Below are 113,632 nucleotides of genomic sequence, written 5' to 3'. Positions count from 1 at the left end.
GCGCAAGGCGCGGTTCCGGCAGGTGCTCACGATGGCCGCCGCGGTGGTGGCGGTCGGTGCGCTCAGCGGCATCGGGGTCGCCACCCTCGGCGGTACGGGCGGCGGCGACGGTCCGGTGGTCGCCGGGCCGAGCCGGTCCACCCCGGTGGACGGGCCGGCGAGCCCGCAGCCGACCCGGTCGGGGCCGGCGGTGGGTGGCACCGAGATCGAGGGCGACCAGTTCGACGCCACCGACGGCAGCACCGGTGTGAAGACCACGATGTGGCTGGACAGCAAGGAGTACGGCACCTGGATCGGGTTCAACCTGACCCGGTTGCCCGGCCCGCGCACCTGCCGGCTGGTGGTGGTCCGCAAGAACGACACGACCGAGGTGGTCTCCACCTGGGCGGTGCCGGGGACGGGTTACGGCACCACGGCCAACCCGCAGGATCTCCAGTTGGAGGCGTCGACCTCGGCGCCGCGCGGTGACATCGCGAAGTTGCAGGTGCAGTCGGTGGACGCCAACGGCGTGGCGAGCCCGCTGGTCACCGTCGTGCCCTGAGACACCTTCCGTCGGAAACGGCGTCGGCCCGCTGCGGGCCGACGCCGTTTCGGCTTTCCGGGCGCAGGGGTGCCTCTGCTCGCGCACACGTACGGCCGGCCGGAACGGTTCAACGACGGCGATGTGAAATGGCCCACTGTCGATCGTTCAACCTTGACAGTGGACGCTCCGTACTACTCGGTGAACTGCCAAGAATGAGGAGGGCACGTGGCAAAGATCAAGCGGACGACCGTCATCGTCGCGAGCGCGGTGGTCGCACTTACGGCCTGCGCTCCCGCGGGCTACGACGGAGCGAACTCCAGCGCCGCCGAGCCGGTCGCCGTCGCCGCGGCCGAGCCCACCGCGTCGGTCGAGCCGGATTCCTCGGCCTCCCCCGGCCCCTCCGGCGCCCCCGCCGCCGACCAGGCGCCGCCTCCGGCCAACGTCCAACTGACCGACGAACTCGTCGGCAAGAAGATCGCCCGGATGGGCAAGGTCGTGGTGGACCAGGAGGGCTTCATCCTCTACCGCTTCGACAAGGACTCCGACGATCCGCCGTCGTCGAACTGCGTCGACAAGTGCGCGCAGGTCTGGCCGCCCGCGCTGACCGACGGCAACCCGCAGTTGCAGGGCGTCTCCGACGACAAGGTCGGCACCGTCACCCGCCAGGACGGCACCCGCCAGATCACCATCGGCGGCTGGCCGGTCTACCGCTACATCGGTGACAAGAAGCCGGGCCAGTGGAAGGGCCAGGGCGTCGGTGGCACCTGGTTCGTGGTCGACCCCAACGGCAAGAAGAACCTGACCTGCCTGCCGACCGGCACCCCGAAGGCGGTCGCCCCGCCGGCGGCCGGCGACTCGGGCGGATCGAGCAGCGGCGGGGACTACACCTACTGATCCTGCGCCAGCCGGAACCCGGTGGCCGGTCGCAGCCGGGGAGGGCGCGACCGGCCACCGTCACGGATCGGGACCGTCGACGTACCGGCAGCGTCGAACGGTCCGGGCCGCGACGCCGGACCCTGGTCGGGCCGGCGTCGCGGTACCCACCCGCCGGAACCTCCCCCACCAGACCCCCGGAACGGACGAGGGCGGTGGACGCGCCACACGCCAGCGGGCGCGCGCCACCGAAGGTCCCCCCAACCCCGCACCCACGGCCGCTCGGGCGGCCGGTCCGCTCCGGGATGGAGACACCGCCGACGCGCAGGGCGTCGGCGGTGTCGTCCGTTTCCGCCCCGGTCACCCTCCTCGGCGGTACGGGGCCGGGCTGCCCGTCCCCCGGGCCCATGGCACAGTGGCCTGGTGACCTGGGACGAGCCGGCGGTGCGCCGGGTGCTGCGACCGCCGGCCGACTACCGGCTGACCGCGTCGGTCCGGGCCCTCACCTTCAGCCCGTACGACCCGTGTGCGCGGATCGTCGCCGGCACCTTCTGGTGGGCCACCCGCACCCCGGCCGGCCCGGCCACCCTGGCCCTGCGCCCGGAGGCGGGCGAGCTGCTGGCCGAGGGGCACGGGCCGGGCGCCGACTGGGTGGTCGACCGCGCCGACGCCGTCGCCGGTCTGCGTGACGACCTGACCGGGTTCGCCGAGCTGTCCACCGCCCACCCGCTGGTGGCCGAGCTGGCCGCCCGGCACCGGGGGCTGCGGATGCCCGCCACCGGCCAGGTCTTCCCCCGGGTGCTGCGCGCCGTCTTCGAACAGAAGGTCACCGGCACGGAGGCGTACCGGGCGTACGCGGCGACCGTGCGGCACTTCGCCGAGCCCGCGCCGGGGCCGTTCCAGCCGCTGCTGTTGCCGCCCGACGCGGCGACCGTCGCGGCGGCCCCGTACTGGGTGTTCCACCCGTTCGGCGTGGAGCAGCGCCGGGCCGAGACGCTGCGCCGGGCCGCCGCCCTGGCCGACCGGCTGGAACGCTGCGTCGACAGCGCCGAGGCGACCCGGCGACTCACCGCGATCCCCGGCATCGGCCCGTGGACCGCCGCCGAGGTGGTCCGGGTCGCCTACGGCGATCCGGACGCGGTGAGCGTCGGCGACTACCACGTGCCGAACACGGTGGCCTGGGCGCTGGCAGGTGAGGCGCGCGGCGACGACGCCCGGATGCTCGACCTGCTCGCCCCGTTCCGGGGCCACCGGGGGCGGGTCTGCCTGCTGCTGGCCGCCGCCGGCATCCAGGCACCCCGGTTCGGCCCCCGGATGCCGATCCGCTCCTTCGCCCGCTTCTGACCCGCCCGGGGTGAGGCCGGTGGGGCATGTCGCCGAGGTAGCGGTATCGGCGCGGGCGGATACCGCTATCCGGCCGATGTTGAGTTGATCATGTCGTGGCGGCTACCGGGTGAGGCGGCGCAGGGTGCGGGCCAGCCAGCGGGCGTACCCGTGCTGGACGGCGCGACCGGCGGGCCCCGCGGCTGTCATGAACCAACGGTCCGGCCGGCTGAACGCGGTGACCTCGAAACTGACCGCGCCGTCGGCGTCGCGGCGGACCAGGAACGCCTCCTCCCCGCGTTCCGGATGGCCGGGCAGGGTGCCGTAGCCGAAGCCGGCCTCCCGGTCGCCGTCGACCACCCAGACCACCTCGCACGGCCCCCACACCCGCAGCGGACCCACTCCGAGTCCCGGGGTGACCCGTACGCCGGGCGCGGCCCGCACCGCGTCGGTGCGCATCCGCACCCCGGCCGCCCGGTGCAGCCGCCAGCTCAGCACGGCCTCGGCGGCGACCGGGAAGCTGCCGGGCGGCAGCGCGGACCGGTGTCGCAGGTGGTGGTAGCCCGCCGGCAGCGACCCGCCCCGGGTCGCCCCCACCTCGGGGTACGTCAACTCGGACACCGCGCCTCCCCAGGGTCGTACCCAGCCTAGGGCCGGTGCCGTCGACCGGCGACCCGACAGGCGGTGCAGGCCCGGCGGGTGGCGGCCGGCCGGTGCCGCCCCGCCGGGGCTCAGCCGGCTTCGCAGTGCCGTCGCAGGCCGTCGGCCTCCAGCCGCAGGTAGCGGCGCACCAGCCGGCCGCCCAGCCAACCGGCCGGCCTGGCGAGCGGACCGGTGAACTCCAGGGCCAACTCCACCCGGACCCGGCCGTCGGGCAGCGGGACGATCAGGTGCTCGCCCCGGCTGCGTACCCCCGGGGTGGTCGACTCCCAGACGAAACGGCGCGGCGGGTCGATCTCGGTGACCCGCCAGGACGTCGGCCGGAGCCGGGGCTGCTCCAGCCGGGCGGTGGACCCGAGCACCAGCGGCCCGGCGTCACCCCGGCGGGCGGTCCTGACCGACTCGGTCCACTCCGGCCAGCGTTCGACGTCGGTCTGCACCGCCCAGACCGTGTCGATGTCCGCGTCGATCTCGGTCGTCGTCTCGAACCGCATGCCGCCTCCGTGGCTCCGCCGACGGCATCCGCGTGCCGCCCGGTTCCCGACGAGCGTGCCGCAGCGATCGTGACCGGGCCACCCTCCGGTCGCCCTCCCGACGGCGCACCCGCCGGGATGCGACCCCCGGCCGGACGCGGGGGTCGGGCGCGGCCTCAGCCCGGCACGCGGCTCAGCCGGTCTCGCGCAGGTCGGCCAGGTCGGGCGGGGTGTGCCGGTCGAGCAGGTCGGTCAGCTCGGCGATGCTGCCCACCTCGCCGAGCACGTTCTTGCCGCCGCCGAACCGGTCCGGCGGTACCCGGGGCGGGGACACGCCGGACCGGCACCGACGGTGATCTGCCTCACCACTGTCGGTGGCGTCTGGTTGACTGTCGCCGTGGACCTGCCGATCAACCCCCCGGTCGAGCCGATGCTGGCCAAGAGCGTGGCCCGCCTGCCCACCGATCCCGGCCTGACCTACGAGCCCAAGTGGGACGGCTTCCGCTGCATCGTCTTCCGCGACGGCGACGAGGTCGAGTTGGCCAGTCGGGGCGGCAAGTCGATGACCCGCTATTTTCCCGAGGTGGTGGCGCAGGTCCGGGCGCAGTTGCCCACCCGGTGCGCGGTCGACGGCGAGCTGATCGTGATCCGGCGCGACGGTCCGGGCGGTCAGCCCCGGCTCGACTTCGAGCAGCTCGCCCAGCGGATCCATCCGGCCGCCTCCCGGGTGGCCCTGCTCGCCGAGACGACCCCGGCCGACTTCGTCGCCTTCGACCTGCTCGCCCTCGACGACGAGCTGCTGGTCGACGAGCCCTACCCGGCCCGGCGGGAGCGTCTGGTACGGGCGCTGGCCGGGGTCCGGCCGCCGGTGCACGTCACCCAGGTCACCACCGACCCGGAGACCGCCCGGCGCTGGTTCGAGGTGTTCGAGGGTGCCGGCCTGGACGGGTTGATCGTCAAGCCGGCCGACCTGCCCTACCAGCCGGGCAAGCGGCTGATGGCCAAGGTCAAGCACGCGCGGACCGCCGACGTGGTGGTGGCCGGGTTCCGCTGGCACAAGTCGGGTCCGGTGGTCGGCTCGCTGTTGCTCGGCCTCTACGACGACGCCGGGATGCTGCACCACGTCGGGGTGAGCGCCTCGTTCACCATGGCCCGCCGGCAGGAGCTGCTCGACGAGCTGGCCCCCTACCGGGAGGGCGACGGCGAGCACCCGTGGGTGCACGGCGACCACGAGCGCGGCCAGCGCATCCCCGGCGGGGTCAGCCGGTGGACGGGCGGCAAGAACCTCGACTGGGTGCCGCTGCGGCCCGAGCTGGTGGTGGAGGTCGGCTACGACGCGATGGAGGGCGACCGGTTCCGGCACACCGCCCGGTTCGTCCGCTGGCGGCCCGACCGCGATCCCCGGTCCTGCCGCTACGACCAGCTCGACCGTCCGGTGCGCTTCGACGTCGACCAGGTGCTCCGGGGTGATCCGGCGGCGACCGTTCCGCCGGAAGTCGACACCCCGGCGTAGCCTGACTGCTACCCGATCATGGAGGTTCGCCGGTGACCAGCACCGCCCGTCGCCACCGCCGGTTCCGGCTCGCCCTGGCCGGGTTCGTCGCGGGCGCGCTGCTCGTCACCGGATGCACCCTGCCGGCGATCGCCCCGCGTACCGAGGACTCGTCGGCGGCGGCGCCCGGCACCGCGCCCGCCTGGCGGGCCTGTCCCGAGGTCGCGCAGGACCTGGTCGGCCGGGGCGCCCCCGGTATGCGTTACGAGTGCGCCCGGATCGCCGTGCCGCGCAACTGGGGCACCGGCACGGGGGCGACCGCCGGGCCGGGCAGCGGCGAGACCTTCGAGATCGCGCTGCTGCGGGTCCGCTCGGCCAAACAGCGGGACCGGATCGGCTCCCTGGTGATCAATCCGGGCGGGCCGGGCGGGTCGGGTGTGGACACCGCCGTCTACCTGTCGTTCGGGCCGTCGTTCGGGGGGCTGCCCACGTCGGTCACCGACCGGTTCGACATCGTCGGCTTCGATCCGCGCGGGGTGTCCCGGTCCAGCCCGGTGAAGTGCATCTCCGACGCCGACCTCGACGCCAGCTTCGGCTACGACCCCGACCCGCGCAGCCAGCAGTCCTTCGACGCCTACCAGGCGCTCAACCGGCGGATCGGCCGGGGCTGCGGCGACAGGTACGGCGACCAGCTCCCGCTCTACGGCACCGAGCAGGCCGCCCGGGACATGGACGCGGTCCGGGCCGCCGTCGGCGACGACAAGCTCACCTACCTCGGCTACTCCTACGGCACCCTGCTCGGCGCGACCTACGCGCAGCTCTACCCGCAGCGGGTCCGGGCGCTGGTGCTCGACGGCGCGGTCGACCCCCGGCAGCAGTTGGTGGCCGGTTCGGAGAGCCAGGCCCGGGGCTTCGAGCGGGCGTTCGACAACTTCGACAGGTGGTGCGCGGCGAACGCCGGCCGCTGCCCGGTCGCCCCGGACGCCCGGGGCGCGGTGACCTCGGCGATCGACAAGGCGAAGGTCTCCCCGGTACGCGGTGCCGACGGGCGGGAGGCCACCTCCGGGTGGGTCTTCTACGCGGTGATCTCCTCGCTCTACACGGAGTCGGGCTGGGAGGAGCTGGCCCGCGCGATCGACCGCCTCGACGAGGGTGACCCGACCGACGTGTTCAAGCTCGCCGACTCGTACGCGGAGCGGGGCGAGGACGGGCGCTACTCCAACCTCTTCGACGCCAACCTCGCGGTGAACTGCGCCGACGAGACCGAGAAGCCCAGCGTCGACCAGATCCGCCAGTTGCAGTCCGAGTGGCGGCAGAAGTATCCGCTGTTCGGGCCGGCCCTGGCGGTGGGCATGTTCGGTTGTGTCGAGTGGCCGGGCGGGCGGGACCCGTACCCGACAGGCCGGGCCGACGGTGCGCCGCCGATCGTGGTGGTGGGCACCACCGGTGACCCGGCCACCCCGTACGAGCAGACCGCCCGGCTGGCCGAGATGCTGGGGGTCGGGCGGGTGCTCACCTGGGAGGGCGAGGGGCACACCGCCTATCCGCAGACCTCCTGCATCACCGAGGCGGTGGACGCCTACCTGATCTCGCTCACCGTTCCCCGGGAGGGGCTGCGCTGCCCCGCCCGCTGACCGGGCGACGACCCCCACGGGCGACGCACTCCCCCAGGCTACGGGGACTCCCCCGCCGGGCGACGGTGCCGGTCCCGCCGGGCGACGGTGCCGCACCGGCCGGGCGGTCGACGGGTCAGCGGCGGTTGCGGCGTCCGCGCAGTCGTTGCCGGACGAGGGTCGCGTGGTCCGGCGGGGCCGGGGGCGGTGGCGGTTCCGGCAGCACGATGCCCTGCCGGGCGGCCAACTCCTCCAGCAGGGCCCGCATCCGCCGCACGTCGTTCTTCAACTCCTCCTGCTCGACGTGCTCGAACGCGTCGTCGTCGACGATGAGGCGGCTGGCGAAGTGCGCGGTGATCAGGGGGATGACCAGCAGCACCATGGTGGAGATCAGCAACGCGGCGAGGGCCCGCCCCGGCCAGGTGGTCGGCGAGATGTCGCCGTACCCGACGGTGGAGGCGGTGACCACCGCCCACCAGACGGCGTCGGCGGCGCTGCGATGCTCCACCTGGCCGTAGATCACCCCGGCCACCACGATCATCAGCAGGTACGACGTGATCAGCGTCCGGGGCGAGTTGGCAAAGTACACCAGGCCCCGGTAGATCCACCGGAACGGCAGCAGCAACGGCTCCATGTCGCATCATGCTGCACCCCGGCCGCCACCTCCGCCCATCGATCGACCAGGGCCGCTGTGGCAGGCTGCCCGGCGTGACCGAGGTGACCCTGCGCGAGGCGGTCCGCGCCGACCTGCCCGCCATCCTGGCCCTGCTCGCCGACGACGTGCTCGGCCGGGCCCGCGAGCACGCCACGGTGGACGAGGCGTACGAGCGGGCCTTCGCCGACATCACCGCCGACCCGCGCAACCAGCAGGTGGTGGCCGAACGCGACGGCGAGGTGGTCGGCTGCTTCCAGCTCACCTACATTCCCGGGCTGGGCCGGCACGGCGCGCAACGGGCGCTGGTCGAGGCGGTGCGGGTCCGCGCCGACCTGCGCGGGCAGGGGGTGGGTGAGGCGATGATGACGTGGGCGATCGACCAGGCCCGGCGGCGCGGCTGCGGGCTGGTGCAGCTCACCACCGACAAGTCCCGCACCGACGCGCACCGGTTCTACCGACGCCTCGGCTTCGTCGCCAGCCACGAGGGCATGAAACTCCCGCTCTGACGTCAGTCGTCGACCAGGCGGCCGTCGCGCAGGGTCAACGTCCGGTCGGCCACCTCGATCAGCGTCGGGTCGTGGGTGGCGACCAGCGCGGTCATCCCCCGGGCGTGCACCACCGCGCGGAGCAGATCCATGATCGCCCGGCCGGTCTCGGAGTCGAGCTGGCCGGTCGGCTCGTCGGCGATCAGCAGGTCGGGTTCGTTGGCCAGGGCGCGGGCCACCGCGACCCGCTGCTGCTGCCCGCCGGACAGCTCGTACGGGCGCTGTCGGGCGTGGGCACCCAGACCCACCAGTTCCAGCAGCACCGCCACCCGCTCCTCGCGCTCCGCCGCCGGGACCCGGGCCAGCCGCAGCGGCACCCCGACGTTCTCCGCCGCCGACAGGATCGGCACCAGCCCGAAGGTCTGGAACACGAAACCGACGGTGCCCCGGCGCAGCCGCAGCAGCTCGGCCTCACCGGCGTCGGTGACGTCGTGCCCAGCCACCCGCACCCGGCCGGCGTCCGGGCGGTCCAGCCCGCCGACCAGGTTGAGCAGGGTCGTCTTGCCGGCACCGGAACGCCCCCGCACCGCCACCAGTTCACCCCGGGCGGCGGTGAAGGAGACCTCCCGGACGGCGTGCACGGCGTGCCGTCCCCGGCCGAACGTCCGGCTCACCCGCTCGACCCGGACGACCTCGTCGGTGACCGGGTCGGCGGCCCGGACGGAAACCTGCTCGCTCATGCGTCACTCCCGTTCGGTTGCGGCGTCCGGTCGCCGGGGCGGACCTGCACGTGGTCCGGGGCGAGGTCGAGGCGGACCCGGTCGCGCAGGGCCAGGGCCTCCACGAACGGCGTCGGTAGCTGCATCCGGCCGGTCCGGTCCAGCACCGCGTACTCCTCACTGACCAGTTCGGCGCTGCCGTCGACGCCGATCCGGGCGGTGCGGCGTACCTCGGAGGCGGTCCGACCGTCGCGGATCGCGACGGTGCGGCGGACCTGGTCGGCGACGGCGTGGTCGTGGGTGACCACCACCACGGTCACCCCCAGTTCGGCGTTGATGGTGCGCAGCGCCGCGAAGACCTCCGCGCCTGTCGCCTCGTCCAGCTCACCGGTCGGCTCGTCGGCGAAGAGCACCTCCGGGTCGTTGGCGACCGCCACCGCCACCGCGCAGCGCTGCTGTTCGCCGCCGCTGAGCTGGCCGGGCCGCCGGTCGGCGCAGTAACCCACCCCGACCAGGTCCAGCAGTTCGTCGGCGCGCCGCCGGCGGGCCCGGCCGCCACCGCCGCGCCGGGCCAGCCGCATCGGCAGTTCCACGTTCTCCCGCGCGGTCAGGTACGGCAGCAGGTTCCGGCCGGTCTGCTGCCAGACGAACCCGACTGTGCGTCGCCGGTAGGCCAGCCGGCGGCGGGCCGACAGCGACAGCAGGTCGTACTCGGCGACCCGGGCGATGCCGGCGGTCGGGGTGTCCAGCCCGGAGAGGATGTTGAGCAGCGTCGACTTGCCCGAGCCGGAGGCCCCGACGATCGCCACCAGCTCACCCCGGTCGATCACCAGGTCGAGCCCCTGGAGGGCGACCACCTCGACCCCCTCGGTCTTGAAGATCCGGACCAGCCCGTCGCAGACGATGTGCCCGCGCAGCCGGTCCTGCCCGCCGGCCCGTTCGGCCGCCCGCTGCGCCGCCCGGCGTTGCAGGTCGGCCAGGTCCGGGACGACGGGATCCGGGGCGGTCGTGGTCATCTCAGCTCTCCTCTCCGAGCCGGAGCACCTCGCCGAGGCGCATCCGACGGTTGTTCAGGGCCTCCACCGCCAGGGCGAAGCCCAACGTGACCGCGCCGAGCCCGACCGTGGCGGCGACCGGACCGGGGGCGAAACCCACCCGCACCGGTGTGCCGCTGGTGAACGCGGCGAGGCCGAGCAGCGGGGTGAGCAGCACCGGCAGCAGCACCCCGACCAGCGCGCCGGTCAGCACCGACACCCCGACCAGCGGGGCCAACTCCACCAGCAGCAGCCCCCGCCACTGCCGGCGGGACAGCCCGAGGGTGCGCAGCCGGGACAGCACCTCACCCCGGGCGCGGGCCCCGGCCAGCACGGTGAACGCGACCGCGAGCAGCGCCAGCACCCCACCTGCCACCGCACCGGCGGTGAACCCGAACGCCAGCAGCCCGTTGGCGCCCCCGCCGCCCAACCGCAGGCGTGTCTGCGACCAGGTTTCCACCGCCACGCCCCGGGGCCGTTCCCGGCCGGTGACCGCGCCGCCGGTCTGGTAGCGCCGCTGACCCTCGTCGCCGACCTGACGCAGCGCCCCGGCATCGAGCCGGTCGCCGGCCACCAGGAATGCGGTGGGCACCGGCGGACTGTCCCGCCGGGGCAGCGCCTGCCAGGGCAGCACCACGTACCGGCTGGTGTTCGGCCGGGCCAGCGGGAAGTCGGCGACGGTGTCGGCGGGGGTGAACTCGTACCGCTGGCCCTGCACGGTGACGAAGGCGGACCGCAGGCCGGCGTCGGCGAGGTCGGCGGCGACCGCCGGGGAGACCACCGCCGGCAGCGGGCCGTCGCCGGGCCGGGCGTCGCGCAGCGGGCCGGGCACCGGGACGTCCCGGCCGGCGGCCCCCGCCGTGCGGGCGAGTCCGGGGCCGTCGACCAGCAGCACGCTGGTGTCGCGCAGCCGGGCGTCGGTGCCGAGGGCGTCGGTGGCCAGGCGTTGCGCCGACTCGTCGACCAGCCCGGTGGCGGCCCGTACCCCGGGCAGCCGGTCCAGCGCCGGCCCGGTGTCCGGGGCGAGCCGGTCGCCCCGGATCAGCGCGTCCGCCGGCACCGCCCGGGTGGCGACGTCGTCGCGGGTGTCCTCGATGCCGGTGGCGACCACCGCGCAGAACGCGGCGGTGGCGACCGCGAGCACCACCACGACCAGCGGGGTGGCCGCCGCCGCCCGGCCAGCGCGGGCCGTGCCCAGGAAGGCGACACTTCCCCGGGTACGCGCGGCGAGCCGCCCGGCCAGCCGCACCGGCCACGGGTACAGCCGCAGCGCCAGCACCGACGCGGCGACCGCGACCAGCGCCGGCACCGACACCAGCAGCGGGTCCACCGTGCCGGGGGTGAGGCCGCGCCGCCGCAGCAGCACCACCGCCAGCCCGGCCAGCAGCACCAGCGCCGCCTCGGTGGTGGCCCGCCGGGCGGACGGTCGCAGTCGGCCAAGGTCCCGCCGCCCGACCACCCCGGACGGTACGGCCAGCGTCGCCACCGGCAGCGCCAGCGTGACCAGGACTGTCGCGCCGACGGCGAGCGGCCCGGTGCCGCCGGGCGTGCCGGGCAGCAGGCCACCGAGCAGCCAGCCGAGCCCGGCGGCGGGCGGGACGACCAGCAGCGACTCGGCGAGGCTGCGCCGCAGTCCGGTGGTGGCCCCGCCGCCCCGGGCTCGGATCAGCACGAACTCGGCGCGACGGCGGCGTACGGCCAGCGCGGCGGCCAGCACGACCAGCCCGGCCAGCGTCGCCAGCACCCCGGCGGCGATGACGGCGAGCAGGGTACGCGCCGAGGTGACGGCCCGGCTGAACTCGCGCAGCGGGACGTCGACGCCCTGGGTCAACTCGGTGTCGGTGGCGGTGCTGGCGCGCGCCAGCCGTTGCACCCCGTCGACGAACTGGTCGATCCGCCGCACGTCGATGCCGTCCGCGCCGAGCCGGTAGCGCCAGGTGAAGGAGATCGGCCGCCCCTGCCCGGCCAGCCGGTCCAGGGCCGCGACGGCGACCGCCCCGACCAGGATGAACGGTTGACCGTCGCCCTCCGGCTCGCCTACCTGAAGCACCGACGGCAGGGTGTCCCAGCTTCCGTCGGCGGGGTCGACGGGCCGGAACACGCCGACCACGGTCAGCGGGGTGGACGGGTGTTGCGGGTCGGGGGCGGCGAGCCGGAGCCGGCTGCCGACGCGCAGCCCGAACCGGCCGGCGACGTCGGCGGCGAGGGCGACCTGCACCGGGGCGTCGTCGTCGGGCGGGACGGCCGGCCAGTTTCCCTCGACGAGGGTGCCGGTCGTCTCGATGCCGGGGGCGGCCCGCAGGCCCAACTCCACCAGGTAGTTGCCCCGGGCCAGGTCGGGGCCGGTGACCAGGTCGCCGGGGGTCTGCGCGGCGTACCAGCGGTGTGCGACGGCGGCGCGCACGTCGGCGGGCATCCGCTGCTGGAACGTGTCGAGGTCGGCGGCCCGGCTGCTGGCCGGTGGCGCCCCGACGACGGGACGGGTGGTGTAGGTCAGGTCGCGGCGGGCGTCGGGCTCGGCGGCGAGGTGTTCCCGCAGCCCCTGGTCGGCCAGCCGGTTGACCACTCTCGGCACCCCGCCCACCAGCAGGGCGATGACCAGGGTCAACGCGGCCAGCAGCAGGAACTGGCCGCGGTGGGCGCGTATCCGACGGATCACGACGCCGATGTTCATCGCTGGTCCTCCCCGTGGTGCAGCGGTCCGGTCGTCGTGGTCCTCACCGGTCTCCCCCGGTGTGCAGCCGGGCGGCGGCGACCCGCTGCCGCAGCCCGACGGCCATCGCCGCGCTGCCGGCCAGCGCGGCCAGCAGCAGCCCCGCCACGGTCCACCCGATCGGGGTCCAGGCCAGGGCGAATGTCGGTGCGGGCACGGGTCGCCCGGCGGCCGGGGTGAGGATCACCAGGGGTGCCATGGTGGCCCCGACGACCGCACCGAGCAGCAGTCCGACGCCGACGCCGATCCCGGCGAGGAAGGTCTGTTCGGCGAGCAGCGCGCGGGCCAGCAGCCGGGGGGACGCGCCGAGGGTGTGCAGCACCGAGAACTCGCCGATCCGGTGCCGGGCGGTGGCCCACACGTCGACCACCAGGCCGACGAGGGCGAGCAGCACCGAGCCGAGGGCGGCGGCCAGCAACCCGGTCCGGGCCCCCTGCCAGTACGGGTCGTCGGCGGCCACCGCGGCGGCCTGCCGGCGGTCCAGCAGGGTCGTGCCGGGCAGCGCGGCGGCGGCCCGGGTCGCCTCGGCGTGGGCGGCGGGGTCGGTCCGCAGCCACCATTCGGGTACCGCCCGGACGGTGCCCGAGTTGCGGATCAGCCAGTCGGTGGCGGCGGGCAGGTCGAGCAGCACCCCGTCGCCGGCGGTGGCGGGCAGCGCGGTCACCTCGCCGACCAGGCGCACCGGCAGGGAGACCCCGGACAGGGTCAGTTGCACGGTCTCCCCGGGCCGGACGTTGAGCGCGGCCCGTACGGCCGGGGTCATCACCGCCGGTACGGCGGTGTTCGGACCGTCCGGTACCACCGCGAAGCGGGACGCCGGCTGGTAGGCGTACCGGCCGCCGTCGAGCAACCCGACGGGGTGGATGGCGGTCAGCCCGGTGTCGTCGGCGGTGGCGGTGCTGCTCTCGGCGGACTCGGCGGCGGCCACCCGCCACCGGCCGGTGAACGGGAGCGTGGTGGACCGGGCGTCCGGGCCGACGGTGCGCAGGTCCCGCACCTGGAGCCCGTACGCGGTGCCGGCGACGTCCCCGCCGTCGGCCTCGAACCCGGCCAGCCGCAGCCCGTCGACGGCGGGCAGGTCGACCCGGAACCCGGTGGCCCGCCCGTCGCTGCCGGTGCTCGCCACGCGCAGCCGGTAGGCCAGCCCGTCGGCGCGGGTGAGCAGCACCGACACGGCGATCCGGTGCGGGGCGACGGCCTGGTCGACGGGGGTGAGCACGGTGCCGGTGAGGCTGCGGGCGTCGACCGGCAGCGGCAGTCCGAGGGCCGGGCCCCGGGCGGCGGTCAACCGCGCGAACAGTTCCCGCGCGGGCCGGTCGGCGAGCCGGTCGCTGAGCTTCGCCACCTCGGCGGCCTGTGCGGTGTCCAGGCCGAGCACGGTGGCCTGCCGGTCGTCCCGGCCGACCCGGATGTCGTCCCGCCAGGCCGGTAGCGCCCGGTCGACGCCGGGCAGCGCGGCGAGCGCGGCGGCCCGGTCGACGGGGGCGACGCCGGTGCGTTCGACCAGCCGCAGGTCCGCGCCGACGCGGTGGTCGGCCTGATCGGTCTGGGACCGTTCCCCGGTGGCGACGAGCGACCAGGCCAGGGTGCTGCCGCCGACGGCGAGGGCGAGCAGCAGCACCGGCCCGGCGTGTGGCCGCCGGCCGGCCTGCCACATCCCGAAGATGGTCGCGGTCCACGGTCTCCTGTCGACGAACCGTTCGGCGAACCGGGTGGCCGGCGGGAGCAGCCGCAACGCCACCACCGCCCCGGCCAGCACCCCCAGGGTCGGGGCGGCCACCAGCAGCGGGTCGACGCCGAGGTCGTTGCCGGCCCCGGCCAGCGGTGAGGAGTAGCGGCGCAGTTGCACCCAGGCGAGGGCGGCGAAGGCGACCAGGGCCAGGTCGAGTCCGGCCCGGCTGACGGTGGCGACCCGGTCGGGGCGGGACCGGGCGGCCAGGTCGGCCACGTAGGTGCCCGCGCCACGCAGGGTGGGGGCGACCATCGCGACGAGGCAGCCGACGGCGGTGGCCAGGGCCGCCGCCCAGACCCACCGGCCGCCGCCGACGGCACCGCCGAGGTCGACCGGCCCGTCGGCGGCGACCCGGCGCAGCGCCCCACCGGCGAGCAGGGGCCCGAGCAGGGCGGCGGGGACGACCACCAGGGTCGCCTCCCGGGCGGCCAGGCCGGCGAGTTGCCGGCGGGCCGCGCCCCGGGCCCGCAGCAGGGCGGTCTGCGCGCGCCGGTCCTCGTGCAGCAGGGCGGCAATCAGCACCAGCGCGTACCCGCCGAGGACCACGATCAGCAGCAGCGGGGTGGCCAGCGCCGAGCGGCCGGCCAGGTCGGCCCGGCTGATTCGGTCGATGAGCCGGTCGAGGGTGGTCACCGCCTGGGCCGACGAGCCGAGTCCGGCCGTCTCGGGCACCCCGGTCGCGGCGGTGGCGACGGCCCGACGCAGCGCGGGCAGCCGGTCCGCTCCGACGGCGGTCAGGTCGGGGGCGACCACCCAGGCGGCGGAGACCCCGCCGGGGAAGGTGGCCGCGAAGTCGGCCGGGTCGAGCACGAACGGCCCGTGCGTGGCGTCGCCGTCCGCGTCGGCGCCCAGTCCGGGGGCGAGTCGCCAGTACGGGTCGGCCGGGTCGCGGGGCCGCCAGGTGCCGGCGAGCACCACCTCGGTACGCCGGTCGGCGCTGCGGTCGCGCATCGGCACCCGGTCGCCGGTCCGCAGGCCCAGCGCGCCGGCGACCTTCTCGGGCAGGGTGGCCTGGAGCGGGCCGGCCCCGGCGGTCGGCCAGTCGCCGTCGACGAGGTCGGCGTGCCCGGCCAGGTCGTCCAGGGTGGCGAGGGTGGCGAAGACCGGTTCCTTTCCGGTCCGGATGCCCGGCCCGAGGGCACCGGTCAGTTCCCGTCCGGTGCCGTAGCGGGCGGCGGAGACCCGGATCGGGGTGCCCTTGAGGGCGGTGGCGAAGCCGTCCCGGACGGCCCGGTCGCGGGCGGCGTACTCGGTGCGGTCGCGGCCGCCGGAGCCGCTGACCAGCAGGCTGCGTTCCTCGACGGGCGCGGCGGTGATCAGGGCCCGCTGCCCGGCGTCGACGGCCCGCCGGTTGTAGTCGGCCAGCCCGGTGACCAGCGCGATCGCGACCACCGCGGCGGCGACCGCCGCGAGCAGCAGTCCGCGCGCCTCGCGGGCCCGCCTCCACACCAGCTTCATCCGTTGCCTCCCCGGGGCCCGGGGTCGGGCCGACGGAGAGCAAGAGCGGTGACCCGGCGGGAAAGGTTCGCACCCGTTACTTGATCGTTACCCTGGGCCGCCGGTTGGCCCGGAGGCGCGGATCTGGTGGGATCGGCGGCATGGAAACCGCGCTGATGCTGTCGACTCTCGCCCTCGTGCTGGCGCTGGTGATGCAGTTCCCGCTGCGCAGTCGCCGCGACGACGTGTCGTTCCGGCTGGTGGAGATCGAGCGCCGCCAGCGGCTGATCATGGAGCACCTGGGCGTCGTGGACCGGGGCCCGGCCCTGCCCGGGGTACGGGAGCACCTGGCCCGGGGCGACAAGATCCGGGCGATCAAGGCGTACCGGGAGGCGACCGGGACGGACCTGCGCACCGCCAAGGAGGCGGTCGAGGCGATCGCCGCCGGACGCTGACCCCATGATCGACGCTGGTGGGCCGATAGTGCGTCCTACCGCCGCTCGCATACCGCATCACCAGCGACATTGAGTTGATCACCCCGGCGATCGCAGCGCGCCGGCTCGGCGTCGGTCATGGGCTCGGCGTCCAGGCCCGACCGGGACGTCTTGCGACCCGGCCAGGGTCAGTCCGGGACCGGCGTCCGGCGGGCCGGTCGGAACATGGAGCAGACCAGGGGGCCGCCCTCGATCGTGGTCCGTGCCGTGACCGCGAAGCCGAGCCGTTCGTAGAGGCGCACGGTGCGCTCGTCGGAGGTCTCCAGGGCGATGCCGTCCGGGTCGCCGGACTCCTCGACGAGGGTCACCCCCGCGCCGGCGACGGCGGAGCCGAGACCGACGCCGCGCCGGTCCGGGTGGACGCCCAACGTCGCGAGTTCCCACGCGCCGGGCGGCCGCGCCGGCAACTCGACGGCCATGAGCGCCGCCAGCCGGTCACCGTGCAGGTCCGCGATCCGCGCCTGGAGGTCCTCCCCCGGCGCGGGCGCGTCGCCGGGCAGGAACGCGGCCACCGCCTGAGCGTCGTCAGTGACGAGGACGAGGCCGTGCGCGAGGGCGTGCCCCAGGTAGAGGGCCTGTAGCTCTTCGAGTCGACGCGGGTAGTCGTCGGCCGGGACCGACCACCGCGTCCACGGGTAGTCGTGGAAGGCGACGGCGAGCGTACGTGCGGCGCGGGGCAGGTCGAGGGCGGTGGCCCGGCGGATCTGGCTGGTCATCGGCCCGAGCCTAGTCCGTCCGGCGACGGGTGCCGGCCCGGGAACGCGTCCCGGAAACCCCGTGCGGACCGTCCGGCCGATCGTCTGCCGGAAACTATCTGACGAGCAGGGTCAGCAGTCCGGTGAGGGCGACGAGGACCGCGGCCACCCCGGTGAGTACGGCCGGTAGGATCTTGAGGTATTCGAGGATCACGGAATGCCGGCCTGGCACCCCACCGATCCGCTGCGTTCTTCTCGTCGTGGCCGCCATGGCGATTCCCCTGTCCGGTGCCCGCGTCCGGTCGGATGAATCGGAGCCACTGAGCGGCGAATCGACTGTCGCCGCCGGACAGCAGCCGACCGGACACTCCACGGCACAGGCATAATTCCTGGTCACACGAGTGCCGTCGACTTCCGCGCATCCTACCTTTCATATTCGACCGTAGGCGTGCCGACCAGTTGAGCGCAATCGTCAGTACCGGAAAGAGTAGGTAGGAAAGGCATTTTCACGCGTGGGAGTGGCATGCCGCGCAACTGATTCCGGATTACCGGCGGGCATCACGTACCAGCAGCGCCGTCGGCATTCCGATTTCCGCCGGTGGCGTCGCCGGCCGTCAGGCGTTGGGGTCGTCGGCCCGGCGCTTCGCCCGGCTCGGCTGCACCCGTTTCGGTTCGCCGGGCATCTTCGGATGGTCAGGCGGATAGGGCAGGTCGCCCAGGCCCTGCCCGGCGTCCCGCTCGGCCCAGTCGAGCAGGGGCGTGATGTCGACGGGATCGTCGTCGATGCCCGCGTGCGGGTCGCCCCGTCCGGCCAACCGGACCGGCACCGTCCGCAGGTCGAAATCGTCCGGATCGACGTCGGACAACTCGTCCCAGGTGACCGGGGTGGAGACGGTGGCCCGCGCGGTGGCCCGCAGCGAGTACGCGCAGGCGATGGTGCGGTCCCGGGCCATCTGGTTGTAGTCGACGAAGACCCGCCGCCCGCGCTCCTCCTTCCACCAGGCGGTGGTGACCAGGTCGGGACGACGCCGTTCCAGCTCCCGGGCCAGCGCGATGGTGGCCCGGCGCACCTCGGTGAACGTCCACCGGGGGGCGATGCGCAGGTAGACGTGCAGCCCCCGGCCACCGGAGGTCTTCGGCCAGCCGGTGACGCCCAACTCGGTGAGGATGCCCCGCAGCTCGGCGGCGGCCGCCGCCGCGTCGGCGAAGTCGGTGCCGGGCTGCGGATCGAGATCCACCCGCAGCTCGTCGGGGTGGTCGACGGCGGCGGCCCGGACCGGCCAGGGGTGGAACACCACCGTGCCCATCTGCGCGGCCCAGGCGACGTGGGCGAGGTCGGTCGGGCGCAGCTCGTCGGCGCCCCGGCCGCTGGGGAAGGTGATGCCGACCGTCCGCACCCACGGCGGCACCCCCCGGGTGGGCACCCGCTTGGAGAAGAACGCCTCCCCCGCGATGCCGTCGGGGAAGCGTTGCAGGGTGGTCGGCCGGTCGGCCAGGGCGCGCATGATGCCGTCGCCCACCGCGACGTAGTAGTGGAAGACGTCGGCCTTGGTGAAGCCGCGCTCCGGGAAGATCACCCGGTCCGGGCTGCTCAGCCGGACGCTGCGCCCGGCCACCTCGACCTCGGTCGCCGTCGCCTTCCCGCTGCCCGCCATGGCGCGACCATATGCGATGCCCCCGACATCCGACGTACGGTTGGCGGGTGAGTCTTGACGAGAACGAGTTGCCCCGCACCGAGGACGAGTGGCGGGTCCGGTTGACCCCTGAGGAGTTCCGGGTGCTGCGCGAGGCCGGCACCGAGCGTCCCTTCACCGGCGAGTACGTCGACACGAAGACCCCCGGCGTCTACCACTGCCGGGCCTGCGGGCTCGAACTGTTCTCCAGCGACACCAAGTTCGACTCGCACTGCGGCTGGCCGAGCTTCGACGACGCCATCCCGGGCCGGGTGCGGGAGATCCAGGACACCAGCCTCGGCATGGTGCGTACCGAGATCCGCTGCGCCCGCTGCGACAGCCACCTCGGGCACGTCTTCCACGGCGAGGGCTTCACCCCGAAGGACACCCGGCACTGCGTGAACTCGGTCTCGATCCGACTGGAACCGAAGCAGGGCTGAAGCGGGACCGGGCGGAACCGACACCGAGCCCGGGCATGGGCGCGCCGGGCGGTCAGAGCAGGAGCAGGCTGCCCTCGTCGTCCACCCGGTCGGCGCCGGAGTCGTCGAGCCAGACGCCCCCGGTGGCGAGGTAGCGGAACCGGTGCTCGCCGGGGCCGAGCCGGACGGTCACCGTCCGCGTGCCGTCCCGGCGCGGCACCAGCTCGTGCCGGCCCGGCTGCCAGTCGTTGAAGCAGCCGACGACGCTGACCGTGCCGGGCGGGGTGTCCCGGGGCAGGCAGAAGGTGACCCGGGTCTGCGTGCCGAAGAGTCTGCTGCGCTTGATCACGTGATCCTCCGGGGGTCGGGGCTTCCTACCTGGTCAAACGCCCGACACGCCGGGGCGAAACGCCGTCCGACCCGATCGATCCGGGGCATTTCGCCCTGTCCGGCCGCCGCGCTGTCGCACCCTGGGGGCAGATGTCCGATTCAGAGAGGTGTGACAGGTGGCTACCTGCGAGGTCTGCGGCAACGACTACTGGATGGCGTTCGAGGTGCGTACGGTCAGCGGTGACGTGCACACCTTCGACTCCTTCGAGTGCGCGGCGCACAAGCTCGCGCCGATCTGCGAGCACTGCCAGGTGAAGATCATCGGGCACGGGGTGGAGGTCGGCGGGCGGTTCTTCTGCTGTGCGCACTGTGCCCGCGCGGTGGAGGCCCTGGGCGCGGAGATCCGCGACGCGGTCGGCGCCCGCCCGGCCTGACCCGCCCTCACCCGCGCCCTGACCCGTTCCGGCCCGACGTCACGGGGCGTGCCGGGCCGGCGGGGCGGGGCCGCCTACCATCGCCTGATGGCACCGCAGACCGTCGACGTCCACGTCGCCAGCTTCACCGAGCTGGACGTACGCACCTTCCACGACCTGCTGCGGTTGCGGCTCGACGTGTTCGTGGTGGAGCAGCGCTGCCCGTACCCGGAGCTGGACGGGCGGGACGTCGAACCCGGCACCCGGCACCTCTGGCTGGCCCACGACGGCGTCGTGCTGGCCTACCTGCGGCTGCTCGCCGACCCGGGCGGGGTGGTACGCATCGGCCGGGTGGTGGTGGCCCCGGCGGCCCGGGGCGGCGGGCTCGCCGGCCGGCTGATGACCGAGGCGTTGCGGCTGGTCGGCGACCGGCCGTGCGTGCTGGAGGCGCAGGCCCACCTGGCCGGTTTCTACGCCGGGCACGGCTTCACGGTGACCGGCCCGGAGTACGTCGAGGACGGCATCCCCCACCTGCCGATGCGCCGCAGCGGGGCGGGCAGCCCGAAAGATTGACGGACACCGCTTTCCTATGCAAGCCTGCGGGGGCAGTGGGAGCCGCACAGCAGGCACGGGAGGGGCAACTCCCGGCCGTCCGGGCGTCGATCGACACACCCCTTCACCTCGGAGGCTCCATGTCCACCGTCCTACGCAGACGGCCCACCGCGCTCGCGGGGTCGCTGCTCACCGTCGGCGCGATCATCGCGCTGCTGCTCACCACCGCCCTGGCCAACTCGGCGTCCGCGCACGGCGCGGTGGTGAACCCGGGGTTCCGCGCCTACAGCTGCTGGGAGCGCTGGGGTGCCGAGTTCCAGAACCCGAGAATGGCCACCGAGGACCCGATGTGCTGGCAGGCCTGGCAGGCCGACCCGCAGGCCATGTGGAACTGGAACGGCCTGTTCCGCGAGGGGGTCGCCGGTAACCACCAGGGCGCCATCCCGGACGGCCAGCTGTGCAGCGGCGGGCGCACCCAGAACGGCCGCTACAACGCCCTGGACACCATCGGCGCGTGGAAGACCACGTCGGTGGCGAACAGTTTCCGGCTGAAGTTCTTCGACCAGGCCAGCCACGGGGCCGACTACATCCGGGTGTACGTGACCAAGCAGGGCTTCAACGCGCTGACCACACCGCTGGGCTGGGGCAACCTGGAACTGGCCGGCCAGATCGGCAACACCCCGGCGTCCCAGTGGGACAGGGACACCGGCGGCGTGTCGATCCAGATCCCGGTGAACGCGCCGGGTCGTACCGGCCGGCACATCGTCTACACGGTGTGGCAGGCCAGCCACCTGGACCAGTCGTACTACCTGTGCAGTGACGTGGACTTCGGTGGCGGCACCAACCCGACCGCGCCGCCCACCACCGCGCCGCCCACCACGGCCCCGCCGACCACCGCGCCGCCGACCACCGCCCCGCCGACGACGGCTCCGCCCACCACGGCTCCGCCGACCACCCCGCCGGCGACCGGTGGCTGCACCGCGACCTACCGGGTGACCTCGACCTGGAGCGGCGGGTTCCAGGGTGAGGTGGACGTGACCGCCGGCACCTCGGCGATCAAGGGCTGGACGGTGAACTGGACGTACTCCGGCGGCCAGCAGGTCAGCCAGGCGTGGAACGCCACGCTGGCCAGCAGTGGATCGACGGTGACCGCCCGCAACGTCACCTACAACGGCGCGTTGGCCGCCGGCGGGAAGACCACCTTCGGCTTCCTCGCCTCGGGCACCGGCGCCAACCCGACCCCGGTCTGCACCGCGACCCTCTGACCGGCCCGGACACCACCCGGACGTAGTGGCCTCCCGTCACGGGGGGCCACTACTTCCGTCGTCGGACACGATCCGGCCCGCCGCCGGGGCGACGGTCAGACCAGGCAGTTGACGATGTCGGCGACCGAACGACGCCGGCCGGTGTAGAACGGGACCTCCTCGCGGACGTGCCGCCGGGCCCCGGAGGCCCGCAGGTCCCGCATCAGGTCGACGATCCGGTGCAGCTCGTCGGCCTCGAAGGCGAGCATCCACTCGTAGTCGCCGAGGGCGAACGAGGCGACCGTGTTGGCCCGGACGTCCGGGTAGCCGCGCGCCATCTTCCCGTGCTCGGCCAGCAGCTCCCGCCGCTCGGCGTCCGGCAGCAGGTACCACTCGTAGGACCTGACGAACGGGTAGACGCACAGGTACGGTCGGGGCTCCTCGTCGGCGAGGAACGCCGGGATGTGGCTCTTGTTGAACTCCGCCGGCCGGTGCAGCGCCAACTGCGACCACACCGGGGTCAACGCCCGCCCCAGGGTGGTCCGGCGCAACCGCAGGTAGGCGTCCTGGAGGGCGTCGCTGGACGACGAGTGCCACCAGATCATCACGTCCGCGTCGGCGCGCAGCCCCGCCACGTCGTACATGCCCCGGACCACGACGTCCTTGCCGGCCAACTCCTCGAAGAGCGACTCCACCTCGCCTGTGACGTTCTCCCGCAGCGTCGGCAGCCCACCGGTGGCCCGGTACACCGACCACATGGTGTAGCGCACGGTGGCGTTGAGTTCCCTGATCCGGGCCGCATTGGACTGCTCGGTGCTCTGCTCGGTCATGGACCCGATCCTCCCAGTGCTTCGATGATCTCCTCGGCCGCGCTCTCGCCGGAGCGGACGCAGACCGGGATGCCGACCCCGTCGAAACCCGCGCCGGCCACCGCCAGGGTGGGGTGCGACGCGCGCAGCGCCGCCCGGACGGCGGCCACCCGCCCGGTGTGGCCGGGGGCGTACTGCGGCAGCGCGCCGCCCCAGCGCTGCACGTGACCGGCGACCGGGGTGGGCAGCGCGACCCCGAGTACCCGGGTCAGCTCCCGGTGCACGGTGGCGAGCAGGTCGTCGTCGGTGACCTGGAGCGAGGTCTCCTCGCCGTACCGGCCGACGGAGGCGCGGATCAGGGCCAGCCCGTCCGGCGCGGCCAGGTGCCCCCACTTGGTGGTGAAGAACGTGGACGCCTTGATCAGCAGCCCCTCGGTCGCCGGCACGAGGAAACCGGAGAGCCGGGGCAGGTCCGGCGCGGGCAGCGCCAGGGTGACCAGCGCGACGCTGGCGTAGTCCAGCCCGCCGACGGTCGCCGCCTGCGCCGCGGCGAACCCGGCGAGCAGCCGGGCGGTGGGCCGGGCCGGCACGGTGAGCAGCACCGCGTCCGCCCCGACCGACTCCGGGTCGCGGGTCGGGCCGACGGTCAGCCGCCAGCCGTCGCCGACCGGGGTCAGCTCGCGGACCGCCGCGTTGCGGCGGATCGTCGCGCCGCTGGCCGTGGCCGCCGCCTCGACCAGGGTGCCCAGCCCGCCGGCCAGGGTGCCGAAGACCGGTGCGCCGGGGGCGCGGGGCGCGGCGGCCTGCGCGGCCCGGACCGCGCCGACCAGGGTGTGTTCCACCCGGGCCGCGCGGGCCAGCGCCGGCATGGTGGTGACCAGGGACAGGTCGTCGGCCCGGCCGGCGTAGACGCCGCCGAGCATCGGGTCGACCAGCCGCTGCACCACCTGCTCACCGAACCGGGCCCGGACCAGTGCGCCGACCGAGACGTCCTGGTCCGCGTCGAGCAGCGGCCGGCCGCCGTCGCGGTCGGCGTCCGCCGTGGGCTCGGCGACCGTCGCCACCGCCGCCAGGTCCCCGGGTACGCCGACCAGGGTGCCGCCCGGGACCGGGCGCAGCCCGCCGTCGACGACGAGCGCGGCCTGCCCGACGGTGGGGTGCACGATCCGCCCGGCCAGGTCGAGCCGGCGGGCCAGGGTCACCGCGGCGGACTCGCCCCCGGCCGGGTCCCGCATCAGGAACGACTCCGCGCCGAACTCCACCGGGCGGCCGGCCAGCTCACCGGTGCGCAGCTTGCCGCCGAGCGCGCCGGACTGCTCGTACACGGTGATCTCGGTGTCGGCGGGGGCGCGGTCGCGCAGCCGGACCGCGGCGGCCAGGCCGGTGATCCCGCCACCGACCACCGCCACCCGCCACGGCCGCGCCCGCACCGCTCAGCCCTGCTCGTCCCGGCGCGCGGACACCTCGTGCACCAGCGCGACCACCCGGGTCAGCACCTCGGGGTCGGTCTCCGGCAGCACGCCGTGACCGAGGTTGAACACGTGGCCGGGGGCGGCCCGGCCCTGCTCGACGACCCGCCGCACCTCGGCCTCGATCACCGGCCAGGGGGCGAACAGCAGGGTCGGGTCGAGGTTGCCCTGCACGGCCCGGTCCGGTCCGATCCGGCGGGTCGCCACGTCCAGCGGGGTACGCCAGTCGACGCCGACCACGTCGGCCCCGGCCTCCCCCATCGCGCCGAGCAGTTCGGCGGTGCCCACCCCGAAGTGGATCCGGGGCACCCCCGCGTCGGCCAGGCCGGACAGCACGGCGGTGGAGTGCGGCAGGACGAAGCGGCGGTAGTCGGCCTCCGACAGGGCCCCGGCCCAGGAGTCGAAGAGCTGCACGGCGGAGACCCCGGCGTCGACCTGCACCCGCAGGAACGCCAGGGTGACCTCGGCGAGCCGGGCGCAGAGCGCGTGCCACAGCTCGGGCTGGCCGTACATCATCGCCTTGGTCCTGGCGTGGGTGCGCGACGGTCCGCCCTCGACCAGGTAGCTGGCCAGGGTGAACGGCGCGCCCGCGAAGCCGATCAGCGGGGTGTCGCCCAGCTCGGCGACGAGCAGCCGGACGGCTTCGTCCACGTAGGACACGTCGGCGCGGTCGATGCGGCGGACCCGCTCCACGTCGGCGACGGTGCGCACCGGCTCGGCCACCACCGGCCCGGTGCCGGCGACGATGTCCAGGTCGACCCCGGCCGCGGCGACCGGGACGACGATGTCGCTGAACAGGATCGCCGCGTCGACGCCGTGTCGGCGGACCGGCTGGAGGGTGATCTCGGCGACCAGGTCCGGCCGGCGGCACGAGTCGAGCATCCCCACGTTGGCCCGGATCTCCCGGTACTCCGGCAGGGACCGGCCGGCCTGGCGCATGAACCAGACCGGGGTGTGCGGGACGGACTCCCGGCGGCAGGCCCGGACGAAGGGCGAGTCGGCCGGCCCGCTGCGGCGGGATTCTCCGTCTCGGGCGGCGGTGCCCGTGGTGTCGGTGGTCATCGCGGCAATCGTGCCACGCACCCGCGCGGGCCCGACGGGCAGCGCCGCCATTTGTGACCCGCGCCCCCGGCCCACGCCGGTCGACGGTGGCCCGGGTGCGCGGCCCGCCCCGGCCGATGGTGCCGCGCGGATCATCGGAACGTCCCGGTCGGCGGCGGGACGCGGCGCTTCGGCGTGCCGTCGGGGCGGGCGACGGCGGGGCGGCATAGGCTGCCGGTCATGGCCCCCCCGATCGCGCTCCCGGAGACGTTCGCCCGCGCGGTCGCCGGCCTGCGGTCGGTCACCCCCCGGGCGGAGATCGTCCTGGAGGAGGTCGGCGCGCCCCAGCGGCTCGCCCCGTACGCGTTCGCCCTCTCCGCCACCGTGCTGCGCGACGACGACGAGGTGGCCGACGGCCGGCTGATCCTGCTGCACGATCCGGCCGGGCACGACGCCTGGCAGGGCACCCTGCGGCTGGTCACCTACGTGACCGCCGACCTGGAGGTCGACCTGGCCGCCGACCCGCTGCTGCCGGGGGTGGGCTGGACCTGGCTCACCGACGCGTTGGAGGCGCACCAGGCCTGCTACCGGGCGGCCGGTGGCACCGTCACCCAGACCGTGTCGACCCGGTTCGGCGACCTGGCCGGCCCGCCCGCCGCCGGGGACGTCGAGATCCGGGCGTCCTGGACGCCGCTCGGCGAGGATCTGGGCGCGCACCTGTCGGCCTGGTGCGCGCTGCTCGCCTCCACGGCGGGGCTGCCGCCGCCCGGCGTCACCGCGCTCACCGACCGCCGGCCGGCCGGCGCGGCCTGAGCACCCCGCGACACGCCCGGAGCACACAGCAGATGTCCCTGGTGTCCGGGGGACGTCCCGCGCGACGCCGAATGTCCCGCACGCGAGGTGGCCGTCCTTACCGCCCGGACCTCTGCCGGACACCGGGACGACACACACCGGACCGGCTGCGCACACCATCTCGCCCGGCGCACTAGGGTTGTCAGGTGACCGACGAACCACCCCTGCGCCGTCGGGCCGCCGAAAGCCGTACGGCAGACGTTCCGCCCCCGGCCGTCGCGGAGCCGGCGGACGCGGGCACCGAGCAGCCCTCCGGCGGGCCCGTACCGCTGACCGCGCCCCGCGACGGCACCCCCCAGCCGGTGGCCACCCCCGCCGAGCTGGACGAGGTCGTGGCCCGCTTCGCGGCGGGCACCGGCCCGGTGGCCCTGGACGCCGAACGGGCCTCCGGGTACCGCTACAGCCAGCGGGCCTACCTGGTGCAGCTGCGCCGGGAGGGGGCCGGCACCACGCTGATCGACCCGCTGCCGCTGCCGGACCTGACCGCCCTCGACGAGGCGATCGGTGCCGCCGAATGGGTGTTGCACGCCGCCAGCCAGGACCTGGCCTGCCTGGCCGAGCTGGGGTTGCGTCCGCGCCGGTTGTTCGACACCGAGCTGGCCGCCCGGCTGGCCGGCTTCGAGCGGGTCGGCCTGGCCGCGCTGACCGAGCAGTTGCTCGGCTACACCCTGGAGAAGCACCACTCGGCGGCCGACTGGTCCAGCCGACCCCTGCCCGAGTCGTGGCTGACCTACGCGGCGCTGGACGTGGAGATGCTCGTCGACCTGCGCGACGCGCTGGACGCGGAGCTTCACGCGCAGGGCAAGTCGGCGTGGGCGGCGGAGGAGTTCGCCACGCTGATCACCTGGGCCACCCGGCCGCCCCGGGTGCGGGCCGAGCCGTGGCGGCGGACCTCCGGCATCCACCGGGTCCGGGGGGCGCGGGCGCAGGCCCGGGTCCGGGCCCTGTGGTACGCCCGGGACCAGATCGCCGTGCGCCGCGACGCCGCTCCGGGCCGGGTGCTGCCCGACTCGGCGATCATCGCCGCCGCCGAGCTGGACCCGAAGGACGAGAAGACCCTGCTGACCCTGCCCGGGTTCGGCGGCCGGTCGGTACGCCGGCTGGCCCGGTCCTGGCTGACCGCGCTCGACGAGGCCCGCCAGTTGGCCGACGACGCGTTGCCGGTCACCCCGACGGTCGAGGGGCCGCCCCCGCCGCACCGGTGGGCGGAACGCGACCCGGTGGCGGCCGGGCGGCTGACCCGCTGCCGGGAGGTGGTGGTCCGGGTCGCCGGTGAGCACCGCCTCCCGCCGGAGAACCTGATCACCCCGGACTCGGTCCGTCGGCTGGCCTGGCAGCCGCCCGACGAGATCACCGTGAACACCGTCACCGAGGTCCTGCGCGGCTACGGCGCACGCCAGTGGCAGCTCTCCCTCCTGCTGCCCGCGCTCGCCGAGGCGCTGCTGCCCGCGCCCCGGGCCTGAGCCGCCGCGCTCCGCCTACGACCCGGGCTGCGCGGCCGGTCCGGCTTCGGCGGCCGGGTGGCGACGCGTGCCCGGCCGGGGCCGGTGGGCCTTCACCCGACCCGGGCCGCAGTGTGGGGTGGGCCACACCGGGGGTGGTGACGGCCGTGGTTACTGGCGAGTAGCATTCCCGGGGAAACGCCAGTGCCGGCCGACCCTCACCCGGCCCGTGCCGCCCCCCGCGGCGCGTGGGCCGGGTCGTGGTCGATAAGGAGGCTCCAAGTGCCCCGAGAAGTTCGGGATGTCGTCTTCGTCGACGGTGTCCGCACCCCGTTCGGCAAGGCGGGTGGCATGTACGCCAACACCCGTGCCGACGACCTGGTCATCCGCTGCATCCGCGAGCTGCTGCGCCGCAACCCCCAGCTGCCTCCGGAGCGGGTCGAGGAGGTGGCCGTCGCCGCCACCACCCAGATCGGCGACCAGGGCCTCACCATCGGCCGCACCGCCGCCCTGCTGTCCGGCCTACCCAAGACCGTCCCCGGCTTCGCCGTCGACCGGATGTGCGCCGGGGCGATGACCGCCGTCACCGCCGTCGCCGGTGGCATCGCGATGGGTGCGTACGACATCGCCATCGCCGGTGGCGTCGAGCACATGGGCCGGCACCCGATGGGCGAGGGCGTCGACCCCAACCCGCGGATCATCGCCGAGAAGCTGGTCGACCCGTCCGCCCTGGTGATGGGGGCCACCGCCGAGAACCTGCACGACCGGGTGCCGCACATCACCAAGGAGCGCACCGACGCGTTCGCGCTCGCCTCGCAGCTCAAGACCGCCAAGGCGTACGCCGACGGCAAGCTCCAGGCCGACCTGGTGCCGGTCGCGATCCGCGACGACGAGGGCGGCTGGGGCCTCGCCACCGCCGACGAGGCGCCCCGGGAGACCTCGCTGGCGAAGCTGGCCACCCTGAAGACCCCGTTCCGCCCGCACGGCAGGGTCACCGCCGGCAACGCGGCAGGTCTCAACGACGGCGCCACCGCCAGCCTGCTCGCCGACGAGGCCACCGCCCGCGAGCTGGGCCTGCCTGTCGCGATGCGGCTGGTGTCGTACGGCTACGTCGGCGTCGAGCCCGAGGTGATGGGCGTCGGCCCGATCCCGTCGACCGAGAAGGCGCTGCGCATCGCCGGCCTGAGCATCGACGACATCGGCCTGTTCGAGCTGAACGAGGCGTTCGCCGTGCAGGTGCTCGCCTTCCTCGACCACTTCGGCATCGCCGACGACGACCCCCGGGTCAACCCGTGGGGCGGCGCGATCGCCATCGGTCACCCGCTCGCCTCCTCCGGCGTACGGCTGATGACGCAGCTCGCCAGGCAGTTCGCCGAGCACCCCGAGGTGCGCTACGGCCTCACCGCCATGTGCATCGGCATCGGCATGGGCGGCACGGTCATCTGGGAGAACCCGAACTGGGAGGGTGCAGACAAATGAGCCTCAGCGCACCGAACGAGGTCGTCACCCGGGCGCTGCTGCGGCAGGTGACCGTGCCGGGGCTGGACCGGCCCGCCGCCCTGATCACCCTGGACAACGGCTTCGACCACACCAAGCCGAACACCTTCGGCCCGGGTGGCCTGGCGAGCCTGGACGAGGCGATCACCGCCGCGCTCGCCGCCGAACCGGCGTTCGTCGCGGTCACCGGCAAGCCGTACGTCTTCTGCGTGGGCGCGGACATCACCAGCCTGCCCGCGCTGGCGGACCGCGAGCAGGCGCTGGAGATCGGCCGGCTCGGCCACCGGGTCTTCGCCCGGCTCAGGGACAGCGCCGTGCCCACCTTCGCCTTCGTCAACGGCGCGGCGATGGGCGGCGGGCTGGAACTGGCCCTGCACTGCCACTACCGGACGCTGTCCGGTGGCGCGGCGGCGCTGGCCCTGCCCGAGGTGTCGCTCGGGCTGGTGCCCGGCTGGGGCGGCACCCAACTGCTGCCGAACCTGATCGGCATCCCCGCCGCCACCCAGGTGATCCTCCAGAACCCGCTGATGCAGAACAAGATGCTCAAGCCGAAGCAGGCCGCCGAGATGGGCATCGCGGACGTGCTGCTGGAGCCGGCCGACTTCCTGGAACGGTCGCTCCAGTGGGCGGCCGGGGTGGTCCGGGGCGAGGTCACCGTCACCCGGCCCGAGGTCGACAGGGACATGTGGGCGGGCGTGCTCTACTTCGCCCGGCAGACCCTCGATGCCCGGCTGCACGGCGCGGTCCCGGCCGCATACCAGGCGCTGGACCTGCTGGAGACGGCGAAGGACGCCGACTTCGCCACCGGCACCGCCGCCGAGGACGAGGCGCTGGCCGACCTGATCTTCTCGGAAGAGCTGCGCAGCGGCCTGTACGCCTTCGACCTGGTGCAGCGACGGGCCAAGCGGCCGGCCGGCGCGCCGGACAAGAGCCTGGCCCGGCCGGTCACCAAGGTCGGCATCGTCGGCGCCGGCCTGATGGCCAGCCAACTCGCCCTGCTGTTCGCCCGCCGCCTCCAGGTGCCGGTCGTGCTGACCGACCTGGACCAGTCCCGGGTCGACAAGGGCGTCGGCTACGTGCACACCCAGATCGAGAAGGCCGTCAGCAAGGGCCGGATGGACAAGGGCACCGCCGCCAAGCTGTACGGCCTGGTCTCGGGCTCGGTCGACAAGTCCGTCTTCGCCGACGCCGACTTCGTCATCGAGGCCGTCTTCGAGGACCTGGACGTCAAGAAGCAGGTCTGGGCCGAGCTGGAGAAGATCGTCTCGCCGGAGGCGGTGCTGGCCACCAACACCTCCTCGCTGTCGATCACCGCGATGGCCGCCGAGCTGGAGCACCCGCAGCGGCTGGTCGGCTTCCACTTCTTCAACCCGGTGGCGGTGCTGCCGCTGCTGGAGATCGTCCGGGGCGAGCGGACCGACGACGCCACCCTGGCCACCGCGTTCGCCGTGGGCAAGCAGTTGAAGAAGTCCTCGGTGCTGGTCTCCGACGCCCCGGCGTTCGTGGTCAACCGGCTGCTCACCCGCTTCCTGGGCACCGTGTTCGCCGCCGTCGACGCCGGCACCCCGCTGGACGTCGCGGACAGTGCGCTGGACCCGTTGGGGCTGCCGATGCGTCCGCTCGCCCTGCTCCAGCTGGTCGGGCCGGCCGTGGCGTACCACGTGGGCGGCACCCTGCACGCGGCGTACCCGGACCGGTTCGGCGTCAGCGAGAACCTCCGTCGGATCGCCGACTCGGGTCAGCCGATCGTCGTCGAAGACCGGATCAACGACGAGGTGGCCAAGCTGCTCGTCGTCGGGGACCAGCCGCTCACCGCCGAGCAGGTCCGGCAGAACGCCCTCGACGCGCTGGCGCAGGAGATCCGGCTGATGCTCGACGAGGGTGTCGTCGCCGAGGCGCAGGACATCGACCTGTGCATGATCCTCGGTGCCGGTTGGCCGTTCCACCTGGGCGGCATCACGCCGTACCTGGACCGGACCGGCACCTCCGAGCGGGTCACCGGGCGGCGTTTCCTGCCGCGTGGGGTCGCCAGCCTGCGCGCCTGAACCATCCCCGCTCCCCCACCGATCGCGGTGGCCGCCGATGTCCTCCCCCCGGGATATCGTGGCCACCGCGATCGTCGTTTGCGTACCCTCGTCAGACTCGGGGGGCTGCGCGGCCGGGCTCCGTCTGGCTACCATCACGCGTTCTCACCCTCGCCTGGAGCTGATCTGATGACCTCACCGCCGGTCGATCCCTGGTCCGGGCAGCCGGAGCACGGCTCGCCCACCGGTCACTACTCCGACGGCCCACCGGCACCGCCCGAGGGCCCACACACCCCGCCGCAGGGTGGCGGCTGGCCCACCACGCCGTACCCGGCGGCATCGCAGCCCGGCGGATGGCCGGCCGACCCGCAGTCGGGCCCGCCGGCCGACCCGTACCCCGGCCCGCAGTACGGCGGCTGGCCGCAGTCCGACCCGGCGCAGGGCGGCTACCCCGGTGCCCCGCAGTCCGTCCCGCCCGCCACCCCACCGTCGGGCTACCCGGGCGCCCCGCACTCCGGTCCGCCCGGCCCCCCGCAGTCCGGCTACCCAACCGCCGCCCAGCCCGGCTACCCGGCGGCCCCGCAGTCCGGCTACCCGGGCACGGCCCAGCCCGGCTATCCCGGCTCGCCGCAGCCCGGTTACCCCGGCCCGCAGCCGGGCTACCCGGGTGCCGCCGGGTCGGGCGGCTACCCCGATCCGGCCGCGCAGCAGTACGCCGGCTTCGGCGGCGCGCCGTTCAGCTCCCCGCCGGCCCCACCGCACGCCCCCGCGCCCCAGCGGTCGAAGCTGCCGCTGCTGCTGTCGTTGGGGCTCGTCGGGCTCCTGGTGCTCTGCCTCGGCGGCGGCGGCCTCACCTGGGTCGCCCTGAGCGACGACGACGACCCGAAGACGCCTACCCCGTCGCCGACGCCCACCGCGGTCACGTCGCCCACCCCGAGCCCCACGCCTGTCGAGACCGACAGCCCGACCCCCGACCCGACCCCCTCCGAGAGCGTCGACGACCCCGGTCCGATCCGGCTGGTGACCCCGTCGACCCTCGGCGGCCGGTCCAAGAGCACCGACCCGGAGCTGCGCCGGATCGCCGACCAGATGGTCCGCGACATGAAGTCCGAGGTGCGCAACGAGACGGGCGCGGTGAGCGCGTTCTACGGCAGCGCGGCCAGCAAGAACATGGTGATGATGGCAGGTGCGTCCGGCCCGGTCATCCTCCCCGAGCAGGAGCTGGACGACGCGGTCAAGGGGCTGGGCAACTCGCTCGCGGTCACCAAGATGTCCACCATCGACCCGGGCCCGCTGGGCGGGGTCGCGAAGTGCGGTGACGGCAAGGCGTCCGGTATCGCGCTCGGCGTCTGCGTGTGGGCCGACCACGGCAGCGTCGGCATGATCGTCATGTACTTCTCCTCGGCGGCCAAGGCGAAGTCCGAGTTCGTCGCCATCCGGGGTGAGATCGAGAAGCGGGACTGATCCGCCCCGGGGCGGTCACCTGGGTCCACCGGACCCCGTGGCCGCCCCTGCCGCTGTCCACGCCCACCGGCGCGCGGGGGCGGCGGCCGGCGCCGGCCGTGCTCCGGCACCCACGCGGGCGGGTGGCCTCGGCGTCGACACGGGCGGTGACCTGGGGCGGACCGGTCGACGGCGAGGGATGTCGGTCGGGCTGGCTAAGATCACCCGGCCTCAACAAACGATCTCTGGAGCCGATCTGATGTCCCAGTCCCCGACCACCCCTCCCGCCCACCAGCCGGACGGCGACGCGCCGCAGGGTAGCTACCCGCCGCCGGCACCGCAGGGCGGCTTCCCGCAGCAGCCGGACGGCGTCGGGGCGACCCCGTACGCCGCCCCGCCCACGCCGGCGAAGAAGCGGTCCGTCGGCAAGATCGTCCTGATCGTGCTGGCCGTGCTGCTGGTGCTCTGCCTCGGCGGCGCGGCGATCGCCGCCTTCGCCCTCAAGGACGACGTCAAGGAGGCGGTGGACGCCGCCAACACGACCGTCTCCGCCCCCGCCACCCTGGCCGGCCGGCCGCAGGTCACCGAGCCGGGCCTGAAGGCGGTCGCCGACAGCCTGGTCACCGAGATGAAGAAGTCCGTGCAGAACGAGACGAGCACCGCAGGTGCCTTCTACGGCGACCCGGCCAAGCGGGACCTGCTGATGATCGCCGCCGCGTCCGGGGTGATGGTCGACCCCAAGAAGGAACTCGACGACGCCGTCACCGGCATCTCCAGCCAGCTCAACGTCACCAACATGGCGGCCGTCGACGCCGGTCCGCTCGGTGGCGACGCCAAGTGCGGCGACGGCAAGAGCGAGGGCGTCCCGCTGGGCGTCTGCATCTGGGCCGACCGGGGCAGCGTGGGCCTCATCGTCCAGTACTACAAGTCGGCCGCCGAGCTGAAGTCCGAGTTCGTCACCATGCGCGGGCAGATCGAGAAGAAGGGCTGACCCCACCCGGTCGCCCCGACGGGCCCCGTCCACCCCAACGGTGGGCGGGGCCCGTCGGCGTCTAGGCCGGCCCGCCGGCAGCTACGCCGGCCCGCCGGGTCAGCCGGTGGTGGCGGCCCGCTCGGCGGCGCTGCGCAGGACGCAGAACTCGTTGCCCTCCGGGTCGGCCAGCACCACCCAACCGGTGCCGTCGGCCCGGCGCTGGTCGTCGACCTGGACGGCACCGACGGCCAGCAGCCGCGCGACCTCCTCGTCCCGGGTCCGGTCGACCGGCTCCAGGTCGAGGTGCAGGCGGTTCTTCACCGACTTGCCTTCCGGCACGGCCAGGAAGAGCACCTCCGGCCCGCCCGGCGGCAGCAGCATCGCCTCCGGGTCACCGGGGTGGTCGTCGGGCTGGCGGGGGCACTCGAAGACCTGCGCCCAGAAGCCGGCCAGGGCGTAGGTGTCGTGACAGTCGATACCGATGTTGTGGATCCGTGCGCTCACGGGTCTGCCTTTCGCAGCAGTGGAACGCGCCCCGTGACGTGCGGTGTCAGCGGTGGGCAGGGCGGGGCGCGGGACAGGTCATGATGGACATCGACCGCACCCCCTCTCCTCGGTCCGGGCCGACCGGGCGATCATTCCAGGCGTCCGGCCGGGCCGGCAAGCCGTTTTCAGCCCGGGGTCTGGTCGGCAGAGGGCAGCGTGACCGTCACCTCCAGACCTCCGCCCTTCTGCGCGGTGACCTGGACCGTTCCACCGTGCGCGTCGCAGACCGCCCGGACGATCGACAGGCCCAGCCCGGAACCCCGGGCCCCGGTGCGTTCCCGCCCGCCCCGGCGGAACGGCTCGAACAGCCCCGGCACGTCGGCCTGGTCCACCTCGAACCCGGTGTTGCGCACCACCAGCCAGGACGAACGCCCGTCGGTGCCGGTACGCACCCAGAGCCGGCCGTGCAGGTGGTTGTAGCGCACCGCGTTCTCGATCAGGTTCCCGGCCAGCCGGTCCAGCAGGCCCGGGTCACCGGTCACCGGGGCCGGTCGCAACGAGGACTGCACCCGCAACCCGATCCGCTCGACCTCCCGGGACACGGCGGACAACGCGTTGGCGGTGCCTGTCGCCAGGTCACACTCCGTACGCCGGGCCAGCCGTCGACCCGTCTGGGCCTCGCTCCGGGCCAGCACCAGCAACGCGTCCACCAGGCCGTTGGCGCGTTCCGAGGCGTCCCGGACCACGGTGGCCATCCGGCGGTACTCGGCGGCGTCCGCCTCGTCGTCGCTGAGCGTCACGTCGATCTCGGTACGCATCACCGCCAGCGGGGTCCGCAGCTCGTGCGAGGCGTTGGCGACGAAGCGTTTCTGCGCCTCGAAGGCGGCCGTTATCCGGTCCAGCATCGCGTCGAAGGTCCGGGCCAGCTCGGCCACCTCGTCGTCCGGCCCGGACCAGCCGATCCGCTGGTCGAGCGTGGTCTCGCCGAGCCGGCGCGCGGTCGCGGTGACCTGGTGCAGCGGGCGCAGCGTCCGCCCGGCCACCCAGTACGCCCCGGCCACCCCGACCACACTGATCGCCAGCAGCGCCAGCAGGCCCTTGACCAGCAGTTCGTCGGAGGCCGCGTCGACCAGCTGCCGCTGCCACACCGCCGCGTCCAGCGACCGCCCGTCGGCCAGCAGCACGGTGGTGCCCGGCCGCAGCTCGTCCGTTGGCCGCAGCGCGTCGCGCACCAGCAGCCAGGCCAGCGTCACCAGGATCGCCCCGGCCCCGACCAGCAGCACCCCGTTGAGCAGCGTCAACCGTAACCGCAGGGTGGGCCGCAGCCGCCGGCTCACGACCGCACCCCGGGCCCCGGGCAGCCGCCCCGCCGCACCGGCCCGCCGTCCAGGCCGGGCCGCTGCCCCAGGGCCGGCCGCACCGGCCCGCTCCGCGCGCTCATGGACCGACCTCACTTCGCGACTGCGGGGCTCGCACCACCGGCTCACTCCTCACGTTCATGAACCGACCGTCCGGTAGCCGGCGCCGACGACCGTCTCGATCAGAGGTGGGTCGCCGAGCTTCTTGCGCAGGGTCCGCACGGTCACCCGGACGATGGTGGTGAACGGGTCGGTGTTGGCGTCCCAGACCCGTTCCAGCAGCTCCTCGCTGGAGACCACCGCGCCGCGCGCCTTGACCAGCTCGCTGAGCACCCCGAACTCCTTGTTGGTCAGGTCGACCGGAGCGCCCGCCCGGGTGACCACCCGGCGGGCCGGGTCGAGCACCACGTCACCCACCTGGAGCACAGGCGGGGCGGCCGGGGTGGCCCGCCGGCCCAGCGCCTGCACCCGGGCCACCAACTCGTCGAAGGCGAACGGCTTGGGCAGGTAGTCGTCCGCGCCGAGGCCCAACCCCTCCACCCGGTCGGCGACGCTGTCGCTGGCGGTCAGCATCAGCACCCGGGTGAGGGTGCCGGAGGCGGCCAGCTCGGCGCAGATCTGGTCGCCGTGCATGCCGGGCAGGTCGCGGTCGAGGACCACCACGTCGTACCGGGTGACGAAGGCGGCCTCGTGGCCGGCGTCCCCGTCGTACGCCACGTCGACCGCCATGCCCCGCTTGCGCAGCCCCCGCACGATCGCGTCGGCGAGGTTCCGTTCGTCCTCGACCACCAGCACCCGCATCCCGACCTCCTCGCCGACCTGTCCGACAACCTAGCGTCGTCGGCCAAACGCCCGGCCGCAGGCGGGCCGCCCGGCACCCCTCAGTCGGGCATCCGCCACACCCCGAGGCTGTTGCGCTGCCGCCAGCAGACCAGCACCCCCTGGCTCCGCCAGCAGGCGTCCCACCGGCCGGGCAGCACGTCGCGGACCCGCAGCGTGCCGTCGGCCGGGTCCAGCTCGGCCAGCAACTGCCGGTCGCCGGTGGCCGGCCGGACGGCCAGCAGCCGGACGATGGGCGGCCACTGGTGGACCAGCTCCCACCGGCCCAGCTCGGCCACGGCCCGGCCGGTCGCCGCGTCGAGCAGGGCCAGCCGTGGCGGCCCGTCGGCGTTGACCCCGACCAGCCGGCCGGCGACCGACGCGACCGGGGACCACCGGTCGGACGTCCAGCGCACCCGGCCGGTCACCGGATCGAGCACCTCGGTCCCGGACGACTCGTCCAGGCAGACGGCGTCGCCGCAGGGGTGGACGGACCAGGCGTCCCGCGTCGACACCGGCGCGTCCCACCGCCGCCGGCCGGACGCCAGGTCGTAGCCGGCCAGCCGGCCCGGTTCCCCGTCGACCAGCAACAGGTCACCGACCGGTTGGGCCACGTGGTGATGGTCGCTGCGGGCGGGCGGCACCGGGAACGCGAGTCGGCGTACGCCGGTGCCGACGTCGTACGCCTCGGCCCGGCCGGCGCTGGTCACCACGACGAGTTCCGCGACGCCGCGTTCCCCCGCCCGGTAGCCGACGGTGGCCGCCCCGGCGGTGACCGTCCAGCGGACCGCGCCGGTCGCCGGCTCGACCCCGCGCACCGCGACCCGGTCGACGTGCACGTCCTCCAGCAGCAGCCCGCCGTCGGCGGTCGGCACCGCCACCCCGGGCTGCCGCCACCGGGTCCGCCCGTCGACGTGGTCGAGCACCATGGAGACCGGTTCGCCCCCGGGGTCGGTGGTGACCACCACGTCGTCGCCGACCCCGTCCAGCACCACCAGCTGGTGCCGGGGCGACAGCGACGTCTCCCAACGGATCCGCCCGTCGGCCAGGTCGATCGCGGTGAGCTGCCGGCTGCCGGCCGGCGCGAGCGCCGACGGGTAGGCGAGCACCAGCAGGCCCCCGACGATCAGGTGGCTGGGCTCCGGCACGTCCGGCACTGGCACCGGGGTCAACCGGGTCGGTCCGGGTGCCGCACCGGCCAGGGTGAGCAGCAGGAGCAGGGCGGTCAGGGCGACGGCCGCCGGGTGGCCGGCCGACCGCCGCGCCCGGGACCGGCGAGCCGGCGGAGGTGTCGGATCGTCGTGGTGACCGACCTCGCCCAGGTCGATCACCGTCACCGGGGCACCCGCCAGACGCCGAACGCGCCGTCCACCAGCCGGCACAGCAGCAGCTGCGCGCCGGCCTGGCAGTCGCCGGAGACGGCCGGCAGCACGTCGCGCACCCGGGCCCGGGCGGCGGCCACGTCCAGTTCGGCGACCAGCATCCGGTCCTCACCGGCCGGGCGCACCCCGAACACCGGCCCATCCGGGCTGTGCGACGCGGCGACGTTCCAGACGTCCAGTTCGGCGGCGACCCGCCCGGAGGCGACGTCGAGCACCACCAGCGGGTGCCAGACGCCCCGGCCCAGGCCGCTCGCCAGCATCCGGCCGCCGCGTTCGGTCCCGGACAGTTCCCACCGGTTGTCGCGCCACACCGTCCGGCCGGTCGCCGGGTCCAGCGCCCGCACCCCGCCGGCGGTGCCCTGCGCGCAGATCAACGACCCGCACGCGACGAAGAACGACGGCGTCGGCAACGGCACCTCCCACCGGCGGTCCAGCCCGTCGAGGCCGTACCCGGTGAGTCGGCCGGAGTTCCCCTGGATGGTGAGCAGCAGGTCACCGACGACGTCGAACCCGGTGTTCGACGGCGAACCCGCCCGGTCGAGCGGTGCGGTGTGCAGGCGTACCCCGTGCCGGGCGTCCCAGACCTCGGCCGGGCCGTCCGGGCGCACCGTCACGATCCGGTCCACCCCGTCGGCCCGGTTGCGGTACAGCGTGACCGGCGACGGCATCGGCACCGACCAGCGGTCCCGTCCCGTGCCCGGGTCGACCGAGTGGACCGTCGGCGGGCCGTCCGCGCCGTCCTCGAAGAGCAGGTCGGGGCCGGCGGGCCGGCCCGCCCCGAGCCGCTGCCACCGCACCCGGCCGGTGTCGCGCGCATGGGCGAACGTCCGGTACGCCCCGTCCGGCCGACCGGAGGAGCCGGTGAGCAGCAGCAGGTCGGCGTGCCGGCGCAACTGCGCGGAACCGCTGACCACCGGCACCGGCACCTGCCACCGGCGTACCGGCCGTGCCCCGGCGGAGGTGGGGACGGTCCAGGCGCTCAACCAGCCGGGGGCGGCGGCGGTGCCGCTGGGTTCGAGCAGGAAGACCTCCCCGTCGGCGAGCAGCGCCACCGTGCCGAGCAGGGCGGGCACCACGGCCGTCACCCGCTCCGCCACCGGCGCGGCGGCGTTCGACGCCAGCAGGGTGAGCGCCAGCACCACCGCCAGCCGCAGCGGCCGGCCGACGGCCCGGGGCGCGGGACCGGACGGCGGTGGCAGCGGATCGTCGCGGAGCTCACCCAGATCGATGACCGTCACGCGCACCCTCTTTCGACCGTCACGCCCCGCCGGTGACGCGGAGCGCCACACACCGGGTCACCGGAGCGGCCGGTCGTCGCCTGTACGATGGCCCGTCGTGGCCGTGCCGGTGGTAGATCCCTCGTTGAACCCGACGTCCGCGCGTGACGCGGTCGAGCCCGACGCGACCGACCCGCAGGGGCGGCCCCGCCGACGGCCGGGCCGGGCCGACGTGCTCGCCATCGGAGCCTATGCGCTGATCGGCGTTCTCGTGTGCCTGAACTACTGGGTGGACGTGCAGCACCGGGTGTCGTCCCACCTGCCGACCGACCACAGCTGGTTCGAGTGGCTGTTCACCCATGGCGCGTACTCGGTGCGGCACCTGGAGAACCCGCTGTTCAGCGCCCGGCAGAACGCCCCGGACGGGGTGAACATGATGGCGAACACGTCGCTGCTGGGCATGACCATCCCGCTGGCCCCGGTCACGCTGCTGTTCGGACCGCAGGTGACGTACGCGCTCTATCTGGGCGGGGCGCTCGCCGCGACGGCGGCCACCTCGTACTGGATGCTCTCCCGGCACCTGGTGCGCTCGCGTGCCGGCGCGTTCGTCGGCGGCGCGTTCCTCGGTTTCGCCCCGGGCATCGTGCACCACGCCAACGGGCAGCCCAACTTCGTCTCGAACTTCCTGCTGCCGGTGATCGTGGCCCGGGTGCTGCGGCTGGGCCGGCCCGGCCGGTGGCGGCGCGACGGGCTGGTGCTGGGCCTGCTGGTGGCGTACCAGGTCTTCATCAACGAGGAGATGCTGCTGCTGACCGCGCTGGCCTGCCTGGTGGCGGTGCTGGCGTACGTGGTGCAGCGGCCCCGCGAGGCCCGGGCCCGGGCCGGCGGTTTCCTGGCCGCGCTCGGGGTCGGCGGCGGGCTGGCGCTGCTGCTCACCGCGTACCCGATCTGGTACCAGTTCAACGGGCCGCAGTCCTACCGGGGCCTGCAGGGCGGGGTGTTCCACAACTGGGGCGAGGACCTGATGGCCTTCGTCACCTTCGCCCGGGACACGGTGGCCGGGGACGAGGCGGTCGAGAAGACCATCGGCCTGACCGAGCAGAACACCTGGTTCGGCTGGCCGCTGGTGCTGGTCGCGCTGGCCGCGCTGGTGCTGCTCTGGCGGCGGTCGCTGGCCGCCCGGATCGCCGGGGTGCTGGTGGTGGTCTTCACCGTCGCGGCGATCGGCCCCAAGGTGCGGTTCAACGGGGTGGAGACCACCGTGGACGGCCCGTGGGCGTACATCCCGGACGACCTGCCGCTGGTCGAGATGATGATGCCGACCCGGCTGACCCTGGTGGTGACCGGTGCGGTCGGCGTCCTGCTCGCGCTGGCCTGGGACGCGGTGGGCGGCCACGGCCGGTCCCGGGTGCCGACGCCGCGCCCCGCCGCCGACGACACGGCCGTCGCCGACAGCGCCGGGAGGGCCACGCCGGCCCGTCGCCAGTGGGTCCGGCCGGTCGGGTACGCGGCGATCGCGCTGGCGGTGCTGCCGCTGTTCCCCCGTCCGCTGCCCGCGCAGCACATCGACCTGCCGCCGCGCTTCATCACCGCCGGCGGCTGGCGGCCGTACGTGCCGGACGGGCGCACCCTGGTCCCGGTACCGATCCCGAGCAACGTGCACGGCCTGTCCACGCTGCGCTGGAGCGCGCTGACCGGGCACGAGTTCCCGGTGCCGGGTGGCTACTTCATCGGCCCCAACGAGTTAGGCGAGGGCGTCTTCGGCGCGCCGAACCGGCCGACCAGCACCCTGATCTACGCCACCATCGACGCCGGCACGGTGCCCGCGCTGACCGGGGAGAACCGCCGGCAGGCGGTGGAGGACCTGCGGTTCTGGCGGGCGTCGGTGGTGGTGCTGGGGGCCCATCCGCGCGAGGCGGTGCTGCGGGACCTGATGACCGGCCTGCTCGGCCCGGCGCAGCGGGTCGACGACGTCTGGCTCTGGGACGTCCGCCCCCTGGTCGGCTGACCCGCCCGGCGCGCGGCACGACCCGGCCGGACCGTCGTCCGGCCGGGTCGAACGTCAGGCGGTACGGGCGGACAGCGGCCGGACGTCCCACACCCACACGTCGAGTTCCCGGCGGGCGGGGCCGACCAACTGCTCGACGGTCCGGCGCAGCGGCTCCGCGTTGTGCTGGCGCAGCGGAAGCACCAGCACGGCGGCGTTCCAGTGCCGCAGCTCGTCCAGGCTGCGCCGACGCTGCCGGTCGTCCAGTTTGGTGGTCCGGCCGGTGGTGGCGACCTCGTCGAGGAGCTGCCCGATGCCGCTGGGGCGCCCGCCGAACCGGCCCGGGTCACCGGTGTTGCCGTTGCGCGGGGCGAGGAAGTAGCCCCCCGGGATCTTGAAGTCCAGGTTGGTGGCCGCCGCCCAGCGCATCCCGTGGGTGTTGCCCATGCTGGGCACGGGCACCGGCACCAGGGTCTGCCCGGGGCCGACGTACTCGCGCCAGCGGTCGGCCGTGATGAAGTCCGGCACCGGCGGGCGGGAGGTCACCTTCAGCGGCATCGGCACGATCGGCAGCAGGGCCAGCACCAGGGCGGCCACCGTGACGGTCTTGGCGTGCTGCCACTGCGCGCCGCGCAGCGTCCAGGCCCGCTGCACGGCCAGCGCCAGCAGCATGCCGATCACCACGGAGGTGATCAGGGCGAACCGGGTGGGCACCACCGCGTCCAGCAGCGGCAGCCGCACCAGCAGTTCCCACGGCCCGGTGACCAGGTCCCGCCCCCACCAGGAGATCCGCTCGCCGAGGGAGAGCAGCGCGAAGAACGCGCCGGTGACGGCGAGCGCCCGGACCAGGCGTTCGCGGCGCAGCCAGAGCACGATGCCGACGGCGATCAGCGACAGGCTCCAGCCGAAGAAGGCGTTCTCCTCGGAGTAGTTCGGGGCCAGGTTGACGTTGGCCCGTTCGTTGCCGCCGAAGGTGGGCGAGCCGGGGGCGAAGAAGGCGGCGATGTCGTTGCCGTAGTCCTGCACCGCGTCGCTGAGCCCGTGGTACGCCATCGGCCCGGCGAACTGGATGTAGAGCGGGTACGCCAGCAGCGCCCCGGCCAGCACCGCGCACGCGGCCAGCCCCTTGGCCAGGGGCCGCCACGCCGCCGACCAGAGCGCCGGCCGCTGCGCCACCATGGCGATCAGGAAGATGCCGCAGGCCAGGGCGGTGAAGAGCAGGATCTCCTCGTTGATGAACGCCTGCCCGGTGACCAGCACGGCGAGCAGCAGCCCGTCACGCACCGGCCGGGTGGAGCGGGTCAGCACCATCACCCGCCACACGATGAACGGCAGCAGGAATTGGCTGATGATGTTGGGGTGCCAGTTGGCGTGCGAGAGCATCGCCGGGGAGAACCCGCAGAACCAGCCGCCGACCGCCGCGGCGAGCCGCCGCCGCACGAGGTGCCGGGACAGCACGTGGTACCAGGCGGCGGCGGTGCCGGCGAGGCCGAGGGTGACCAGCACCACGAAGGACACCGCCGGCCCGAACAGCAGGGTGACCGGGACCATCGGGATGCCCAGCGCCAGCACCGCCGTGTTGGCCATCAGGTTGACGCCGTCGGGGAAGTTGAACTGGTCGGTGTAGAACGGGAACTCCCCGTGCAGCACCACCCGCACCGAGTGGGCGAGGAAGAACTGCACCTGCGCCGGGTCGCTGCTGTAGAGCGAGGCCACCCGGCCGGCCGGGTCGACCCAGATCCGGCTGGTCACCCAGAGCGCGACGAGCAGGAAGACGCCGTACACCACCAGGTCCTTGCGGCGGGCGGTCCAGCGCCAGCGCCGCCACCACGCGGCAGGCGTCGCGCCGTCACCGTCCGTGTCCGCAGCCACCCGCTCCGGTACGACCACCGCCGCCGCACCGGCACCGTCGACGTCAGGTGCCGCGGTCGCCCCGTCGGGTGCCGCCCCCACCGGCGGCGCGTCGACAGGCGACGCCTCGACCGTCCGGTCCACAGGTGCCGGTACGTCGGCGATGCGCAGGTCGGCAGAGGTGGGACGGGTCACGGGTGGGGGCGCGGTCGCGGTGGCCGTCGTGCCGCGGGCGGAGCCCCCGGAGTCGTCGGGGGCCGCTGCGGAGGCGCCACGGGGCTCGGCAGACGTCACAGTCGGCGGAGTCTACCGGAGCCGGGAAAAAGCCCGAAATTCACTGTGGTGTCCCTTGTGGTCATCGGGACACGGCTGCGGGGCGTCACCGGGCGTTGCGTACCATGTGGGCTTCCGACAACGACGGCGACGCGATCGGGGGCGTAGGGATGGCTTCGGTTCGCCGTCGCGGCACGACGGTCGCCGCGCTGCTCGCCCTGCTGCTGGTGGCCCCGGCGTGCGGCCCGGTCGCCGGGCGTCAGGTCCACGAGCTGCGGGTCGGCTACGACAGCCTGGACGGCACCCGCGCGGTGTGGCCGCCGCGCGGCGCGCTCGCCGGGGACGCCACGGCGACGGCGGCGGTGACCGAGGCGGTCCGCGCCTGGCGTTCACCGATCGACGACCGGGTCCACCTGCCGTCGTCGGGGATCCTCTGGTCGGGTGCGGTCGACGGCGTGCCACTGGCCCTGGTCGCCGCCGACGTGCCCGGGGAGAGCGCCTCCTGGCTGCTCCAGCTCACCGGGCGCGACGGCCGGTACGAGGTGACCCGCGCCAGCGAGTACACCGACCCGGGTTACCTGGTCTATGCCGACGTCCTCCCGCTGCACCTGCCGGACGGCCGGCGCTACCTGACCTCGGGCCGGGTGGAGCGGCTGCTCGGCCCGGACGGTCGGGCGCTGATGCTGACCGACGGGCTGACCGGCCCGGTGAAGGTGCCCGACTGCCGGGCGGTGCCGGTGACGGCCACCCTGCGGGCCACCGAGTCGCTGCCCCGGGGGCGGGCCGCCGACCGCCTGCTCGATCTGGGCGTCGCCACCGTCGACCCGAGGTATCCCCTGGTCCGCGACGACACCGGCTCCGGCCGGCGGGCCCTCGACGGGTTAGACACCTGCGTGCTGGCCGACGAGCAGGGGCCGTTCGGCAGCATCCCGCGCCGGATCGGCGACCGGGACGCGCCCCGGTCGGTGCCCGAGTCGTGGCCGATGGAGAAGGTGGCCGTCCGGGCCATCGGCGAGATGACGCTGGGCGGCGGGAACGACCCCGGCGACCTGGAGCAGCTCAGCTGGGAGACCGACGCCGGGACGATGACCGCGGTGGTCTACCGTCCGGCCGGCGACGGCACGCCCGTGGTCTCCCCCGCCGACCGGTCCAACCCGTTGCAGACGTACGTGCTGCCGGTGCCGGGGCAACCGCTTGTGGTGCTGACCTGGCGGGGCAACCGGGACGCCTCCCTCTCGGTGCCGCCCGGCACCCCCCGCCTGGTGGAACGTCCAGGCCTGGTGGTCGTCCCGATGCCCGCCTCCCGGCAGACCTTCAGCCTGGCCACCGCCGAGAAGACCTACTACCGCTCCGCCGGCGGCCGCTGACCCCCTCCCCGCCCCACCCCGGCTGGCCCCGACTCCCCGGCGGCGGCGACACGGGCGGGGCGGGCGGCAGCGGGAAGCGGGAAGGAAGACGGGCGTGGGGGCGGTCACGGCGCTGCCGTGACCGCCCCCACGGGGTCGGGGTGGGTCAGTTGGGGGTGGTGTCGGGGGCCGGGAGCCGGACCGTCTCCACCGAGGGGGCGTCGCCGTCCAGGCCGGAGATCCAGCCGGTGACGTCGCGGGCCACGTCCTGCGCGGTCAGCCGCAGGTCGGCCAGGATCTGCGCCCGGGTGCCGTGCGGGTGCCAGTCGGCCGGTACGCCCAGGTCGCGCAGCGGCACCCGGACGTCGGCGTCCCGCATCGCCTGGCCCAGCGCGTCACCGACACCGCCGATGCGGACGCCGTCCTCGACGGTGACGACCAGGCGGTGCCCGGCGGCCAGCTCGACCAGTTCGGCCGGCACCGGACGCACCCAGCGCGGGTCGACCACGGTGACGCCGTAGCCCTGCTCGGCCAGCCGGGACGCCACCTCCATCCCGAGCAGCCCGAACGAGCCCACCGCCACCAGCAGCACGTCGGTACGGGCCGACTCGGCCAGCACGTCGACCGGGCCGACCCGGCGCAGCGCCGGCAGGTCGGCGGCGACGGTGCCGGTGGGGAACCGGACGATGGTGGGACCGTCGTCGACGGCGATCGCCTCGCGCAGCTCCTCACGGAGGCTGGCCGAGTCGCGGGGGGCGGCGATCCGCAGCCCCGGCACCACCCCGAAGACCGACATGTCCCAGATGCCGTAGTGGCTCGGCCCGTCCGGCCCGGTGACACCGGCCCGGTCCAGCACGAACGTCACCGGCAGCCTGTGCATCGCCACGTCCAGCAGGACCTGGTCGAAGGCGCGGTTGAGGAAGGTCGCGTACACGGCCACCACCGGGTGCAGGCCGCCCATCGCCAGGCCGGCCGCGGAGGTGGCCGCGTGCTGCTCGGCGATGCCCACGTCGTACACCCGGTGGGGGTGCTTGCGGGCCAGGGTGGCGATGCCCGTGGGCTCGGCCATGGCGGCGGTGATGCCCACCACGTCGGGCCGCTCGTCGGCGATGGCGACCAGCTCGTCGGCGAAGACCTGGGTCCACTTCACCGACGGGGCGGCGAGCAGCTTGCCGGTCTCGACGTCGAACGCGCCCGGACCGTGCAGGCAGTCCGCCTCGTCCTCCTCAGCCGGGCGGTAGCCGTAGCCCTTGCGGGTCACCGCGTGCACGATCACCGGGCCGCCGAAGTTCTTGGCCGCGCGCAGCGCCGACTCGACGGCGGCGACGTCGTGCCCGTCGACCGGGCCGACGTACTTGATGCCGAGGTCCTCGAACATGGCCTGCGGGGCGACCGCGTCCTTGATGCCCTTCTTGACCGCGTGCAGCACCTCGTACATCGGCTTGCCGACGAACGGGGTGTTGCCGAGGGCGTCCTTGACCGTGTCGAGGACCTTCTCGTAGCCGGGGTTGAGCCGCAGCGACGACAGGTGGTCGGCCAGGCCGCCGATGGTGGGCGAGTAGGAGCGGCCGTTGTCGTTGACCACGATCACCAGCCGGTTGCCGGCGGTGGCGATGTTGTTCAGCGCCTCCCAGCACATGCCGCCGGTGAGCGCCCCGTCGCCGACCACGGCGACCACGCTGCGCTGCTCGCCCCGCAGGGCGTACGCCTTGGCCAGGCCGTCGGCGTAGGACAGGGCGGTGGAGGCGTGCGAGTTCTCGATCAGGTCGTGCTCGCTCTCGGCCTGGCTGGGGTAGCCGGAGAGGCCACCGCGCTGGCGGAGCTTGTCGAAGCCGTCCTGCCGGCCGGTGAGGATCTTGTGTACGTACGACTGGTGGCCGGTGTCGAACAGGAGCCGGTCGCGCGGGGAGTCGAAGACCCGGTGCATGGCCAGGGTCAGCTCCACCACGCCCAGGTTGGGGCCGACGTGTCCACCGGTGCGGGACACCTTGGCGATCAGGAAGTCACGGATCTCGGCGGCGAGGATGTCCAGCTGTTCGCCGGTCATCCGCTTCACGTCCTGCGGACCACGGACGGTGCCCAGTAGCCGACCGTGGTTGGCCGTGTCCTCGTCAACACTCATGACGTGAGAGTCTATCGGCCGCCGCACACTCCGCAGCCCTGCCGTGGATCACCGCAGGTGGGGGCCCGGATCGGCGGTGCCACGGCCGCCGCTGCCGGTGTGACGGCCGGGGTCAGCGGAGCACGACCAGCCGGCGGGGCGGACGCGGCGCGGCCACCCCGTACGGCGGCCCGGACGGGGTCCAGGAACCCAGCACGGCGGCCCGCCGCGCGCCGGTCACCGAGGGCAGCGCGCCCGGCAGCCCGTGCCAGGACAGCCACCCGAGCAGGGCGAACGCGTACGCCTCCCGGGCCTGGGCGGGCACCCCCAGCTCGTCGGTGGTGCGCAGCGTCCACCGGCCGCCGCCGAGGGCGGACAGCCGATCCCACAGGGTCGGGTTGCGGACCCCGCCACCGGCGGCCACCAGCTCGGTCACCAGGTGCCGGGCGCAGGCGTCGGCGACCGTCCGGGCGGTCAGCTCGGTCAGCGTGGCGAACACGTCGTCGCCGGCGACCGGTTCCCCGAGCGCCGCCAGCCGGTCGTCGAGGTAGCCGGCGTGGAACAGCTCCTTGCCGGTGGACTTGGGTGGCGCCGCCGCGTAGTAGGGCTCGGTGAGCAGCAGCGCCAGCAGCCCGGGGTGCACCCGGCCGGCCGCCGCGCGTACCCCGTCGACGTCGCAGGGCCGGTCGAGGAACCGGCGGGCCGCCGCGTCGAGCAGGGCGTTGGCCGGGCCCACGTCGTAGCCGAGCACGGGGGAGTCCGGCGCGACCACGGTGAGGTTGGCGATGCCGCCCAGGTTGAGCGCCGCCCGCACCCCGCCGCCGGGCCGCCCGCCCGGGTCGGCGTCGGCGGCCGGGGCGAGCAGCAGGGCGTCGAAGGCGGGAACCAGCGGCGCGCCCTGCCCACCGGCGGCGACGTCCGCCGACCGCAGGTCCGACAGCACGGGTACGCCCACCCGGGCGGCGACCCGGGCCGGCGCGCCGAGCTGGAGGGTGCCGTGCACGGTGCCGCCGTCGACCCAGTGGAAGACGGTCTGCCCGGGTGAGACGACCAGGTCGGCCGACCCGCCGGCCAGCTCGACGCCGAGCGCGGCGGCGTCGGCGAACACCGCGCCGAGGGCGTTGTCGAGCCGGCAGACCGCCTCGACCGTGGTCGGTCGTGGCGGCAGCACCGCCCCGATCCGCTCCCGCAGCTCCGCGTCGTAGCCGCACTCCCGGTGCCCGAGCGGACGCATCCGCAGGGTGTCCCCGACGGTGCTGAACTCGGCGGCGACCACGTCCACCCCGTCGTACGAGGTGCCCGACATCAGCCCGACGATCTTCATCGGGCCAGGTTAGTCAGCGGGCCGGGGGCAGGAACAGGCCGACGAGTTCGACGTGCTGGGTCATCGGGAACAGGTCGAGGCCGCGCAGGGCGGCGAGCCGCCAGCCGGCCCGGCCGAAGGTGCGTACGTCCCGGGCGAAGGCGGCCGGGTCGCAGGCCACGTACGCGATCGCCCGGGGGGTGGCGGCGATCATGTCCCGCACCACGGCCGCGCCCGCGCCGGTGCGCGGCGGATCGAGCACCACCAGGTCGACCGGGCCGGTGATCCGGCGACGGGCCAGCGCGGTCTCCACCCGGGCGGCGACCACCTCGACCCGGGGCAGGTCGACGAGGTTACGCCGGGCGGCGGCGACCCCCTCGGCGGCGGACTCGACCACGGTGACCCGGGCGTCCGGGCCGACCCGGGCCGCGAGCGCGGCGGCGAACAGGCCGGCGCCGCCGTACAGGTCCCAGACGGATTCGCCGGGCCGCGGGTCGAGCAGGTCGAGGACCGCGTCGGCCAGGGTGTCGGCGGCGGCCGGGTGCACCTGCCAGAACCCGCCGGCCGGCAGCGTCCAATCCCGACCGGCGGCGACCTCGCGTACCGTCGCCGGGGCGCTTGGCGGCGACCCGCCGGGGTCGGCCACCGTCGGCCCGTCGGGGAGGTCGACCGGGGTGGGGAGCCCGTCGGCGACGGCGGTGACCACCACGTCGCCGCCGGTGGAGGCGACCGTCGCCACCGCGTCGGCCGCCGTCCAGTTCCGCCCGAGCACCGGCAGCGCCTGGATCGCCGGGTGGGCGATCAGGCAGCGGTCGATCGGCACCACCTCGTGCGAGCGGTGCTTGAGCAGCCCGGCCCGGCCGGTGGCGTCGACCGCGTAGCGGACCCGGGACCGCCAGCCCAGCGGGCCGCCGGGCAGCGGCGCGACGGTGACCCGCAGCGCGTCGATCTCGGCGTCGGTGAGCCCGCCGAGCCGGCTGAGCTGCTCGCGGACCACGGCCGTCTTCCAGTCGAGCTGGGCGGCCGGGGCCACGTGTTGCAGGTCGCAGCCGCCGCAGCCGCCCGGCCGGGCGTACGGGCAGGGCGGGGCGACCCGGTCCGGCGACGCCTCGACGATCTCGACGGCGTCGGCGCGGGCGAAGCCCCGGTGCAGCTCGGTCACCTCGGCGACCACCCGCTCGCCTGGCAACGCGTGCCGGACGAAGACCACCTGGCCGTCGACCCGGGCCACGCAGTGCCCGCCGGGGGCGACCGCGTCGACGGTCAACTCGACCCGCTCGGCCTCCTCCAACCCGGACCGCTGCTCCAACCCGGACCGCTGGTCCCCCTTGACCGACCGGTCCGGCCGGGCGGTGCCGCTGCCGGCCGACGCGGCGCGGTCGGTGGTCACCGGGTGGGCGGGGCCGGGGTACGCGGTCACTGGCGGTCTCCGGTCGACGGGCCGGGCTCGCCGGGTGGGGCGGTCACCGGCGGGGCGGGCGGCGGCAGGGTGCTGCGCGGCGCGACCCGGGGCCCCCGGGCCGGGGTGCGGCTCAGCGTCTCGTCCAGCCGGTCCAGGTTCTTGGTCGCGGTGGACGCCAACTGCCAGGGCACACTTGTCACCATCACGCCCGGCTCGAAGAGCAGCCGGCCCTTGAGCCGCAGCGCGCTCTGGTTGTGCAGCAGGTTCTCCCACCAGTGGCCCACGACGTACTCGGGGATGAAGACGGTGACCACGTCGCGGGGCGACTCCCGGCGGGTGTTCGCCACGAAGTTCAGGATCGGCCTGGTGATCTCCCGGTACGGCGAGTCGACCACGGTCAGCGGCACCGGCAACTCGCGGCGCTCCCACTCCTGCTGGAGCTGCCGGGTGTCCTTCTCGTCCACGTTGACGGTGACGGCGGTCAACGTGTCAGGCCGGGTGGCGCGGGCGTAGGCGATCGCCCGCAGGGTGGGCTGGTGCAGCTTGCTGACCAGCACGATGGCGTGGTTGCGGGCGGGCAGCACCCCGCGTACCTCGGTCGGTTCCAGCTCGGCGGCGATCCGGTCGTAGTGCCGGCGGATGGCCAGCATCAGCACGTAGATCACCGCCATCGCGGCGATGGCGATCCACGCGCCGAGCAGGAACTTGGTGATCAGCACGATGACCAGGACAGTGCCGGTCATCGCCATGCCGAACGCGTTGATCGCCCGGGAGCGGAAGATCCGGCGGCGGGCCTCCGGGTCCCGTTCGTGGCGCAGGTGCCGGTTCCAGTGCCGGATCATGCCGGCCTGGGAGAGCGTGAACGAGACGAAGACGCCGACGATGTAGAGCTGGATCAGCCGGGTCACCTCGGCCTGGAAGCCGACGATCAGCACGATCGCGAACACGGCGAGGAAGACGATGCCGTTGGAGAACGCCAGCCGGTCGCCCCGGGTGTGCAGTTGCCGGGGCAGGTAGCGGTCCTGGGCGAGGATCGAGCCGAGCACCGGGAAGCCGTTGAACGCGGTGTTCGCGGCCAGGAAGAGGATCAGCGCGGTCATCCCGGCGACCACGTAGAGCAGCACCGACCCGCCGCCGAAGACGGTCTCGCCGAGCTGGGTGGTGACGGTCTTCTGCACGTACCCGTCGGGGCCGGAGAGGATCTGGGTGTTCGGGTCCTCGACGAACTGGAGGCCGGTCAGCCTGGCCAGCCAGATGATGCCGACCAGCATGGCCACCGAGATCGTGCCGAGCAGCAGCAGGGTGGTGGCCGCGTTGCGGCTCTTCGGGGCCTTGAACGCCGGCACCCCGTTGGAGATCGCCTCGACCCCGGTCAGCGCGGCGCAGCCGGAGGAGAACGTCCGCAGCAGCAGGAACACCAGCGCGAAGCCGGTGACGCTGTGCTCGGCCTGGATCTCCAGCCCGGCGCTGGGGGCGCGCAGGTCGTCACCGAGGACGAAGTACCGGACCAGCCCGGTGACGATCATGCCGCCGATGACGATCACGAAGCCGTAGGTGGGGATGGCGAACGCGGTGCCGGACTCGCGCAGCCCGCGCAGGTTCATCGCGGTCAGCACCACCACCGCGCTCACCGCGATCAGCACCTTGTGGGTGGCCACGAAGGGCACCACCGATCCGAGGTTGGCCACCCCGGAGGAGACCGACACGGCGACGGTCAGCACGTAGTCGACAAGCAGCGCGCTGGCCACCCCCAGCCCCGCCCGGGGACCGAGGTTGACCGTGGCCACCTCGTAGTCGCCGCCGCCGGAGGGGTAGGCGTGCACGTTCTGCCGGTAGCTGGCCACCACGGTCAGCATGACCACGACCACCGCGAGGGCGATCCAGGGGGAAAACAGGAACGCCGACGCCCCGGCGATGGAGAGGGTCAGCAGGATCTCGTCCGGGGCGTACGCGACGCTGGACAGCGCGTCGGAGGCGAAGACCGGCAGGGCGATGCGCTTGGGGAGCAGGGTGTGCTGGAGCCGGTCGGACCGGAACGGTCGACCGACGAGGAGTCGCTTCAGCAGCGAGGTGGGACTGGCCACAAGCGCTAAGGGTACGACCACCGGATGCTGGTCGCCGGGGGGTGCCTGATCCCCTTCCCCGGCCACGGCGCGGTACCGTTCGGTCCCCCGTGGTCGGGGTGGACGTGGCAGGCTCGCAGACGACAGTCGCCGGGAGGCGGGCGCACCTTGGGAGGGACACCGTGCACGTCGTGATCATGGGCTGTGGGCGGGTCGGCTCGACGCTGGCCCAGAGCCTGGAGTCCCGGGGGCACTCGGTGGCGGTGATCGACCAGGACGCGGACGCGTTCCGCCGCCTCGGCCCCGACTTCGCCGGGATCACCGTCACCGGCGCCGGCTTCGACGGCGAGGTGCTGCGCCAGGCCGGCATCGAACGGGCGGACGCCTTCGCCGCCGTCTCCAGCGGCGACAACTCCAACATCATCTCGGCCCGGTTGGCCCGGGAGACGTTCGGCGTCTCCCGGGTCGCCGCCCGGATCTACGATCAGCGCCGGGCGCAGGTCTACGAGCGGCTCGGCATCCCCACCGTCGCCACCGTCCGCTGGACGGCCGACCGGATGCTGCGCCACCTGGTCCCCGAGGGCAACGTGGAGATCTTCCGGGACCCGACCAGCACCGTGTCGATCATCGAGGTGCCGGTGCACAAGGACTGGATCGGCCGGCCGCTGCGCCAGTTGGAGGAGGCGGCCGGGACCCGGGTGGCGTACCTGACCCGCTTCGGCATCGGCATGCTGCCCACCGCGTCCAGCGTCGTGCAGGAGGGTGACCAGCTCTACCTGCTGGTCACCGACGACATCGCCGCCCAGGTCACCGCGGTGGCCGCCACGCCGCCCGAAGGAGGGCACTGAGCCATGCGGATCGCCATCGCGGGCGCCGGCAACGTGGGCCGGTCGATCGCCCAGGAGCTGATCGACAACGGCCACCAGGTGATGCTGATCGAGCGGCAGCCCCGGATGCTGCGCCCGGACCGGGTGCCGACCGCCGACTGGGTGCTGGCCGACGCCTGCGAGCTGGCCAGCCTGGAGGAGGCGAACGTCGCGGGCTGCGACGTGGTGGTCGCCGCCACCGGCGACGACAAGGTCAACCTGGTGGTGTCCCTGCTGGCCAAGACCGAGTTCGCGGTGCCCCGGGTGGTGGCCCGGGTCAACCGGGCCGAGAACGAGTGGCTGTTCACCGAGCAGTGGGGCGTCGACGTGGCGGTCAGCAAGCCCCGGGTGATGGCCGCGCTGGTCGAGGAGGCGGTCACCGTCGGCGACCTGGTCCGGTTGATGACGTTCCGGCAGGGCGAGGCGAACCTGGTGGAGATCACCCTGCCGCCGAGCGCCCCCTACGTCGGCCAGCCCATCCACGCCGTGCCGATCCCCCGGGACGCCGCGCTGGTGGCGATCCTGCGCGGCAAGCGGGTGCTGGTGCCCAGCCCCGACGACCCGATCGAGGCCGGCGACGAGCTGATCTTCGTGTGCACCGCCCAGGTGGAGGACGAGGTGCGCGGGGTGATCCTCGGCCCGGACAGCGTGGAACGGACCCGCGGCACGGGCTGACCGTCCCGCCCGGCGGGTACCGGCCTCCGGTTGCCGCCCCGGAGGTCAGCCGCCCGGCAGCGGCTGCGGGGCGGACTCCCGGGTCACCCGGCGTACCACCCACACCGTGATCAGCAGCAGCAGCGCGTAGGGCGGGTAGCCGAGGGCGAGCCGGGCCACCCCCAGCGCGGTGTCCTGGTGGGCCAGGTAGAGCCCGGCCTGCACCCCGACCTTGGCCAGCCAGACCACCCCCCAGAGCACGGTGAGCTGGGTGAAGGTACGCACCAGCCGGGGATCGTCGCGCCACTCGGAGCGACCCTTGGCCACCAGCACCGACCAGATCCACCCGACCAGGGGCTGCCGGATCACCGCGGAGAGCAGCAGGGCGATGCCGTAGCCGATGCCGTAGAGGATGCCCGGGAGGTAGAAGTCCCGCTCGTCGCCGGTACGCCAGGCGATGGCCGCGCCGATCGCGATGCCGAAGAGACCGTTGACGGCGTGTCGGACCGGGCGGCGCTGGACCAGCCGGACGATCGCGATCAGCACCGCCACCCCGACCGAGGCGATCACCGCCGGCCGCAGCTCGCCGACCACGTTGGCCAGCACGAAGACCACCACGGGAATGCTGGACTCGACCAGCCCGCGCCAGCCGCCGAGCTGGTCGGCCATCTGCTCGGCGAGGCTGGGCAGCCGCTCGTCGTCCGGCGGGGTGGTCTGCGGCTCGGTGGCCGGGGGCTGTCCCGTCGTCACTTCGGCGACTCCAGCTCGTAGTACGGGTTGTAGATGACCTTGCGGTCGTCCCGGACGGCCACCCGGCCCCGGGCGGTGAGGTGCCGGCCCGGCTCGATGCCGGCGATGTGCCGTCGACCCAGCCAGACCAGGGTGACCACGTCGCTGCCGTCGTAGAGGTCCGCCTCCAGGGTGGGCAGGTTGGTCCGGGGCGTGTAGACCACCGTGCGGAGCCGCCCGGCGACCGAGACCACCTGCCCCCGCATGCACTGCCGGGCCAGCACGCCACCGGATTCGGCGCTCTCCCGGCGCAGCTCCTGCGCCTCGATCTCGGCCTCGCTGGCGGTGAACCGGCGCAGGATGCCCCGCAGTGACATCCGGCTCTCGTCGGTCGACATGACCTCCGCGTCACCCTCTCCACGCTGGCCGGTCGGCACCGGCGTCACCCCGGCCCCGGGTGGGACCGTGCCGCCAGCGTACGCCGATCCGACCCCGCGGCGTCGGTCCGGTGCGCCCGCCCCGGCCGGCGGACGCACCGGGGCGCACCGCCCACGCCCGGCCGGGCGTCCCGGCGGCGGGCGGCGGGACACCATCGACGGCGGACAGCGGTCCGGGCCGGACCCGGCCGGTTCAGGCGGCGGGGTCCGGCCCGGACGGGTCGTTCAGGCCTCGCGCGGGGCGGGCGTCGGGGCGTCGCCGCCCTCGGCCTGGTCGGCCATCTCCCGGGGCAGCCGCAGCGGCAGCGGCTCGCGCACCGGCTTCGCCTCCTGCCCCCGGTCGACCACCAGGCCGTCCAGGCAGGTGGCGAGCGGGCCGGCCGCGGCCGGGTCGGTGGCGGCGGCACCCTGGTAGACGCCCCGGACCATCCAGCGCGGGCCGTCGATGCCGACGAAGCGCAGGTCGGTCGGGCCGTCCGGGGTACGCACCCGGGCGTGCAACTCGACGCCGTACTCGCCCCGGGCCTCCTGGGCGGTGGCGCCGTCGGCGATCAGCGACTGCCGGATCTCGTCGCGCACCTCGTCCCAGATGCCCTCGGAGCGGGGGGCGGCGAAGACACCGAGTTGGAGGGCGTTGTCCCCGTGGACGAGCACCACCTGCTGGACGACGCCCTGCGGGTCGGCCTGCACCCGCACCTCGACCCCGGGCACCGCCGGGATGTGCAGGCTGCCCAGGTCGAGCCGCTGCACGTCGTCCGGCGCCTCGGCGACGTCGTACGGGCCACGGGCCGGGCCCGCAGTCTCGTACGCGTCGGGGCCGTCGGCCCGCTCGTCACGGGCGTGCCGCCCGTTGTCGGCCCGCTTTCGGGAGAAGATCACTGCGCCCACCCTCCGCTGTTCGCACTCACCCTGCCACCTCTTCCGTCCGTTCGCCGACCCGGCCGGTGTCCGCCGCCCGGGTCGGGCCACCGGGCGGGGGCACGAGCCCGGCGTGGCCACCTGTCGACCCGTGTCCGCCGGTCCCCCGTCGGGACCCGGGCAGCACCGCCACCGGCTGGAAATCGGCCCGCTCCACCCGCTGGACAACGAGTTGCGCGATGCGATCGCCACGGGAGATCTTCGCCGGTGCGTCCCGATCGTGGTTGATCAGGTTGACCAGGATCTCACCCCGGTAGCCGGCGTCGACCGTACCGGGCGCGTTGAGCACCGTCACGCCGAGCCTGGCGGCCAGCCCGGAGCGTGGGTGGACCAGGCCGACGTAGCCCTCCGGCAGGGCCAGCGCCAGGCCGGTGGGGACCAGGGCCCGGCCGCCGGGGGGCAGCTCGACGTCCGCGGCGGCCACCAGGTCGGCACCGGCGTCGCCCGGGTGGGCGTACGCGGGCAGCGGCAGCTCCGGATCGAGCTGCCGGACGGGCACGGGTACGACGTGGGTCACGGGTCTGCCTCTTCCGTCGGCGTTCACGGGGTGCCCTGCCATCCTGCCGGGTCGACCGCCCGTCGTGTTCCGTACCCTTGAGGTGTGAGCCTGTCGCCTCCCCCGTCGTCGCCGACGCCGCGCGTCGCGGCCGTCCCGGCGTATTCCGAGCGGCTGGGCCTGCCGTGGTGGTGCTGGGCGGCCGGGGTGGCCCTGGCCGGGCTGGCCGCCGTCGAACTGTGGATGGGTGCCGGCGGGGTACGCGCCTGGCTGCCCTTCGTGCTGCTGCTCCCGGCCACCCTGGCCGGGTTGTGGTGGCTGGGCCGGGTCCGGGTCGCGGTCGCCGACGGTGAGCTGTGGGTCGACGACGCCCACCTGCCCGTCCGGTACGTCGCCGACGCCGTCCCGCTCGACGCCGGGGGCCGGCGCGAGGTGCTCGGGGTGGGCGCGGACCCGCTTGCCTTCGTGGTGCAGCGGCCGTGGATCGGCGGCGCGGTGCAGGTGGTGCTCGACGATCCGGACGACCCCACCCCGTTCTGGGTGGTGAGTACCCGCCGGCCGACCGAGCTGGCCGCCGCCCTGCTGGCCGCCCGCGACGCGGGCTGAGCACGGCGAATCGCGCCGCCGGCCCGCTCGGACCGGCCGGCGTCAGGGGTTCGGGGTCAGGGCAGGGCGGGTGGGCCGCCGGGCAGCTCCCGGCGCTGCCTGCGCAGGTCGCGACGGAGCTGGTCGGCCAGGGACCGGGTGGCCCGGCGGTTGAGGTAGCTGGCCACGGCCGCCCCGGTGAGGAACGGGCCCAGCGTGGTCAGATTCCGGCCGAAGCGCTTGAGCAGGGTGTCCCGCAGCTCCTTGCGGGCGGCGGTGCCGAGGACCGCGCTCACCCCGACGCCCGGCATCATCGGGTTGACCCCCCGCTGGCTGGCCCAGGACTGGACCAGGGCGATGGTCCGGGGGGTGCCGCCGGCGGGCAACGGCGCGCCGTAGATCTCGTGCAGCTCGCCGATCAGCTTCAGTTCGATCGACACCACGGCCACCGTCTCGGCGGCGAGCAGCACCGGCGCGGACAGCAGGGTCGGGGCGACGGTCCACTCCACCGCGGCGACACCGCCACCGGCCGCGCCCACCCCGGCGGTGGCCCGGGTGGCGTTGCGGACCAGCCGGTCGGCGAGGGCCTCGTCGTCGAGGCCGGGGAAGTGCCGACGTAGCGTCGCCAGGTCCCGGACCGGGATGTGCGGGGCGACGTCGGCGACCGTGTCGGTCATCCAGCGCAGCGCCGCCCGCGGCTTGAACAGGTCGGCGATGCCCCGACCGCGGGCCTGCCCGACGAGCCGGGCGAGCAGTTGCCGACGCCGGGCGGGCGCGATGTCGTCGGCGGTCAGCGCCGCCACCGTGGCACCCAGCCCGTCGCCGGGCGGGACGGCCGGATCGGTGCCGGTGGTCCCCTCTCCGGGAACGACGACGGGCGGGCCGGCGTCGGACTTCGGACCGTCCGGATCGGACCCGCCGTGCTCGTTCATCCGTCTGCCCCTCCCGTGGTGTCCACCGGTCCGGTGGACGCGCCTACCACGAGTCAAGCAGCAACCCGCCGTACCCGCACGGCGGCTCGGGCAGCGGCGGCCCCGCGAGGAGGCCGCCGCTGGTGTGGTGGGTGCTCAGACGCACTCGCGGCAGATCAGGTCGCCGTTGCGCTCGACCGCCAACTGGCTGCGGTGGTGCACCAGGAAGCAGCGTCCGCACCGGAACTCGTCCTGCTGCATCGGGAGGACCTTCACGGTCAGCTCCTCGTCGGCCAGGTCGGCACCGGGCAGCTCGAAGCTCTCGGCCACCTCGGCCTCGTCGACGTCCACGGCGCCCGACTGTGAGTCGACCCGCCGGGCCTTGAGCTCTTCCAGGCTGTCCTCGCCGAGGTCGACCTCGTCGCGACGCGGGGCGTCGTAGTCGGTGGCCATCGGTTTCACTCTCCCATATCGATGTTGTCGCTTCCGGTTGTAACGCCGGGCGACGCTGTTTCGGTTCCCACTGGCCGGCCACCAATGTGTGTCGGTCGCCCGACCCGACGGCCTCTGGATCAAGGTCGCCGGGGGCAGGACCCGACGAGCGCGGTACCTTACCCCCTACCGGGCGAGGCATGTATACCGCCCTCGCGGCAGACATGTACGCCCCAGCGGCCCAAGATGTTCCCAATGTGACTCAGGCGACACGAAGATAGGGGTAGTAGTACCCCGTTCCCGGTTGGCGCGCCGGCATGTCGGACTGTTTCCACGCGTCTGCCGGACAACCGTTAACCTCAGCGGCGTACTCGACGGCCGACGGCGCCGCCCGCCGCCGACGTTCGCCGCCACCACCCACTGTCCGGGGAGCACCCAGATGAGCTTTGCGCGAGTGCGAGCACTCGTTGTCGTCGGCCTGCTGGCGGTCGTCGCCCTGGTCATCGTCATCGTCGCCGTGGTCCGCGACACCCAGGGCAGCGGGGCCAACGCCAGGGGGTGCCCCGAGGGCTGGCCGCTGGCCGACCTGTCCCTGCGCACGTACAAGGACGTCAAGATCAACATCCTGAACGGCACCAACGAGCCGGGCCTGGCCAGCAGCGTGGGTGACGACTTCCGGAACCGGAAGTTCCAGGTCAAGAAGGAGGGCAACGCCGCGCACTTCGACGGCGTCGCGCTGCTGCGGTTCGGCCCCAAGGGGGTCGGCTCGGCCCACCTGCTGCGCGCCTTCTTCCTCAACAACGCCGAGCGCGACTACGACCCCAAGCGCCAGGACGACACGGTCGACGTGGTGCTGGGCGACAGCTTCCAGCAGCTCGCCACCACCACCGAGGTCAACCAGTCCCTCGGCGACCTGGGCGCGCCGGTCGCCCCGGAGGGCTCCTGCCCGATGCCGGTGGAGGACAAGTAACCGGCACCGCCGGTCACCGGCGACCGACCGGCCCCGCCGCCGGTCCCCGGCCCCGCCGGCTGTCGGACGACCACGGTCCGGCAGCCGTTGCGGCGGTCGGGGGTGTTCAGGGACCGCCGGCGGCGTCCAGCGCGGCCAGCCGGGTGTGCAACGGTGCGAAGAGCGCCGGTGGGGCCGCGATGACCAGGTCGGGGCCCGCCGGACGGCCGTCCAGCCCGGCCACCCGCAGCCCGGCCTCCGCGGCGACCAGCCCGCCCGCGGCCAGGTCCCAGGCGGCCAGCCCCTTCTCGTAGTAGGCGTCCACCCGCCCCTCGGCGGCCAGGCAGAGGTCCAGCGCCGCCGCCCCCATCCGCCTGATGTCCCGCACGTCTCCGATCAACTCGGCGACCACCCGGGCCTGGTGCCGGCGGCGGCCGGCGTCGTAGCCGAACCCGGTGGCGACCAACGCCTGCCCCAATTCGGTCTCGGTCGAGCAGCGCAGCCGCCGACCGTCGCGCCAGGCGCCGCCACCGGCGGTGGCGGTCCACTCCTCGCCGGTCGAGACGTTACGCACCACGCCGGCGACCACCCGGCCGTCCACCTCGGCGGCGAGTGAGACCGCGCAGTACGGCAGCCCGTACAGGTAGTTCACCGTGCCGTCGATCGGGTCGACGATCCAGCGCACGCCACCCGCACCGGCCTCGGCCCCGCCGTACTCCTCGCCGAGCACCACGTCGGCCGGCCGGACCGCACGCAGGGCGGTCAGGACCTGCCGCTCCACCGCCCGGTCGGCGGCGGTGACCACGTCGGTGGCGGTGCTCTTGGTCGCCGCGACCGAGACCCCCTCGGCCCGCATCCGGGCCGCCGTGCCAGCCGCGTCCCGGGCCACCCCGACGGCGATCCCGAGCAGTTCCCGTGCGGTAGGCGTCGAACCGGTCATCGAACCCTGCCCCCTTCGCGGCCGCCGTGCGCGCACCGGGAACACCGGCCGGGAGCCGTCGGCGCGCCGCCCCCGCCGTCCGGCGCGGCACGCGCCCCGTCGCGCGTCGTCGATCTCGTCCGGACAGCATAGGCAGCCGCCGTTGCGGTCGGGCGCACCCCGGTGCGACTGGCGGTTTCCGGCGTCGACCGACCGACCGCCGGGACGGGTCGATAGGATGGCCGCAAAGTCGACATCCGTGCCGAACCGGTGGTACAGACGGCCGGTTGCCGTGCGCCGCAGGATGATCGCGCCAACCGGGGTTACAATTCACCCTGCCCACGCGCCACGGACCACCGCCGCACAGCCGGCCCGGGACACGGGGGCCACTCAACGACGTCGACGGCACGGCATGCCACGCTGCGCCGGACGACTCCGGCCGTGCTCGCTCTTCGCCTCCGGAAGGTCATTCGTGACAGAACCCCGCCAGCCCGGCGCCGACGTTCGCTCGCTCACCGACACCCTGATCGCCCACGCCCAGAGCGCCGGTGGTCAGCTGACGTCGGCCCAGCTCGCGCGCACCGTCGAGTCCGCCGAGGTGACCCCGGCCCAGGCCAAGAAGATCCTGCGGGCGCTCTCCGAGGCGGGCGTGACCGTGGTGGTCGACGGCTCCGCCAGCACCCGTCCCCGCCGGGTGGCCGCCGCCCGGTCGGCCACCCCGGCCTCGCGGGCCACCACAGCCAAGACCACCAAGAAGGCCGCCGCGCCGGCTCCGAAGCAGGCGCCCGCCGCCGAGGAGCCCCCCGCGCCCGCTCCGCGCAAGGCGGCCCCGCGCAAGGCGACCACCACCGCGGGGGTGGCCGCCAAGGCCGTCACGCCGGCCGCCAAGGCGACGAAGTCCACCCGTGCCACCAAGGCGACGGTGGCCGCCGCCGGGGCCGGCAAGGCCGCCGCGAAGGCCAAGGGTGAGGGCGCCGAGGGCGAGATCGATCCCGAGCAACTGGCCGCCGAGATCGAGGACGTGGTGGTGGAGGAGCCGGCCGAGCTGGCCCGGGCCGCCGAGACCGACGCCGCCGCCTCCGCCACCGACAACGACTTCGAGTGGGACGACGAAGAGTCCGAGGCGCTCAAGCAGGCCCGGCGGGACGCCGAGCTCACCGCCTCCGCCGACTCCGTCCGGGCGTACCTCAAGCAGATCGGCAAGGTTCCGCTGCTCAACGCCGAGCAGGAGGTCGAGCTGGCCAAGCGGATCGAGGCCGGGCTCTACGCCGCCGAGCGGCTGCGCGCCGCCGACGACGGCGAGGAGAAGCTGACCCGCGACATGCAGCGCGACCTGCTCTGGATCTCCCGGGACGGCGAGCGGGCCAAGAACCACCTGCTGGAGGCGAACCTCCGGCTGGTCGTCTCGCTGGCCAAGCGGTACACCGGGCGGGGGATGGCCTTCCTCGACCTGATCCAGGAGGGCAACCTCGGCCTGATCCGCGCGGTCGAGAAGTTCGACTACACCAAGGGCTACAAGTTCTCCACGTACGCCACCTGGTGGATCCGGCAGGCGATCACCCGGGCGATGGCCGACCAGGCCCGCACCATCCGCATCCCGGTGCACATGGTCGAGGTGATCAACAAGCTCGGCCGCATCCAGCGCGAGCTGCTCCAGGACCTGGGCCGTGAGCCCACCCCGGAGGAGCTGGCCAAGGAGATGGACATCACACCCGAGAAGGTGCTGGAGATCCAGCAGTACGCTCGGGAGCCCATCTCGCTCGACCAGACCATCGGTGACGAGGGTGACAGCCAGCTCGGTGACTTCATCGAGGACTCGGAGGCCGTGGTCGCGGTCGACGCCGTCTCGTTCTCCCTGTTGCAGGACCAGCTCCAGCAGGTCCTGCAGACGCTCTCCGAGCGGGAGGCGGGGGTGGTCCGGCTGCGCTTCGGCCTGACCGACGGCCAGCCGCGCACCCTCGACGAGATCGGCCAGGTCTACGGGGTGACCCGGGAGCGGATCCGGCAGATCGAATCCAAGACGATGTCCAAGCTCCGGCACCCGTCGCGCTCCCAGGTGCTCCGGGACTACCTGGACTGAGCCGGTCACGTCAACCCGTCGTGTCGGTTTGATCACCAGGCGTAGAACATGCGATGGTGGCCGGTCCAATACGTGTTTGTGATCGTTGACGTGGCACCCTGGGTGCACGGCACACTGTCCTTCCCGGCCAGGTGTGACCTCGGTCCCCCGCGGGCACACTGGGAAGGCGGGGCCCGGTAAGGGTGTTGCACGATGAGTGAGCAACGACCGAAGAGAGTGTTCATCGGTGACGACCAGAGGAGGAAGGCGATGACCCCGACCCTCACGCCGCCGCCCGAAACGGTGGCTCCCCCAGCCGCCGATGAACGGTGCGACCGCTGCAATGCTGCCGGCAAGCTCCGTATCACTCTGGCGGGTGGGAGCGAGTTGGTGTTCTGTGGGCACCACGCGAACAAGTACGCCGAGGATCTCGTGAAGATCACGGTGAAGTTCGCGACGGACCCGGAGTTCAGCTGGCGAGGCGCCGATCTGATGGCGAACTGACCCGAAACCCCTACGACGACATAGCCGGGCGGAGGCACCCACAGGGTGCCTCCGCCCGGCTATTCCCGGCTGTGCCCATTCCCCGCCACCGGCCCGGTGACCAAGAGGTTCGCGTCACCGTCCCGCCGGTTTCTGACCCGAACCTCTTGATCACCGGGGAGATCCGGGGTGGGAGCGGGCCGGGGAGCCGGGTCAGAGGGTCTGGACGGTGGCTATGCGTTCTTCGAGCTGTTCGATGGTCGCCTGGGCGCTGGGAGGACCGCCGCAGAGTCGGCGCAGCTCGGCGTGGATCTTGCCGTGCGGCAGTCCGGTGCGGTGGTGCCGGGCGGCCACCAGAGCGTTCAGCTGACGCCGGAGCGCCACCCGACGCTGGGCGGCACTCAGAGGTACGGCGGGCGCGGCCGGGGCCGCAGCGGCCGGCTCAGCGGCCTGGACGGCCGTCCGACGCCGCTGCGCGGCGAGCTGGTCGGCCTGCCGCTTGGTCAACAGCAGCGACACCTGGTCGGCGGTGAGCAGACCGGGCAGCCCCAGGTACTCCTCCTCCTCAGGCGTGCCGGCCTGGGCGGCGGTGCCGAAGGACGCCCCGTCGAAGATCACCTGGTCCAGTTCGGCGGTGGCGGACAGCGCGGTGAACCGCTTCTCCAGCTCGCCGCTGGCCTGCTCGTCGCGTTGGGCCCGCTCCAGCAGGTCGTCGTCGAAACCCTCGCGGTCCTTCGGCTTGCCGAGCACGTGGTCCCGCTCGGCCTCCATCTCACTGGCCAGCCCGAGCAGGTGCGGCACGCTCGGCACGAACACCGAGGCGGTCTCACCGGGGCGGCGGGCCCGGACGAACCGGCCGATGGCCTGCGCGAAGTACAGCGGGGTGCTGGCGCTGGTGGCGTACACCCCGACCGCCAGCCGGGGGATGTCGACGCCCTCGGAGACCATCCGGACCGCCACCAGCCACCGCTGTCCGGACGCCGCGAACGTCGCGATCCGCGCGGACGCGCCCTGGTCGTCGGAGAGGACCACCGTGGCCTTCTCCCCGGTCACCTGTTCGATCAGCTTGGCGTACGAGCGGGCGTTCTGCTGGTCGCTGGCGATGATCAGACCACCGGCGTCGGCCATCCCCGCGTTGCGCAGCACGGTCAGCCGGGCGTCGGCCGCCCGCAGCACCTGCGGCATCCAGTCCCCGGCCGGGTCGAGCGCGGTCCGCCAGGCCTGGGCGATCAGATCCTGGGTCATCGGCTCGCCGAGCCGCGCCGCCAACTCGTCCCCGGCGTTGGTGCGCCAGCGGGTCTCCCCCGAGTACGCCAGGAACAGCACCGGACGCACGACGCCGTCGCGCAACGCGTCGGAGTAGCCGTAGACCGAGTCGGCGCGGGACCGCAGCAGTCCGTCGCCGCCGCGCTCGTAGGTGACGAACGGGATCGGGTTGTCGTCGGAGCGGAACGGCGTACCGGTGAGCATCAGCCGGCGTACGGCGGGCTCGAAGGCGTTCTTGACCCCGTCGCCCCAGGAACGGGAGTCCCCGGCGTGGTGAATCTCGTCGAGGATGACCAGGGTACGGCGGGTCATGGTGCGCCGCCGGTGCACCTGCGGGGCCATCCCCACCTGGGCGTAGGTGACGACCGCGCCGTGGAAGTCGGCGGCGGAGTGCAGGTCGGCGTTGCGGAACGCGGAGTCGAGCTGGATGCCGACCCGGGCGGCGGCCTGCGCCCACTGGGTCTTCAGGTGCTCGGTCGGGGCGACCACGGTGACCGCCTCGACGGTGCCGTCGACCAGCAGCTCGGCGGCGATCCGCAGGGCGAAGGTGGTCTTGCCGGCCCCGGGGGTGGCGACCGCGGTGAAGTCTTCGGTACGGCGGCGCAGATACTCCACCATCGCCTTGCGCTGCCAGGCACGCAGGGGCGGGAACGTCTCCAACGCCGGCAACCGGGGTGCCACCCGAGGCTCCTCTCCGACCGCACGAGGCGGATCCGGGCCGAGGGCCACGGTACCGCCGCCCATGAAAACGCCTCCGCGCAGAGCATGCCGCGAAGGCCGGCCCAGCATAACCAGCCGGGCCCGGCAACCCCAGCCGACACCACGCCGACCGGTCCCGCCGCCGGTCAGCGGGGTGGGCGGCCGAGGCCGGTCTCCGGGGGACGCATCGTCGCCACGGGTGCCGACCAGCGTCGCCGCAGCGCCACCAGGCGCAGCACGAAGACCAGCAGCGCCGCCGCGGTCAGCCCGCCCGCCCCGGCGTACCCCAGCGTCGACAGCAGCACCACCATGATCGATCCGGCGAGCGCGGCGACGGCGTAGATCTCCCGGCGCAGCACCACCGGGATCTCGGCGGTGAGCAGGTCCCGGCCCAGCCCGCCGCCGATCGCGGTGAGCATGCCGATCACCACCGCGCCGACCGCCGGCACCCGGGCGTCGAGCGCCTTGAGCGTGCCGGTGACGGTGAACAGGCCGAGGCCGGCGGCGTCCAGCACCAGCACGGTGGTGCGCAGCCGGGCGAGCTGCGGGTGCAGCCAGAACACCGCGGTGGCGCTGATCGCGGCGGTGGCGGCGTAGCGCCAGTCGGCGAAGGCGAGCGGCGGGACCTCGTCGATGACCAGGTCCCGGAAGATCCCACCACCCAGCGCGGCGACGAACCCGACGAAGACGACGCCGAACAGGTCGAGCCGCTTCGCCACCGCCGCCGAGGCACCGGAGGCGGCGAAGACGGCCACCCCGGTCAGGTCGGCCAGGAGCAGGGCGGTGGAGGTGGTCACACCGCCGAAGGTTACGGGGGCGGTCCGGCGAACCGCCCGGATCACTCGCGGTACGAGTCGTAGATCTCCTTGCACTTCGGGCAGACCGGCGAGCCGGGCTTGGCGGCCTTGGTCACCGGGAACGTCTCGCCGCAGAGCGCGACCACGAGGGTGCCCATCACGGCACTCTCGGCGATCTTCTCTTTGCGTACGTAATGGAACATCTCGGGACCCGTGTCGGCGTCCTTCAACTCCGGACGCTCAAGAACCTCGGTACTCACAGTCACACCTCCAACTGCACAAGTTTGGCAGGTCGGCCGGGTCCGGTCCACCGCAGCCCACCCCGACGGCGGCCAGTTACGGTAGCTGACGTGACCACCTTTCACATCCGGCCCGGCACCGAGGTCGCCGAAGCCCTGCGTGACGGCCGTCCCGTCGTCGCCCTGGAGAGCACCATCGTCTCGCACGGTCTGCCCCGACCGGACAATCTGCGGGTCGCCCGGCAGATCGAGCAGACGGTACGCGACGCCGGAGCCGTCCCCGCCACCATCGGCATGGTCGGCGGCGAACTCGTCGTCGGCCTCGACGACGCCGAGCTGACCCGGCTCGCCACCGTGGACGGGGTGGCGAAGCTCTCCGTCCGCGACCTCGCGGTGGCCGCCGCCACGGGCGCCGACGGGGCCACCACCGTGGCCGCCACCAGCGCGGTGGCCGCCGCCGTGGGGATCGGCGTCTTCGCCACCGGGGGCCTGGGCGGGGTGCACCGGGAGGCGGCGCAGACCTTCGACGAGTCGGCCGACCTGGTCACCCTGGCCCGTACCCCGATCACGGTGGTGTGCGCCGGGGTCAAGTCGATCCTCGACGTCGGGGCGACCCTGGAGCGGCTGGAGACCCTCGGTGTCGGGGTGGTCGGCTACCGCACCCGACGTTTCCCCGGCTTCTACCTGACCGACTCCGGCTTCGACCTGGACTGGTCGGTGGACTCCCCCGAGCAGGTCGCCGCGGTACTCGCCGCCCGGGAGCAGCACGGGGTGCACAGCGGCGGCCTGATCGTGGCCAACCCGCTCCCGGTCGACGAGCAGCTCGACCCGGCGCTGCACGACCGCACCCTCACCGAGGGCCTGGCCAGGTTGGGCCGTGAGGGCGTCACCGGCAAGGCGGTCACCCCGTTCCTGCTGGCCCACTTCCACGCGGCCACCGAGGGCGCCAGCCTGGCGGTCAACGTCCGGATCATCCTGCGCAACGCCGACCTGGCCGCCCGGATCGCGGTCGCGGCCGCCCCGCGCCCCGCCGCATGACCGCTCCCGGTCGGATCGTGGTGGTCGGCGACCTGATCACCGACGTGGTCGCCGTGCTGGCCGGCGCGTTGGCCACCGGCTCGGACACCCCGGCGACGATCCGGGTGACCGGCGGCGGGCAGGCGGCCAACACCGCCGCCTGGATCGCCGCCCAGCACGCGCCGGTGACGCTGGTCGGCGCGGTCGGCGACGACAGCGCCGGCCGCGACCGGGTGGCCGAGCTGGAACGGGCGGGGGTGGACTGCGCGGTCGAGGTGCATCCGCAGGCCACCACGGGGACGGTGATCGTGCTGGCCACCGCCGACGAGCGGACCATGGTCACCGAGCGGGGGGCGAACCTGCGGCTGACCGCCGACCACGTCGAGGGAGCCTTGGCGGCGGTGCCCGACGCCACCCACCTGCACCTGTCCGCGTACTGCCTGCTGGACGCCGGGTCGCGACCGGCCGGGCTGCGGGCGTTGGCCGTCGCCCGCGAGCGCGGGCTGACCACCAGCGTCGACGCCGCCTCCGCCGCGCCGCTGCGGCGGATCGGCGCGGCGGCCTTCCTGTCCTGGGTACGCGACGTCGACCTGCTGCTGGTCAACGCGGACGAGGCGGGGGTGCTGGCCGGCGGGCTGGACCCGGCGGCCCAGGCGCGGGCGTTGTCGGCGGCGGCCCGACGGGTGGTGGTCAAGCGGGGCGGGGCGGGCGCGATCTGGGTGGACCGGCGGGCCACCGTCGGGGTGACACCGTCGTTGCGGGTCGCCGTGGTGGACGTCACCGGGGCCGGGGACGCCTTCGCGGCCGGCCTGCTCACCGCCTGGACGACCGGCGCGACCCCGCGGGCCGCGCTGACCCGGGCCGCCGACCTGGGCGCCCTGGCGGTCTCGATGGTGGGTGCCCGGCCGGAGGCGACAGGCGGGTAGCGGTGGCGCGACGCCCGCGCCGGGCCGGCCGTCAGGGTTCGGCGTCGATGATCCGGTGCGGGCGTTCCTCGGCGGTGAGGCTCATCGGCGGGGTCTCGTCGCGGTGCCGGGGCTGGAACCTGGTGGCCAGCCGGTGTTCCTCCTTGGGCGGCCGGTCGTTGGCGAGCAGCACCGCCAGCCAGGGGATGAGGATCATGCCCAGCGCCACCAGGGGCAACCAGAGCCAGAGCAGCGGAGCCTTCGTGCCGACCAGGACCGCTCCGGCGATCACGCAGGCCACCCGGATGCCCATCATCAGCACGTACCGCTTCTGTCTGCTGGTGAGCTGGTCGTCCTGGCTGCGCGAGGCGTCGGTGATCAGAATCGGCTGGTACGCCTGACGCTTCACCATGGACCTCCTGAGGGAATTACCCACCATCCTGTCACCGCACCACCTTGATCAGCGAAAATCGACACATACCGGGATCGTGTTACGTGCGTGGTACGCTCCGCCGGTGGGCAGCCGGTTCAGCTTCACCGAGGAGGCGTTGGCCAACCTGCGGGTCTACGACGTCACCCCCGGGGAAGTCTGGGAGGCGCTGCACAGCACCCGCCGGGTGATCCGGCACCTCGGCGACGACCTGACGGTCGTCTACGCGGCGAGCGGTCGCGGCCGGCGGCTGGCCGTCCTGCTCGCCGAGGCCGACGGCACCGACCACGACTGGGACGTCCTCTCCGCGCGCGACCTGAGCGACGTCGAGGCCAAGCGCTACGACGAGACCGTGCGGAGAACCCGCCGATGAGGAGGCGACGGCGATGAACCGTGACGAGGCCATCAAACGATTCCACGGCGGCGACGACACGTTCGCCGAGCTGATCGACGACAGTCAGCCGGTGGAACTGCCCGCCCCCGACACCGACGTGCCGATGGTCAGCCGTTCGGTACGCCTGCCGATGGACACCTACGAGCGGGTCCGGGCGGCGGCCGAGGCGCGGGGCATCGGCGTCACCACCCTGATGCGGCAGTGGATCGAGGCCGGCCTGGCCGACCTGGACGACTCGGCCACCGTCTCGCTCGCCGACGTGCGCCGGGCGCTCGCCTCGCTGTCCCGTCCCACCGCCGCCTGACCGGCCCGGCTCACAGGGCCGGGTGGGGCCGCTCCGGTGGCTGCCCGTACGCCCGGCGGTAGTCCGCGACCGTGATCGCCGCCAGCACGGCGGCGGCTGCGGCGAGCGCCACCACGCTGACCGTCAGGGTCGCCAGGGGCGTCAGCACGGCCAGGGCGAGCACCCCGATGATCCGGGCCCGGGACACCCTCCCGAACACCTCGTGCTCGAACCGGGCGCGGGCGAGCAGGAAGACCGCCGGACCACCCATCAGGAAGACCGCCCAGGCCAGCTGGGTGCGCTCGTACGGGTGCACGATCGCCAGTTCGTAGCCGACCGCCGTGGTCAGCACCCCGGCGACGATCACCAGATGGGTCCAGCTCATCGACTCCCCCAGCCGGCCGGGGACGCGGGCCACCCGGATCGCCTCGGCGAGCAGGTGACCCGCCCGGTGGAAGTAGATCCGCCAGAGCAGCACGGTGGTGACGAAGGACAGCAGGAACGCCCCGGAACTCGCGCCGGAGAAGCTGTGCCCGCTGAACGTCAACCCGATGACGAGGATGTTCTCGCCGAGGGCGATCAGGAAGAACTGCTGGTGCCGCTCGGCCAGATGCTCCCCCAGCACCGCCCAGGTGGACGTGCGGGTCGCCCCGAGGCGGGGCACCGGCCAGCCGAACATCAGCCCGGCGTAGTCGATGGCGACGGCCGTCGACCAGCAGGCCAGCTGCCACGTCCCCGGCAGCACCGCCCCGAGCACCCAGGGTACGGCGCTGAACACCGCCCAGGACGCGACCCGCACCGTGACCAGCCGGCGGGGGTGGCCGCGCAGCGCCAGGGTGAGGAAGATCGGCCGACCCACCTGCACCGCCACGAACGCGAGGGCGAAGGCCACCGCACGGGTGTCGAAGGCGCGCGGCGTGGCGACCGCCATCACCATGCAGCCCAGCATCGCGTAGACCACCACGAACTGGATCTCCGGTCGTTCCGGCTCGTACCGGTTGGTGACCCAGGCGGTGAACGTCCAGACCGCCCAGAAGGCCAGGAAGATCAGCAGGGTCTGGGCGATCTCGACCGGCAGGTCCTCGTCGGCGGTGCCCAGGTCGTCGATGATCCGCTGGGAGACCCGGGTCAGGGCGAAGACGAAGACCAGGTCGAAGAAGAGTTCGAGGAAGGTGGGCCGCGGCGAACTCACCCCGCCGCGCAGGAGTGCCGCCCCCCGCTCGTCCGCCATCGTCCACCCGTCGCCGCTGTCGCGGATCTCAACGAGCCGACCCGGCTCCGGTTGCGTCAGCCCTTGTCCGCCTTCGCCGCCGCCTTCGCCTGCTGCTTGTACTCGCGTACCCGGCGCAGGGACTCCGCGTCGGTGACGTCGGCGACCGACCGGTAGGTGTCCGGGTCGCCGTACCCGCCGGCGGCCTCCCGCCAGCCGTCGGGGCGCACGTCGTACCGCTTGCCGAGCAGGGCGACGAAGATCTGCGCCTTCTGCGTGCCGAAGCCGGGCAGGTCGGCGATCCGGCGCAGCAGTTCCCGCCCGTCAGTGACGTCCGCCCAAAGCTGCCCGGCGTCGCCGGCGTACCTGTCGACCAGGACCCGGCACAGCTCCTGCACCCGGCCGGCCATCGCCTTCGGGAACAGGTGCAGCGCGGGCGGCCGGGCGAAGACCTCGACCAGCTCCGCCGGGTCGTAGCCGGCCAACTCCCGGGCGTCCGGGTCGTGGCCGAGCCGCTGGGCCAGCACGTACGGCGAGGAGAACGCCTTCTCCATCGGCACCTGTTGGTCGAGGAGCATCCCGGTCAGCAGGGCCAGTGGGCTGCGCTCCAGCAGTCGGTTGGCCTCGCCGTCGATGGGCAGGGAGAGCGTCATGCCCCCATCCTGCCCGCCCGCCCCGGAGGGACGGCGAACAGCAACGCAACTCATGCCTTGCACACCTGCCGACCCGAACCCGCTACGCTCGGTGCACTGTCTGAGAGAGGTGGGCCGTGCCGAGTCTGGAAAGGCCGCGCGTCGAGTACCGCACGCCGGAGGATCTTGTCCGGGACGTCACCGCAGGTCTCATCCGCATCCCACCGTTTCAGCGATCGTTCAAGTGGGAGGCGGCCGACATCGTCCGATTGTTCGACAGCCTGCTGCGTGGCTTTCCAATCGGGAATTTACTTCTCTGGCAACGCCCCGCTCCCGCCCAACACCTCCAGGTCGGGCCGCTGGAGATCGAGGCACCCGAGACTGCCGCCGCGCTCTGGGTGGTGGATGGTCAGCAACGCATCGTATCGCTGGTCGGGGCACTCACTCGGGCGGACCGGGCAGTGGACCCCCGCTTCCGGGTACACCTGGACCTAGACGTCGGCGAGTTTCACACCACCGGCGGCCGGCAGCAGCCGCCACGCTCCTGGGTGCCAGTCAGCTTTCTGCTGGACACAGCCGTCCTGCTCAGGTGGATGCGAGACAACTCCGACTGGTTGACCGATGCTCAGCTCTCACTCGCCGATCAGGCCGCCAAGGCGATCCGCGAGTACCAGATCCCGACCTACGTGGTACACGCAGCCGATGAGAGCGCGCTGCTAGAAATCTTTACCCGAATGAATACGACCGGGAAGCGATTGACGAAGTCTGAGGTCTTCCAGGCCCTGCATGCCGGTGTCGTCGGTGACCAACTGGCCAGCCTGCATGAACTCGGACAGGTCCCGGCGACACTGAGCTTCGGAACCCTCGATGATCGCCTCGCGCTACGGTGCGTCCTGGCGTATCGCGGTGGTGACATCTTCCGGGAAGACTTCCGTCAGGAGTTCGAACCAGACAGTGACCCGGGGGAAACGCTCCGCGAGGTGGCTGCTCGGCTACGCGAAGCCGTCACCTTCTTGCGCGAAGAGTGCGCCATCCCGCACATCAGGCTCCTACCATACTCGCATGTGCTGCCGATTCTGGTGAGATTCGTCCGACTGCATGGTGTCCCTACCGGCCGGCCGGCCACCCTACTCCGTCGTTGGGTATGGCGCAGCGCGGTCGCCGGAACCCGGGCCCGGGGTGTCAGCGTGGCCGATGTTCGCAACCAAGTCACCGCTGTGGACTCCCCTGAGCCGTTGGCCGCAGCCGCCGCCCTCCTCCGCCAGGTGCGGTCCTTCCCTGACTTCGCCGCCGAACTGGATAAGGTCCACTTCAACCATGCCATGACAAAACTCAACACGCTCGGACTGCTTTCAGCCGAACCACGTAACCTCGTCAATGGTGAACTCATTGATGTCACGCTGCTTTTGGAGCAGAGCAGGCCGCTCAGATCGCTGATACCAGAGCACGCTGCACCGGCTATCACCACGACCATCGCGAACCGCTTTGTACTTCCTCCTGGCGATAAGACACCACCGCTGACCCTCGCAACTGTGTCGCCATCGATAGCCACCAGTCACCTAGTCAGCATGGAGGCGCAGGATCTGCTGGCGCGAGAGGACTGGGCTGGGTTTCTCGCATTGAGGGCGGCGGAGTGTCGCAGGGTTATTACCGAACACGTGAACCGGATGGCTGAATGGGGGGCGCGCGACGGGCGTGCCCTCTCCGACATCCTGCGATCGGCGGCCTGACGTGCCCTCCGGGTTGGCAGAGGTACGATTGCAGGGCCATCGGGTCGGCGAGCTACGTTTCGTACAGGGAGGATCGGAGTTTCGATACGACGACGACCTCTCAACATCAGACCATCGCGTGCTGGGTCAGATTTTCGAGGATGACCCCCGGGTGATCCGGCGGGCGCGTGTCGGTTTGCCTGCCTGGTTCAGCAACCTGCTGCCTGAGGGGGCGCTACGTCGTCAGATCATCCGTGAACTCGGTGGTGGGAACGTCGGCGACTTCACCCTCCTGCTTCGGGTAGGAACGAATCTACCGGGTGCAGTGACCGTTCACGCCGACAACGAACCGGAAGACGACATTCTTCCCGATAGTCTCCAACTGGTCGGCCAACCACTGCGTCACTCGCTGGCAGGTGTTCAGCTCAAGTACTCGGTCTCGGCGGATCGCCTCGCTATCCCCGTCACCGGGGACGGTGGCTGGTGGATCGTCAAGCTACCCGATCGCGGCCTGCGCGATCTACCAATGAACGAGTACTTGACTATGAAGTGGCTGGCAACTGCTGGATATCCGGTGCCTGAGATACATCTCGTCCGGGCGGATGTGGTCGGAGGGCTACCGGAGGGTTTAGTCGACCCGGCAGAACTCGTTTACCTCATTCAACGATTCGATCGTACCACCACTGGCCGGGTGCACGTGGAGGACTTCGCACAGGTCGCCAACGTCGAACCCATGTTCAAATATAGCGAGTCGGGTGTATCCTACGACACTCTTGCCGCAGCCGTGCGTCAGCTGACCGGTGATTCCGGCTATCACGATTTCGTCTGCCGTCTCGTCGCAATGCTAGTGGTCGGCAATACCGATGGGCATCTGAAGAACTGGGCCATCAGCTATCCGGACGGGCGCACACCACGCCTCACGCCCGTCTACGACTTCCATTCACTCTCGGTCTACTCGCGGTATCGTTGGGCACCCTTGGCGCTCAGCCTTGACTCCGAGACTGTGCCGAGCGCTATCACATGCGACCACTTCCGACGGCTGGCAGAGCGGGCCGGCGCCGACCCGGAACAAACGGTGAAGACAGTCACTGATGCTGTCGTGCGTCTTCGGGAGGCGTGGATAACCACCATGGCTAACGAGGCTCAGCACCGATTCGAGGCATTGGCCAGTCATTACGCACACCGTCTGGACACGCTCCGGCTCTGCCGGTCGACTAGCTGATCGGAACCCACCGAGCCGGGCGGCCCGGCGGACACAGGGTCCACCGGGCCGTCGGTGCCGTGGGGCGTCAGTTCACGACGTAGAGCAGCCGGTTCGGCGAGCCCGAGCCGGGGCTGGTCACCACGCCGGTGGTGGCGCTGCTGGTCAGCGAGCTGGCGACCTGCGCCGGGGTGTACGAGGGGTTGGCCGACAGGACCAGGGCGGCGGCACCGGCGACGTGCGGGGACGCCATCGAGGTGCCGCTGATCGTGTTGGTCGCGCTGTCGTTGGTGTTCCACGACGAGGTGATGTTCGAGCCCGGCGCGAACAGGTCGACGCAGGAGCCGTAGTTGGAGTAGGAGGCCCGCGCGTCGGTGTTGGTGGTGGCGCCGACCGTGATCGCCGAGGCGACCCGCGCCGGCGAGGAGTTGCAGGCGTTCGCGCTGGAGTTGCCGGCCGCCAGGGCGTACGTGACGCCCGAGCTGATCGAGTTGGCCACCGCGTTGTCGAGGGCGGTGCTGGCCCCGCCGCCGAGGCTCATGTTGGCCACCGCCGGCTTGACCGCGTTGGCGGTCACCCAGTTGACGCCGTTGACCACGCCGGTGGTGCTGCCGCTGCCCCGGCAGTTGAGCACCTTCACCGCGATCAGCCGCACGCCCTTGGCCACGCCGTACGACGTGCCGCCGACGGTGCCGGCGACGTGCGTGCCGTGGCCGTTGCAGTCGGTGTTGTTGGAGTCGACCGTGTTGGTGCCCCAGGTGGCCCGGCCGCCGAAGTCGGCGTGGGTGGTCCGGATGCCGGTGTCGATGATGTACGCCCGCACGTTGGTGGCCGTGTTCGGGTAGGTGTAGCTGGAGTTCAGCGGCAGGTTGCGCTGGTCGATGCGGTCCAGGCCCCAGGAGGGTGGGTTGGTCTGGGTCGCCTGGACGGTCATCACCCGGTCCTGCTCGACGTAGGCCACCGACGGGTCGGCGGCGAGCCGGCGGGCCTGGCTGGCGCTCATCTTCGCGCTGAACCCGGTGAGCGCGGCGCTGTAGACGTCGGCGACGTTGCCGCCGTACCGCTTGGTGAGGCTGGCGGCCCGGTCCGGCACGGCGGTCCGGGCGGCGCGGCTGTTGGCGGCGCCGACGGCTTCGCCCTTCAGCACGACCAGGTAGCTGCCGCTGATCGCGTCCGGGGAGGAGGCGTAGCGGATCTGGCCGGCGGGGGCGGCGAGGGCGGGGGCGCCCGCGGCGACGGAGAGGGCTGCGGCGGCGGCCGCGACGGCGACCGCGCGGATCGCGCGACGCCGGGGGACGGACACGTCGGACATCGTCTGAACTCCCTACCGGGTACGTCCGGACAGACGGGGGCCGTCCGAACGTCCCATCGACGGATGTTGGAGGGAATGTTAACGAGACATCGACGCACGTAACAGAGATAACGGCCGGGGGATTGAGCTGGCGTTATGGAAGTCAACGGGTGCCCACCACCGCCGGCCACCGGCCAGGCAGGATGACGAGGTGGACCGTTACGACATGCTGCTCTCCCCCGCCGGCGTCGACGCGCTGCGCACCGCGCTCACCGACGCCGACTTCACCGCCAACGGCATCGCCGGCCGGATCGGGCCACAGGCCACCGGCGCGGTGGCCCGCAACGACTTCCGGGCCGCGCTGCGCGCCACCGAGGAGCGGGACCCGCTGGCCACCCTGATCCGGGTGTTCGTCTGCGACCAGACCGAGTCCGAGTCGGCGGTCGCCGCCGCGCTCGCCCCGCTCGGCCTCGCCGAGGCCGTCGCCGCCGGCCTCGTCGAACCGTACGGCGACGGCCTGCGCGCCGGGGTCGACCTGGAGCCGTACGGGGACGCCTGGTGGGTGCTCGCCGACGTGCCCGCCAGCGCCCGCCCGGGTCGGCCGCTGCCCGGCGAACACGTGCTCGGCATCGGCGGGGCCACCCAGACCCTGATCGGGGCGACCGTCCGCCGCCCGGTGGACACCGCGCTGGATCTCGGCACCGGCTCCGGTGTACAGGCCCTGCACCTGGCCACCCGGGCCCGACGGGTCACCGCCACCGACGTGTCGGAGCGGGCGCTGCGCTTCGCCGCCACCACCGCCGCCCTCAACGGGCAGGACTGGGAACTGCTCCGCGGCGACCTGGTCGCCCCGGTGGCCGGACGCCGCTTCGACCTGGTGGTCAGCAACCCGCCGTTCGTGGTCGGGCCGGGCACCACCACCCACGTCTACCGGGACTCCGGCCGGGTCGGCGACGCGATCGGCGCGGAACTGGCCGCCGCCGCCCCGGACCTGCTCACCGAGGGCGGCACCATGCAGTACCTGGCCAACTGGGTGCACGTCGCCGGGGAGGACTGGGCGGAGCGGGTGACCGGTTGGTTCGCCGGCTCCGGCCTGGACGCCTGGGTGATCCAGCGCGAGGTCGCCGACCCGATGGCGTACGTCAACCTGTGGCTGGCCGACGTCGGCGAGGCGGCCGACCCGCACCGGGCGGCGGCCTGGCTGGACTGGTTCGACGCGCACAAGATCGAGGCGGTCGGGTTCGGCATCGTCTCGCTGCGCCGGGGCGGGCACGCCGACCCGGTGCTCCGGGTGGAGGATCTGCGCCAGCGGGTCGAGGCCCCCCTGGGCGACCAGGTCGCCGCCTGGTTCGACAGGCAGGACTTCCTGCGCGCCCGGGGCGGGGACGGGGTACTCGCCGCCCGCTACCGGGCCGCCCCGGGGCTGCAACTGCGGCAGGAGGCGACGATCGGCGACGAGGGCTGGGCGGTGGACCGGCAGGTCCTGACGATGCCGCACGGGCTGCGTTGGAGCGAGGAGATCGACCCGCTGGTACTGGCCCTGGTCGGCGGCTGCGACGGGCGGCTGCCGTTGCGCGACCAGCTCGCCCTGCTCGCCGCCGCGCACGACGTCACCACCGACGAGCTGGCCGAGGCGGCCGGACCGATCGTGGCGCACCTGGTCGAGCGGGGCATCGTCGAGCCGGTGACCGACTGATGCGGGCGGTGGTGCAGACCGTCGGCCGGGCCAGCGTCACCGTCGACGGCGAGGTGGTCGGCGCGGTCACCGACGGCCTGCTGGTACTGCTCGGGATCACCCACACCGACACCCCCGAGCTGGCCGCGACGATGGCCCGCAAGGTGCACGAGCTGCGCATCCTCGACGACGAACGCAGCGCCGCCGACACCGGTGCCCCGATCCTGCTGGTCAGCCAGTTCACCCTCTACGGCGACACCCGCAAGGGCCGCCGGCCGAGCTGGACCGCCGCCGCCCCCGCCGAGGTGGCCGAGCCACTGGTCACCGCCGTGGTGGAGGAACTGCGCGCCCGGGGCGCGACGGTCGAGACGGGCCGCTTCCGTGCCCACATGCTCGTCGAGAGCATCAACACCGGCCCCCGCACCCTCCTCCTGGACCTCTGACCCCCTCCCCCTGCGCCTCGCGCCCCCGCGCCAGCCCCGGTGATCAAGAGGTTTGCGTCATTCTGAAGATCAAAGTTGACGCAAACCTCTTGATCACCGGGGTGAGGCGGGGGCGCGAGGGGGCGGGAGGGCGGGGGTGGGGGTGGGGTCAGGAGAAGAGGCCCCGGCGTTGGAGGGACTGGCGGAGCCAGCCGTCGAGCTGGGCGGCCCAGTCGGTGCGGTCGGCGTTGGCGTGGTCGACGGTGAACCGGCCGAAGGTGTCCCGGCCCTCGGTGAACAGGCCGCCGCGCTTGTCCAGCTCCAGCACCACCTGCATCTGGTGCGGGTCGGTGACGAAGGTGACCTCCAGCTGGTTGATCGCCCCCGCGTACTGCGGGGCGGGGTAGAACTCGATCTCCTGGTAGAACGGCAGGCTCTGCCGTACCCCGTAGATGTGGCCGCGCTCGACGTCGGCGCGGGCGAACCGGAAGCCGAGCCGCAGCAGCGCCTCCAGCAGCCGCTCCTGTGCCGGCAACGGATGCACCGACACCGCGTCCAGGTCACCTTTGTCGACCGCGCGGGCCACCTCCAGCTCGGTACGCAGCCCCATCGTCATCCCGTGCAGCCGGTGGCCGTACAGGTCGGTCAGCGGGGTCTCCCACGGCACGGCGAACCGGAACGGGATGTCGTACCGCTGGCCCGCCTCCAGCCGGAACGGGCCGGTGACCTGCTGCCGGGCGAACTCCTGGGTGGTCTCGTACTCGGAGTCCGCGCCCTCCACCTCGACCCGGGTGACCAGACCGAGCGCCACGTACTCGATGTCGGTGGCGTGGTCGCCGCCGGCGACGTGCACCCGCCCCTCCAGCACCCCGCCCGGACGGCAGTTCGGGTTGGCGAGCACGGTCTCCACCGACGGACCGCCCACCCCCATCGACTGCATGAGCCGTTTGAAGACCACCACGTCCTCCATTGCCTGTTCGCATGCCGGCCACCATGGTCGACCGGTGGCACGGTAGCCGGACCTGGCAAGACCGGCGAGGACCCGCCCCGCAGCCGACCGGATTGGTGTCGGTTCCCCGATCGCCTCACCCCCGTTTCACGTCCCGGTTGGAAAGCTGTTCGTCACCGGGGCCGATGGCACCGGTACGCGACACGAAAGCGGACACGGGGAGACACAGAGATGGCCCTGCAGATGATCGATAACAAGACGCGCCCGGCCACCACCATCGACGCCGAGCACGGCACCGAAGCCCTCACCGACCTCGACGCCACCGACGAGCGCGGGGTCTCCACCGACCTGGTCCGGGCCTACCTCAACGGCATCGGCCGGACCAAGCTGCTCACCGCGGCCCAGGAGGTGGAGCTGGCCAAGCGGATCGAGGCCGGGCTGTTCGCCGAGGAGAAGCTGTCGACGTGCACCCCCGTCTCCGGCGACCTGCACGCCGACCTCGCGCTGATCGCCCGGGAGGGTCGCGCCGCCAAGGACCACCTGCTGGAGGCGAACCTGCGGCTGGTGGTCAGCATCGCCAAGCGCTACACCGGGCGGGGGATGGCCTTCCTCGACCTGATCCAGGAGGGCAACCTCGGCCTGATCCGCGCGGTCGAGAAGTTCGACTACGCGAAGGGTTACAAGTTCTCCACGTACGCCACCTGGTGGATCCGGCAGGCGATCACCCGGGCGATGGCCGACCAGGCCCGCACCATCCGCATCCCGGTGCACATGGTCGAACAGGTCAACCGGATGGTCCGGGTCCGCCGGGAGTTGTCGGTCACGCTGGGCCGCGAGCCGATCGTGTCCGAGGTGGCGCGGGCGATGGAGATCCCCGAGTTCCAGGTCATCGAGCTGATCTCGTACGACCGGGAGCCGGTCAGCCTCGACCAGGCCGTCGGCGAGGACGGCGAGAGCGCCCTCGGTGACTTCGTCGCCTCGGTGGACCCGCGTACCGAGCCGGGTGACGCCGCCGCCAACGGCGAACTGCGCAACGAGGTACGCATCGTGCTCGCCACCCTCTCCCAGCGCGAGCAGGCGGTGATCCGGCTCCGGTTCGGCCTCGACGACGGCCGGCAGCGCACCCTCGACGAGGTGGGCAAGGAGTTCGGCCTGTCCCGGGAGCGCATCCGGCAGATCGAGAAGGTCACCCTGCTCAAGCTGCGCGACCCGGAGCGGGCGCAGCGGCTGGAGGCGTACGCCTGCTGAGCGGGACGGTTCGCATGCAGGCCCCCGGCGGTTCGCCGGGGGCCTGCCCGCTGTCCGGGGTCGTCACCGCCCGCCGCCGGGGCCTGCGGCGGACCACGGGTCAGAGCCGACGCGGGCCGGTGTCGGGGCGGGCCTCGGCCGTGCCGACCCCCACCGCCGCGTGCAGCACCGACACGCCGTCCGGGCGGGCCAGCACCGGGTTGAGGGTGAGCGACCGCACCCGGGGCTGCTCGTCGGCGAGCCGCCCCACCCGCAGCAGCAGGTCGACCAGGGCCGCCCGGTCCACCGGGGCGGCACCCCGGTGCCCGCGCAGCAGCGGCGACGCCCGGGGCTCGTCGACCAGTTCGGCGGCGTCCCGGTCGGTCAGCGGCACCGCCCGCCAGGCCCGGTCGCCGAGCAACTCGGTGGCGACACCCCCCAGCCCGAAACCGACCACCGGCCCGAACGCCGGATCCTCCCGTAGCTCCACCACGCAGGCCACCCCGGGCGGCACCATCGGCTGGACCAGCACCTGCGCGCCGAAACCCGCCGCCAGGTCCGCGTACGCCCGGCGCAGGGCGACCGGGTCGGCCAGGTCGAGGCGGACGGCGCCCAGGTCGAGGCGGTGCCGCAGGCCGGGCGCGGCGGCCTTCAACGCCACCGGCCACCCGCAGCGGTCGGCGGCGGCGAGCGCCTCGTCGACGCTGCCGGCGGGCACCGACCCGACCACCTCGACGCCGTACGCGGCGAGCAGCGCGACCGGGTCGGCGGCGTCGCCACGCAGCGCGGCCCGCCCGGCGTCCCGGTCCACCCCGGTCAGCTCCGGCACCGTGCCCGGGTCCCGCCGCAGCCACCAAGCGTACCGGCCGACCCGGCCCAGCGCCCGCACCGCCTCCTCCACGCTCGGGTACGCGGGCAGCCCCGCCGGCACCCGGCCGGCGAGGAACGTCACCACGGTCGGCTTGTCACCGGCCAGTGTCGCCGGCAGGGCGGCGGTGAAGTCCGCCTCCTCGACGGTGAGCTGCCCCGGCAGCGGCGGGGCGAAGACCGCGACCAGCGCGTCCACCCCGTCGTCGGCGGCGGCCCCGGCCAGTGCGGCGGTGAACTCGGCGACACCGGCGTGCGGGCCGACGTCGCGGGGGTAGCCGTCGGCCACGGTGAGGCCCTGCCCGCCGCAGGCGGCGGCGGCCAACCCGGTCAGCGCCGACGAGTTGCCCACCACCGCGACCCGGTCACCGGCGGGCAGCGGCTGGTGGGCCAGCAGCACCCCGACGTCGAGCATCTCGGCGACGGTGTCCACCCGGATCACCCCGGACTGGGCGAAGAGCGCGCTGACGGCGGCCTCGTCCAGCGCCGGGCCGGCCGGGCGGGCCAGCGAGGCCAGCGCCACCACCGGCTTGTCCCGGCCGATCCGGCGGGCCAACCGGGCGAACTTGCGCGGATTGCCGAAGGTCTCCAGGTAGAGCAGGATCACGTCGGTGCCCGGGTCGTCCTGCCAGTACTGGAGCAGGTCGTTGCCGGACACGTCGGCCCGGTTGCCGGCCGACACGAAACTCGACAGGCCCAGCCCGCGACGCTGCGCCTCGGCCAGCAGCGCCACCCCGAACGCGCCGGACTGGCTGAAGAAACCGACCCGGCCGGGGGCCGGTAGCACCGGGGCCAGGGTGGCGTTGAGGCGTACCCGCTCGTCGGTGTTCGCCACCCCCAGGCAGTTCGGGCCGACGACCCGCATGCCGGCGGCGTGCGCCGCCCGGACCAGGGACCGCTGGGCCGCCGCGCCGGCCGGGCCCGCCTCGGCGAAGCCGGCGGAGATGACCACCAGGCCGTGCGCGCCGGCAGCGGCGGCGTCGGCCACCACCCCGGCCGCCGCGTCGGGGGGCACCGCGACGACCGCCAGGTCGACCGCCACCCCCGCGTCGGCCGCCGACGGGTACGCGGGCAGCCCCGCCACCGTGCGCGCCCCCGGGTGCACCGGCACGATGGCCCCCGGGTACCCGCCGTCACGCAGGTGCCCGAGCAGCGCCGCGCCGACGCCCTGACCGGTGGCGCTGGCCCCGTAGACGGCCACCCCACGCGGGGCGAGCAGCCGGGCGATGGACCGGGCCTCGGTGCGGTGTTCCCGACCACGCTGCACGGCCAGGGTCGCCTCGGTCGGCGCGATCGGGAAGGTCAGGTGCACCACCCCGTCGGCGAACTGGCGTTGCACCTGGTAGCCGAAGTCGGCGAAGACCCGCAGCATCGCGCCGTTGGTGGGCAGCACCTCGGCGACGAAGTGTCCGATGCCGGCCCGGCGGGCCGCGTCGGCCAGGTGCTCCAGCAGTACCGAACCGATCCCCCGGCCCTGGTAGGCGTCCTCCACCACGAACGCCACCTCGGCTTCGGGGGCCGCCGGCCCCAGCCGCTCGTACCGGCCGACGGCGACGATCCGGTCGCCGGCCAGCACCACGAACGCCTCCCGGTCCCGGTGGTCGACGGTGACGAACCGGTGCAGGTCCCGTTCCGGAATGCGCGGGTACGGCGAGAAGTAGCGCAGGTAGCGGGTGCGTTCCGAGAAACGTCCGTGCATGGCGACGATCTCCGGGGCGTCCTGCGGCCGGATCGGTCGCAGTCCGACGGTGCTGCCGTCGCTGAGCAGCACGTCCACCGGTTGGTCGACAGTGGTCACCGGTCCCTCCCCAGGTCCCCGGCTCAGTCGCGCGGGTCGTACGGGTCCAGCCCGAGCAGCGGGAACACCGCCTTGCGGGTGGCCGCCACGGCCCGGTCCACCGAGTTCGGCTCCCCGGTCGGCTGCCACGGCCGGTGTTCCGGGTCGACGTCGTCGGTCATCCGCAGCGGTACGTCCCGGCCGGGCCGCCGGTGGGCGGCCAACGTGCGCCAGCCGGGCGGGGTGAGGGTGGCCGGGTCGAGCGGATCGCCGGTGGCCACCGCCAGCAGGTGCGTCCAGGCCCGGGGCACCACCTCCACCAGGGCGTACCCGCCGCCGCCGGTGGCCACCCAGCGACCGTCGCACAACTCGTCGGCGAGCGCCCGCAACGCCAGGTAGGTGGCGCGCTGCCCGTCCACCGACAGGTGCAGGTCGGCCAGCGGGTCCATCCGGTGCCCGTCGGCGCCGCACTGGGTGAACAGGATCTGCGGCCGGAACGCGCGCAGCACCGAGGGCACGATCGCGTGGAAGGCGCGTTGCCATCCGGCGTCGTCGGTGCCCGGCGGCAGCGGCACGTTCACCGCGCTGCCCTGCGCCCCCGGCCCACCGGTCTCGTCGGGGAACCCGGTGCCGGGGAAGAGCGCGAGCGGGGTCTCGTGCAGGCTCACCGTGAGCACCCGGGGGTCGTGGTAGAAGACCTCCTGCACGCCGTCGCCGTGGTGCACGTCCACGTCGACGTAGGCGACCCGCTCGGCACCGAGGTCGAGCAGGCGGGCGATGGCCACCGCCGGGTCGTTGTAGACGCAGAACCCGGCGGCCCGGTCGGGCATGGCGTGGTGCAGCCCACCGGCCACGTTGACCGCACGGCGGGCCTCGCCCCGCCAGACCGCCTCGGCGGCGGCCACGCTCGCCCCCGCGATCAGCGCGCTGGACTCGTGCATCCCGTCGAAGACCGGATTGTCCGAGGTGCCCAGTCCGTACCCGGCGAAGAGCGGGTCGCGGGGCGCGGCCCGGACCGCGTCCAGGTAGTCGGGCCGGTGCACCCGGGTCAGCGTCGCGTCGTCGGCCGGCTCGGGTTCGACCAGCCGCACCCCGGGCCGGTCCAGCACGCCCAACTCCCGGGCCAGGGCCACGGTCAGCTCGACCCGGACCGGGTCCAGCGGATGCTCCCCCATGTCGTAGTCGAGCAGGGACTCGTCCCACACCACCAGCGTGTCGTCCGACATGGGCTCATCGTCGCACGACGGTCACCGCCCGCCCACCACACGTGCAGGTCAGCCGCCGGGTGTCGGGCCGGTCGCCACCGGCCGGGACCCGTCGGCGACCCATCCGCTCCACGATCCGACGTAGAGCGCGGCGTCCGGCCGGCCCGCCAGGTGCAACGCCAGCACCGCCTGCGCGGCGGTCACCCCCGACCCGCAGTACGCCCCCACCGGCCCGTCGGCGTGCACCCCGACCGCGGCGAACCGGTCCCGCAGCACGTCGGCCGCCGGGTAGCGCCCCTCGGTGACGTACCCGGGGGCGGGCAGGTTCACCGCGCCCGGCACGTGCCCCGCGACCGGGTCGATCGGCTCGGTCTCACCCCGGTAGCGGGGCGCGGCCCGCACGTCGATCAGCACCCCGTCGTCGGCCGCCGCGAGGGCCGCCGCCCCGTCGGCGTCCAGCACCGGCAGCGCACCAGGCCGGACGGTCACGTCACCGGGTGTGACGGTGGGCACCTCGGTGGTGTGCGGCAGGCCGGCGGCACACCACGCCGGCCAGCCGCCGGCCAGCACCCGGACCGGCAGGTGCCCGGCCCAGCGCAGCGTCCACCAGGCGCGGGCGGCGGCCAGGCCGTCACCGCCGTCGTACACCACCACGGGGTGACCGGTGCGCACGCCGGCGGCCCGCAGCGCGGCCTGGAGGGCGGCCGGGTCGGGCAGCGGGTGCCGGCCCGCCGCGCCGGGCGGACCGCACAGGTCAGTGTTCAGGTCGACGAAGACCGCGCCGGGCAGGTGCCCGGCGACGTAGTCCTCGCGGCCCGGCGGGCCGGCCAGCCGCCAGCGGACGTCCAGCAGGGTCGGTGCGTCGGGCCGGGCCAGCTCGGCGGCGAGCCGGTCCGGCTCGATCAGGGGGTCATCGGTACCGGACATGCGGTCCAGTCAACACCATCGGGGCGCCGACCTCGCGTTTCGGCGCAGGTCGATCTTCGTGCGCCGGGGTAGCATCGACCACCGGGAGGCCGCTGACGTGAAGCATGACCTGGTCGACACGACCGAGATGTACCTGCGCACCATCCTCGAACTCGAAGAGGAGGGGGTGCCGCCGTTGCGTGCCCGGATCGCCGAGCGGTTACGGCAGAGCGGACCGACCGTCAGCCAGACCGTGGCCCGGATGGAACGCGACGGGCTGCTCACCGTCGAGGGCGACCGGCACCTGGCGCTCACCGAGCTGGGCCGGGGCAGCGCCGTGTCGGTGATGCGCAAGCACCGGCTCGCCGAGCTGCTGCTGGTCAACGTGATCGGGATGCCCTACGAGGAGGCCCACGAGGAGGCCTGCCGGTGGGAGCACGTGATGAGCGACGCGGTGGAGAAGCGGGTGTACGACCTGCTCAACCGCCCCACCCGCTCGCCGTACGGCAACCCGATCCCGGGACTGGAGGAGCTGGGTCCGCCGCAGGCCGGAGCCAGCGAGCCGGTCGAGGGTGAACGCAACCTCGCCTTCCCCGGGCTGACCGGGCAGGTGGTGGTCCGGCGGATCTGCGAGAGCGTGCAGACCGACGCCGACGTGCTGCGGCAACTGCACGCCGCCGGGGTGGACCCGGGCGCCACGGTCACCGTCGCCCAGGAACGCGACGGGGTGTTCATCGACCGCTCCGGCGAACGGGTCCGGCTACCCCGCGAGGTCGCCTCCCGGGTCTTCGTCGCCGCCCACTGACCGCCCGACGGGCGGCTCGGCCGTCACAGCGACCGGGTGTCGAGCGTCCTGGCCAGATCGACGAGGTGGTCGGCCACCTCGCCGGCGGTCGCCCGGTCGTCACCCGGCCGGCAGGTCCAGCGGAGCGTGGCCAGCCGGTCCTCGGTGGCGAGCCAGCCCACCTCGGCCGTCGGGCCGCGCCCGCCGGTCTTCGCGCCGGTCCGGCGGTAGGCGGCCTGGCCCAGTTTCGACACCTTCTTCGCCCCGGTGGGCAGCACGTCGGCGGTGAAGGTGGGCACGTCGATCGAGGTGTCGGTGACCGTCAGGGTCAACTCCGGCCAGGTGGCGTCGGTGGCCCGCACCACGCAGGTCCGGGTGTCACCGCGCTCGCTGGCGGCGGCCACGTCGAAGCGGACCTCGGTGTGTTCCTCGATCACCGCGAAGTCGAGCAGCCGGCACGCCCCGCCGGACGAGGCGGCACCCACCTCCACGGTGGCCGGTTCCCCGGCCGGCAGCGGCACCGGCTCGACCTCCGACGCACCACAGCCCGTGGTCAGCAGCACGCCCATGCCGGCCAGCCAGATCCGCCCGTGCACGGGCACACCTCCGTGATCGTCGACGGGGAACCCGCCGGTGTCCGTCGGAAACCGTACGGGTTGGCCGTGCCGTACGGAAGACCCGCCCCTCCCGCCCGGACCGGGGTCAGCTCGACGGCAGGTCACGCGGGGTCCGCAGTGGAGACAGCACCACGAACAGGGCGGCGCTCCAGGTGCGGAGCGCGCATACCACCAGCGCCGGCCGCAACCCCCAGTGGCTGCCGAGCAAGCAGCCGGCCAGGCGCGGCCGGGGCATCTGGATCAGTCGTCGACGTACGGGCAGTGCCGGCAGCCACGCCCGCAGCAGGTGCCGCGCCGGGCCAGGAAACCGGCGCTGAGGACGAACAACCCGGTGGCCGGGTCGGGATAGCCGGCCTCCCCGGCGGCGAGCGCGGCGGCGTGCGCGGCCAGGATCAGCGCCCGGTCGGGGTGCTCCGGCGGCAACCGGGACGGGTGCGGCTCGGTCAGCGGCCGGCCCGCCAGCGGACGTCGTTCGCCACTCACCGCGGCGAGTCTACTGACCCGGGGCGCGGTGCGGATCCGTCCCGCTCGGGTTGGCCTCCGGCGCGGTCAGGGGCGGGCGAACCAGTGTGTCTCCTGACCGTGCGAGCGCATCCAGGCCAGCGGCGTCCCGTCGAGGGCGAGCACGTTGTGCAGCGCCCCGTCGGGCGGGGCCGGCAGCGCGGGGTGCGCCAGCACGTCGGCCGCCTCGGCGGACACCCAGTGGCCGGGCAGGGCGCGGGCCAGCGCGACGAAGGCCGCCCGGCGTGCCGGCGGCACCTGGTAGAGCACGGAGGTGTGCAGGACCACCAGCGTCGCGCCGGCCGGTGCCCGCGCGGCCAACGCCGGCAGGTCGTCCACCAGGTCACCACGGACCAGCTCCGGCGGGTCGGCGGCGGCCACCGCGGCTGCCGCCCGCAACCGGGCCCGGCGGTGGGTGTGCTCCGGCCAGATCAACGCGTCGAGCCAGGCCACGTCGGCCGGGTCGGTGACGTCGAGCGGGTTCAGGTCCAGGCCGGCCCGCCACACCACCTCGGGACGGGTGGTCGGCGGCCCGGTCCCGGTCAGCGTGCAGTCGAGGACCGGCTCGCCCGCCCCGAGCAGATGGTCGCCGTAGCGGTAGGCGTACCGGTCGGGAAAGAGGCAGAGGCCGGCGGACGCGCCGACCTCCAGCAGCGCCAACGGCTGCGGCAACGCGGCCAGCACCGGCAGCAGCGCCGCGCAGCGGCCGGCCTCGTTGGTCTGCACCGCCCGGGTGAGCATCGCGGCCCGGACGGCGGGCCAGTGCGCCAGGGTGTGGGTGCGGAAGGCGACCGGGTCGTCGACCGGGCCACCGAGCCAGCGGACCACGCCGAGCAGCAGTTGCGGCTGCCGCCTGGCCGACGGCAGGTCGTCCAGCAGGGCGAGCAGGTCGTCGTCCCGGGCGACCGCGTGGGCCAGCCGTTCGTACGCCGGGGAGACGCCGTGCGCCTCCCGGGTGGCGAACTCGACGTACCGGTCGGCGGTGGTCATGCCCCGATCATGCCCGCCGCGCCCGTCCGGCGGGGTCCCCGGCGTGATCCCCGCAACGGGGGCGAGGTGGCGGTGTCCGGGTGGGAGGGATACCGCCACCTCGCCCCACCGGAGTCGATCATGAGGACGGGACGCGTCGAGGGCCGGCGCCCGTCGGGTGCCGGCCCTCGACGCGTACGTCAGCTGCAACCGCTTGTGGAGCCGCAGCCCTCGCAGACGTAGCAGCTACCGGCCGGGCGCATCTTCGTACCGCAGGTGAAACAGAGCGGCGCGTCGGCGGCCTTGCCGATCACGGCCTCCAGCAGCTCGGTGGAGGAACCCACGGCGGGCGCCGGCTTGGCGGCCGCCACCTCGGCCAACTCCTGGGCCGGCTGGGCCACCGGGCCGGTCTTCGGCTCGGTCGCCTCGACCGGAGCGGAGGACGCCATCGCCGTCAGGTCCGCGCCGGCGGCCTCCGCGTCGGCCTCGGCCCGCAACTGCGCGGCCCGCTCCTTGGCGGTGAAGATGCCCAGCTCGGCACGGCGCTCGTAGGGCAGGAAGTCCAGCGCCAGGCGACGGAAGATGTAGTCCATCACCGAGGCGGCCATCCGCACGTCCGGATCGTCGGTCATGCCGGCCGGCTCGAAGCGCATGTTGGTGAACTTGCTGACGTACGTCTCCAGCGGGACGCCGTACTGCAGGCCGATGGAGATCGCCACCGAGAAGGCGTCCATCACACCGGCCAGGGTGGAGCCCTGCTTGGACATCTTGAGGAAGACCTCGCCGAGGCCGTCGTCCGGGTAGGACGAGGCGGTGAGGTAGCCCTCCGCGCCGCCGACCGAGAAGGAGACCGTCTGCGAGGGACGCTTCTTCGGCAGCCGCTTGCGCACCGGGCGGTACTCGACGACCTTCTCCACGGCCCTCTCGACCTCGGCTGCCGGGGCGCCGGTCTCGGCGGTGCCCTTGTTGGGCTTGGCCACCGACAGCGGCTGGCCCACCTTGCAGTTGTCCCGGTAGATCGCCAGCGCCTTGAGGCCGAGCTTCCAGCCCTCGAAGTAGATCTTCTCGACGTCGGCGACGGTGGCCTGCTCCGGCATGTTGACCGTCTTGGAGATGGCCCCGGAGATGAACGGCTGGACGGCCGCCATCATCCGCACGTGCCCCATCGGGGCGATCGACCGCTCACCCATCGCGCAGTCGAAGACCGGGTAGTGCTCCGGCTTGAGGCCGGGGGCGTCCACCACGTGCCCGTGGTCGGCGATGTGCTCGACGATCGCCTCGACCTGCTCCTCCGGGTACCCGAGGCTGCGCAGGGCGCGCGGCACGGTCTGGTTGACGATCTGCATCGAGCCGCCGCCGACCAGCTTCTTGAACTTCACCAGCGCCAGGTCGGGCTCGACCCCGGTGGTGTCGCAGTCCATCATCAGGCCGATGGTGCCGGTCGGGGCGAGCACGCTGGCCTGCGAGTTACGCCAGCCGTTGCGGTCGCCGACCTTGTTGCCCTCGGTCCACTGCCTGGTGGCCTCCCGCTGGATGGCGGTGGCCACGGTGCCGGCCGGCTTGATGGCGTCGTTGGCGGCGGCGTGCTTGCGCATCACCCGCTTGTGCGGCTCGGCGTTACGGGCGTAGCCGTCGTACGCGCCGACGATGCCGGCCAGCTCCGCCGAACGGCGGTACGCGGTGCCGGTCATCAGCGAGGTGATCGCCGCGGCCACCGACCGGCCCTGCTCCGAGTCGTACGGCAGGCCGGAGGCCATCAGCAGCGCGCCGAGGTTGGCGTAGCCGATGCCGAGCTGCCGGTAGGCGCGGGTGGTCTCGCCGATCTTCTCGGTCGGGAAGTCGGCGAAGCAGATCGAGATGTCCATCGCGGTGATGACGAACTCGACCGACCTGACGAACTTCTCCACCTCGAAGCCGCCGTCGGCGCGGAGGAACTTCATCAGGTTGAGCGAGGCCAGGTTGCACGAGGAGTTGTCCAGGTGCAGGTACTCCGAGCACGGGTTCGACGCGGTGATCCGACCGGTCTCCGGGCAGGTGTGCCAGTCGTTGATGGTGTCGTCGTACTGCAGGCCCGGGTCGGCGCACTCCCAGGCGGCCTGGGCGATGGTACGGAACAGCTTCTGCGCGTCGATGGTCTCGATGGTCTGCCCGTCGAGCCGGCCCCGCAGGTCGAAGCCGCCGCCGTTCTCCACCGCCGCCATGAACTCGTCGGAGACCCGGACGGAGTTGTTGGCGTTCTGGTACTGGACGCTGACGATGTCGTTGCCGCCGAGGTCCATGTCGAAGCCGGCGTCCCGCAGCGCGCGGATCTTGTCCTCCTCGCGCGCCTTGGTGGTGACGAACTCCTCGATGTCCGGGTGGTCGACGTCGAGGATGACCATCTTCGCCGCGCGCCGGGTGGCACCGCCGGACTTGATCGTCCCGGCGCTGGCGTCCGCGCCACGCATGAAGCTGACCGGGCCGGAGGCGGTGCCGCCGGAGGAGAGCAGCTCACGGGAGGACCGGATACGGGACAGGTTGACCCCGGAGCCGGAGCCGCCCTTGAAGATCAGCCCCTCCTCCTTGTACCAGTCCAGGATGGAGTCCATCGAGTCGTCGACGGCGAGGATGAAGCACGCGCTCACCTGGGCCGGCGACGGGGTGCCGACGTTGAACCAGACCGGCGAGTTGAAGCTGAACACCTGGTGCAGCAGCATCCAGGTCAGCTCGTGCGCGAAGACCTCCGCGTCGGCCGGGTTGGCGAAGTAGCCGTGCTGCTCACCGGCGGCCCGGTAGGTCTGGACCACCCGGTCGATGAGCTGCCGCAGCGACCACTCCCGCTCCGGGGTGCCCACCGCGCCGCGGAAGTACTTGGTGGTGACGATGTTCGCCGCGTTGACGCTCCATGACTCCGGGAACTCCACGCCGCGCTGCTCGAAGTTGATCGAGCCGTCCCGCCAGTTGGTCATGACGACGTCGCGGCGCTCCCACGCCACCTCGTCGTACGGGTGCACGCCCTCGGTCGTCCAGACCCGCCGCACCTTGAGCCCCGTCACCGCGCCGTTCTTCGCCGCCCGCGACCGGCTTGTTGTCACGCCGTCCCCCGCCATCTCATCGGCCCCCTCGTCTGCGCGGCCACCCGCCACGCGTCGTCACTGTCAGAATCCACGTCGTTGCTGTCGGAAAAGACTCAGTCGGTACGGTCGGCGGCACCGGCCGCGTCGGCGCGGGCCTGCGCGGCGGCCCGCAGCGTCTCGATCTCCCGTTCGAAGTCGGCGAGCGAGTCGAACGAGCGGTAGACGCTGGCGAAGCGCAGGTAGGCCACCTCGTCCAGGTCGCGCAACGGGCCCAGGATCGCCAGCCCCACGTCGTGGCTCGGCAGTTCGGCCGCACCCTTGGCCCGGACGGTCTCCTCGACCTTCTGGGCCAGCAGGGCGATGGAGTCCTCGTCGACCGGCCGCCCCTGGCACGCCTTGCGCACCCCACCGATGATCTTGGTCCGGCTGAACGGCTCGGTCACGCCGCTGCGCTTGACCACCGCGAGCACGGCCTCCTCGACCGTGGTGAACCGCTTGCCGCACTCCGGGCAGGAGCGCCGACGCCTGATCAGCTGACCGTCGTCGGCCTCACGCGAGTCGACCACCCGGGAGTCGGCATGCCGGCAGTACGGGCACCGCATCGCCTGACCTCCTTGATCGACCGGGGCCCGCCCGCCCACCTCCGGGCACGCGTCGACCCGGCGGAGCCGGCCTCGCCGGCCGTCGCCGTGGTCGACGATACGGGAGTGCGGTGGGTAGTCGAACCCAACCTGTGGGCAACTTACGCCCATGTGACTACTACATCTAGGGGTCGACCGTAGGCCGCCAATAGGGTCGGGTCAAGTTGCCTGCGTGTTCGGCGCGTCACCGCCGGCCCCCGGCAGCGACCCGTCGCCCCGCGGGGGCACGCTGAGTGCAACCGACCTGGCGCACGGGAGGTTACCGGCCGTCCGGACAGGCCCCCCGGACGGAGGACAGGACCCCCGACGGAGGACAGGGCCCCGAGCGGCGACCCGCCGGACCCCGGGCCGACGGGGACGTACCATCTACCAGAACAGGCGTACGAAAGGCCAGGATTTCCACCCGACACGCCGAGTTGCGTCGTACAGATGTTTGAAAATGACCGATCTCACCTATACGGTCATGAACGACCGGGCACGGCGCACCACGTCGGTCCGGCACCGCGACACCCCCGCACGCACCACGAGCCGCCAAGGCACCCAGCGCCGACCAGGGAGGACGGACGTGACCGAGGACCGGGCCAGCCGGCAGAAGAACCCGCAGCCGATCGCCGAGGCGGGTCCCCCGGCCAGTCGGCGTCCCCGCGCCGCCCGCAGCCGTACCGGCCAGCCGGCCGTCCGCCCGGTCACGCCGGTGGTCAGCGGCTTCCCGGACCCGACGGCCGTCGACCTGACCGCCCGGCAGCGCCGCATCCTGGAGTTCATCCGCAGTTGGGTGGAACGGCACGGCTACCCGCCGAGCGTCCGCGAGATCGGTGAGGCCGTCGGCCTGGTCTCCCCGTCGAGCGTCGCCTACCAGCTCAAGGAGCTGGAGAAGAAGGGCTTCCTGCGGCGCGACCCCAACCGGCCCCGCGCGGTGGACGTGCGCGCCCCCGGCGGTGACGCCGACGACGAGCTGAGCCGCGCCCAGCGCCCCACCCCGGCATACGTGCCGATGCTGGGCCGGATCGCCGCCGGTGGGCCGATCCTCGCCGAGCAGGCGGTGGAGGACGTCTTCCCGCTCCCCCGCGAGCTGGTGGGTGAGGGCGAGGTCTTCATGCTCCAGGTCAAGGGCGACTCGATGCTCGACGCGGCGATCTGCGACGGCGACTGGGTGGTCGTCCGGCAGCAGCCGACCGCCGAGGCCGGTGACATCGTGGCCGCCATGCTCGACGGCGAGGCGACCGTCAAGACCTACCGGCGGCGCGACGGCCACGTCTGGCTGATGCCGCAGAACCCGGCCTTCGATCCGATCCCGGGTGACGACGCCACGATCATGGGTCGGGTCGTCGCCGTGCTCCGCCGGATCTGACCCGTGCTCTGCCGGGTCTGACCCTCAGCCTGGCCGGCCGTCCTTCCCCGGGGAGGGCGGCCGGGCAGGTGCCGACGGAAGGTTCGCCGCCGCGACGTCAGTAGCGTTCGCCGCTGCGGCCGGGCGGCGGGCCGTACTGGCCGCCGCGCCGGTCGTCGTGGCCGTCGCGGCGCGGGCCGGAGCGCGGTTCGCGGGGGCCGGCCTCCCGGCGCGGCGGTTCGGCCCGCCCACCGCCGTAGACACCGCCACCACCGCCACGGCCGCCCGCAGGCGCGCCACCCCGCCCACCGGCCGGGGCGCCCCCGCCACGGGCCGGCTCCGCACCACGCCCACCGGCCGGAGCGCCACCGCGCCCACCCGGGGGCGGACCGCCACGACCACCGGCCGGGATGCCACCACGGCCGCCGGCTGGGGCGGCACCGCGCCCGTCCGGCGGCGTGCCACCCCGGGCACCCGGCGGCGTGCCGCGCCCGGCCGCCGGGCCACCGCCACGGGCCCCCGGAGGAACACCACGGCCACCGGCCGGCGCACTCCCGCGACCACCGGCGGGAGCACCGCCGCGCGGGTCCGCCGCAGGCGGACCTCCCCGCGGCGCGCCGCCGGCCGGTGCACCGTGCGGCGCGCCGCCGCGCGGACCCGCACCGTTGCCCGCCGGACCGCCCGCCGGGGCGGCACCGTAGACCCCACCGCCGGCAGGACGACCGCCGCCGTACACACCACCCCCCGCCGGACGGCCGCCGGAGGGCGGTGGACCGCCGCCCGGACGGCCGGCGGGAACCGCGCCGGCCCCGGCCGGGGGCCGGCCACCGCCGTAGACCGCGCCGCCGGCCGGGCGGGCGGGCGCGCCGCCGGCCGCCGCCGGAGCACCGTAGACACCGCCGCCGCGCGGCCGGTCCGCGACCGGCTCGGCAGCGTGCGGACCGTCACCTGCCGACAGCCCCTCGGCCCGGGGGACCGCGCCGGAGGTGAACACCTCGTCGTCCTGGTCGTCCGGGTCGTCGCCGGCCGTCGCCGCCCGCCGCCGGGACCTGACGATACCGACGATGCCGGCCCCTACCAGGAGCGCGCCGATCACGCCGACCGCACCGATCAGATAGGTGATCTGGTCCAGGCTGAGGTCGTCGTACCAGGACTTCCCGGCCGCCGGCTTGGCCCCCGCCGCACCCTCGATCGTCTCGGCGCCCTTGGTCGACGGCGTGTAGCCGAGGATGTCGATCGGGTCCTCCGGGGCGAGTTCCCCACCGTCGGAGACGGTGACGAACCCGGTGCCGTCGGGGGTGTACGAGATGGCCTCGCCGAACGGGTCGGCCAGCGGGGTGACCCTGGGCTTGCCGGTGGTCAGCGCGGCCACGATGTCGTCGCCACTGACGTCGTACTCGAAGGCGTCGGCGTAGGTGCGCAACACCACCCGGCTGCCGTCGGGCGAGCGGGCCGCCCCGGTGATCGCCACCCGGCCGATGATGTTCAGCGGATTGTCGGTGGTGGTCTTGGGCAGGGTGATCTCGCCGACCTTCTTCATCGGCACCGGCTCGGCGTTGCCGTCGGGGTCGAGCTTGGCCTCCGGGGTGAAGATCTCCGCCTTGCCGCTGGGCACCTTGGTGATCACCAGGGGCAGGCCGTCCGCGCCGATCAGCAGCGCCTCGGCGTCGTGCGGCTTACGTTCCGGGTACGACAGCCGGTGCAGCACCGGCTGCTTGGAGCCGGTGACCGGCATCGTCCAGACGGCGACCCGGGTACGCCGTTCCTTGCTGGTGACGTTGTCGCCGGTGTCGGCGATCCAGAGGGTCTTGCCGTCGGGCGAGAGGGCCAGGTCCTCGGTGTCGAAGGGCCCGTCACCGGAGTACTTCACCGGCTCCTTGGCGATCTTGCACTTGGTGTCGAGGAAGAAGACCCGCTTGCGGCTCTCCTGGAGGGTGCCGTCGTTGATCACGATGTAGCCGGTCTTCGTGGCGACCAGACCGGACACCTCGCGCAGCCGCTCGTCGGTGATCGTGCACTTCTTCTTGCCCGCTGCCGCGAGCGGACCCGCCCCGACGGACAGCGGCCCCGCGCCGGTGACGGGCGGGGCCACCCCGACGGGGACGGCGGAGACCGGTGCCGCCCCGGCGGCAGCAGCGGGTGCCACGGCCGCGCCGAACAGGGCGAGGGCAACCGTGACCGAGGAGACAGCGCGGCGCATGGCGTCAGTGTCGCATGCCGCGATGAACCTCAGGTCACACCGGAGCGCTCACCGACTGCCGGCCACCGCCGGGTCACCCGCCGCCACGAACGGCGTCAGCTCGGCGGCCAGCGCCTCCCCCACCCGGACGTGCAGGAGCGTGCCCTCGGGCAGGTGGGAGGTGCTGAGCACCTCACCCTGCCGGTGCAGCCGGGCCACCAGGTCACCCCGGTCGTACGGCAGCACCGCGCGGACCTCGACCGCCGGGCGGGGCAGCCGCTGCTCGATCTCCTGGCGCAGCGCGTCGATGCCGCGCCCGCTGTGCGCGGACACCAGGACCGCGTCCGGCCAGAGCCGCTTGAGCCGCAGCAGGGTCTCCTCGTCGGTGGCGTCGGTCTTGTTCACCACCAGCAGTTCGGGCAGCCGGTCGGCACCGACCTCGGAGAGCACCTCACGGACCGCCCGGACCTGCTCCTCCGGGTCGGGGTGGGTGCCGTCGACCACGTGCACCACCAGGTCGGCCTCGGCGACCTCCTCCAGCGTCGAGCGGAACGCCTCGACGATCTGGTGCGGCAGGTGCCTGACGAAGCCCACCGTGTCGGAGAGCGTGTAGAGCCGCCCGTCCGAGGTGGTGGCCCGGCGGGTGGTCGGGTCCAGCGTGGCGAAGAGCGCGTTCTCCACCAGCACGCCCGCGCCGGTGAGCCGGTTGAGCAGGCTCGACTTGCCGGCGTTGGTGTAACCGGCGATGGCCACGGCGGGCACCGCGTTGCGGGAGCGGCGGGCGCGCTTGGTCTGGCGTACCGTACGCATGGCCTTGATCTCCCGGCGCAGCCGGGCGATGCGGTGCCGGATGCGCCGCCTGTCGGTCTCCAGCTTGGTCTCACCGGGGCCGCGCAGGCCCACGCCGCCGCCGGCGCCGCCACCCCGCCCGGAGCCACCGGTCTGCCGGGAGAGCGTCTCGCCCCAACCACGCAGCCGGGGCAGCAGGTATTCGAGCTGGGCCAGCTCGACCTGCGCCTTGCCCTCCTTGCTCTTGGCGTGCTGGGCGAAGATGTCGAGGATCAGCGCGGTGCGGTCGACGACCTTGACCTTGGTGCGCTGTTCCAGGTTCCGCAGCTGCGACGGGGACAGCTCACCGTCGCAGATCACCGTGTCGGCACCGGTGGAGAGCACCACGCCGGCCAGGTCGTCGACCTTGCCCCGGCCGACGTAGGTGGCCGGGTCGGGACGGCTGCGGCGCTGGATCAGCCCTTCGAGCACCTGTGAACCGGCGGTCTCGGCCAGGGCGGCCAGCTCGGTCAGCGAATTGTCGGCGTCACTCTGGGTGCCCTCGGTCCACACGCCGACGAGGACGACCCGCTCCAGCCGGAGCTGGCGGTACTCGACCTCGGTGATGTCGGTCAGCTCGGTGGAGAGGCCGGGGACCCGCCGCAACGCCTGCCGCTCCGACAGCTCGTACTCGCCGGTCGTGGCGTCGAGGTCGTCGTCCGAGAAGGGGGTGTGGGTCTCCTGGTCTCGCAAGCTGCGACTCCTGTCCGTTCTGTGCATGTACCGAGTAATCCTGACATGGGTCAACGCCGAGCGCGACTGCTATATGCCCGTGGTGCAGGTCGCCGAACACGGGGGCGGCTGCCGCCGCGGCCCGGTGGGCGAGTAGAAATGCTGACGAGCCGCCAGCGACGACGGAGGTATTTCCGTGGCCATCACCCGACTGCCGAGTGCCGGATTCTCGATCACGATCCGGATCGCGGTCCCCGCGGACGCCTCCTCGATCGGCCGGCTGACCACGTCGGTAGGTGAGGCCGGTGCAATCGTCACCGCGCTGGACGTGGTCGACTCCGATCCGACCCACGTGATCGTCGACCTCACCTGTGACACCGCCGACGCCGGCCACGCCGACCAGGTCGTCGAGGCGCTCACCGCGCTCGACGGGGTGGACGTGCGCAAGGTCTCCGACCGGACGTTCCTGCTGCACCTCGGCGGCAAGATCGAGGTGCACTCGAAGGTCGGGCTGCGGACCCGTGACGAGCTGTCCCGGGCGTACACCCCGGGGGTGGCCCGGGTGTGCCAGGCGATCGCCGACAACCCGGCCGACGCCCGCCGGCTCACCATCAAGCGCAACACGGTCGCCGTGGTCAGCGACGGCTCGGCCGTGCTCGGCCTGGGCAACCTCGGCCCCGCGGCGTCGCTGCCGGTGATGGAGGGCAAGGCGGCGCTGTTCAAGCGCTTCGGCGGGGTGGACGCCTGGCCGGTGGTCCTCGACACCCAGGACACCGACGAGATCGTGACGATCGTCAAGGCGATCGCCCCCGCGTACGGCGGGATCAACCTGGAGGACATCGCCGCGCCGCGCTGCTTCGAGATCGAGGCCCGGCTGCGCGAGGCCCTCGACATCCCGGTCTTCCACGACGACCAGCACGGCACCGCGATCTGCGTGCTGGCCGCACTCACCAACGCGCTGCGCGTGGTGGGCAAGCAGCTCGCCGACGTCCGGGTTGTCGTCTCCGGGGCCGGCGCGGCCGGCACCGCGATCATGAAGCTGCTGCTGCGCCAGGGCGTCGGCGACATCATCGCGTACGACCGGCAGGGTGCCCTGCACCGCGACCTGCCCGACCTCAACCCGGCCTGGCAGTGGCTGGCCGAGAACACCAACCGGGAGAACTACTCCGGCGACCTGGCCGGCGCGGTCCGGGGCGCGGACGTCTTCATCGGGGTGAGCGCCCCCAACCTGCTCACCGGCGACGACATCGCCACCATGGCCAAGGACGCGATCGTCTTCGCGCTGGCCAACCCCGACCCGGAGGTCGACCCCCGGGAGGCCCGCAAGCACGCCGCGATCGTCGCCACCGGCCGCTCGGACCAGCCGAACCAGATCAACAACGTGCTCGCCTTCCCGGGGGTGTTCCGGGGCATGCTCGACGCGCACGCCGAGGAGTTCACCGAGGAGATGGCGATCGCGGCGGCCCGCGCCATCGCCGACGTGGTCGGCGAGGACAAGATCAACCCGACGGTCATCGTGCCGAGCGTCTTCGACTCCCGGGTCGCCCCGGCGGTCGCCGCCGCCGTCCGGGCCGCCGCCCAGAACCCGGCCGTCACCCCGCCGCCGGCCGCCGACCCGGGCCCCGCCGACCTCCCCGAGATCGCCGCCACCGCCAGCGCCACCCCCTAATGGCCCCCGGGCCCTCCCCTCTCCCCGGCTCGCCCCGCCCGCCCCGCCCCGGTGCCGGCTCGCCCCGGTGATCAAGAGGTTTGCGTCACCCCGACCGGCACCCGGTGACGCAAACCTCTTGATCACCGCGCGCCATCCCCGACCCGCGCTGGCGATCAAGAGGTTCGCGTCAGCCGCCGGGCCAGTTCTGACCCGAACCTCTTGATCACCGAGGCGAGGCGAGGCGAGGCGGGGGCGGGGCGGCGCGGGGGCGGGGGGGGGATCAGGGGAGGGTGAGGGTGCCGGTGGCGACCAGGACGGCGGGGCCGGCGAGCCAGCAGGAGTCGGCGGTCACCGTGACCGTGAGCCGGCCACCGGGGACGTCCACCGCCACGACGCCGGTGTCCCGGGCGGCGTCGCGCAGCGCCACGGCGGCGACCGCGCAGGCGCCGGTGCCGCAGGACAGGGTCTCGGCCGAGCCGCGCTCGTAGACCCGCATCAGGACGTGGCCGTCGGTGTTGTCGACCGGGTCGGCGGGGGCGGTGAACTCGACGTTCACCCCGTGCGGGAAGACCCGGGGGTCGAACTCGGGGGCGCGGGTCAGGTCCAGGTCGGCCAGGTCGGTGCCGGCCGGCAGGGCGCAGACCAGGTGCGGGTTGCCGACGTCCACCGCCGTGCCGGGCAGGGTCAGCCCGCCGAGGACGGCGCGGGAGGCGTCGTACAGGCGGGGGCGGCGCATCTCGACGGCGATGGTGTCGCCGTCGACCCGGGCCCGCACCAGGCCGGCGCGGGTCGCCACCGGCAGGGTTCCGCCAGCCGGGGCGGCCAGCCCGGAGGCCAGCAGGTAGCGGACGAACACCCGGGCCCCGTTGCCGCACATCTCGGCGAACGAGCCGTCGGCGTTCCAGTAGTCCATGAACCACTCGGCCGCACCGGCGAGGGCGACCCCGTCGGGGTGTTCCGCCGCCCGGACCACCCGCAGCACGCCGTCGCCGCCGAGGCCGCGCCGCCTGTCGCAGAGCGCGGCGACCAGGCCGGGGGTCAGGTCGAGGATGCCGTCCGGGTCGGGCAGGATGACGAAGTCGTTGCCGGTGCCGTGACCCTTGGTGAACTCCACGCCCCCATCATGGCCGATGCCCGGCGACCACCCGCAGGGCAGTCTCGACAAACGTCGGCGCGGTCGGGTCCAGCCAGTGGACACGCTGGTCACGACGGAACCAGGAGCGTTGCCGCCGGACGAACCGACGGGTGGCCCGGATCGTCTCGTCCCGCGCCTGCGCCTCGTCTGTCTCCCCGGCGAGGAACCGCAACACCTGCTGGTAGCCGAGGGCCCGGCTGGCCGTCCGGCCGTCGGCCAGGCCCTGTTCGAGCAGCGTGCGGACCTCGGCGACCAGCCCGTCGGCCCACATCCGGTCGACCCGCGCCGCGATCCGCTCGTCGAGCAGCGCGGTGTCCAGGTCGACGCCGAGCTGCACCGCCGGGTAGTACGGCGTCGGGTCGGGCAGCGAGGCGGTGAACGACGCCCCGGTCAGCTCGATCACCTCCAGCGCCCGGACGATGCGTCGGCCGTTGCCGGGCAGGATGCCGGCCGCCGCCACCGGGTCCGCCCCGGCGAGCCGGGCGTACAGCGGGGCCGGGCCGAGCTGCGCCAGTTCCGCCTCCAGCCGTCCGCGTACCGCCGGGTCGGTGCCGGGGAACTCGAACTGTTCGAGCACCGCCCGCACATACAGGCCGGAGCCGCCGACGAGCAGCGGCGCCCGTCCCCGGGCCAGGATGTCGTCGACCGCCGCGCGGGCCAGCCGCTGGTACTCGGCGACGCTGGCCGGCTCGGTGACCGGCCAGATGTCCAGCAGGTGGTGCGGCACCCCGTCGCGTTCGGCGGGGGTGAGCTTGGCGGTGCCGATGTCCATGCCCCGGTAGAGCTGCATCGAGTCGGCGTTGACCACCTCACCGCCGAGGGCGTGCGCCAGGGCGATGCTCAGCGCCGACTTGCCCGCCGCGGTCGGGCCGACCACGGCGACGACCGTGCCGTTCACCGTGCCGTCCCGCCCGCCGACGCCGTCCCGGCGTCACCCGCCGGTGTCCCGTCCGGGCCGGTCGGGTCCGTCCGCGTCCAGGAGGCCACCAGGTAGCCGACGCCGTAGGGGACGCCGTGGTGGCGCAGTTCGCCGTGCCAGCCGCCGCCGGCCGCGCGGACCGCCCCGGCCAGCACCTGCCAGGCCGGCCGGCCGGCGACCCCCAGTTGCGTCGACAGTTCCGGGTCCAGGCCGAGCAACGCGTCCGCGTCCGCGTCGGCCAGGGCACGGGCAACCCCCCTGTCGTACGCCCCGGCGCGCGGGTCGTCGTAGCCTGGCGCTTTCGGGCCGTGGCAGGCCGACCCGTCGCCGAGCACCAGCAGGGCCCACGGCCCGTCCACCCGCAGCCGGGCCCCGAGGGCGGCGCACCGGTCGGCCGGCTCGTCCGACGCGACGCTCACCATCCGCCAGGCGGTCGGTGCCGGCGGGGCGGTCCGGTCGACCAGCCAGGCCCCGACCAGCAGACTCAACGGCAGCCCCGCGTCGTCGGCCGGCAGTGACACCGGCTCCACGCCATCCGGCGGGAGTACGGCCGGCAGCGACCCACTGCCGCCGCCCCGCAGAGGCACGGCCGGCGGAGGCCCGGGGTCGGACCGGGGCGGGGCGGCCCGGACCGGGGACGGGCCGGCGTCGACAGCGGGGTCGGGGTGGGGTGTTCCGAGGTCGACCGTGCGGGGCAGGCCCCAGGGGGCGAAGCTGCCCCGGCAGGGTAGCGCCAGTTCGGCGGTGCGCTCGCCGGCACCGACCAGCACGATGGTGTCCGCCCCGGTCGCGTAGAGGGCGGTGACGGCGGCGGCGCAGGCGGCACGCAGCTCCGCCAGCTCGGGCGCGGCGGCCCCGGCCAGCTCGGGCACGATCAGCGGCGGGTGCGGGCAGACGGCGGCGGCGACCAGTGGCACCAGGCAACGGTAGCGGCCGGGCACCGCCCGCTTCGCCCGCCCCGCCGCCCTGCCCCGGCTCGTGGCTGTGCGCCGGCCGCCCGGAACGTCGGCAACCGACGGACCGGCTCCATCGGCCCAGCGGGCAGGTGGACCGGGCGGCGGGACCGTCAGCCGGTCTGGCCGCCCCAGCCGCCCTGGACCATGGTCTGGAACCGCCACTGGCCGCCGGTGCGGACCAGCAGGTCGGCGTAGCGCACCCGCTGACGTTGGCCGTCGAGGGTGAACTCGGCCTCGGTGAGCACCACGGCCAGGCTGCGGGTGAGGAAGTAGGGCGTGCGGCGGCTCTCCATCCGCAGGTCGCCCCCGCCACCGAGGACGCCGCCCATCATCTCCAGGTAGGCCGCCCGGTCGAGCTGGCGGGCCGAGCCCTCGCCGGCCGCGTCGTCGGTGACCGTGTTGAGCGGGAACATCGCCAGGTCGGCGGTGCCGGCCACGTCGCCCTTCTCGGCCAGGGCGTCGTACCGGCGGAACCACTCGTCCAGCTCGGCGAGATCGGCGGCGTCGGGCACGAACCCGGGGTCGGCCGGGGGCGTCATCCGGGTGTGGGACTGGGTCATCCTGCTCCTCCTCGCCCGCCCGCAGCGCGGGCGGCAACTTCCGGTGTACGGCCTACCGTACACCGTACGGCGGATTGCGACACTCCCCCCACGGAGCCTGTGTGTGGGTGCTAGGACACCGTATGGTCACGGTCAGAGACAGGCGCTCGACGCGGACGGGGGCGGACCTGTGACAATGCCGGGAGCAAGTTGGCTGCGCCGTGGCGGCGATCGCGGGGGGTTTCCCGACGACGCCGGGAGAACGAGGATGGGCACATGAGCGACTGGACTGCCTTCGGACGGGTGGACGCGGACGGCACCGTGTACGTGAAGACCAGCGAGGGCGAGCGGGTGGTCGGTTCCTGGCAGGCGGGCGCGCCCGAGGAGGGCCTGGCCCACTTCGCCCGCCGCTTCGCCGACCTGGTCACCGAGGTGGACCTCACCGAGGCCCGGCTCAACTCGGGCGCCGCCGACGCGGGGGGTTCGCTGAGCACCGTCCGGCGGATCCGCGCCTCGCTGGCCGAGGCCCACGTCGTGGGGGACATCGACGCCCTCGCCGCGCGCTTGGACAAGCTCGCCGTGCTCGCCGAGGAGAAGGCCGGTGAGGCCCGCGCCGCCCGGGAGGCCGCCCGGGGTGAGGCGCTCGCCCGCAAGACCGCCCTGGTCGAGGAGGCCGAGAAGCTGGCCGCCGAGTCGACCGGCTGGAAGACCGCCGGCGACCGACTCAAGGAGATCCTCGACGAGTGGAAGACCATCCGGGGGGTCGACAAGAAGACCGACGGCGAGCTGTGGAAGCGGTTCGCCGCCGCCCGGGACGGCTTCACCAGGCGTCGGGGCGCCCACTTCGCCTCCCTCGACCAGCAGCGCAAGCAGGCGCACACGGTCAAGGAGGAGCTGGTCGCCGAGGCCGAGAAGCTCTCCGACTCCACCGACTGGGCGGCCACCGCCAACCAGCTCAAGGAGCTGATGAACCAGTGGAAGGCCGCCCCACGCGCCTCCAAGGAGTCGGAGCAGAAACTCTGGGAACGGTTCCGCGCCGCCCAGGACGCCTTCTTCAGCCGGCGCAGTGAGGTCTTCTCGGCCCGGGACAACGAGCAGCGGGCCAACCTGGAGCGCAAGCAGGCGCTGCTGGTCGAGGCCGAGGCGCTGGACGTCGACGGCGACCCGAAGGGCGCCCAGGCGAAGCTGCGCGAGATCCAGGCCCAGTGGCACGAGGCGGGCCGGGTGCCCCGGGAGGCCGCCGCCGGCCTGGAACGGCGGCTGCGTGCCGTCGACGACAAGGTCCGCGAGGTGATGGACTCGGCCTGGCGGCGGACCACCAAGGAGGACAACCCGCTGCTGGCCCAGATGCGGGCGCAGGTCGCCGAGGCCGAGGAGCGGCTCGCCCGCGCCCAGGCCGCCGGGGACGCCCGCCGGGTCAGGGAGGCCGAGCAGGCGCTCGCCTCCAAGCGGCAGTTCCTCCAGCTCGCCGAACAGGCCGGCTGACCCCGGCCCGACGCACGGGCAGGCTGAGCAGAGCGCTCCGCGAGCCCCCGGTCTCCGCGTGGGACCGGGGGCTCGCGCGTGTCTGCGGCGGTACCCCGGTCGACCGGGAGCGACCTGCCCGGACGGGCCGCCGGCACCGGCGGTTGACGCATCGAGACGGGCTGATCAGAATGAGCGGCAGAGCCAGGTCGATCCCACCGGCGCGAGGGCACCGACGACGGACACCGTCGTCGGGAGTCGCCGGTGCACCGCAGCGAGTGGCCGCGTCCACGTGACCCGGCACGTCGCGCACTGTCCGCGTATCCCGAAAGTTGCGGGACGGACGGCGGCGGCCGGCGTTTCCCCCGGTTTTCCGCCCCGCGTCGCCGTCGCGACGCCGGGCATCCGAAGTGGAGCCCGCATGTACCGACCCCGCACTCTCGGCGCCGCGCTCACCGCCCTCGCCACCGCTGCGGCAGGCGTATTCGTCGCCGCCGCCGTCAGCACCACCCCGGCCGCCGCCGCCGTCGGCGGCACCGGCACCGGCTACCTGCACACCAGCGGCAACAAGATCGTCGACAGCACCGGCGCGACGGTCCGGCTGACCGGCATCAACTGGTTCGGCATGGAGACCGACAACCGCACGTTCCACGGCCTGTGGTCGAACAACCCGTGGCGCGGGCAGCTCGACAAGATGGCCAGCCTGGGCTACAACACGCTGCGCATCCCGTACTCGAACGACTCGGTGAAGCCTGGCGCGACCGCCACCGGGATCAACGACTTCGTCAACCCGGACCTGGTCGGGCTCTCCCCGTTGCAGATCCTCGACAAGGTGATCGACTACGCGGGCAGCAAGGGCATGCGGGTCATCCTGGACCGGCACCGGCCGACGTCGGCCGGTCAGTCGCCGCTCTGGTACACCTCGACGGTCTCCGAGGCGACCTGGCTCAACGACTGGAAGATGCTGGCCCAGCGGTACGCCGGCAACACCACGGTGATCGGCGCGGACCTGCACAACGAGCCGCACGCCGAGGGCACCAACCCGGCCGCGACCGGCGCCTGCTGGGGCTGCGGCGACACCACCCGGGACTGGCGGCTGGCCGCCGAGCGGGCCGGTAACGCCATCCTCGGGGTGCAGCCGAACTGGCTGATCTTCGTGGAGGGGGTGAGCTGCCCCAGCGGCGGCCTGTCGAACGTCTGGGACAACGACACCAGCAACGACGAGGACTGCGGCTGGTGGGGCGGCAACCTGTCCAAGGCCGGGCAGTTCCCGGTCCGGCTGAACGTGGCGAACCGGCTGGTCTACTCGCCGCACGAGTACGCCACCAGCGTCTACGAGCAGGAGTGGTTCAAGGCGGCCGACTTTCCGGCGAACCTGCCGGCGGTCTGGGACCGCTACTGGGGTTACCTCTACAAGCAGAACATCGCCCCGATCATGATGGGCGAGTTCGGCAGCACCCTGGCCGACCCCCGGGACAAGGTGTGGCTGGAGAAGCTGATGGCCTACACCGGCACCGGCGTCAACGGGATGTCCTTCACCTACTGGTCGTGGAACCCCAACTCGGGTGACACGGGTGGCATCGCGCTGGACGACTGGACCAACATCAACACCGCCAAGCAGGCGATCCTCCAGCCGTACCTGATCCCGCCGGTGGCTGGTGGGGCCGATCCGACGGGCACCCCGACGCCGAAGCCGCCGACCACCACCCCGGTGCCGCCGACCACCACCGCGCCGCCGCCCACCACGACGCCCCCGCCGCCCACCACCACGCCTCCGGCGGCCGGTGGCTGCACCGCCACCTACAAGCAGGTCAACGCCTGGCAGGGTGGCTTCCAGGGTGAGCTGACCGTCAAGAACACCAGTTCGTCGGCGGTGAACCCGTGGTCGGTGACCTGGACCTGGCCGGCCGGGGTCACCCTGGTCAACGGCTGGAACGCCACGGTCACCCAGTCCGGCACGACGGTGACCGCCGCCGGGCCGAGCTACGCGCCGTCGCTGGCGGCGGGCGCGTCGATCACCGTGGGCTTCACCGCCAACGGTACGGCCGCCGCGCCGGCCTCGGTGCAGCTCAAGGGCACCGCCTGCTGAGCCGGTCCCGTCCGCACCAGGCGGGCCACCTGTCGACTCGTCCGTCGACAGGTGGCCCGCCTGCCGGTGCAGTCCCGTCGGGGCGGCACCCGGCACACCGATTTACATCCGTCACTGTCTATGCTTTGCTCGGGAAAGCGCTTGTCCGGGCTGCGGGCGCACTACACGGGAGCCACCTCCTACCGACCTGACCCCCCGGCAGGGGCCGATCGGCGAACGCGGCGAGTCACCGGTGCCGACGGGCGCGGCACCCCACCGGCGGCTCCCCCGTCGACGGCCGCCTGTCCCACCCGAAAGGGACGCAGCATGCGCACACCTCGGCGTCGTACGACGCTGATCGCCGCCACCACCGTCGCCCTGCTCGCCACCGGCACGCTCACCGCCGTCGCCGCCCACGCCGCCACCGGCTGCGCGGTCAGCTACACCCTCGGCGGGCAGTGGCAGGGCGGCTTCACCGGCAACGTCACCCTCACCAACCTCGGCGACCCGCTGTCGAGTTGGAGCCTGCGCTGGTCGTACTCGGCCGGGCAGACGGTCAGTGACGCCTGGAACGCCACCGTGGCCCAGAGCGGCAGCACGGTGACCGCCGCCAACGCCAGCTACAACGGGAGCGTGCCGACCAACGGCAGCGTCTCGTTCGGCTTCAACGGCACCTGGAACAACTCCAGCAACCCGGCACCGACCAGCTTCACCCTCAACGGGGTGACCTGCACCGGGGGCACCGCCCCCACCGGCAACCCGACCACCACGCCGCCGACCACACCCCCGGCCACCACACCCCCGCCGACCACCCCACCGGCGACCACCCCGCCGCCCAGCGGGCCGCAGACCGGCCTGGTCGGCTGGGCCACCCAGAACGGCGGCACCACAGGCGGCGGCAGCGCGGGAGCGACGACCGTCTCCACCGCCTCGGCGCTGACCAGCGCGTTGAACGCCACCGGCGCGGCGGTGATCCGGGTCTCCGGCACCATCAACTGCTCCGGCATGCTGCGGGTCCGCTCCAACAAGACCGTGCTCGGCAACGCCGGGGCGACGATCGTCGGCTGCGGCTTCACCGTCAACGGCGACCGCAACGTCATCATCCGGAACCTGACGTTCCGCAACTGGAGCGACGACGCGGTCAACGTGGAGGGGTCGGCCACCAACATCTGGATCGACCACAACACCTTCAGCAACGGCTACGACGGCACCGTCGACATCAAGCGCGGCTCGGATTTCGTCACCGTCTCCTGGAACCGGGTCTACAGCCATGACAAGACGATGCTGCTCGGGCACAGCGACGACAACGGCGGCCAGGACATCGGCCACCTGCGGGTGACCTACCACCACAACTGGTACGACGGCAGCAAGCAGCGCAACCCGCGGGTCCGCTTCGGCAACCCGGTGCACGTCTACAACAACTACTACTACAACAACGCCGGCTACGGCGTGGCCTCCACCATGAGCGCCGGGGTGCTCGTCGAGGGCAACTACTTCGAGAACGTCAGGGACACCTACCACCTCGGCGAGGCCGACTCCGGGCCGGGCAGCCTGGTGGCCCGCAACAACCACTTCGTCAACTCGCCCGCCGGGCAGACCGGCGGCAGCGTCGCCGGCATCCCGTACCCGTACACCCTGGACAGCGCGAGCAGCGTGAAGTCCATCGTGACGGCGGGCGCCGGCGCGGGCCGGATCTCGGTCTGACCGGGCACCGGTCGGGGTCCGCCGGTGGCGGGCCCCGGCCGGGGGTCAGTGCGCGGCGCAGCCCGTCGTCGGCGCGGGCGACACGGCCGGCGCACCGACGGTGGGCAGCCCGAGCAACACCCCGGGGGTACGCGGGGCGCGGCCCGCCTCGGCGGCGTCACCGGCCCGGGTGCGGCGGTGTGCCAGCGGCGCGCCGTCGGCGTTGAGGTGGTGCGGGGCGGCGTACGTGACTGTGGTGTGCACGATGTCGCCCGGCCGGATCGCCCCGGGCGCGCCGGTCGTGCCGGGCGCGCCGGTGGCGAAGTGCACCAGCCGGCCGTCGCGGGCCCGGCCGGAGAGCCGGCCGGTGCGGTCGTCCTTGCGACCCTCGCCGACGGCGACCAGCACCTCGACGGTCTCGCCGACCAGCTTGCGGTTCTCCGCCCAGGTGATCTCCTCGACGCAGGCGATCAGCCGCTCGTAGCGTTCCTGCACGACCTGCTTGGGCAGTTGGCCGTCCATGGTCGCGGCCGGGGTGCCGGGGCGTTTGGAGTACTGGAAGGTGAACGCCGACGAGAAGCGGGCCGCGCGGACCACGTCGAGGGTCTGCTCGAAGTCCGCCTCCGTCTCGCCGGGGAAGCCGACGATGATGTCGGTGGTGATCGCCGCGTCGGGCATCGCCGCGCGGACCTTCTCGATGATGCCGAGGTACCGCTCCGACCGGTACGACCGGCGCATCGCCTTCAGCACGTCGTCCGAGCCCGACTGCAACGGCATGTGCAGCGAGTGACAGACGTTGGGGGTCTCGGCCATCGCGGCGATCACGTCGTCGGTGAAGTCCTTCGGGTGCGGGCTGGTGAACCGGACCCGCTCCAACCCGTCGATCTCACCTGTCGCGCGCAGCAGCTTGCCGAAGGCGTACCGGTCGCCGAACTCGACGCCGTAGGAGTTGACGTTCTGCCCGAGCAGGGTCACCTCCAGCACCCCCTCGGCGACCAGGGCGCGCACCTCGGCGAGGACGTCGCCGGGGCGGCGGTCCTTCTCCTTGCCACGCAGCGCGGGCACGATGCAGAACGTGCAGGTGTTGTTGCAGCCCACCGAGATCGACACCCAGCCGGCGTACGTCGACTCGCGCCGGGTCGGCAGGGTGGACGGGAAGACGTCGAGGGATTCGAGGATCTCCACCTCGGCGGCGGTGTTGTGCCGGGCCCGTTCCAGCAGCACCGGCAGCGAGCCGATGTTGTGCGTGCCGAAGACCACGTCCACCCAGGGGGCCTTGCGGACGATGTCGCCGCGGTCCTTCTGGGCCAGGCAGCCGCCGACGGCGATCTGCATCCCCGGGTGCCTGTCCTTCACGGGGCGCAGGTGACCGAGGTTGCCGTAGAGCCGGTTGTCGGCGTTCTCCCGGACGGCGCAGGTGTTGAACACCACCACGTCCGGGTTGTCGTCGGCCTCGGCGAGCCGCACGTAACCTGCCTGTTCCAGCAGGCCGGAGATGCGCTCGGAGTCGTGCACGTTCATCTGGCAGCCGTACGTGCGCACCTGGTAGGTGCGCGGGCTGCCCGCGGCTGCGGTAGTCATGACGTGCACAGCGTATCCGGGCCGACCGACCCGGGCCGACCGGGAAGACCCCGACGACGAGGAGTCACCATGTGCCGGAGCATCAAGACCCTGCGCGAACCGTACGCCCCGACGGTCACGTCGGCCGACATCGAGGCGGCGGCGTTGCAGTACGTCCGGAAGGTGTCCGGTTTCCGGGCCCCGGCGGCGCACAACGCGGCGGCGTTCGAGGCGGCGGTCCGGGCGGTGACCGCCGCCACCACGACCCTGCTCGACCAGTTGCAGGTCCGCAGCGCCCGCCCCACCGCCCCCTGACCTGCCCGGAGGCGGTCAGGCGGCGGCGAGGGCCGGGTTGACCGAGTCCGGTGCCCAGCGCGACCGGCAGCACCGCGACCAGCCCCGGCAGCCCGGGTGTGCCAGGGTGCAGAGCCGGCGGGCGGAGAGCACCTCGCCGTCGTCGGTCTCGGTGACCTCGAAGTGCACCGGGCGGATCGTGCCGCCCGGGGCGACCAGCAGGTGCCGGCCGGCGTCGAGGGTGTCGTCGGCCAGCAGGCAGTCCCGGTCGAGCAGCCGGGCCAGCGCGGCGACCGCGCTCAGCTCGTGCAGCGACTCGGGTACGCCGTAGCAGTCCACGATCGTCCCGAACTCCCCCGGGGCCTCCCAGACGTCGCAGATCACCGCGTACGTGGGCAGCCGGGCCGGGTCCGCCACGGCCAGGGGCATCACCACCCGGCCGAGCGCCTCGGCCAGCGCCGGGTACACCTCCACGGGTGCGACCCGGTCGATTCTCCAGTTCCACAGCTCGGTCATGCCGCCTCCTCGCTGCGTTCGTCCCACCGGCCTCCGGATCGGGCCTTACTCACGATGGTGGGGGGCATTTGACCTCAGCCGGGGGCAAGTTACCGGTCTGTGACCATTCCGGGCAAAATTTCCTGATACCCCGCTGCGCCGAGTAGCGGGAAAATGACAGTTTATCGGGTACGGTGCCCCGGCCGGGCCGGTCGGACGGCCAGTCATCGGACGACGACCATCGACGCACCCCGGGGCAGCAGCTCACCGATCACCGTGCCGCCGGGCACCTCACCGGCCAGCAGCAACCCACCCGAGGTCTGCGCGTCGGCCAGCAGCAGCCGGTCGGCCTCACCTGTCGACCCGAACCCGGTCCACGGGCCCACCCAGTCCAGGTTGCGCCGGGTGCCGCCGCTGACGTGCCCGTCGCGCACCGCCTCCCGGGCACCGGGCAGGTAGGGCACCTTGCCGGCGTCGATGGCCACCGTCAGGCCACTGGCCCGGGCCAGCTTCGAGGCGTGCCCGAGCAGCCCGAAACCGGTCACGTCGGTGCCGCAGCGGATGCCTGCCGCGACGGCGGCGCGGGCCGCGTCCCGGTTGAGCGTGGTCATCGACGCCACCGCCTCGGCGGAGACCTCGCCGGTGGCCTTGTGCCTGGTGTTCAGCACCCCGACGCCGAGCGGCTTGGTCAGCGACAGCGGCAGCCCGGCCCGGCCGGCGTCCAGGGTGATCAGCTCGTCGGGGCGGACCAGCCCGGTCACGGCCAGCCCGTACTTGGGGCCGTCGTCGTCGACGCTGTGCCCGCCGGCCAGGTGGCAGCCGGCCTCCCGGGCCACGTCCTGCCCGCCGCGCAGCACCTCCCGGGCCAGTTCCAGCGGGAGGGTGTCCCGGGGCCAGCAGAGCAGGTTGATGGCGACGAGCGGGGTGCCGCCCATGGCGTACACGTCGGACAGGGCGTTCGCGGCGGCGATCCGCCCCCAGTCGTAGGCGTCGTCGACGACCGGGGTGAAGAAGTCGGCGGTGGTGACCAGGCCGGTCCGCGCGTCCAGCCGGACCACCGCGGCGTCGTCGCCGTGGTCCAGGCCGACCAGCAGTTCGGCGGTGCCGGTGGCCGGTCCGAGGCCGGCGACCATCGCCTCCAGCTCCCCCGGTGGGATCTTGCAGGCGCAGCCGCCACCACGCGCGTACTCGGTCAGGCGGACCCGGTCGGTCATCCCCCCATGATCTCCGTCCCCCCTCCGCACCGCCATCTGACGGCCCGTCGGAACGGCGGAATCCGGACGTCGGCGTACACCCGACACCGGTGTTACCTCTCCGTGACCCGTTGAGTTGCGATCCGCCACGCCGCCCCGCCTACAGTGGCCCAACCGGGGGTCGACCGACCCCGCTTTCCGGTACGACGACAGGGACGGTGGACGACGTGGCGAGCGGCGAACCGCTGATCGTGCTGGACAAGGTCAACAAGTGGTTCGGCCCCCTGCACGTGCTCGACGACGTGTCACTCTCGGTGGGCAAGGGCGAGGTCGTGGTGGTGATCGGGCCGTCCGGGTCGGGCAAGTCGACGCTCTGCCGGACGATCAACCGGCTGGAGCCGATCAACGACGGGACGATCACCTTCGACGGCCGGCCGCTGCCGGCCGAGGGGCGGGCGCTGGCGAAGCTGCGCAGCGAGGTCGGCATGGTCTTCCAGTCGTTCAACCTCTTCGCCCACAAGACCATCCTGGAGAACGTCACCCTCGGGCCGGTCAAGGTCCGCAAGGAGAAGCCGGCCGCCGCCCGCGGGCGCGGCCTGGCCCTGCTCGACCGGGTCGGCATCGCCAACCAGGCCGACAAGTACCCGGCCCAGCTCTCCGGCGGCCAGCAGCAGCGGGCGGCGATCGCCCGCGCGCTGGCCATGCAGCCCAAGGCGATGCTCTTCGACGAGCCGACCAGCGCGCTCGACCCGGAGATGGTCGGCGAGGTGCTCGACGTGATGACCTCGCTGGCGAGTGAGGGCATGACCATGGTGGTGGTGACCCACGAGATGGGCTTCGCCCGGCACGCCGCCAACCGGGTGATCTTCATGGCGGACGGGCAACTCGTCGAGGACGCCCCGCCGACGGAGTTCTTCGCCAACCCGCGCAGCGAGCGGGCCCGGGACTTCCTCTCCAAGATCCTCACGCACTAGGCGTCCGTAGTGGAGCGCGCCGGTCACCGGTGCATTCCGACGAAGAAGGAGTTCAGTATGCGTATGAAGCGCGTGGCGGCAGTCGCCGCGGCGGCCACTCTGGCGCTCGGCCTGGCCGCCTGCGGTGGCGACGACGCCGACGAGGGCACCGGCGCCGGCAGCAAGTCCTTCGCCGCCGGCAGCACCATGGAGAAGCTCAACAAGGCGCAGAAGATCAAGGTCGGCACCAAGTTCGACCAGCCCGGCTTCGGCCAGAAGGGCCTGTCGGGCAAGCCGGAGGGCTTCGACGTCGAGATCGCCAAGCTCATCGTCAAGGAGCTGGGCATCCCCGAGGACAAGATCGAGTACGTCGAGACGCCGTCGAAGGTCCGTGAGGACGTCATCGTCAACGGCACCGTCGACCTGGTCGCGGCGACCTACACGATCAACGACAAGCGCAAGGAGCGGATCGCCTTCGCGGGCCCGTACTACGAGGCCGGCCAGAACATCCTGGTCAAGAAGGACGACACCACCATCACCGGGCCGGACTCCTTCAAGGACGGCACCAAGAAGGTCTGCTCGGTGACCGGGTCCACCCCGGCCGAGGAGATCAAGAAGTACGTCAAGGACGTCGGCACCCAGCTGGTGCTCTTCGACACCTACGACAAGTGCCGTGACGCCCTCAAGGGCGGTCAGGTCAACGCCGTCACCACCGACAACGTGATCCTGCTCGGCTACGTCGCCAAGGACGAGGCGTCGTTCAAGCTGGCCGGCGACAACTTCACCAAGGAGCCGTACGGCATCGGGGTGAAGAAGGAGGACACCGACTTCCGCAACTTCGTCAACGACACGCTGGAGAAGGCGTTCAACGACGGCAGCTGGAAGAAGGCGTGGGACGACACCGCCGGCAAGTTCGGCGCGGAGCTGGGCAGCGCGCCCACCATCAACCGTTACTGATCTGACCTCGATCTGGAGGGTGGGGAGGAACACCGGCCCGTGAGTGTGCTCATCGACAAGTTCGACGTCTTCGCGGGTGGTTTCTGGCTCACCCTCCAGATCTGCGTGCTCGCCGCGATCGGCGCCCTGATCCTGGGCGCCGTCGTGGCGGTGCTACGCATCTCGCCGGTGCCGCCGCTGCGCGCCGCCGGCACCGCGTACGTGAACGTCTTCCGGAACATGCCGTTGACGGTGGTGATGTTCTTCGCCGCCTTCGGCCTGCCGGCGCTCGGCTCCAACGCCGACTTCCTGCGCGTGCCCGTGCTGGATTCGCTCTTCTCCCGGCTCGGCACCGACCTGCCGTACTTCCGCTTCGCGCTGATCGCCCTGGTGCTCTACACCGCCGCGTTCGTCTGCGAGGCGCTGCGCTCCGGGGTCAACGCGGTGCCGCCGGGTCAGGCCGAGGCGGCCCGGTCGCTCGGCCTGACCTTCGGCCAGAACCTGCGGCACGTGGTGCTGCCGCAGTCCTGGAAGGCGTCGGTGGTGCCGCTCGGCTCGGTGATCATCGCCATGATCAAGAACTCGGCGCTGATCGGCTTCTTCGGCGTGGTCGGCGACCTGTCCCAGAGCGCCGACCAGCTCACCTCCGCCGAGGGCTACGCCTTCATCCCGGTCGCCATCGGCATCTCGGTCGGCTACCTGATCATGACCGTGCCGCTCGGCGCACTGCTCGACCGGCTGGAGAAGCGACAGGCGGTGGCCCGATGAGTCAGCAGACCAGCGTCCTGTACGACGTCCCCGGCCCGCGTCAGCGCCGGATCACGCTGATCAGCAGCGTCGTCGCCACCGTACTGCTGGCCGTCGGCGCGTACCTCCTGATCTACCGGCCGCTCGACGACAAGGACCAGTTCTCGATGGAGCTGTGGGGGCCGCTGGTCGACCCCTCCAACGAGAACTTCTCCCAGGTGTGGGACCGGATCGGCCTCGGCCTCAAGAACACCCTCACCGCCGCCGCGCTGGCCATCGTCGCCTCGCTGGTGGTCGGCACCCTGCTCGCGGTGCTGCGCATCCAGCTCAAGAGCCTCACCCGGCGACGCTTCACCGGGATGGCCACCCCGGTGGCCTACCTGCTGCGCGGGCTCAGCGTCACCCTCTCGGCGGTCACCCGGGTCTGCGTCGAGGTGTTCCGGGGCCTGCCGGTGGTGCTCACCATCTTCTTCGTGGCCCGGGGCTTCCCCGAGTTCGGCATCTCCTTCGACACGCTGTGGTACCTGGTCATCGGCCTGACCGTCTACAACTCCGTGGTCATCGCCGAGATCCTGCGCTCCGGCATGGAGGGGCTGCCCGGCGGGCAGGCCGAGGCCGCCGCCGCGATCGGCCTCTCCCCCGCGCAGACCACCCGGATGATCCTGCTTCCCCAGGCGTTCCGGATCATGCTGCCGGCGCTGATCAGTCAGCTCGTCGTGGTGCTCAAGGACACCTCGCTGGGCTTCATCATCAGCTACGAGGAGACCCTCAACATCGGCAAGCAGATCATCGGCGTGCTGGACAACCCGATCCAGGTCTACCTGGTGATCGCCGCGCTGTTCATCCTGGCCAACTACTCGCTGTCGAAGCTGGCCCAGTTCGTCCAGCGGCGGCTGTCCCGGGGGCGCAAGTCGGCCGGCACCCCGGCCCCGCAGGCCCCGGCCACCGCGCTCGTCTCCCAGGCCGAGGGCACGGGCGGCAACTGAACCACCCCACGTGACGAGGGCCGGCCCGGATCTCCGGGCCGGCCCTCGCGGTCGTACGGGGTCAGCGGGCGATCTCGGTGACCCGGGACTCGCGGACCACTGTCACCCGGATCTGACCCGGGTAGGTCAGCTCCTCCTCGATCTGCTTGGCCACGTCCCGGGCGAGGACCGCCGCGCCGATGTCGTCGACGTCGTCCGGCTTGACCATCACCCGGATCTCCCGGCCCGCCTGCATCGCGAAGACCTTCTCCACACCGAGCTTGCCGGCCGCGATCTCCTCGATCCGCTCCAGCCGCTTGACGTACGCCTCAAGGCTCTCCCGCCGGGCCCCCGGCCGCCCGCCCGAGCAGGCGTCGGAGGCCTGGGTGAGGACCGCCTCGATGGTCTGCGGCGGCACCTCGTTGTGGTGCGCCTCGATGGCGTGCACCACGTCCTCGCTCTCGCCGTACTTGCGGGCCAGGTCGGCGCCGATGATGGCGTGACTGCCCTCCACCTCGTGGGTGAGCGCCTTGCCGATGTCGTGCAGGAACGCCGACCGCTTGATCGTCGGCACGTCCAACCGCAGCTCGGCGGCCATGATCCCGGCGATGTGCGCGGTCTCCACCAGGTGCTTGAGCACGTTCTGCCCGTACGACGTGCGGTAGCGCAGCCGGCCGAGCAGGGTGACCAGCTCCGGGTGGATCTCGGTGATGCCCACCTCGACCAGGGCGTCCTCGGCGGCCCGGTGGCACAGCTCCTCCACCTCCTGCCGGGCCAGGTCGTGCACCTCCTCGATCCGGTGCGGGTGGATGCGCCCGTCGAGGACCAGCTTCTCCAGGGTGAGCCGGCCGACCTCGCGGCGCACCGGGTCGAAGCAGGACAGCAGCACCGCCTCCGGGGTGTCGTCGATGATCAGGTTGACCCCGGTCACCGACTCGAAGGCGCGGATGTTGCGCCCCTCCCGGCCGATGATCCGCCCCTTCATCTCGTCCCCCGGCAGGTGCAGGACGCTGACCACGCTCTCCGCGGTCTGCTCGCTGGCCACCCGCTGGATGGCGTCCACCACGATGTGCCGGGCGCGCTGCTCGGCGGTGGTGCGGGCGTCGGACTCGATGTCCCGCACCAGCAGCGCCGCCTCCCGCTTGGCCTGCGTCTCGATCGCCTCGATCAGCTCGGTCCGGGCCGACTCGGCGGTGAGCCCGGCGACGCGTTCCAGTTCCCGCCGGCGCTGCTCCTCGGCCACCGTCAGGGCCGCCTCCCGGGCGGTGACCGCCGCCTCCCGCTCGGCCAGCGCGGCGCTGGCGGCGGTGAGCTGCCGCTCCCGTTCGGCCAGCCGCTCCACCTCCTCGGTGTGCAGCCGCTCCCGCTCGTCCATCCGGGCGGCCCGGCGTTCCACCTCCGCCGCCTGCTCCCGCGTCGTCGCGGCGAGCACCGCCACCTCACGCTCACCGCTGCGCCGGGCGGCGGCCCGGAGCTGCTCGGCGTCCGCCTCGGCCTGCTTGTGGGCCCGTTCCAGGACGGTGTCCGCCTCGGCGCGGGCGTCGTCGAGGACCCGCCGGGCCTCCGCCCGGGCCGACTTCGCCTCCGCCTTGGCACCGGCCGCCTCGGCCCGCGCCGCCGAGGCGGCGGACTTCGCCACGTCGATGGTGCTGTTCACCTCGTCGGCGGCGCTGCGCAGCGCGGCCAGCGACTGTTCCTGCCGGTCCTTCTCGGCGATGAAGGCGGGATCGTCCGGGGCGGGGGCGGTGCCGATCCGGCGCAGCGCCCGTACACCGACCAGGACGACACCGACCATGACGGCGGCGAGGACCCCGACGACGACCAGGAGCACCACGTCGAAGGTGCTCATGCCGGTGTCCCGTCACCCGGGCCGGTGGGCCGCAACACCGTGCCGGCGCGACTGTGTGCGCCACCACCTCCTGGGGACCCCCGGTCCCTGTGCCGACCAGCCATGGTCGCGCCTCCCCAAACGTCTACGCCGCAGGGGAACCGTGCCGACGGGCACGCCACCTCTGCGGCTCCGGACGCCCGACCGAGCGGCTGGCCGTGGGTACAGCTCTCCGTCGGCGATGCCCATGCGGCATCGCCGACAGCCGGGTGCAGTTGTCGGGTCGGCTCCGGACCGGCTGTCCGGAGGGACCGTCAAGGCCGGTGGAGCTGGCCAAAGTGATGCGGTTCTGTTACGCGATCTATGTTGTGCGCTTAGCCTGCGCTTGGTCGGGCAAAGTGAGCCTGTATGGCGAGGCTAGGTCGCGGAAGGGCGTTCGG

104 protein-coding genes (1 of these 104 cut by a window edge) are annotated in these 113,632 nt (G+C 73.5%); 45 read left to right on the top strand and 59 right to left on the bottom strand.

Annotated features, from left to right (window positions below):
* From Q2K16_RS29510 to Q2K16_RS29500, 3 genes are all read left to right on the top strand, one after another.
* On the top strand, positions 1-541 hold the 3' portion of the coding sequence (locus Q2K16_RS29510; protein ID WP_302741589.1) for an anti-sigma factor family protein. The gene continues 242 nt to the left of window position 1, outside the view; the window shows 541 of its 783 coding nt (coding positions 243-783); its start codon lies beyond the left edge, outside the window; the stop codon is at positions 539-541.
* 207 nt (positions 542-748) lie between these two features.
* Positions 749-1,417, top strand: a complete 669-nt coding sequence (locus Q2K16_RS29505) for a COG4315 family predicted lipoprotein (RefSeq protein ID WP_302741588.1) — start codon at positions 749-751, stop codon at positions 1,415-1,417.
* A gap of 402 nt (positions 1,418-1,819) precedes the next feature.
* Complete coding sequence (locus tag Q2K16_RS29500; RefSeq protein ID WP_302741586.1) at positions 1,820-2,740, top strand: DNA-3-methyladenine glycosylase family protein; 921 nt, start codon at positions 1,820-1,822, stop codon at positions 2,738-2,740.
* Positions 2,741-2,842: 102 nt separating this feature from the next.
* Here the strand turns inward: Q2K16_RS29500 and Q2K16_RS29495 are convergent, their stop codons facing one another.
* From Q2K16_RS29495 to Q2K16_RS29485, 3 genes are all read right to left on the bottom strand, one after another.
* Positions 2,843-3,340 carry a DUF1990 domain-containing protein gene (locus Q2K16_RS29495; RefSeq protein WP_302741584.1) on the bottom strand — a complete coding sequence of 166 codons (498 nt, stop codon included), beginning with the start codon at positions 3,338-3,340 and terminating at the stop codon, positions 2,843-2,845.
* A gap of 110 nt (positions 3,341-3,450) precedes the next feature.
* A complete protein-coding gene (locus Q2K16_RS29490) occupies positions 3,451-3,873 on the bottom strand; it encodes an SRPBCC family protein (RefSeq protein ID WP_302741582.1) in 423 nt (140 codons plus the stop codon).
* Positions 3,874-4,045: 172 nt separating this feature from the next.
* On the bottom strand, positions 4,046-4,186 hold the full coding sequence (locus Q2K16_RS29485; protein ID WP_302741580.1) for a hypothetical protein: 141 nt from the start codon (positions 4,184-4,186) through the stop codon (positions 4,046-4,048).
* A gap of 63 nt (positions 4,187-4,249) precedes the next feature.
* Between Q2K16_RS29485 and Q2K16_RS29480 the strand changes: the two genes are divergently transcribed.
* Both Q2K16_RS29480 and Q2K16_RS29475 read left to right on the top strand, forming a co-directional pair.
* Complete coding sequence (locus Q2K16_RS29480) at positions 4,250-5,365, top strand: ATP-dependent DNA ligase (RefSeq protein WP_302741578.1); 1,116 nt, start codon at positions 4,250-4,252, stop codon at positions 5,363-5,365.
* Positions 5,366-5,397: 32 nt separating this feature from the next.
* Positions 5,398-6,978, top strand: a complete 1,581-nt coding sequence (locus Q2K16_RS29475) for an alpha/beta hydrolase (protein ID WP_489671826.1) — start codon at positions 5,398-5,400, stop codon at positions 6,976-6,978.
* A gap of 115 nt (positions 6,979-7,093) precedes the next feature.
* Here Q2K16_RS29475 and Q2K16_RS29470 read toward each other — a convergent pair whose 3' ends face one another.
* Positions 7,094-7,591: a potassium channel family protein gene (locus Q2K16_RS29470; protein WP_302741576.1), complete on the bottom strand. Its 498-nt coding sequence runs from the start codon at positions 7,589-7,591 to the stop codon at positions 7,094-7,096.
* Between the two features lie 74 nt (positions 7,592-7,665).
* Between Q2K16_RS29470 and Q2K16_RS29465 the strand changes: the two genes are divergently transcribed.
* Positions 7,666-8,118, top strand: coding sequence for a GNAT family N-acetyltransferase (locus tag Q2K16_RS29465; protein ID WP_302741574.1), 453 nt, complete (start codon positions 7,666-7,668; stop codon positions 8,116-8,118).
* Positions 8,119-8,120: 2 nt separating this feature from the next.
* Here the strand turns inward: Q2K16_RS29465 and Q2K16_RS29460 are convergent, their stop codons facing one another.
* The 4 genes from Q2K16_RS29460 to Q2K16_RS29445 are packed head-to-tail and all read right to left on the bottom strand — an operon-like array spanning position 8,121 to position 15,753.
* Positions 8,121-8,837 carry an ABC transporter ATP-binding protein gene (locus Q2K16_RS29460; protein ID WP_302741572.1) on the bottom strand — a complete coding sequence of 239 codons (717 nt, stop codon included), beginning with the start codon at positions 8,835-8,837 and terminating at the stop codon, positions 8,121-8,123.
* Positions 8,834-9,832 (bottom strand): ABC transporter ATP-binding protein, encoded by a 999-nt coding sequence (locus Q2K16_RS29455; protein ID WP_302741570.1) that lies wholly within the window; start codon positions 9,830-9,832, stop codon positions 8,834-8,836. Before Q2K16_RS29455 ends, Q2K16_RS29460 begins: the two co-directional genes overlap by 4 nt.
* A 1-nt stretch (position 9,833) precedes the next feature.
* On the bottom strand, positions 9,834-12,524 hold the full coding sequence (locus tag Q2K16_RS29450) for an FtsX-like permease family protein (protein ID WP_302741568.1): 2,691 nt from the start codon (positions 12,522-12,524) through the stop codon (positions 9,834-9,836).
* A gap of 43 nt (positions 12,525-12,567) precedes the next feature.
* Positions 12,568-15,753 (bottom strand): FtsX-like permease family protein, encoded by a 3,186-nt coding sequence (locus Q2K16_RS29445; RefSeq protein WP_302741566.1) that lies wholly within the window; start codon positions 15,751-15,753, stop codon positions 12,568-12,570.
* A 140-nt stretch (positions 15,754-15,893) separates the two neighbouring features.
* On the opposite strand from Q2K16_RS29445, the gene Q2K16_RS29440 reads away from it, so the two are divergent.
* Positions 15,894-16,187 carry a hypothetical protein gene (locus Q2K16_RS29440; RefSeq protein ID WP_302741564.1) on the top strand — a complete coding sequence of 98 codons (294 nt, stop codon included), beginning with the start codon at positions 15,894-15,896 and terminating at the stop codon, positions 16,185-16,187.
* 167 nt (positions 16,188-16,354) lie between these two features.
* Here the strand turns inward: Q2K16_RS29440 and Q2K16_RS29435 are convergent, their stop codons facing one another.
* The 3 genes from Q2K16_RS29435 to ligD all read right to left on the bottom strand — a co-directional run bounded on the left by Q2K16_RS29435 (position 16,355) and on the right by ligD (position 18,576).
* Positions 16,355-16,942 carry a GNAT family N-acetyltransferase gene (locus Q2K16_RS29435; protein ID WP_302741562.1) on the bottom strand — a complete coding sequence of 196 codons (588 nt, stop codon included), beginning with the start codon at positions 16,940-16,942 and terminating at the stop codon, positions 16,355-16,357.
* 94 nt (positions 16,943-17,036) lie between these two features.
* On the bottom strand, positions 17,037-17,192 hold the full coding sequence (locus Q2K16_RS29430) for a hypothetical protein (protein WP_158224222.1): 156 nt from the start codon (positions 17,190-17,192) through the stop codon (positions 17,037-17,039).
* Between the two features lie 343 nt (positions 17,193-17,535).
* Positions 17,536-18,576, bottom strand: coding sequence for a non-homologous end-joining DNA ligase (gene ligD, locus Q2K16_RS29425; protein ID WP_302741557.1), 1,041 nt, complete (start codon positions 18,574-18,576; stop codon positions 17,536-17,538).
* 47 nt (positions 18,577-18,623) lie between these two features.
* On the opposite strand from ligD, the gene msrB reads away from it, so the two are divergent.
* Positions 18,624-19,034 carry a peptide-methionine (R)-S-oxide reductase MsrB gene (gene msrB / locus Q2K16_RS29420; RefSeq protein WP_302741556.1) on the top strand — a complete coding sequence of 137 codons (411 nt, stop codon included), beginning with the start codon at positions 18,624-18,626 and terminating at the stop codon, positions 19,032-19,034.
* A 52-nt stretch (positions 19,035-19,086) separates the two neighbouring features.
* Here msrB and Q2K16_RS29415 read toward each other — a convergent pair whose 3' ends face one another.
* The gene (locus Q2K16_RS29415; protein WP_145918534.1) at positions 19,087-19,362 is read right to left on the bottom strand and encodes an isoamylase early set domain-containing protein; all 276 of its coding nucleotides are present in this window, start codon (positions 19,360-19,362) and stop codon (positions 19,087-19,089) included.
* A gap of 157 nt (positions 19,363-19,519) precedes the next feature.
* Here Q2K16_RS29415 and Q2K16_RS29410 point away from each other — a divergent pair, with 157 nt between their 5' ends.
* The 3 genes from Q2K16_RS29410 to Q2K16_RS29400 all read left to right on the top strand — a co-directional run bounded on the left by Q2K16_RS29410 (position 19,520) and on the right by Q2K16_RS29400 (position 21,573).
* Entirely contained in the window at positions 19,520-19,777 is a 258-nt protein-coding gene (locus Q2K16_RS29410; protein WP_088645482.1) for a Prokaryotic metallothionein, read from the top strand.
* An 87-nt stretch (positions 19,778-19,864) separates the two neighbouring features.
* Positions 19,865-20,329 (top strand): GNAT family N-acetyltransferase, encoded by a 465-nt coding sequence (locus tag Q2K16_RS29405; RefSeq protein WP_302741555.1) that lies wholly within the window; start codon positions 19,865-19,867, stop codon positions 20,327-20,329.
* A gap of 119 nt (positions 20,330-20,448) precedes the next feature.
* Entirely contained in the window at positions 20,449-21,573 is a 1,125-nt protein-coding gene (locus Q2K16_RS29400; RefSeq protein WP_302741553.1) for a lytic polysaccharide monooxygenase auxiliary activity family 9 protein, read from the top strand.
* A 95-nt stretch (positions 21,574-21,668) separates the two neighbouring features.
* Here Q2K16_RS29400 and hemQ read toward each other — a convergent pair whose 3' ends face one another.
* Genes hemQ through hemE form a run of 3 tightly spaced genes read right to left on the bottom strand, consistent with a single transcriptional unit; the run spans position 21,669 to position 24,892 of the window.
* Positions 21,669-22,382: a hydrogen peroxide-dependent heme synthase gene (gene hemQ, locus Q2K16_RS29395; protein ID WP_302741552.1), complete on the bottom strand. Its 714-nt coding sequence runs from the start codon at positions 22,380-22,382 to the stop codon at positions 21,669-21,671.
* The gene (hemG, locus tag Q2K16_RS29390; RefSeq protein ID WP_302741550.1) at positions 22,379-23,791 is read right to left on the bottom strand and encodes a protoporphyrinogen oxidase; all 1,413 of its coding nucleotides are present in this window, start codon (positions 23,789-23,791) and stop codon (positions 22,379-22,381) included. The genes hemQ and hemG overlap by 4 nt, the downstream gene beginning before the upstream one ends.
* 3 nt (positions 23,792-23,794) lie before the next feature.
* On the bottom strand, positions 23,795-24,892 hold the full coding sequence (gene hemE, locus Q2K16_RS29385; protein WP_302741549.1) for a uroporphyrinogen decarboxylase: 1,098 nt from the start codon (positions 24,890-24,892) through the stop codon (positions 23,795-23,797).
* A gap of 219 nt (positions 24,893-25,111) precedes the next feature.
* Between hemE and Q2K16_RS29380 the strand changes: the two genes are divergently transcribed.
* From Q2K16_RS29380 to Q2K16_RS29355, 6 genes are all read left to right on the top strand, one after another.
* Positions 25,112-25,684 carry a DUF3000 domain-containing protein gene (locus Q2K16_RS29380; RefSeq protein WP_302741547.1) on the top strand — a complete coding sequence of 191 codons (573 nt, stop codon included), beginning with the start codon at positions 25,112-25,114 and terminating at the stop codon, positions 25,682-25,684.
* A gap of 185 nt (positions 25,685-25,869) precedes the next feature.
* A complete protein-coding gene (locus Q2K16_RS29375; RefSeq protein ID WP_302741545.1) occupies positions 25,870-27,186 on the top strand; it encodes a ribonuclease D in 1,317 nt (438 codons plus the stop codon).
* A 261-nt stretch (positions 27,187-27,447) separates the two neighbouring features.
* Positions 27,448-28,644, top strand: a complete 1,197-nt coding sequence (locus tag Q2K16_RS29370; protein WP_302741544.1) for a thiolase family protein — start codon at positions 27,448-27,450, stop codon at positions 28,642-28,644.
* Complete coding sequence (locus Q2K16_RS29365) at positions 28,641-30,707, top strand: 3-hydroxyacyl-CoA dehydrogenase NAD-binding domain-containing protein (protein WP_302741542.1); 2,067 nt, start codon at positions 28,641-28,643, stop codon at positions 30,705-30,707. Before Q2K16_RS29370 ends, Q2K16_RS29365 begins: the two co-directional genes overlap by 4 nt.
* A gap of 168 nt (positions 30,708-30,875) precedes the next feature.
* On the top strand, positions 30,876-32,150 hold the full coding sequence (locus tag Q2K16_RS29360) for a hypothetical protein (RefSeq protein WP_302741541.1): 1,275 nt from the start codon (positions 30,876-30,878) through the stop codon (positions 32,148-32,150).
* A 238-nt stretch (positions 32,151-32,388) separates the two neighbouring features.
* The gene (locus Q2K16_RS29355) at positions 32,389-33,120 is read left to right on the top strand and encodes a hypothetical protein (RefSeq protein ID WP_302741539.1); all 732 of its coding nucleotides are present in this window, start codon (positions 32,389-32,391) and stop codon (positions 33,118-33,120) included.
* A gap of 99 nt (positions 33,121-33,219) precedes the next feature.
* Here the strand turns inward: Q2K16_RS29355 and Q2K16_RS29350 are convergent, their stop codons facing one another.
* The 5 genes from Q2K16_RS29350 to Q2K16_RS29330 all read right to left on the bottom strand — a co-directional run bounded on the left by Q2K16_RS29350 (position 33,220) and on the right by Q2K16_RS29330 (position 38,385).
* Complete coding sequence (locus Q2K16_RS29350; RefSeq protein ID WP_302741537.1) at positions 33,220-33,606, bottom strand: VOC family protein; 387 nt, start codon at positions 33,604-33,606, stop codon at positions 33,220-33,222.
* Positions 33,607-33,773: 167 nt separating this feature from the next.
* On the bottom strand, positions 33,774-34,925 hold the full coding sequence (locus tag Q2K16_RS29345) for a sensor histidine kinase (RefSeq protein ID WP_302741536.1): 1,152 nt from the start codon (positions 34,923-34,925) through the stop codon (positions 33,774-33,776).
* Positions 34,926-35,084: 159 nt separating this feature from the next.
* A complete protein-coding gene (locus Q2K16_RS29340) occupies positions 35,085-35,747 on the bottom strand; it encodes a response regulator transcription factor (protein ID WP_088645493.1) in 663 nt (220 codons plus the stop codon).
* An 80-nt stretch (positions 35,748-35,827) separates the two neighbouring features.
* Positions 35,828-37,102, bottom strand: coding sequence for an outer membrane protein assembly factor BamB family protein (locus Q2K16_RS29335; protein ID WP_302741532.1), 1,275 nt, complete (start codon positions 37,100-37,102; stop codon positions 35,828-35,830).
* The gene (locus Q2K16_RS29330) at positions 37,099-38,385 is read right to left on the bottom strand and encodes an outer membrane protein assembly factor BamB family protein (RefSeq protein ID WP_302741531.1); all 1,287 of its coding nucleotides are present in this window, start codon (positions 38,383-38,385) and stop codon (positions 37,099-37,101) included. The genes Q2K16_RS29335 and Q2K16_RS29330 overlap by 4 nt, the downstream gene beginning before the upstream one ends.
* 109 nt (positions 38,386-38,494) lie before the next feature.
* Here Q2K16_RS29330 and Q2K16_RS29325 point away from each other — a divergent pair, with 109 nt between their 5' ends.
* Positions 38,495-40,372: a DUF6311 domain-containing protein gene (locus tag Q2K16_RS29325; RefSeq protein WP_489671942.1), complete on the top strand. Its 1,878-nt coding sequence runs from the start codon at positions 38,495-38,497 to the stop codon at positions 40,370-40,372.
* 54 nt (positions 40,373-40,426) lie between these two features.
* Here the strand turns inward: Q2K16_RS29325 and Q2K16_RS29320 are convergent, their stop codons facing one another.
* The gene (locus Q2K16_RS29320) at positions 40,427-42,346 is read right to left on the bottom strand and encodes a hypothetical protein (RefSeq protein ID WP_489671941.1); all 1,920 of its coding nucleotides are present in this window, start codon (positions 42,344-42,346) and stop codon (positions 40,427-40,429) included.
* Between the two features lie 299 nt (positions 42,347-42,645).
* On the opposite strand from Q2K16_RS29320, the gene Q2K16_RS29315 reads away from it, so the two are divergent.
* Positions 42,646-43,842 carry a hypothetical protein gene (locus Q2K16_RS29315; RefSeq protein WP_302741529.1) on the top strand — a complete coding sequence of 399 codons (1,197 nt, stop codon included), beginning with the start codon at positions 42,646-42,648 and terminating at the stop codon, positions 43,840-43,842.
* Between the two features lie 145 nt (positions 43,843-43,987).
* On the opposite strand, the gene dxs is transcribed toward Q2K16_RS29315, so the two are convergent.
* From dxs to Q2K16_RS29295, 4 genes are all read right to left on the bottom strand, one after another.
* Positions 43,988-45,943 carry a 1-deoxy-D-xylulose-5-phosphate synthase gene (dxs, locus tag Q2K16_RS29310; protein WP_302741527.1) on the bottom strand — a complete coding sequence of 652 codons (1,956 nt, stop codon included), beginning with the start codon at positions 45,941-45,943 and terminating at the stop codon, positions 43,988-43,990.
* A 112-nt stretch (positions 45,944-46,055) separates the two neighbouring features.
* Positions 46,056-47,246 (bottom strand): anhydro-N-acetylmuramic acid kinase, encoded by a 1,191-nt coding sequence (locus Q2K16_RS29305; RefSeq protein WP_302741526.1) that lies wholly within the window; start codon positions 47,244-47,246, stop codon positions 46,056-46,058.
* A 13-nt stretch (positions 47,247-47,259) separates the two neighbouring features.
* Positions 47,260-48,534, bottom strand: a complete 1,275-nt coding sequence (locus Q2K16_RS29300; protein ID WP_302746651.1) for a class I SAM-dependent RNA methyltransferase — start codon at positions 48,532-48,534, stop codon at positions 47,260-47,262.
* Between the two features lie 107 nt (positions 48,535-48,641).
* Positions 48,642-50,711 (bottom strand): APC family permease, encoded by a 2,070-nt coding sequence (locus Q2K16_RS29295; RefSeq protein ID WP_302741525.1) that lies wholly within the window; start codon positions 50,709-50,711, stop codon positions 48,642-48,644.
* A gap of 161 nt (positions 50,712-50,872) precedes the next feature.
* Between Q2K16_RS29295 and Q2K16_RS29290 the strand changes: the two genes are divergently transcribed.
* Both Q2K16_RS29290 and Q2K16_RS29285 read left to right on the top strand, forming a co-directional pair.
* Positions 50,873-51,538 (top strand): potassium channel family protein, encoded by a 666-nt coding sequence (locus tag Q2K16_RS29290; protein ID WP_088646419.1) that lies wholly within the window; start codon positions 50,873-50,875, stop codon positions 51,536-51,538.
* 3 nt (positions 51,539-51,541) lie between these two features.
* On the top strand, positions 51,542-52,231 hold the full coding sequence (locus Q2K16_RS29285) for a potassium channel family protein (protein ID WP_302741524.1): 690 nt from the start codon (positions 51,542-51,544) through the stop codon (positions 52,229-52,231).
* A gap of 45 nt (positions 52,232-52,276) precedes the next feature.
* Here the strand turns inward: Q2K16_RS29285 and Q2K16_RS29280 are convergent, their stop codons facing one another.
* The 4 genes from Q2K16_RS29280 to dut all read right to left on the bottom strand — a co-directional run bounded on the left by Q2K16_RS29280 (position 52,277) and on the right by dut (position 54,853).
* On the bottom strand, positions 52,277-52,960 hold the full coding sequence (locus Q2K16_RS29280; RefSeq protein ID WP_204957033.1) for a DUF3159 domain-containing protein: 684 nt from the start codon (positions 52,958-52,960) through the stop codon (positions 52,277-52,279).
* Positions 52,957-53,337: an OB-fold nucleic acid binding domain-containing protein gene (locus Q2K16_RS29275; RefSeq protein WP_088646422.1), complete on the bottom strand. Its 381-nt coding sequence runs from the start codon at positions 53,335-53,337 to the stop codon at positions 52,957-52,959. The genes Q2K16_RS29280 and Q2K16_RS29275 overlap by 4 nt, the downstream gene beginning before the upstream one ends.
* A gap of 264 nt (positions 53,338-53,601) precedes the next feature.
* The gene (locus Q2K16_RS29270) at positions 53,602-54,255 is read right to left on the bottom strand and encodes a DUF3710 domain-containing protein (protein ID WP_302741519.1); all 654 of its coding nucleotides are present in this window, start codon (positions 54,253-54,255) and stop codon (positions 53,602-53,604) included.
* A gap of 25 nt (positions 54,256-54,280) precedes the next feature.
* A complete protein-coding gene (dut, locus tag Q2K16_RS29265) occupies positions 54,281-54,853 on the bottom strand; it encodes a dUTP diphosphatase (RefSeq protein ID WP_489671825.1) in 573 nt (190 codons plus the stop codon).
* Between the two features lie 48 nt (positions 54,854-54,901).
* Here dut and Q2K16_RS29260 point away from each other — a divergent pair, with 48 nt between their 5' ends.
* Positions 54,902-55,396: a DUF3093 domain-containing protein gene (locus Q2K16_RS29260; RefSeq protein WP_302746650.1), complete on the top strand. Its 495-nt coding sequence runs from the start codon at positions 54,902-54,904 to the stop codon at positions 55,394-55,396.
* A gap of 56 nt (positions 55,397-55,452) precedes the next feature.
* Here the strand turns inward: Q2K16_RS29260 and Q2K16_RS29255 are convergent, their stop codons facing one another.
* Positions 55,453-56,307, bottom strand: a complete 855-nt coding sequence (locus tag Q2K16_RS29255; RefSeq protein ID WP_302741515.1) for a hypothetical protein — start codon at positions 56,305-56,307, stop codon at positions 55,453-55,455.
* Positions 56,308-56,442: 135 nt separating this feature from the next.
* Positions 56,443-56,739, bottom strand: coding sequence for a DUF4193 domain-containing protein (locus Q2K16_RS29250; protein ID WP_067315205.1), 297 nt, complete (start codon positions 56,737-56,739; stop codon positions 56,443-56,445).
* 433 nt (positions 56,740-57,172) lie between these two features.
* Here Q2K16_RS29250 and Q2K16_RS29245 point away from each other — a divergent pair, with 433 nt between their 5' ends.
* Positions 57,173-57,688: a LytR C-terminal domain-containing protein gene (locus tag Q2K16_RS29245; protein ID WP_194821898.1), complete on the top strand. Its 516-nt coding sequence runs from the start codon at positions 57,173-57,175 to the stop codon at positions 57,686-57,688.
* A 106-nt stretch (positions 57,689-57,794) separates the two neighbouring features.
* Here the strand turns inward: Q2K16_RS29245 and Q2K16_RS29240 are convergent, their stop codons facing one another.
* Positions 57,795-58,607 (bottom strand): inositol monophosphatase family protein, encoded by an 813-nt coding sequence (locus Q2K16_RS29240; protein WP_302741513.1) that lies wholly within the window; start codon positions 58,605-58,607, stop codon positions 57,795-57,797.
* Between the two features lie 451 nt (positions 58,608-59,058).
* Between Q2K16_RS29240 and Q2K16_RS29235 the strand changes: the two genes are divergently transcribed.
* Together Q2K16_RS29235 and Q2K16_RS29230 are read left to right on the top strand one after the other, a co-directional pair.
* Positions 59,059-60,666 (top strand): RNA polymerase sigma factor, encoded by a 1,608-nt coding sequence (locus tag Q2K16_RS29235; RefSeq protein WP_302741512.1) that lies wholly within the window; start codon positions 59,059-59,061, stop codon positions 60,664-60,666.
* Positions 60,667-60,915: 249 nt separating this feature from the next.
* Positions 60,916-61,149, top strand: a complete 234-nt coding sequence (locus Q2K16_RS29230) for a DUF7455 domain-containing protein (RefSeq protein ID WP_088646450.1) — start codon at positions 60,916-60,918, stop codon at positions 61,147-61,149.
* Between the two features lie 192 nt (positions 61,150-61,341).
* Here the strand turns inward: Q2K16_RS29230 and Q2K16_RS29225 are convergent, their stop codons facing one another.
* From Q2K16_RS29225 to Q2K16_RS29215, 3 genes are all read right to left on the bottom strand, one after another.
* The gene (locus tag Q2K16_RS29225) at positions 61,342-63,075 is read right to left on the bottom strand and encodes a DEAD/DEAH box helicase (protein ID WP_194821885.1); all 1,734 of its coding nucleotides are present in this window, start codon (positions 63,073-63,075) and stop codon (positions 61,342-61,344) included.
* A 164-nt stretch (positions 63,076-63,239) separates the two neighbouring features.
* Positions 63,240-63,890: a trimeric intracellular cation channel family protein gene (locus tag Q2K16_RS29220; protein ID WP_302741510.1), complete on the bottom strand. Its 651-nt coding sequence runs from the start codon at positions 63,888-63,890 to the stop codon at positions 63,240-63,242.
* Positions 63,891-63,931: 41 nt separating this feature from the next.
* Positions 63,932-64,156, bottom strand: a complete 225-nt coding sequence (locus Q2K16_RS29215) for a DUF3039 domain-containing protein (protein WP_194821886.1) — start codon at positions 64,154-64,156, stop codon at positions 63,932-63,934.
* Between the two features lie 84 nt (positions 64,157-64,240).
* Here Q2K16_RS29215 and Q2K16_RS29210 point away from each other — a divergent pair, with 84 nt between their 5' ends.
* Entirely contained in the window at positions 64,241-65,167 is a 927-nt protein-coding gene (locus tag Q2K16_RS29210; RefSeq protein ID WP_302741508.1) for a pseudouridine-5'-phosphate glycosidase, read from the top strand.
* Positions 65,164-66,072 carry a carbohydrate kinase family protein gene (locus tag Q2K16_RS29205; RefSeq protein WP_302741507.1) on the top strand — a complete coding sequence of 303 codons (909 nt, stop codon included), beginning with the start codon at positions 65,164-65,166 and terminating at the stop codon, positions 66,070-66,072. The genes Q2K16_RS29210 and Q2K16_RS29205 overlap by 4 nt, the downstream gene beginning before the upstream one ends.
* A 31-nt stretch (positions 66,073-66,103) precedes the next feature.
* Here the strand turns inward: Q2K16_RS29205 and Q2K16_RS29200 are convergent, their stop codons facing one another.
* Entirely contained in the window at positions 66,104-66,463 is a 360-nt protein-coding gene (locus Q2K16_RS29200) for a DUF3099 domain-containing protein (protein ID WP_194821888.1), read from the bottom strand.
* A gap of 103 nt (positions 66,464-66,566) precedes the next feature.
* On the opposite strand from Q2K16_RS29200, the gene Q2K16_RS29195 reads away from it, so the two are divergent.
* A complete protein-coding gene (locus Q2K16_RS29195; protein ID WP_302741506.1) occupies positions 66,567-66,854 on the top strand; it encodes a hypothetical protein in 288 nt (95 codons plus the stop codon).
* Between the two features lie 13 nt (positions 66,855-66,867).
* Positions 66,868-67,179, top strand: a complete 312-nt coding sequence (locus Q2K16_RS29190) for a hypothetical protein (protein WP_302741505.1) — start codon at positions 66,868-66,870, stop codon at positions 67,177-67,179.
* A 10-nt stretch (positions 67,180-67,189) separates the two neighbouring features.
* On the opposite strand, the gene Q2K16_RS29185 is transcribed toward Q2K16_RS29190, so the two are convergent.
* Both Q2K16_RS29185 and Q2K16_RS29180 read right to left on the bottom strand, forming a co-directional pair.
* Positions 67,190-68,389 (bottom strand): low temperature requirement protein A, encoded by a 1,200-nt coding sequence (locus Q2K16_RS29185; protein ID WP_302741504.1) that lies wholly within the window; start codon positions 68,387-68,389, stop codon positions 67,190-67,192.
* Positions 68,390-68,445: 56 nt separating this feature from the next.
* Positions 68,446-69,021 carry an HhH-GPD-type base excision DNA repair protein gene (locus Q2K16_RS29180; RefSeq protein WP_302741503.1) on the bottom strand — a complete coding sequence of 192 codons (576 nt, stop codon included), beginning with the start codon at positions 69,019-69,021 and terminating at the stop codon, positions 68,446-68,448.
* 116 nt (positions 69,022-69,137) lie between these two features.
* On the opposite strand from Q2K16_RS29180, the gene Q2K16_RS29175 reads away from it, so the two are divergent.
* Both Q2K16_RS29175 and Q2K16_RS29170 read left to right on the top strand, forming a co-directional pair.
* Complete coding sequence (locus Q2K16_RS29175; RefSeq protein WP_302741502.1) at positions 69,138-70,730, top strand: DUF262 domain-containing protein; 1,593 nt, start codon at positions 69,138-69,140, stop codon at positions 70,728-70,730.
* Positions 70,696-71,931 carry a type II toxin-antitoxin system HipA family toxin gene (locus Q2K16_RS29170; RefSeq protein WP_368052520.1) on the top strand — a complete coding sequence of 412 codons (1,236 nt, stop codon included), beginning with the start codon at positions 70,696-70,698 and terminating at the stop codon, positions 71,929-71,931. Before Q2K16_RS29175 ends, Q2K16_RS29170 begins: the two co-directional genes overlap by 35 nt.
* 67 nt (positions 71,932-71,998) lie before the next feature.
* Here Q2K16_RS29170 and Q2K16_RS29165 read toward each other — a convergent pair whose 3' ends face one another.
* The gene (locus Q2K16_RS29165; protein WP_302741500.1) at positions 71,999-73,222 is read right to left on the bottom strand and encodes a S8 family peptidase; all 1,224 of its coding nucleotides are present in this window, start codon (positions 73,220-73,222) and stop codon (positions 71,999-72,001) included.
* A 190-nt stretch (positions 73,223-73,412) separates the two neighbouring features.
* Between Q2K16_RS29165 and Q2K16_RS29160 the strand changes: the two genes are divergently transcribed.
* Positions 73,413-74,897 (top strand): DUF7782 domain-containing protein, encoded by a 1,485-nt coding sequence (locus tag Q2K16_RS29160; RefSeq protein ID WP_302741499.1) that lies wholly within the window; start codon positions 73,413-73,415, stop codon positions 74,895-74,897.
* Positions 74,897-75,319 carry a D-aminoacyl-tRNA deacylase gene (gene dtd, locus Q2K16_RS29155; RefSeq protein ID WP_302741497.1) on the top strand — a complete coding sequence of 141 codons (423 nt, stop codon included), beginning with the start codon at positions 74,897-74,899 and terminating at the stop codon, positions 75,317-75,319. The genes Q2K16_RS29160 and dtd overlap by 1 nt, the downstream gene beginning before the upstream one ends.
* Positions 75,320-75,467: 148 nt before the next feature.
* Here the strand turns inward: dtd and Q2K16_RS29150 are convergent, their stop codons facing one another.
* Positions 75,468-76,256, bottom strand: a complete 789-nt coding sequence (locus Q2K16_RS29150; protein ID WP_204924161.1) for a sporulation protein — start codon at positions 76,254-76,256, stop codon at positions 75,468-75,470.
* 222 nt (positions 76,257-76,478) lie between these two features.
* Here Q2K16_RS29150 and sigB point away from each other — a divergent pair, with 222 nt between their 5' ends.
* Positions 76,479-77,495 (top strand): RNA polymerase sigma factor SigB, encoded by a 1,017-nt coding sequence (gene sigB / locus Q2K16_RS29145; protein ID WP_372444556.1) that lies wholly within the window; start codon positions 76,479-76,481, stop codon positions 77,493-77,495.
* A gap of 100 nt (positions 77,496-77,595) precedes the next feature.
* On the opposite strand, the gene Q2K16_RS29140 is transcribed toward sigB, so the two are convergent.
* From Q2K16_RS29140 to Q2K16_RS29130, 3 genes are read right to left on the bottom strand one after another with little or no spacing between them, the layout of a single operon-like run.
* Entirely contained in the window at positions 77,596-80,139 is a 2,544-nt protein-coding gene (locus Q2K16_RS29140) for a bifunctional acetate--CoA ligase family protein/GNAT family N-acetyltransferase (protein ID WP_302741496.1), read from the bottom strand.
* A gap of 23 nt (positions 80,140-80,162) precedes the next feature.
* Positions 80,163-81,344, bottom strand: coding sequence for an acetoin utilization protein AcuC (locus Q2K16_RS29135; RefSeq protein WP_302741494.1), 1,182 nt, complete (start codon positions 81,342-81,344; stop codon positions 80,163-80,165).
* A gap of 48 nt (positions 81,345-81,392) precedes the next feature.
* Positions 81,393-82,250, bottom strand: a complete 858-nt coding sequence (locus Q2K16_RS29130) for a sulfurtransferase (protein ID WP_302741493.1) — start codon at positions 82,248-82,250, stop codon at positions 81,393-81,395.
* Between the two features lie 97 nt (positions 82,251-82,347).
* On the opposite strand from Q2K16_RS29130, the gene Q2K16_RS29125 reads away from it, so the two are divergent.
* Positions 82,348-83,034, top strand: a complete 687-nt coding sequence (locus Q2K16_RS29125) for an iron-dependent transcriptional repressor DtxR (RefSeq protein WP_088646456.1) — start codon at positions 82,348-82,350, stop codon at positions 83,032-83,034.
* Between the two features lie 23 nt (positions 83,035-83,057).
* Here Q2K16_RS29125 and Q2K16_RS29120 read toward each other — a convergent pair whose 3' ends face one another.
* The 6 genes from Q2K16_RS29120 to nrdR form a co-directional block, all read right to left on the bottom strand.
* Positions 83,058-83,609 carry a hypothetical protein gene (locus Q2K16_RS29120; RefSeq protein ID WP_302741490.1) on the bottom strand — a complete coding sequence of 184 codons (552 nt, stop codon included), beginning with the start codon at positions 83,607-83,609 and terminating at the stop codon, positions 83,058-83,060.
* 106 nt (positions 83,610-83,715) lie between these two features.
* Positions 83,716-83,865, bottom strand: a complete 150-nt coding sequence (locus Q2K16_RS29115) for a hypothetical protein (RefSeq protein WP_302741488.1) — start codon at positions 83,863-83,865, stop codon at positions 83,716-83,718.
* A gap of 5 nt (positions 83,866-83,870) precedes the next feature.
* Positions 83,871-84,113, bottom strand: a complete 243-nt coding sequence (locus Q2K16_RS29110; RefSeq protein WP_302741487.1) for a DUF5522 domain-containing protein — start codon at positions 84,111-84,113, stop codon at positions 83,871-83,873.
* A gap of 66 nt (positions 84,114-84,179) precedes the next feature.
* Positions 84,180-85,121, bottom strand: coding sequence for a DUF2332 domain-containing protein (locus Q2K16_RS29105; protein WP_302741486.1), 942 nt, complete (start codon positions 85,119-85,121; stop codon positions 84,180-84,182).
* A 179-nt stretch (positions 85,122-85,300) separates the two neighbouring features.
* Complete coding sequence (locus tag Q2K16_RS29100; RefSeq protein WP_302741485.1) at positions 85,301-88,189, bottom strand: vitamin B12-dependent ribonucleotide reductase; 2,889 nt, start codon at positions 88,187-88,189, stop codon at positions 85,301-85,303.
* 80 nt (positions 88,190-88,269) lie between these two features.
* Positions 88,270-88,758 (bottom strand): transcriptional regulator NrdR, encoded by a 489-nt coding sequence (gene nrdR, locus Q2K16_RS29095; protein WP_204923955.1) that lies wholly within the window; start codon positions 88,756-88,758, stop codon positions 88,270-88,272.
* A 604-nt stretch (positions 88,759-89,362) separates the two neighbouring features.
* On the opposite strand from nrdR, the gene lexA reads away from it, so the two are divergent.
* A complete protein-coding gene (gene lexA / locus Q2K16_RS29090) occupies positions 89,363-90,148 on the top strand; it encodes a transcriptional repressor LexA (protein ID WP_302741484.1) in 786 nt (261 codons plus the stop codon).
* Between the two features lie 97 nt (positions 90,149-90,245).
* On the opposite strand, the gene Q2K16_RS29085 is transcribed toward lexA, so the two are convergent.
* Together Q2K16_RS29085 and hflX are read right to left on the bottom strand one after the other, a co-directional pair.
* Positions 90,246-92,327, bottom strand: a complete 2,082-nt coding sequence (locus Q2K16_RS29085; protein ID WP_302741482.1) for a hypothetical protein — start codon at positions 92,325-92,327, stop codon at positions 90,246-90,248.
* 48 nt (positions 92,328-92,375) lie between these two features.
* Entirely contained in the window at positions 92,376-93,827 is a 1,452-nt protein-coding gene (hflX, locus tag Q2K16_RS29080; protein WP_489671824.1) for a GTPase HflX, read from the bottom strand.
* Positions 93,828-94,002: 175 nt separating this feature from the next.
* On the opposite strand from hflX, the gene Q2K16_RS29075 reads away from it, so the two are divergent.
* Positions 94,003-95,475 carry an NAD-dependent malic enzyme gene (locus Q2K16_RS29075; RefSeq protein ID WP_302741478.1) on the top strand — a complete coding sequence of 491 codons (1,473 nt, stop codon included), beginning with the start codon at positions 94,003-94,005 and terminating at the stop codon, positions 95,473-95,475.
* Between the two features lie 262 nt (positions 95,476-95,737).
* Here Q2K16_RS29075 and dapF read toward each other — a convergent pair whose 3' ends face one another.
* From dapF to Q2K16_RS29055, 4 genes are all read right to left on the bottom strand, one after another.
* Positions 95,738-96,571: a diaminopimelate epimerase gene (dapF, locus tag Q2K16_RS29070; RefSeq protein ID WP_302741477.1), complete on the bottom strand. Its 834-nt coding sequence runs from the start codon at positions 96,569-96,571 to the stop codon at positions 95,738-95,740.
* 7 nt (positions 96,572-96,578) lie between these two features.
* Entirely contained in the window at positions 96,579-97,490 is a 912-nt protein-coding gene (gene miaA / locus Q2K16_RS29065) for a tRNA (adenosine(37)-N6)-dimethylallyltransferase MiaA (RefSeq protein ID WP_302741476.1), read from the bottom strand.
* Positions 97,487-98,428, bottom strand: coding sequence for a hypothetical protein (locus Q2K16_RS29060; protein ID WP_368052519.1), 942 nt, complete (start codon positions 98,426-98,428; stop codon positions 97,487-97,489). Before Q2K16_RS29060 ends, miaA begins: the two co-directional genes overlap by 4 nt.
* Before the next feature lie 149 nt (positions 98,429-98,577).
* Positions 98,578-99,027 carry a hypothetical protein gene (locus Q2K16_RS29055; protein WP_302741474.1) on the bottom strand — a complete coding sequence of 150 codons (450 nt, stop codon included), beginning with the start codon at positions 99,025-99,027 and terminating at the stop codon, positions 98,578-98,580.
* Positions 99,028-99,282: 255 nt separating this feature from the next.
* Here Q2K16_RS29055 and Q2K16_RS29050 point away from each other — a divergent pair, with 255 nt between their 5' ends.
* From Q2K16_RS29050 to Q2K16_RS29040, 3 genes are all read left to right on the top strand, one after another.
* Positions 99,283-100,491: a DUF349 domain-containing protein gene (locus tag Q2K16_RS29050; protein ID WP_302741473.1), complete on the top strand. Its 1,209-nt coding sequence runs from the start codon at positions 99,283-99,285 to the stop codon at positions 100,489-100,491.
* A gap of 400 nt (positions 100,492-100,891) precedes the next feature.
* A complete protein-coding gene (locus Q2K16_RS29045; protein WP_302741472.1) occupies positions 100,892-102,559 on the top strand; it encodes a cellulase family glycosylhydrolase in 1,668 nt (555 codons plus the stop codon).
* Between the two features lie 306 nt (positions 102,560-102,865).
* Positions 102,866-104,242: a pectate lyase family protein gene (locus tag Q2K16_RS29040; protein WP_302741471.1), complete on the top strand. Its 1,377-nt coding sequence runs from the start codon at positions 102,866-102,868 to the stop codon at positions 104,240-104,242.
* Between the two features lie 45 nt (positions 104,243-104,287).
* On the opposite strand, the gene miaB is transcribed toward Q2K16_RS29040, so the two are convergent.
* Positions 104,288-105,802 carry a tRNA (N6-isopentenyl adenosine(37)-C2)-methylthiotransferase MiaB gene (gene miaB / locus Q2K16_RS29035; protein WP_302741470.1) on the bottom strand — a complete coding sequence of 505 codons (1,515 nt, stop codon included), beginning with the start codon at positions 105,800-105,802 and terminating at the stop codon, positions 104,288-104,290.
* Between the two features lie 69 nt (positions 105,803-105,871).
* On the opposite strand from miaB, the gene Q2K16_RS29030 reads away from it, so the two are divergent.
* On the top strand, positions 105,872-106,096 hold the full coding sequence (locus Q2K16_RS29030) for a DUF2277 family protein (RefSeq protein WP_302741469.1): 225 nt from the start codon (positions 105,872-105,874) through the stop codon (positions 106,094-106,096).
* A 15-nt stretch (positions 106,097-106,111) separates the two neighbouring features.
* On the opposite strand, the gene Q2K16_RS29025 is transcribed toward Q2K16_RS29030, so the two are convergent.
* Both Q2K16_RS29025 and selD read right to left on the bottom strand, forming a co-directional pair.
* The gene (locus tag Q2K16_RS29025; RefSeq protein WP_302741468.1) at positions 106,112-106,591 is read right to left on the bottom strand and encodes a hypothetical protein; all 480 of its coding nucleotides are present in this window, start codon (positions 106,589-106,591) and stop codon (positions 106,112-106,114) included.
* 203 nt (positions 106,592-106,794) lie between these two features.
* Complete coding sequence (selD, locus tag Q2K16_RS29020; RefSeq protein WP_302741467.1) at positions 106,795-107,784, bottom strand: selenide, water dikinase SelD; 990 nt, start codon at positions 107,782-107,784, stop codon at positions 106,795-106,797.
* A 197-nt stretch (positions 107,785-107,981) separates the two neighbouring features.
* On the opposite strand from selD, the gene Q2K16_RS29015 reads away from it, so the two are divergent.
* From Q2K16_RS29015 to Q2K16_RS29000, 4 genes are read left to right on the top strand one after another with little or no spacing between them, the layout of a single operon-like run.
* On the top strand, positions 107,982-108,737 hold the full coding sequence (locus Q2K16_RS29015; protein ID WP_302741466.1) for an amino acid ABC transporter ATP-binding protein: 756 nt from the start codon (positions 107,982-107,984) through the stop codon (positions 108,735-108,737).
* A gap of 57 nt (positions 108,738-108,794) precedes the next feature.
* Positions 108,795-109,673, top strand: coding sequence for a glutamate ABC transporter substrate-binding protein (locus Q2K16_RS29010; protein WP_302741465.1), 879 nt, complete (start codon positions 108,795-108,797; stop codon positions 109,671-109,673).
* Between the two features lie 39 nt (positions 109,674-109,712).
* Positions 109,713-110,420: an amino acid ABC transporter permease gene (locus Q2K16_RS29005; protein WP_302741464.1), complete on the top strand. Its 708-nt coding sequence runs from the start codon at positions 109,713-109,715 to the stop codon at positions 110,418-110,420.
* A complete protein-coding gene (locus Q2K16_RS29000) occupies positions 110,417-111,385 on the top strand; it encodes an amino acid ABC transporter permease (protein ID WP_302741463.1) in 969 nt (322 codons plus the stop codon). Before Q2K16_RS29005 ends, Q2K16_RS29000 begins: the two co-directional genes overlap by 4 nt.
* Before the next feature lie 61 nt (positions 111,386-111,446).
* Here Q2K16_RS29000 and rny read toward each other — a convergent pair whose 3' ends face one another.
* The gene (rny, locus tag Q2K16_RS28995) at positions 111,447-113,213 is read right to left on the bottom strand and encodes a ribonuclease Y (RefSeq protein WP_302741462.1); all 1,767 of its coding nucleotides are present in this window, start codon (positions 113,211-113,213) and stop codon (positions 111,447-111,449) included.
* Positions 113,214-113,632 lie beyond the last annotated feature (419 nt).

The sequence above is a fragment of the Micromonospora cynarisoli genome (genome assembly GCF_030518815.1).
GTDB classification, from domain to species: domain Bacteria; phylum Actinomycetota; class Actinomycetes; order Mycobacteriales; family Micromonosporaceae; genus Micromonospora; species Micromonospora wenchangensis.
The sequence above is the reverse complement of the archived record's forward strand: the minus strand, read 5'-3'. Positions and strand labels throughout refer to the sequence as shown.

Excerpts from the sequence above, each read along its gene's own strand:
- Q2K16_RS29490 (WP_302741582.1), bottom strand. The coding sequence starts at position 3,873 with ATGCGGTTCGAGACGACGACCGAGATCGACGCGGACATCGACACGGTC.
- Q2K16_RS29470 (WP_302741576.1), bottom strand. The coding sequence starts at position 7,591 with ATGGAGCCGTTGCTGCTGCCGTTCCGGTGGATCTACCGGGGCCTGGTG.
- Q2K16_RS29460 (WP_302741572.1), bottom strand. The coding sequence starts at position 8,837 with ATGAGCGAGCAGGTTTCCGTCCGGGCCGCCGACCCGGTCACCGACGAG.
- Q2K16_RS29455 (WP_302741570.1), bottom strand. The coding sequence starts at position 9,832 with ATGACCACGACCGCCCCGGATCCCGTCGTCCCGGACCTGGCCGACCTG.
- Q2K16_RS29450 (WP_302741568.1), bottom strand. The coding sequence starts at position 12,524 with ATGAACATCGGCGTCGTGATCCGTCGGATACGCGCCCACCGCGGCCAG.
- Q2K16_RS29445 (WP_302741566.1), bottom strand. The coding sequence starts at position 15,753 with ATGAAGCTGGTGTGGAGGCGGGCCCGCGAGGCGCGCGGACTGCTGCTC.
- Q2K16_RS29440 (WP_302741564.1), top strand. The coding sequence starts at position 15,894 with ATGGAAACCGCGCTGATGCTGTCGACTCTCGCCCTCGTGCTGGCGCTG.
- Q2K16_RS29435 (WP_302741562.1), bottom strand. The coding sequence starts at position 16,942 with ATGACCAGCCAGATCCGCCGGGCCACCGCCCTCGACCTGCCCCGCGCC.
- Q2K16_RS29430 (WP_158224222.1), bottom strand. The coding sequence starts at position 17,192 with ATGGCGGCCACGACGAGAAGAACGCAGCGGATCGGTGGGGTGCCAGGC.
- ligD (WP_302741557.1), bottom strand. The coding sequence starts at position 18,576 with ATGGCGGGCAGCGGGAAGGCGACGGCGACCGAGGTCGAGGTGGCCGGG.
- Q2K16_RS29405 (WP_302741555.1), top strand. The coding sequence starts at position 19,865 with ATGGCACCGCAGACCGTCGACGTCCACGTCGCCAGCTTCACCGAGCTG.
- Q2K16_RS29400 (WP_302741553.1), top strand. The coding sequence starts at position 20,449 with ATGTCCACCGTCCTACGCAGACGGCCCACCGCGCTCGCGGGGTCGCTG.
- hemQ (WP_302741552.1), bottom strand. The coding sequence starts at position 22,382 with ATGACCGAGCAGAGCACCGAGCAGTCCAATGCGGCCCGGATCAGGGAA.
- hemE (WP_302741549.1), bottom strand. The coding sequence starts at position 24,892 with ATGACCACCGACACCACGGGCACCGCCGCCCGAGACGGAGAATCCCGC.
- Q2K16_RS29380 (WP_302741547.1), top strand. The coding sequence starts at position 25,112 with ATGGCCCCCCCGATCGCGCTCCCGGAGACGTTCGCCCGCGCGGTCGCC.
- Q2K16_RS29365 (WP_302741542.1), top strand. The coding sequence starts at position 28,641 with ATGAGCCTCAGCGCACCGAACGAGGTCGTCACCCGGGCGCTGCTGCGG.
- Q2K16_RS29360 (WP_302741541.1), top strand. The coding sequence starts at position 30,876 with ATGACCTCACCGCCGGTCGATCCCTGGTCCGGGCAGCCGGAGCACGGC.
- Q2K16_RS29355 (WP_302741539.1), top strand. The coding sequence starts at position 32,389 with ATGTCCCAGTCCCCGACCACCCCTCCCGCCCACCAGCCGGACGGCGAC.
- Q2K16_RS29340 (WP_088645493.1), bottom strand. The coding sequence starts at position 35,747 with ATGCGGGTGCTGGTGGTCGAGGACGAACGGAACCTCGCCGACGCGATC.
- Q2K16_RS29315 (WP_302741529.1), top strand. The coding sequence starts at position 42,646 with ATGGCTTCGGTTCGCCGTCGCGGCACGACGGTCGCCGCGCTGCTCGCC.
- dxs (WP_302741527.1), bottom strand. The coding sequence starts at position 45,943 with ATGAGTGTTGACGAGGACACGGCCAACCACGGTCGGCTACTGGGCACC.
- Q2K16_RS29305 (WP_302741526.1), bottom strand. The coding sequence starts at position 47,246 with ATGAAGATCGTCGGGCTGATGTCGGGCACCTCGTACGACGGGGTGGAC.
- Q2K16_RS29285 (WP_302741524.1), top strand. The coding sequence starts at position 51,542 with ATGCGGATCGCCATCGCGGGCGCCGGCAACGTGGGCCGGTCGATCGCC.
- Q2K16_RS29275 (WP_088646422.1), bottom strand. The coding sequence starts at position 53,337 with ATGTCGACCGACGAGAGCCGGATGTCACTGCGGGGCATCCTGCGCCGG.
- dut (WP_489671825.1), bottom strand. The coding sequence starts at position 54,853 with ATGGCAGGGCACCCCGTGAACGCCGACGGAAGAGGCAGACCCGTGACC.
- Q2K16_RS29255 (WP_302741515.1), bottom strand. The coding sequence starts at position 56,307 with ATGAACGAGCACGGCGGGTCCGATCCGGACGGTCCGAAGTCCGACGCC.
- Q2K16_RS29250 (WP_067315205.1), bottom strand. The coding sequence starts at position 56,739 with ATGGCCACCGACTACGACGCCCCGCGTCGCGACGAGGTCGACCTCGGC.
- Q2K16_RS29240 (WP_302741513.1), bottom strand. The coding sequence starts at position 58,607 with ATGACCGGTTCGACGCCTACCGCACGGGAACTGCTCGGGATCGCCGTC.
- Q2K16_RS29230 (WP_088646450.1), top strand. The coding sequence starts at position 60,916 with ATGACCCCGACCCTCACGCCGCCGCCCGAAACGGTGGCTCCCCCAGCC.
- Q2K16_RS29205 (WP_302741507.1), top strand. The coding sequence starts at position 65,164 with ATGACCGCTCCCGGTCGGATCGTGGTGGTCGGCGACCTGATCACCGAC.
- Q2K16_RS29200 (WP_194821888.1), bottom strand. The coding sequence starts at position 66,463 with ATGGTGAAGCGTCAGGCGTACCAGCCGATTCTGATCACCGACGCCTCG.
- Q2K16_RS29190 (WP_302741505.1), top strand. The coding sequence starts at position 66,868 with ATGAACCGTGACGAGGCCATCAAACGATTCCACGGCGGCGACGACACG.
- Q2K16_RS29185 (WP_302741504.1), bottom strand. The coding sequence starts at position 68,389 with ATGGCGGACGAGCGGGGGGCGGCACTCCTGCGCGGCGGGGTGAGTTCG.
- Q2K16_RS29180 (WP_302741503.1), bottom strand. The coding sequence starts at position 69,021 with ATGACGCTCTCCCTGCCCATCGACGGCGAGGCCAACCGACTGCTGGAG.
- Q2K16_RS29165 (WP_302741500.1), bottom strand. The coding sequence starts at position 73,222 with ATGTCCGACGTGTCCGTCCCCCGGCGTCGCGCGATCCGCGCGGTCGCC.
- dtd (WP_302741497.1), top strand. The coding sequence starts at position 74,897 with ATGCGGGCGGTGGTGCAGACCGTCGGCCGGGCCAGCGTCACCGTCGAC.
- sigB (WP_372444556.1), top strand. The coding sequence starts at position 76,479 with ATGGCCCTGCAGATGATCGATAACAAGACGCGCCCGGCCACCACCATC.
- Q2K16_RS29135 (WP_302741494.1), bottom strand. The coding sequence starts at position 81,344 with ATGTCGGACGACACGCTGGTGGTGTGGGACGAGTCCCTGCTCGACTAC.
- Q2K16_RS29130 (WP_302741493.1), bottom strand. The coding sequence starts at position 82,250 with ATGTCCGGTACCGATGACCCCCTGATCGAGCCGGACCGGCTCGCCGCC.
- Q2K16_RS29115 (WP_302741488.1), bottom strand. The coding sequence starts at position 83,865 with ATGCCCCGGCCGCGCCTGGCCGGCTGCTTGCTCGGCAGCCACTGGGGG.
- Q2K16_RS29105 (WP_302741486.1), bottom strand. The coding sequence starts at position 85,121 with ATGACCACCGCCGACCGGTACGTCGAGTTCGCCACCCGGGAGGCGCAC.
- Q2K16_RS29100 (WP_302741485.1), bottom strand. The coding sequence starts at position 88,189 with ATGGCGGGGGACGGCGTGACAACAAGCCGGTCGCGGGCGGCGAAGAAC.
- nrdR (WP_204923955.1), bottom strand. The coding sequence starts at position 88,758 with ATGCGGTGCCCGTACTGCCGGCATGCCGACTCCCGGGTGGTCGACTCG.
- Q2K16_RS29085 (WP_302741482.1), bottom strand. The coding sequence starts at position 92,327 with ATGCGCCGCGCTGTCTCCTCGGTCACGGTTGCCCTCGCCCTGTTCGGC.
- Q2K16_RS29055 (WP_302741474.1), bottom strand. The coding sequence starts at position 99,027 with ATGACCCAGTCCCACACCCGGATGACGCCCCCGGCCGACCCCGGGTTC.
- Q2K16_RS29050 (WP_302741473.1), top strand. The coding sequence starts at position 99,283 with ATGAGCGACTGGACTGCCTTCGGACGGGTGGACGCGGACGGCACCGTG.
- Q2K16_RS29045 (WP_302741472.1), top strand. The coding sequence starts at position 100,892 with ATGTACCGACCCCGCACTCTCGGCGCCGCGCTCACCGCCCTCGCCACC.
- Q2K16_RS29040 (WP_302741471.1), top strand. The coding sequence starts at position 102,866 with ATGCGCACACCTCGGCGTCGTACGACGCTGATCGCCGCCACCACCGTC.
- miaB (WP_302741470.1), bottom strand. The coding sequence starts at position 105,802 with ATGACTACCGCAGCCGCGGGCAGCCCGCGCACCTACCAGGTGCGCACG.
- Q2K16_RS29030 (WP_302741469.1), top strand. The coding sequence starts at position 105,872 with ATGTGCCGGAGCATCAAGACCCTGCGCGAACCGTACGCCCCGACGGTC.
- Q2K16_RS29025 (WP_302741468.1), bottom strand. The coding sequence starts at position 106,591 with ATGACCGAGCTGTGGAACTGGAGAATCGACCGGGTCGCACCCGTGGAG.
- selD (WP_302741467.1), bottom strand. The coding sequence starts at position 107,784 with ATGACCGACCGGGTCCGCCTGACCGAGTACGCGCGTGGTGGCGGCTGC.
- Q2K16_RS29010 (WP_302741465.1), top strand. The coding sequence starts at position 108,795 with ATGCGTATGAAGCGCGTGGCGGCAGTCGCCGCGGCGGCCACTCTGGCG.
- Q2K16_RS29000 (WP_302741463.1), top strand. The coding sequence starts at position 110,417 with ATGAGTCAGCAGACCAGCGTCCTGTACGACGTCCCCGGCCCGCGTCAG.
- rny (WP_302741462.1), bottom strand. The coding sequence starts at position 113,213 with ATGAGCACCTTCGACGTGGTGCTCCTGGTCGTCGTCGGGGTCCTCGCC.